This window comes from Bacillus sp. CD3-5 (assembly GCF_006349665.1).
GTDB lineage: Bacteria > Bacillota > Bacilli > Bacillales > Bacillaceae_G > Bacillus_A > Bacillus_A paranthracis.
The window spans coordinates 864881-960569 of record NZ_VEPX01000001.1 but is presented as its reverse complement, the minus strand read 5'-3'; the positions used below and the strand labels follow the sequence as shown (position 1 = coordinate 960569).

90 protein-coding genes and 8 pseudogenes (1 of these 98 only partly in view) are annotated in these 95689 nt (G+C 32.8%); 80 read left to right on the top strand and 18 right to left on the bottom strand.

Annotation, left to right across the window (positions count from 1 at the left end; translation table 11 throughout):
* Nucleotides 1-91: 91 nt before the first annotated feature.
* Nucleotides 92-727: pseudogene (locus FH036_RS05040) on the top strand (exosporium glycoprotein BclB-related protein); the annotation flags it as partial.
* A gap of 792 nt (nucleotides 728-1519) precedes the next feature.
* Here the strand turns inward: FH036_RS05040 and FH036_RS05035 are convergent.
* The gene (locus tag FH036_RS05035) at nucleotides 1520-2152 is read right to left on the bottom strand and encodes a cupin domain-containing protein (RefSeq protein ID WP_000097591.1); all 633 of its coding nucleotides are present in this window, start codon (nucleotides 2150-2152) and stop codon (nucleotides 1520-1522) included.
* Between the two features lie 179 nt (nucleotides 2153-2331).
* Nucleotides 2332-3720, bottom strand: coding sequence for an HD domain-containing protein (locus tag FH036_RS05030; protein ID WP_139895451.1), 1389 nt, complete (start codon nucleotides 3718-3720; stop codon nucleotides 2332-2334).
* Between the two features lie 204 nt (nucleotides 3721-3924).
* Between FH036_RS05030 and FH036_RS05025 the strand changes: the two genes are divergently transcribed.
* The 3 genes from FH036_RS05025 (at nucleotide 3925) to FH036_RS05015 (ending at nucleotide 6481) form a co-directional block, all read left to right on the top strand.
* Complete coding sequence (locus FH036_RS05025; protein ID WP_000010316.1) at nucleotides 3925-4230, top strand: luciferase domain-containing protein; 306 nt, start codon at nucleotides 3925-3927, stop codon at nucleotides 4228-4230.
* A gap of 93 nt (nucleotides 4231-4323) precedes the next feature.
* Nucleotides 4324-5634, top strand: coding sequence for a phytoene desaturase family protein (locus FH036_RS05020; protein WP_139895450.1), 1311 nt, complete (start codon nucleotides 4324-4326; stop codon nucleotides 5632-5634).
* Entirely contained in the window at nucleotides 5612-6481 is an 870-nt protein-coding gene (locus FH036_RS05015; protein WP_139895449.1) for a sigma-70 family RNA polymerase sigma factor, read from the top strand. Before FH036_RS05020 ends, FH036_RS05015 begins: the two co-directional genes overlap by 23 nt.
* Nucleotides 6482-6515: 34 nt before the next feature.
* On the opposite strand, the gene FH036_RS26990 is transcribed toward FH036_RS05015, so the two are convergent.
* A complete protein-coding gene (locus FH036_RS26990) occupies nucleotides 6516-6674 on the bottom strand; it encodes a hypothetical protein (protein WP_001100983.1) in 159 nt (52 codons plus the stop codon).
* Nucleotides 6675-6978: 304 nt separating this feature from the next.
* Between FH036_RS26990 and FH036_RS05010 the strand changes: the two genes are divergently transcribed.
* The 4 genes from FH036_RS05010 (at nucleotide 6979) to FH036_RS04995 (ending at nucleotide 11083) form a co-directional block, all read left to right on the top strand.
* Nucleotides 6979-7572 carry an O-methyltransferase gene (locus FH036_RS05010; protein WP_041184107.1) on the top strand — a complete coding sequence of 198 codons (594 nt, stop codon included), beginning with the start codon at nucleotides 6979-6981 and terminating at the stop codon, nucleotides 7570-7572.
* A 309-nt stretch (nucleotides 7573-7881) separates the two neighbouring features.
* Nucleotides 7882-8994 carry a toxic anion resistance protein gene (locus tag FH036_RS05005; protein WP_000137416.1) on the top strand — a complete coding sequence of 371 codons (1113 nt, stop codon included), beginning with the start codon at nucleotides 7882-7884 and terminating at the stop codon, nucleotides 8992-8994.
* 24 nt (nucleotides 8995-9018) lie between these two features.
* Nucleotides 9019-9852 (top strand): DUF3974 domain-containing protein, encoded by an 834-nt coding sequence (locus FH036_RS05000; protein WP_000008357.1) that lies wholly within the window; start codon nucleotides 9019-9021, stop codon nucleotides 9850-9852.
* Between the two features lie 277 nt (nucleotides 9853-10129).
* On the top strand, nucleotides 10130-11083 hold the full coding sequence (locus tag FH036_RS04995) for a hypothetical protein (protein WP_256932405.1): 954 nt from the start codon (nucleotides 10130-10132) through the stop codon (nucleotides 11081-11083).
* 69 nt (nucleotides 11084-11152) lie between these two features.
* On the opposite strand, the gene FH036_RS04990 is transcribed toward FH036_RS04995, so the two are convergent.
* Nucleotides 11153-12712 carry a glycoside hydrolase family 10-like protein gene (locus FH036_RS04990; RefSeq protein ID WP_139895448.1) on the bottom strand — a complete coding sequence of 520 codons (1560 nt, stop codon included), beginning with the start codon at nucleotides 12710-12712 and terminating at the stop codon, nucleotides 11153-11155.
* Between the two features lie 227 nt (nucleotides 12713-12939).
* On the opposite strand from FH036_RS04990, the gene FH036_RS04985 reads away from it, so the two are divergent.
* The 8 genes from FH036_RS04985 to tdcB all read left to right on the top strand — a co-directional run bounded on the left by FH036_RS04985 (nucleotide 12940) and on the right by tdcB (nucleotide 20399).
* Complete coding sequence (locus tag FH036_RS04985; RefSeq protein WP_000865887.1) at nucleotides 12940-13245, top strand: PTS sugar transporter subunit IIB; 306 nt, start codon at nucleotides 12940-12942, stop codon at nucleotides 13243-13245.
* An 11-nt stretch (nucleotides 13246-13256) separates the two neighbouring features.
* A complete protein-coding gene (locus FH036_RS04980) occupies nucleotides 13257-14540 on the top strand; it encodes a PTS sugar transporter subunit IIC (RefSeq protein ID WP_139895447.1) in 1284 nt (427 codons plus the stop codon).
* A gap of 79 nt (nucleotides 14541-14619) precedes the next feature.
* A complete protein-coding gene (locus FH036_RS04975) occupies nucleotides 14620-14886 on the top strand; it encodes a hypothetical protein (protein WP_139895446.1) in 267 nt (88 codons plus the stop codon).
* 22 nt (nucleotides 14887-14908) lie between these two features.
* The gene (gene anmK / locus FH036_RS04970; RefSeq protein ID WP_139895445.1) at nucleotides 14909-16057 is read left to right on the top strand and encodes an anhydro-N-acetylmuramic acid kinase AnmK; all 1149 of its coding nucleotides are present in this window, start codon (nucleotides 14909-14911) and stop codon (nucleotides 16055-16057) included.
* Between the two features lie 20 nt (nucleotides 16058-16077).
* Nucleotides 16078-16977 (top strand): BadF/BadG/BcrA/BcrD ATPase family protein, encoded by a 900-nt coding sequence (locus FH036_RS04965; RefSeq protein ID WP_139895444.1) that lies wholly within the window; start codon nucleotides 16078-16080, stop codon nucleotides 16975-16977.
* A gap of 132 nt (nucleotides 16978-17109) precedes the next feature.
* Complete coding sequence (gene plsY / locus FH036_RS04960; protein WP_042515140.1) at nucleotides 17110-17658, top strand: glycerol-3-phosphate 1-O-acyltransferase PlsY; 549 nt, start codon at nucleotides 17110-17112, stop codon at nucleotides 17656-17658.
* 69 nt (nucleotides 17659-17727) lie between these two features.
* On the top strand, nucleotides 17728-19311 hold the full coding sequence (locus FH036_RS04955) for an aminotransferase class V-fold PLP-dependent enzyme (protein WP_139895443.1): 1584 nt from the start codon (nucleotides 17728-17730) through the stop codon (nucleotides 19309-19311).
* Nucleotides 19312-19397: 86 nt separating this feature from the next.
* Entirely contained in the window at nucleotides 19398-20399 is a 1002-nt protein-coding gene (gene tdcB, locus FH036_RS04950; protein ID WP_139895442.1) for a bifunctional threonine ammonia-lyase/L-serine ammonia-lyase TdcB, read from the top strand.
* A 66-nt stretch (nucleotides 20400-20465) separates the two neighbouring features.
* Here the strand turns inward: tdcB and FH036_RS04945 are convergent, their stop codons facing one another.
* Nucleotides 20466-20795, bottom strand: coding sequence for a YkvA family protein (locus FH036_RS04945; protein WP_000415071.1), 330 nt, complete (start codon nucleotides 20793-20795; stop codon nucleotides 20466-20468).
* A gap of 183 nt (nucleotides 20796-20978) precedes the next feature.
* On the opposite strand from FH036_RS04945, the pseudogene FH036_RS04940 reads away from it, so the two are divergent.
* A pseudogene (locus tag FH036_RS04940) lies at nucleotides 20979-21327 on the top strand (N-acetylmuramoyl-L-alanine amidase C-terminal domain-containing protein); the annotation flags it as partial.
* 52 nt (nucleotides 21328-21379) lie between these two features.
* On the opposite strand, the gene FH036_RS04935 reads toward FH036_RS04940, so the two are convergent.
* Entirely contained in the window at nucleotides 21380-21808 is a 429-nt protein-coding gene (locus tag FH036_RS04935; protein ID WP_044791814.1) for an SMI1/KNR4 family protein, read from the bottom strand.
* A 284-nt stretch (nucleotides 21809-22092) separates the two neighbouring features.
* Nucleotides 22093-22403, bottom strand: a pseudogene (locus tag FH036_RS27350) (WXG100 family type VII secretion target); the annotation flags it as partial.
* Between the two features lie 166 nt (nucleotides 22404-22569).
* On the opposite strand from FH036_RS27350, the gene FH036_RS04920 reads away from it, so the two are divergent.
* Together FH036_RS04920 and FH036_RS04915 are read left to right on the top strand one after the other, a co-directional pair.
* On the top strand, nucleotides 22570-22830 hold the full coding sequence (locus FH036_RS04920) for a hypothetical protein (RefSeq protein WP_000513518.1): 261 nt from the start codon (nucleotides 22570-22572) through the stop codon (nucleotides 22828-22830).
* 129 nt (nucleotides 22831-22959) lie between these two features.
* Nucleotides 22960-23646, top strand: coding sequence for an MBL fold metallo-hydrolase (locus FH036_RS04915; protein ID WP_000691178.1), 687 nt, complete (start codon nucleotides 22960-22962; stop codon nucleotides 23644-23646).
* 44 nt (nucleotides 23647-23690) lie between these two features.
* On the opposite strand, the gene FH036_RS04910 is transcribed toward FH036_RS04915, so the two are convergent.
* Nucleotides 23691-24479 (bottom strand): hypothetical protein, encoded by a 789-nt coding sequence (locus FH036_RS04910; protein ID WP_014481666.1) that lies wholly within the window; start codon nucleotides 24477-24479, stop codon nucleotides 23691-23693.
* A gap of 29 nt (nucleotides 24480-24508) precedes the next feature.
* On the opposite strand from FH036_RS04910, the gene FH036_RS04905 reads away from it, so the two are divergent.
* From FH036_RS04905 to FH036_RS04860, 10 genes and pseudogenes are all read left to right on the top strand, one after another.
* Nucleotides 24509-24778 (top strand): hypothetical protein, encoded by a 270-nt coding sequence (locus tag FH036_RS04905; RefSeq protein WP_000054528.1) that lies wholly within the window; start codon nucleotides 24509-24511, stop codon nucleotides 24776-24778.
* Between the two features lie 73 nt (nucleotides 24779-24851).
* Nucleotides 24852-26205 (top strand): annotated as a pseudogene (locus tag FH036_RS04900) (DEAD/DEAH box helicase).
* Nucleotides 26206-26369: 164 nt separating this feature from the next.
* Nucleotides 26370-26630, top strand: a complete 261-nt coding sequence (locus FH036_RS04895; RefSeq protein WP_001177689.1) for a hypothetical protein — start codon at nucleotides 26370-26372, stop codon at nucleotides 26628-26630.
* Between the two features lie 719 nt (nucleotides 26631-27349).
* Nucleotides 27350-27985, top strand: coding sequence for a TetR/AcrR family transcriptional regulator (locus FH036_RS04890; RefSeq protein WP_001220171.1), 636 nt, complete (start codon nucleotides 27350-27352; stop codon nucleotides 27983-27985).
* 62 nt (nucleotides 27986-28047) lie between these two features.
* Nucleotides 28048-29295, top strand: a complete 1248-nt coding sequence (locus FH036_RS04885) for an MFS transporter (RefSeq protein ID WP_138321999.1) — start codon at nucleotides 28048-28050, stop codon at nucleotides 29293-29295.
* A gap of 6 nt (nucleotides 29296-29301) precedes the next feature.
* Nucleotides 29302-31641, top strand: coding sequence for an ABC transporter permease (locus FH036_RS04880; protein WP_139895441.1), 2340 nt, complete (start codon nucleotides 29302-29304; stop codon nucleotides 31639-31641).
* A gap of 11 nt (nucleotides 31642-31652) precedes the next feature.
* Entirely contained in the window at nucleotides 31653-32414 is a 762-nt protein-coding gene (locus tag FH036_RS04875) for an ABC transporter ATP-binding protein (RefSeq protein ID WP_000721684.1), read from the top strand.
* Nucleotides 32415-32512: 98 nt separating this feature from the next.
* Nucleotides 32513-33223: a class I SAM-dependent methyltransferase gene (locus tag FH036_RS04870; protein WP_139895440.1), complete on the top strand. Its 711-nt coding sequence runs from the start codon at nucleotides 32513-32515 to the stop codon at nucleotides 33221-33223.
* Nucleotides 33224-33343: 120 nt separating this feature from the next.
* On the top strand, nucleotides 33344-33751 hold the full coding sequence (locus FH036_RS04865) for a VOC family protein (RefSeq protein WP_139895439.1): 408 nt from the start codon (nucleotides 33344-33346) through the stop codon (nucleotides 33749-33751).
* Between the two features lie 292 nt (nucleotides 33752-34043).
* Entirely contained in the window at nucleotides 34044-34826 is a 783-nt protein-coding gene (locus tag FH036_RS04860; protein WP_139895438.1) for a class I SAM-dependent methyltransferase, read from the top strand.
* Between the two features lie 121 nt (nucleotides 34827-34947).
* On the opposite strand, the gene FH036_RS04855 is transcribed toward FH036_RS04860, so the two are convergent.
* A complete protein-coding gene (locus FH036_RS04855) occupies nucleotides 34948-36633 on the bottom strand; it encodes an alpha-keto acid decarboxylase family protein (RefSeq protein WP_139895437.1) in 1686 nt (561 codons plus the stop codon).
* A 103-nt stretch (nucleotides 36634-36736) separates the two neighbouring features.
* Here FH036_RS04855 and FH036_RS04850 point away from each other — a divergent pair, with 103 nt between their 5' ends.
* From FH036_RS04850 to FH036_RS26985, 5 genes are all read left to right on the top strand, one after another.
* Nucleotides 36737-37219 (top strand): MarR family winged helix-turn-helix transcriptional regulator, encoded by a 483-nt coding sequence (locus FH036_RS04850; protein ID WP_044791801.1) that lies wholly within the window; start codon nucleotides 36737-36739, stop codon nucleotides 37217-37219.
* Nucleotides 37220-37386: 167 nt separating this feature from the next.
* Entirely contained in the window at nucleotides 37387-38124 is a 738-nt protein-coding gene (gene gpmA, locus FH036_RS04845) for a 2,3-diphosphoglycerate-dependent phosphoglycerate mutase (RefSeq protein WP_000594146.1), read from the top strand.
* Nucleotides 38125-38312: 188 nt separating this feature from the next.
* Nucleotides 38313-39050: a type II toxin-antitoxin system SpoIISA family toxin gene (locus tag FH036_RS04840; RefSeq protein ID WP_041184221.1), complete on the top strand. Its 738-nt coding sequence runs from the start codon at nucleotides 38313-38315 to the stop codon at nucleotides 39048-39050.
* Nucleotides 39051-39162: 112 nt separating this feature from the next.
* On the top strand, nucleotides 39163-39288 hold the full coding sequence (locus FH036_RS04835; protein ID WP_000588712.1) for a hypothetical protein: 126 nt from the start codon (nucleotides 39163-39165) through the stop codon (nucleotides 39286-39288).
* A 75-nt stretch (nucleotides 39289-39363) separates the two neighbouring features.
* The gene (locus FH036_RS26985; RefSeq protein WP_044791798.1) at nucleotides 39364-39525 is read left to right on the top strand and encodes a hypothetical protein; all 162 of its coding nucleotides are present in this window, start codon (nucleotides 39364-39366) and stop codon (nucleotides 39523-39525) included.
* Nucleotides 39526-39561: 36 nt separating this feature from the next.
* Here FH036_RS26985 and FH036_RS04830 read toward each other — a convergent pair whose 3' ends face one another.
* Nucleotides 39562-39843, bottom strand: a complete 282-nt coding sequence (locus FH036_RS04830; RefSeq protein WP_001041553.1) for a hypothetical protein — start codon at nucleotides 39841-39843, stop codon at nucleotides 39562-39564.
* A gap of 558 nt (nucleotides 39844-40401) precedes the next feature.
* On the opposite strand from FH036_RS04830, the gene spoIISB reads away from it, so the two are divergent.
* Entirely contained in the window at nucleotides 40402-40578 is a 177-nt protein-coding gene (gene spoIISB, locus FH036_RS26980; RefSeq protein WP_044791796.1) for a stage II sporulation protein SB, read from the top strand.
* A 142-nt stretch (nucleotides 40579-40720) separates the two neighbouring features.
* On the top strand, nucleotides 40721-42190 hold the full coding sequence (pepD, locus tag FH036_RS04825) for a beta-Ala-His dipeptidase (RefSeq protein WP_139895436.1): 1470 nt from the start codon (nucleotides 40721-40723) through the stop codon (nucleotides 42188-42190).
* A 584-nt stretch (nucleotides 42191-42774) separates the two neighbouring features.
* Here pepD and FH036_RS04820 read toward each other — a convergent pair.
* A complete protein-coding gene (locus tag FH036_RS04820) occupies nucleotides 42775-43245 on the bottom strand; it encodes a DUF5065 family protein (protein ID WP_000771842.1) in 471 nt (156 codons plus the stop codon).
* A gap of 453 nt (nucleotides 43246-43698) precedes the next feature.
* On the opposite strand from FH036_RS04820, the gene FH036_RS04815 reads away from it, so the two are divergent.
* The 6 genes from FH036_RS04815 to FH036_RS04785 all read left to right on the top strand — a co-directional run bounded on the left by FH036_RS04815 (nucleotide 43699) and on the right by FH036_RS04785 (nucleotide 51041).
* Nucleotides 43699-44358, top strand: coding sequence for a CatB-related O-acetyltransferase (locus FH036_RS04815; protein ID WP_070806034.1), 660 nt, complete (start codon nucleotides 43699-43701; stop codon nucleotides 44356-44358).
* 462 nt (nucleotides 44359-44820) lie between these two features.
* Nucleotides 44821-46134 (top strand): D-alanyl-D-alanine carboxypeptidase family protein, encoded by a 1314-nt coding sequence (locus FH036_RS04805; protein WP_306821660.1) that lies wholly within the window; start codon nucleotides 44821-44823, stop codon nucleotides 46132-46134.
* A 354-nt stretch (nucleotides 46135-46488) separates the two neighbouring features.
* Entirely contained in the window at nucleotides 46489-47082 is a 594-nt protein-coding gene (locus FH036_RS04800; protein WP_139895435.1) for an SGNH/GDSL hydrolase family protein, read from the top strand.
* A gap of 356 nt (nucleotides 47083-47438) precedes the next feature.
* Nucleotides 47439-49406, top strand: a complete 1968-nt coding sequence (locus FH036_RS04795; RefSeq protein WP_139895434.1) for a penicillin-binding transpeptidase domain-containing protein — start codon at nucleotides 47439-47441, stop codon at nucleotides 49404-49406.
* Nucleotides 49407-49690: 284 nt separating this feature from the next.
* Nucleotides 49691-50224, top strand: coding sequence for an RNA polymerase sigma factor (locus tag FH036_RS04790; protein WP_044791791.1), 534 nt, complete (start codon nucleotides 49691-49693; stop codon nucleotides 50222-50224).
* Nucleotides 50214-51041, top strand: a complete 828-nt coding sequence (locus FH036_RS04785) for an SH3 domain-containing protein (RefSeq protein WP_138321991.1) — start codon at nucleotides 50214-50216, stop codon at nucleotides 51039-51041. The genes FH036_RS04790 and FH036_RS04785 overlap by 11 nt, the downstream gene beginning before the upstream one ends.
* A gap of 16 nt (nucleotides 51042-51057) precedes the next feature.
* On the opposite strand, the gene FH036_RS04780 is transcribed toward FH036_RS04785, so the two are convergent.
* Nucleotides 51058-52812, bottom strand: coding sequence for a peptidoglycan D,D-transpeptidase FtsI family protein (locus FH036_RS04780; protein ID WP_139895433.1), 1755 nt, complete (start codon nucleotides 52810-52812; stop codon nucleotides 51058-51060).
* A 331-nt stretch (nucleotides 52813-53143) separates the two neighbouring features.
* Between FH036_RS04780 and FH036_RS04775 the strand changes: the two genes are divergently transcribed.
* From FH036_RS04775 to FH036_RS04745, 7 genes are all read left to right on the top strand, one after another.
* On the top strand, nucleotides 53144-55273 hold the full coding sequence (locus FH036_RS04775; protein ID WP_139895466.1) for a peptidoglycan D,D-transpeptidase FtsI family protein: 2130 nt from the start codon (nucleotides 53144-53146) through the stop codon (nucleotides 55271-55273).
* 227 nt (nucleotides 55274-55500) lie between these two features.
* Nucleotides 55501-56430, top strand: coding sequence for a class A beta-lactamase Bla1 (gene bla / locus FH036_RS04770; protein ID WP_041184222.1), 930 nt, complete (start codon nucleotides 55501-55503; stop codon nucleotides 56428-56430).
* Nucleotides 56431-56678: 248 nt separating this feature from the next.
* Nucleotides 56679-57521 (top strand): metallophosphoesterase, encoded by an 843-nt coding sequence (locus tag FH036_RS04765; protein WP_000827828.1) that lies wholly within the window; start codon nucleotides 56679-56681, stop codon nucleotides 57519-57521.
* Between the two features lie 214 nt (nucleotides 57522-57735).
* On the top strand, nucleotides 57736-57987 hold the full coding sequence (locus tag FH036_RS04760; RefSeq protein WP_139895432.1) for a hypothetical protein: 252 nt from the start codon (nucleotides 57736-57738) through the stop codon (nucleotides 57985-57987).
* Nucleotides 57988-58172: 185 nt separating this feature from the next.
* The gene (locus tag FH036_RS04755) at nucleotides 58173-58898 is read left to right on the top strand and encodes an ABC transporter ATP-binding protein (RefSeq protein ID WP_000812703.1); all 726 of its coding nucleotides are present in this window, start codon (nucleotides 58173-58175) and stop codon (nucleotides 58896-58898) included.
* The gene (locus FH036_RS04750) at nucleotides 58895-59914 is read left to right on the top strand and encodes an ABC transporter permease (protein WP_001266746.1); all 1020 of its coding nucleotides are present in this window, start codon (nucleotides 58895-58897) and stop codon (nucleotides 59912-59914) included. Before FH036_RS04755 ends, FH036_RS04750 begins: the two co-directional genes overlap by 4 nt.
* 24 nt (nucleotides 59915-59938) lie before the next feature.
* The gene (locus FH036_RS04745) at nucleotides 59939-60592 is read left to right on the top strand and encodes a TetR/AcrR family transcriptional regulator (protein ID WP_000711177.1); all 654 of its coding nucleotides are present in this window, start codon (nucleotides 59939-59941) and stop codon (nucleotides 60590-60592) included.
* A 123-nt stretch (nucleotides 60593-60715) separates the two neighbouring features.
* Here the strand turns inward: FH036_RS04745 and FH036_RS04740 are convergent, their stop codons facing one another.
* Entirely contained in the window at nucleotides 60716-61015 is a 300-nt protein-coding gene (locus tag FH036_RS04740; protein WP_000728154.1) for a WGxxGxxG family protein, read from the bottom strand.
* A 235-nt stretch (nucleotides 61016-61250) separates the two neighbouring features.
* Here FH036_RS04740 and FH036_RS04735 point away from each other — a divergent pair, with 235 nt between their 5' ends.
* The 12 genes and pseudogenes from FH036_RS04735 to FH036_RS04680 all read left to right on the top strand — a co-directional run.
* Nucleotides 61251-62219: a YbgA family protein gene (locus FH036_RS04735; protein WP_001248615.1), complete on the top strand. Its 969-nt coding sequence runs from the start codon at nucleotides 61251-61253 to the stop codon at nucleotides 62217-62219.
* Between the two features lie 216 nt (nucleotides 62220-62435).
* Nucleotides 62436-63581 (top strand): acyl-CoA dehydrogenase, encoded by a 1146-nt coding sequence (locus FH036_RS04730; RefSeq protein WP_139895431.1) that lies wholly within the window; start codon nucleotides 62436-62438, stop codon nucleotides 63579-63581.
* 15 nt (nucleotides 63582-63596) lie between these two features.
* Nucleotides 63597-64934, top strand: a complete 1338-nt coding sequence (locus tag FH036_RS04725) for an acetyl-CoA carboxylase biotin carboxylase subunit (RefSeq protein ID WP_000486740.1) — start codon at nucleotides 63597-63599, stop codon at nucleotides 64932-64934.
* 26 nt (nucleotides 64935-64960) lie between these two features.
* Nucleotides 64961-65176, top strand: coding sequence for an acetyl-CoA carboxylase biotin carboxyl carrier protein subunit (locus FH036_RS04720; RefSeq protein ID WP_001985297.1), 216 nt, complete (start codon nucleotides 64961-64963; stop codon nucleotides 65174-65176).
* A gap of 21 nt (nucleotides 65177-65197) precedes the next feature.
* The gene (gene mvaB, locus FH036_RS04715; RefSeq protein WP_000775431.1) at nucleotides 65198-66109 is read left to right on the top strand and encodes a hydroxymethylglutaryl-CoA lyase; all 912 of its coding nucleotides are present in this window, start codon (nucleotides 65198-65200) and stop codon (nucleotides 66107-66109) included.
* Nucleotides 66110-66113: 4 nt separating this feature from the next.
* Complete coding sequence (locus tag FH036_RS04710; RefSeq protein ID WP_139895430.1) at nucleotides 66114-66902, top strand: enoyl-CoA hydratase; 789 nt, start codon at nucleotides 66114-66116, stop codon at nucleotides 66900-66902.
* A 2-nt stretch (nucleotides 66903-66904) separates the two neighbouring features.
* Nucleotides 66905-68446 (top strand): acyl-CoA carboxylase subunit beta, encoded by a 1542-nt coding sequence (locus tag FH036_RS04705; protein ID WP_098345181.1) that lies wholly within the window; start codon nucleotides 66905-66907, stop codon nucleotides 68444-68446.
* A 49-nt stretch (nucleotides 68447-68495) separates the two neighbouring features.
* Nucleotides 68496-70436 carry an AMP-binding protein gene (locus tag FH036_RS04700; protein WP_000806466.1) on the top strand — a complete coding sequence of 647 codons (1941 nt, stop codon included), beginning with the start codon at nucleotides 68496-68498 and terminating at the stop codon, nucleotides 70434-70436.
* Between the two features lie 170 nt (nucleotides 70437-70606).
* A complete protein-coding gene (exsK, locus tag FH036_RS04695) occupies nucleotides 70607-70921 on the top strand; it encodes an exosporium protein ExsK (RefSeq protein ID WP_000542330.1) in 315 nt (104 codons plus the stop codon).
* Between the two features lie 120 nt (nucleotides 70922-71041).
* Nucleotides 71042-71581 (top strand): GNAT family N-acetyltransferase, encoded by a 540-nt coding sequence (locus tag FH036_RS04690; protein WP_041184109.1) that lies wholly within the window; start codon nucleotides 71042-71044, stop codon nucleotides 71579-71581.
* Nucleotides 71582-71632: 51 nt separating this feature from the next.
* Nucleotides 71633-72193 (top strand): nucleoside/nucleotide kinase family protein, encoded by a 561-nt coding sequence (locus FH036_RS04685; RefSeq protein ID WP_139895429.1) that lies wholly within the window; start codon nucleotides 71633-71635, stop codon nucleotides 72191-72193.
* Nucleotides 72186-72302 (top strand): annotated as a pseudogene (locus FH036_RS04680) (hydrolase); the annotation flags it as partial. The gene FH036_RS04685 and the pseudogene FH036_RS04680, both read left to right, overlap by 8 nt.
* Nucleotides 72303-72358: 56 nt before the next feature.
* Here the strand turns inward: FH036_RS04680 and FH036_RS04675 are convergent.
* From FH036_RS04675 to FH036_RS04665, 3 genes are all read right to left on the bottom strand, one after another.
* Nucleotides 72359-73375 carry a D-alanyl-D-alanine carboxypeptidase family protein gene (locus FH036_RS04675; protein WP_139895428.1) on the bottom strand — a complete coding sequence of 339 codons (1017 nt, stop codon included), beginning with the start codon at nucleotides 73373-73375 and terminating at the stop codon, nucleotides 72359-72361.
* 181 nt (nucleotides 73376-73556) lie between these two features.
* A complete protein-coding gene (locus FH036_RS04670; RefSeq protein WP_001243301.1) occupies nucleotides 73557-74714 on the bottom strand; it encodes a sensor histidine kinase in 1158 nt (385 codons plus the stop codon).
* On the bottom strand, nucleotides 74704-75399 hold the full coding sequence (locus tag FH036_RS04665) for a response regulator transcription factor (RefSeq protein WP_001038815.1): 696 nt from the start codon (nucleotides 75397-75399) through the stop codon (nucleotides 74704-74706). Before FH036_RS04665 ends, FH036_RS04670 begins: the two co-directional genes overlap by 11 nt.
* 192 nt (nucleotides 75400-75591) lie before the next feature.
* Here FH036_RS04665 and yqeK point away from each other — a divergent pair, with 192 nt between their 5' ends.
* The 15 genes and pseudogenes from yqeK (at nucleotide 75592) to FH036_RS04585 (ending at nucleotide 89662) form a co-directional block, all read left to right on the top strand.
* Nucleotides 75592-76200 (top strand): bis(5'-nucleosyl)-tetraphosphatase (symmetrical) YqeK, encoded by a 609-nt coding sequence (gene yqeK, locus FH036_RS04660; protein WP_000965882.1) that lies wholly within the window; start codon nucleotides 75592-75594, stop codon nucleotides 76198-76200.
* Between the two features lie 13 nt (nucleotides 76201-76213).
* On the top strand, nucleotides 76214-77881 hold the full coding sequence (locus tag FH036_RS04655; protein ID WP_483861237.1) for an RNA-guided endonuclease TnpB family protein: 1668 nt from the start codon (nucleotides 76214-76216) through the stop codon (nucleotides 77879-77881).
* Nucleotides 77882-78169: 288 nt separating this feature from the next.
* Nucleotides 78170-78340 (top strand): annotated as a pseudogene (locus tag FH036_RS04645) (DUF3885 domain-containing protein); the annotation flags it as partial.
* A complete protein-coding gene (gene mtnN, locus FH036_RS04640) occupies nucleotides 78340-79077 on the top strand; it encodes a 5'-methylthioadenosine/S-adenosylhomocysteine nucleosidase (protein WP_138322604.1) in 738 nt (245 codons plus the stop codon). The pseudogene FH036_RS04645 and the gene mtnN, both read left to right, overlap by 1 nt.
* Nucleotides 79078-79092: 15 nt before the next feature.
* Nucleotides 79093-79728: an SDR family oxidoreductase gene (locus tag FH036_RS04635; protein ID WP_139895427.1), complete on the top strand. Its 636-nt coding sequence runs from the start codon at nucleotides 79093-79095 to the stop codon at nucleotides 79726-79728.
* A gap of 93 nt (nucleotides 79729-79821) precedes the next feature.
* Nucleotides 79822-80670, top strand: coding sequence for a GNAT family N-acetyltransferase (locus tag FH036_RS04630; protein WP_044792419.1), 849 nt, complete (start codon nucleotides 79822-79824; stop codon nucleotides 80668-80670).
* A gap of 108 nt (nucleotides 80671-80778) precedes the next feature.
* The gene (locus FH036_RS04625) at nucleotides 80779-81153 is read left to right on the top strand and encodes a hypothetical protein (protein ID WP_139895426.1); all 375 of its coding nucleotides are present in this window, start codon (nucleotides 80779-80781) and stop codon (nucleotides 81151-81153) included.
* 170 nt (nucleotides 81154-81323) lie between these two features.
* Nucleotides 81324-83999 (top strand): M4 family metallopeptidase, encoded by a 2676-nt coding sequence (locus tag FH036_RS04620; RefSeq protein ID WP_139895425.1) that lies wholly within the window; start codon nucleotides 81324-81326, stop codon nucleotides 83997-83999.
* A gap of 182 nt (nucleotides 84000-84181) precedes the next feature.
* Nucleotides 84182-84742 (top strand): class I SAM-dependent methyltransferase, encoded by a 561-nt coding sequence (locus FH036_RS04615; protein ID WP_044792417.1) that lies wholly within the window; start codon nucleotides 84182-84184, stop codon nucleotides 84740-84742.
* 221 nt (nucleotides 84743-84963) lie between these two features.
* Complete coding sequence (locus FH036_RS04610; protein WP_001182545.1) at nucleotides 84964-85701, top strand: hypothetical protein; 738 nt, start codon at nucleotides 84964-84966, stop codon at nucleotides 85699-85701.
* An 86-nt stretch (nucleotides 85702-85787) separates the two neighbouring features.
* Nucleotides 85788-86267, top strand: coding sequence for an SRPBCC family protein (locus FH036_RS04605; protein WP_044792415.1), 480 nt, complete (start codon nucleotides 85788-85790; stop codon nucleotides 86265-86267).
* A gap of 215 nt (nucleotides 86268-86482) precedes the next feature.
* Complete coding sequence (locus FH036_RS04600) at nucleotides 86483-86788, top strand: PadR family transcriptional regulator (RefSeq protein WP_306821659.1); 306 nt, start codon at nucleotides 86483-86485, stop codon at nucleotides 86786-86788.
* Nucleotides 86785-87297 carry a hypothetical protein gene (locus tag FH036_RS04595; protein ID WP_139895423.1) on the top strand — a complete coding sequence of 171 codons (513 nt, stop codon included), beginning with the start codon at nucleotides 86785-86787 and terminating at the stop codon, nucleotides 87295-87297. The genes FH036_RS04600 and FH036_RS04595 overlap by 4 nt, the downstream gene beginning before the upstream one ends.
* On the top strand, nucleotides 87297-88751 hold the full coding sequence (locus tag FH036_RS04590) for a serine hydrolase domain-containing protein (protein ID WP_139895422.1): 1455 nt from the start codon (nucleotides 87297-87299) through the stop codon (nucleotides 88749-88751). The genes FH036_RS04595 and FH036_RS04590 overlap by 1 nt, the downstream gene beginning before the upstream one ends.
* A 105-nt stretch (nucleotides 88752-88856) precedes the next feature.
* A pseudogene (locus tag FH036_RS04585) lies at nucleotides 88857-89662 on the top strand (MerR family transcriptional regulator).
* 91 nt (nucleotides 89663-89753) lie between these two features.
* Here the strand turns inward: FH036_RS04585 and FH036_RS04580 are convergent.
* Nucleotides 89754-90980, bottom strand: coding sequence for an MFS transporter (locus FH036_RS04580; protein WP_139895421.1), 1227 nt, complete (start codon nucleotides 90978-90980; stop codon nucleotides 89754-89756).
* A 225-nt stretch (nucleotides 90981-91205) separates the two neighbouring features.
* Between FH036_RS04580 and FH036_RS04575 the strand changes: the two genes are divergently transcribed.
* The 3 genes and pseudogenes from FH036_RS04575 (at nucleotide 91206) to FH036_RS04565 (ending at nucleotide 93620) form a co-directional block, all read left to right on the top strand.
* The gene (locus FH036_RS04575; protein ID WP_139895420.1) at nucleotides 91206-91781 is read left to right on the top strand and encodes an NUDIX hydrolase; all 576 of its coding nucleotides are present in this window, start codon (nucleotides 91206-91208) and stop codon (nucleotides 91779-91781) included.
* A 180-nt stretch (nucleotides 91782-91961) separates the two neighbouring features.
* Nucleotides 91962-92754 (top strand): annotated as a pseudogene (locus FH036_RS04570) (VOC family protein).
* 116 nt (nucleotides 92755-92870) lie between these two features.
* Complete coding sequence (locus FH036_RS04565; RefSeq protein ID WP_139895419.1) at nucleotides 92871-93620, top strand: aminoglycoside phosphotransferase family protein; 750 nt, start codon at nucleotides 92871-92873, stop codon at nucleotides 93618-93620.
* A 64-nt stretch (nucleotides 93621-93684) separates the two neighbouring features.
* Here the strand turns inward: FH036_RS04565 and FH036_RS04560 are convergent, their stop codons facing one another.
* On the bottom strand, nucleotides 93685-94647 hold the full coding sequence (locus FH036_RS04560; RefSeq protein WP_139895418.1) for a phosphotransferase enzyme family protein: 963 nt from the start codon (nucleotides 94645-94647) through the stop codon (nucleotides 93685-93687).
* Nucleotides 94648-94968: 321 nt separating this feature from the next.
* Here FH036_RS04560 and FH036_RS04555 point away from each other — a divergent pair, with 321 nt between their 5' ends.
* Nucleotides 94969-95689, top strand: the 5' portion of a protein-coding gene (locus tag FH036_RS04555) for a helix-turn-helix domain-containing protein (protein ID WP_139895417.1). The gene runs 374 nt beyond the window's last position; 721 of the gene's 1095 nt are visible here — the first part of the coding sequence; its start codon is at nucleotides 94969-94971; its stop codon lies beyond the right edge, outside the window.

Here is a 95689-nt window from a genome sequence, read left to right as displayed (position 1 = left end):
CCCCCCCCCCCCCCCATTTTTTTTTTCAAGCAGAAGACGGCATACGCGATCAAGACCAGTCTCGTGGGCTCGGAGATGTGTATAAGAGACAGCAACAGGAGCAGCGGGTCCAACAGGTCCAACGGGAGACACAGGTCTAGCGGGAGCAACAGGAGCAACAGGCCCGACGGGAGCAACAGGTCCAACGGGAGCAACAGGCCCGACAGGTTTAACAGGAGCAACAGGAGCAACTGGTGGTGGAGCTATTATTCCATTCGCTTCAGGTACAACACCAGCTGCATTAGCTAACGCATTGGTAGCTAATACAGGAACTCTTCTTGGATTTGGATTTGCTCAGCCGGGTATAGCTTTAACTGGTGGAACAACTATCACATTAGCGTTAAATGTAGGGGATTATGCATTTGTAGCACCACGCGCAGGAACTATTACATCATTAGCAGGTTTCTTTAGTGCAACCGCTGCATTAGCTCCATTAGCACCTGTTCAAGTGCAGATACAAATATTAACTGCACCTCCGGCAAGTAATACGTTTACAGTACAAGGAGCACCTCTATTATTAACACCAGCATTTGCTACAATAGCTCTATTTGATACAGCATCAGGCATCGTACCTGAGGCTATTCCAGTAGCAGCAGGAGATAAAATACTACTATACGTTTCGTTAACGGCAGCTAGTCCAGTAGCAGCTGTTGCAGGATATGTAAGTGCAGGTATTAATATCGTTTAATTTGTTACAATGTCTGTTTGAAATTTGAATTGGCATTTGTATATAGCCCTTCCTAAGTTTATTAGAGAGGGCTATATTTTATGGGAAGATTGGTAATAAATCAATTGAGAAATTACTCTTTGTTAAGTTGGTATAAAAGAAAAATCAAAATTTATAATATGTACTTTATTGTTTATGGAATAAGTTATAACGTTTAAAAAATTACTTATTAATAAAAAAGATGAATTCTATGAAAAACAGAATTCATCCATTAAATAAACAGTATACAAGGGAAGTAAAATATTTATCATGAGCGTTAAAATGTTATTGTTCAAATTAGTAATAAACTATTTGTTTTTATTGCAGTTACATCCTTTTTTCTTTACATAGCCTTGTTCGGCTAAATCTCTTTGTGATTGGGAATTGGAAGATTGAGAATTTGAAGACTGAGAGGATGCTGATGAACTACTATTTTTATTATGAGAGTAGTTTTTTCGATAGTTATAATTACTCATAGTACTATCACCTCCAATTAAATATATAACTATTATATGTAGCTATTCTATTAATTGTTACTATAATAAATAGGAATGGGTATACAATAAAGTGAAACTTTAATTAGTGGGGGTTTTCTTCATCCCCCACTGATTATTAGTTGAACCAATCGGACTTTAATGGGCAGCCCGACCCCCACCTAACTTCTTTGCTTTCGCTGAATTTTGAGGTGGGAGTCTTACTGCCCATTAAAGCGGGATAAAAAAATCTCCTGCGTATTTTCCGAGGAGATAAATAATTGTCCTTTCGCAATATAAATTAATATCCCCAGTAAAGAGGAAAATAATATGAATCTTGGTAATATAAATTTTGTTGTGGATTAGGAGGATGAGTTGCAGGGGGTATCGTTCCGCGGTTCTGATTACAATTTGCAGGAGGACCAATTACTGTAGTGGATTGAATAGGGGATACCGCTTGTTTCCATTGTTGTTCATCGAGACAGTAAGTATGAGCCATTATATTAGCGGGGGTTAATCTTAAAATATCAGAACCAAAAATAACTTCTGGGGTTGGGGCGTCAAAAATAGCTAATAAATGAGTGTTATCTGCTGTAGCAATTTCGTAATGCCACCACGCTTGTGGAATGTTGGCAACTTGCCCCGGTTTTATTGGTAAGTTTAATATTTGATTTGTAAAAGGATTAAGTAAAGAAACAACCGCAGAGCCTGAAATGCAGTAAACAAGTTCAGCTGCATTTTGATGTATGTGCGGCTCTACAACATTTCCTGTACTTAAATAGATATCTAATAAAGAAGTATTTTCTAACGTATTTAATTGATTCTCGCCAAGTACGTTTATATAATTTTGAGCATCTTTCTGAAAAAAATTACTTTTATTTAAATCATAAGTGAAATTAATTGAGGAGGAAGTGTAGTCGATATTAGAACTCAATTGTATTACCTGCCTTTCTATTAGTAAGTAAGGTTATAAAATTAGGATATGTGTCTAGTGTTTGTTATGTGCGGTTGTTGGTATCATAATAAATTTGCCTATGCCATAAAGAATATGGGTTGTATTTCGTATTTTGAATAACAGACCAATCCTTTTTCATAGAGGTATTGGTCTGTTATTCAAGATAGTTTTTGCTGAATAATTAATTGTGCTTTAGCGGTATTGGCGTAATTTAGCCACTCTAATGCCAAGTTTTGTTTTAAACCAAAATGGATTTCTATGATGTCAAAATGAGATACCTTTGTTTTAAGTGGAACAGGTATACCGTTGACTTTTGCATTTTTCATGTTATGTGCAATTTTTGGAAATGCAGAGAAAGTAAAATCAATAATTGTAGCACCATCTGGTAAATAAATAGGTTGTAAATCTGAAGTATAAGCCGTTATGGTATTTTCAAATAGTTCGTACGATACTAGATTGTGGAACACAATTGGATCTGTAGTTAATAAATTGTTATGCACAATTGTATCATTCATTATTTTATAAGATATGGATTGGACATTTGCAGTTCTATTATTTAATAAAGAAAAAATGCCGTTATCTTTTAATGTTTTTGCTAATTGTGTTTGAATGATAATTGTTTGTTCAGTATTATTCATATTGACTTTAGTTTTTAAATTGTTATTAAAATAGCTATTTTCAAGTGCTATATTGTCTTCGAAATAGTTTATAGTTGGATTGTATAATTGATGTATCATTCCAAGAATTTTATAGCAATCTAGTACACTTGTAGTTGTAATACAAATTTGTGAAACCTCTGATACATTTTGTATTTCTTGTAATTGTGAGTAAGCAGTATAAATCGGAGGGAACTTATAGCTTATTTCAAATGAAAGGTTAGTATCACAAAAAGAATGAATTCCTTTGCTTAAATTGGTTATATTTTTTTGAAGATGTGGAACATATCCCGTTAAGAATTTAAGTACCTTGCTATATCTTTCTTTATGTAAATATTGAAAAGCAAGATTTTCTAATTCATACTGGATTGTATATAATCCAAGTCGCTTTGCAAGTGGCGCAAAAAGTGTTAATGTTTCATTCGCATATGCTACTTGTTTCGCAGGTTTTTTAACATTCAAAGTTTTTATATTATGAAGGCGATCTATAACTTTAATAATGCCAACACGTATATCATGTTGAGAGGATAATAGTAATTTTTTAAAATTAATTGCTTCGTATAATACTTTGTTTTGATCTTGTTGTTTTTTCCCTTTTGTTAATCCATTTACAATATATCGAATTGTCGCACCGAAATGTGATTCGATTTCTTCTAGAGAATATTCGGTATCTTCTACAACATCGTGTAATAAAGCAGCAATCAATGTTGTAATGTCAGCTTTATAATTTAGCAGTATTTCTGTAATTGCGAAAGGATGAATAATATATGGTTCTCCAGTTTGACGGTATTGTCCATCATGTGCTTGCTCTGCAAAATATATAGCTTTTTTCAAGAGTTTTAATTCATTAGATTGTAGATAATTTGCCTTTTGTAATAATACCTCGCTCATATAAATCCGTCCCTTAAAATTATTTTTAATAGTAATTCTATATAATAGAATAAATCCCCTTTGAAATTATTTTAATTATGTAAAAAATAAAGGTGTTGAGATGAAACTATATTCGTATATCCATTCATACTTTGGATTGATGGAAAAAAGTAAAGAACGTGTTAATTTAATATTACATCAATCATTAATAAGGGGTGAAGGTTCATGTCATTTAGTGAAATGATTAGAAATGAAGTGCTTGGCTGGGCAGGTGTCTCTGAAAAACCGCATCGATTTGGCGGCATTGAAATAAATTATGGTAAGAAAGAACTTGGTCATCTGCATGGAGATAAGTTAGTTGATTTACCATTTCCAAAGTTAAAGCGGGATGAATTAGTAAAACAAGGATTGGTCAAACCACATCACGTATTACCTGAATCAGGATGGATAAGTTATTATATAAAGAGTGAAGAGGATATACCATTTGCAATTGAGTTATTTCGTATGCAATATGACCGAATAAAAAAATAATGAAATAAAATAGATGAGTAAAAATATATTTTTATGTCACATCCCTCCTTAATCGTTCGTCTTGTATGTAGAACGATAAGGAGGGATTTTATTATGAAGAAATTTGATGTAGCCATTGTTGGTGGTGGGCTTGCTGGATTAGCAGCATCTATATATTTAGCGAAAGCTGGAAAGAAAGTTATTGTATTAGAAAAGTCTAATCATTTAGGTGGTCGAGGGATGACTATAAATAAAAATGGCATTTGTATGAACCTTGGTGCACATGCTTTATATAGAGGAGGGGAAGCGTTTATAACTTTTAATGAGTTAGGTATAAATCTTCCAGGTGGAATCCCATCTACAAAAACACACGGAATATGGAAAGGAGATATTTTCACCATCCCAACAGATTTTCGCTCAATTTTATCAACACCGTTACTTTCATGGTCTGCAAAAACTCAGTTTTCTCGTCTTATGATTCATTTAGGAAATTTAGATGTAGGAAAAGTTCCCCAAATGAGTCTAACTACATGGGCAGAAAATGAAATTAAAGATCCAATGGTTCGAAATATATTTTATGCATTATGCCGAACAACGACATATACGTATGCTCCTACAATACAATTAGCATCTTCAGTACTAAAGCAGATACAGCTTTCTATGAAAGAAGGAGTACTTTATGTAGATGGTGGTTGGGAGACGATAATAACAACTTTAAGGGATATAGCGAATACGAATGGTGTGCAATTTCTAGCTAAAAAGCATGTTTTGAAAATAGAGCATTGTGAAGGGGAACAAAGAATATACTGTTTTGACGATGCAGTATTTGAAGCAGATGCAGTTATTGTAACAACCCCACCGAAAGAGGCTTGTAAAATGATAAGAGGTGCTGAAGGAACAAGTTTGCAAAGGTGGAGTGAACAATCAGTACCGGTTACCGTTGCTGCATTAGATATTGGTTTGAGACGATTACCTAATCCGACACATCAATTTGCATTAGGGTTAGATCAGCCTATATTTTTTACGAATCAATCAAGAGCAGCTAAATTAAGTGATGATGGATCAATTGCAGTGAGTTTAATTAAGTACCATAATCCTGTACTAGAGATGAAACATACTCATGAAGATAAAGAACTGTTAGAAAGTACAATGGATTTGCTACATCCAAATTGGAAAAGAGAAGTTGTTGCACAGCAATATTTACCGAAAATAACAGTAGTATATGATTTTCTTCATATAAACCGAGTTGAAAAACCAGGTCCTAATATACCTGAAATGCCAGGTGTTTATGTAGCAGGAGATTGGGTAGGGCATGATGAAATATTAGCTGATGCTGCAGTGGCAAGCGGAAAACGTGCAGCTTTACACATTTTAAAGCATTCCGAAAGTGAGGTAGTTCATCATGGAAACGGAGCAGTTATATGAAGCATATCAACCATTATTATTTTCATTAGCATACCGAATCCTTGGGAGTGTTATGGATGCTGAGGATATCGTTCATGACGTTTTTATCTTGTTAAATAATATAGAGAACGTTCAATCTATAGAAAATATGAAAGCATATTTATGTAAAATGGTAACAAATCGCTCAATTGATAAATTACGTTCGGCAGCAAATAAACGGAACGTATATGTTGGAATGTGGTTACCAGAACCATTTGTGGAAGAGACGGATGATCCATCAGAGTCATTTGTAATGAAAGAATCAATTTCTACGGCATATTTATTACTTTTACAACAATTGTCTGAAGTAGAGAGGGTTGTTTTCATATTAAGAGAGATTTTCAGTTATGACTACGAAGATATCGCTTCAATTGTAAATAAGAGTAGTGTGAATTGCCGAAAAATCTTTCAACGTGCACGAAAAAGTATTTTAGATAAGCCGAAGCAGTCGAATTTAAGTATGAAAAAAATGGCTGCTTATGTTGAAAAGTTTGTAGCAGCATTACAGTGTGGGGATGCGCAAGGTATGTTAGAAGTATTAAAAACAGATGCGATATTGAAAGCTGATGGTGGGGGGAAAGTTACAACTGCAATTCATCCAATTTACTCTGCAGATAGAATTATTCGTTTATTCTTTGGGATTGGGAAGAAGTTCCCGCCAGAGTACAATGTTGAGTATAAGATAGTAAATGGCGCCCCAGGTGTTATTGTTAAAGTGAAAAATAAAGTGACTTATGTGCTTTCATTTACATTTGAGAATGAAAAAATCGCAAACATTTATATGATGGTTAATCCTGAAAAACTTATGCACTTAAATAGAATAGTATAAAAAAGACGCATTTCTTTAGAAGTGCGTCTTTTTATTATTTCTCTAACATTTCAAGAGGTACGTCTTTTTCGCCAGCTACCTCAAATTTAATTTCCCCGTCTTCTTCATAAATACGTGAAATAATCGGTATAGTAATCATTAATTTTTTATGCTGCTTTCGCTTTCGAGCGGCATCTAAGCTAATCACGTTCATTGTAAGCATCCTTTCTTCTAATAAATATATAAACAAAAGAAAATGCGTCCGGAAAGGGCGCTTAATTGAATTTGAAATACCGATTCATTTAAATGAGGTTTATATGATTTAACAACTGCAATTGAAATAAAAATAGTATGAATGGAATAATTGCACGTAGAAATTAACTTTACCAAAAAACGAAACAATATGCTATAAAAAATTGCAAATCTTTATCATATAACGAGAAAAAGGTTTTCGTTTCGCATATAATGAAAGTAGACGGGCAACGAGAGCTTTCTCATCATATTGCTTTGGAAAGGCGATGAAAAGAATGGATACGTTAGATTCATTATTACTTCAACTTGAACAATATGGAGAAGAGCATGATCGAAATAAAAAAACACGGGAAGAAAAACTACGGAATATTTCTCGTGAGATGGGGCAGTTTTTATCAATTTTAGTAAAAGGGTGTAGCGCAATAAATATTTTAGAAATTGGAACTTCTAATGGTTATTCTACATTGTGGTTAGCTAATGCGGTAGAAGAAACAAATGGAAATGTAACAACTGTGGAGCTTTCTTCAGAACGAGTTGGAGAGGCACTTGTCAATTTTGAAAAGGCAAACTTGTTGCAAAGGATTGATGTTCATAATCAAGAAGCAGGGGCATTTTTAGATGCGCAACTAGATCATTCATTTGATTTTATTTTCCTAGATTCAGAGCGTACGCAATACATGTGGTGGCTTGAGCATATAAAACGCATTTTACAACCAAAAGGTTTTCTAGTTGTTGATAATGCAACCTCTCATGCAAGTGAATTAGCCGAGTTTAGAAAAATGATTGAAGAAGATGAAATGTTTGAAACGGTGTTATTGGCATTCCAAAATGGAGCGTTTGTAGCGCGCAAGAAGAAATAGGACTGAGCGTAATATAATTATCACATTGTAAAAGGTGTATGTCAAAATATTGAGTACAGAAGGATAGGAAGAACATAATTTATATAACATACGAAGAATCGGCCTTCAGCATGTGGTTCTCTAGGTCTTAAGTCTGAGGAAAATTATGTTGATTACAGGTATACTTATAGTAAGAAACAGGGAATGACTGCATAAACAGACATTTCTAAAAAAATCGATTTCAAGCAGTCAGAATGCATATGAAATACGATATAATAGATGAAATATAGTGCATATAAATTCGCACATATAAATAAAGGAGCGATTTTGTTGACTGAACTCGAGAAAAAAGAACCTGTATCGGTTGTGAAAGATAATAATGTAGAAGTAGTAGTGGATACAGTTATAAAAGATGAAGAATTAGAGGAACTGAATAAAGAAGCTGATCTTTATGTACAAAAGTTAAATAGCGAGCAAAATACAGATTTATCAAAAGTATTGTCTCAGCTAGGAGATTTAGGGGATAAAGAGCAACAAGCAGCAGGACAAACGTTATCAGCATTAAAACGTCCTGTCACAGCGATGATGAATGGAAAGAACGAAGAAATTCCAAATACATTGTTAGAGTTACGAAAAGTGGTATCAGAGCTTGATCCGAATTCATTAAAAGCAAGTGGTATGAAAAAAATTATGTTTAAAGTATTCAAGAAAAATCCACTTGAAACATACGTGCATAAATATCAATCTATAGATAAGCAAATTGAGGAGATTATAAGATCGCTTTTAATTGGTCGTGATAATTTACAAGAAGATACAGTCGGTCTTGAAATGCTTAAAGAGCAATCACACGATAAAATTCACGCGCTTGATAAGCAAGTATACTTAGGGAAAAAACTTGCTGGCATGCTGGAAGCTGAGAAACAAAATCCAGAACGTCAAAGGGATATTCCATTAATTAATGATGCATTAGAAAAGATTTTAGTGCGTACGCGCAATATGCAGCAAGCGAAAAGTGTGTTATTACAATCTATCGCATCAGTAGACATTATTAAGAAAAATAATGAAAAGTTAACAGAGGCAATTCGTAATGCAATTACGATGACGCAAAACGTTGTAACAGTTTCTGCTGCTATCCAGTTAGCATTAACAAATCAGCGTAAAACAATTGATGCAGTGAATGCAACAAATGAAGCAATTGAGTCTATGGTATTAAGTAATTCTCAGGCATTAAAACAAAATACAGAAGAAACAACGAAATTACTTGAAAATCCTGCAATTAGCATGGATAAATTACGTGAATCATTCCAAAACGTATTTGCTGCAATTGAAGCTTCTGAAAAATCGTCAGAACGTATTATCGAGTCAAGTAAGAAGTTTGTTATTGAACTAGACACATTTAATGATGAAATGAAACAAAAACTCATTCAGCGCCCAAGAAAATAGCAGACTTTTAGAGGAGGTGAAAAAATGAGTTTTATTCAAACTGTATTATTACTACTAGGTACATTGTTTTTAATCGCATTTACTGTCGTTGTTTTAGTTGTATATTTCGGACGTAAACTGTATTTTTCGTGGACGAAGCCATATAAAAGAGCACACGATTCTTTAGATAAGTTATCGAATAAATCATTACCGTTTCTACAAGAATTTACACAACATCCACTCTTTTATCGTTGGATTCGTACGGAAGGAAAAAAAGAACAACATATATTAAATACGCTTTTCTGTGCATCAGGTCAACGTACGAGAGAGCAAGTATTCTCAATGTTACCGAAAGAAAAACAGAAAAAAGTACATGTAATGGCAAAAACGACGAAAAAGCTTACTAATGAAGATATTGATGTAGCAGCGATGAAAATAAAAGATTTTTTAAGACAAGAAACGCAGCAAACAGTAAAACCGACAGATTTATCGTTTTATAAATTGTATTTTTATGATCGATATCCAGATGCATTAAATACAATTCAAGCGTATAAACGCTCAATAAATCCTTCATTACAACGAACGGTTGATGATATTACAATTTCAGTATTAAATGCTTTGCCATATTATCAAGAGCAGCGTATGTTTGAACAGCAACATAAACTTGAAACGTTCTTAATGAAAGATTTAATAGCGATGCTATCGTTAGTCGTACAATTACCACCTTCACAACGGCCAGAAAAAGAAGAAGAATTAAAAGTCTACTTGCAAAATTTCCAAAAAGAAATGGAAGAAGTAGAGCGAGATATTCGTGACTCGATTGATCACGATTTGAATGTGAAGATGAGAGCAGCGACTGAGAAGTTTAAAAATAAGTAGGAGAGATTTCCTCAAAAAAGCTGATAAATATAGCTTTTTTGAGGGATCTCTTTTTATTTTGATAAAAATTATAGTTTAATCAGAAATTGCGGAATTAGTTGAAGTATTAATAAGTAAGTAAAAGACTTTTATTATGATATTATTATTGCTATACTGACAAATATTGAAAATGTAAGATTCCAAAAGAAAGTGTTTTTATATAAAAATATTCAAAAACATGTATAGATGACTAGTTTGGGTCTTATGAAATACATAAGTAGAGGAGTACATTTAAATAGTGGATACTTTGTTAATGTTTATTGGGATGGTTGGTTTAATTGGAGCGATAGTATTTTTTATTGCTATGATAGGGACGATAGTTATAAAGAAATATCGTTCGCGCTTGAAAAAATTTGCTATTATTTTTGGTTCATGTTTATCTGTGTTTATCGTTTCTTTAACATTAAGTCATATTTTTTATCCAATAACTGCAGAACAACAGGCTGAAATGGATAAACAAGCTGAAGAAAAGAAGTGGTTAGCAGCTAAAAAAGAAGAGAAACAGAAAGCTGAAAAAGCAAAAATAGAAGAAGAAAAAATTGCTGAAAAGGCGAAAAAAGAAAAAGAGAAACAATTAGTAGCTGAGGCGAAGGAAAAAGAAAAGCTAGAAAAAGAAGCGGTTGAAAAAGCAGAAGCAGATAGACTGAAAGCGGAAGAAGAGCAACGTAAAAAAGAAGAAGAAGAAAAGAAGAAAATAGAAGAAGAACAACGTAAAAAAGAAGAAGAAGAAAAGAAGAAAATAGAAGAAGAACAACGTAAAAAAGAAGAAGAAAAAAAGAAAGCAGAAGCAGAGGCGCGTAAGGCAGAAACACAACAAAAAGTGTTGGAATCAAATTATAGATCTGCATATGCTACTCATAGTAAAAAACTAACAGATTCTTTAAATCAGACAGGTAATCTTTTGGTAAATAATAAAATTGGGGATGAAGAATGGACGATTAAATTAGCCGCGAGTCTAATTATGTTACAAGATGTAACTCAAAACCCACCAAACGCTCAAGTGCCTGATAAATTCAAAGAAGTTAATAGTTTATATTTGCAGGCTTTAGAGAAATTTAATCAATCTGCGAAGTTAACTCCAGAAGCTTTGGATGAAGGAAATACAAAAAAAATGCAAAGAGCTACAAATTTAATGAATGATGGTGGAGAAATTCTTAAAAGTGCGAACTCTTTATTAAAAGAAATGATGTAGTTTAATTTATAAATGATAATATGAAAACTACCTATTCATAAAAGAATAGGTAGTTTTTTGTTGTATACTCTACTTTGCTTTTACAGTGGTCTCAATAGATGCAACACTTTCATTATGCAATCGATCAACCGCAGTTACTACATACGTATATGTTTCTCCAGGGATAGCCGTTTTATCTACATAAATTTCTCCAGGCTTTGTCTTTCTTACAGTAGTAAGTAAATTTTTCGGATTTTCTATATTCACTTCACTTTTTCCATTCACGCGGTAAATAGCGTAATAAGCAGAATCATTCTCTCTATTATCAATGATACCTACAGCAATACCTTCATCTCTTGGAATTGCACCTTTTAAAGTCGGTTGTTTTGGTGGATCATGATCAATCCAAGGCATAGAGGGGATTAATGCAGGATATTTATATATGTCTTTTGAGAGTCTATCTTTAATTCCTAGTGGATTGTTATTCATATCTTTTAAGCTAAAATGCATACTACCTTTTATTTCAGGATATAACCGGTTTAATGCAATTTGTTTTGGGTATTCTTCAGGATCAGACCAAGCGGGGACAGAATTATTATTAATTTTATAGGCTGCCTGACCGATATATAGGTGAATGGGTTTATTAGTTGTTTCTTTTACCCACCAATCTACTAATATGTCATATGCAGCGGGTGTGAAACCAATATTCCAATATATTTGCGGTGTAATGTAATCGATATAGCCTTTTTGTATCCATTCACGTGTATCAGCATAAAGATCATCAAAGTTTCTTTGGCCGGCAGTTGTGTTAGAGCCAGTCGGATCATCAGCTATATTTCGCCATACGCCAAATGGGCTAATGCCAAATTTTACATATGACTTTTCTTGTTTAATAGCAGTATTTAAATCTCTTACAAGTTCATTTACATTGTCACGTCGCCAATCTTCTATATTTGAAAATCTACCGTTATTATATGTTTCGTACGTTTTTTGATCGGGGAATTGTTCACCCGCCACTTTATATGGATAAAAATAATCATCCATATGTATCGCATCAACATCGTAATTTTTCACGATTTCTAAAGCACCTTCAGTTATAAATTTTTTTACTTCTGGAATACCAGGGTTGTAATATAACTTTCCTCCATAAGGTACAACCCAATCGGGATGTTGTTTTGCAGGGTGGTTATTTGATAATCGATTTATATCAGTGTGATTCATCGTTATTCGGTATGGGTTAATCCATGCGTGGAATTCTATATTTCTTTTATGTGCTTCTTCGACCATAAATGCGAGTGGGTCGTATCCAGGGTCTTTTCCTTGTGTGCCTGTAATGTATTCAGACCAAGGACCGTAATTTGAAGGATAAAAGGCATCAGCGGTTGGTTTGATTTGTACAACGACTGCATTCATACCGGTGTTTTTTACATCGTCTAATAATTTAATAAATTCTTGTTTTTGATTTTCGATAGGTAAGCCGGTTTTTGAGGGCCAATCAATATTAAGAACAGATGCGATCCATACAGCACGTAATTCGTGTTTTTTGTACGTAGTAGTTACTTCAGCATAAGTAAAGTGAGGGGAAATGAAAGAGAAAGGGATGAACAAGATGACGATGCAACATATCATAAATAAACGTTTAACGATCATGTATACGCCTCCTTATCATATGATTATCTAAGATAATATACGAGGCAAGGTTGGCCTTGCAATAGAGAAAATTGTATATTGAAACATTAATTTAATAGGAAAAATATTTTTAATGAAATTTACTTTCAGTATAACTAAATTCATTTACTACTTCATATGCTTGTTAGTAAAGTGAAACTTCCTTTCATTTAAAGGGGAATAAATTATAAGTATAGGAGGATTCATAAATGAAGGTTTTGTTCGTTTGTTCTGGAGGAATGTCCAGCGCCATTGTTGTAAACGCTTTAAAAAAGGAGGCGGAGAAAAAGGGTATGAACATGGAAGTGCATGCGATTGGAACAAATGAGGTAGAGGAAGAAGTAAAGAATGGCTGGGACGTTGTAATGGTTGCACCTCAAGTTAGACATCGATTTGATTCTGTTAAAAAATTCGCAGAAGAGGAATCTATCCCGTGCGGTATTATACCGCCGCAAGCATATACACCTCTTGGTGGACCGACTTTATTAAAGACTGTAAATGATTTAATTCGTTAGGGGGAACCGTTATGAATAAGTTTGTCACGTTTCTCGATAAAAACTTATCTGGACCGATGGCAAGACTTTCTGAACAGAGACATTTACAAGCAATCCGTGATGGAGTGATTTCAGCATTACCATTTATCATCGTAGGAAGTTTCTTTTTAATCGTAGCATTTCCACCTTTACCGAAAGATAGTTTCATATCCGTTTGGGCATTAAAGAATCAAACAAGTATATTAATACCATATCGGTTAACGATGTTTATTATGTCTTTATATATAGCATTTGGAATAGGATATAATTTGGCGAAAAGTTATAAACTAGATGCTTTATCAGGAGCACAGCTTGCAGTATGTTCATTACTATTAACATTAACTCCTGAACTAATTGATAAAAAAGGATTTATGCTTCCGATGACAAACCTCGGAGGTCATGGATTATTCGTGACGATGATTGTTTCTATTTTATCCGTAGAGATTTTAAGGTTTTGTAAGAAGAAAAATGTAATGATTAAAATGCCAGAACAAGTACCGCCATCTGTGTCGCGTTCGTTTGAAGCACTTATACCTGCTGTATTCGTTATTATTATAATGAGTCTAGTAACTGTCGTTTTTAGCATTGATTTACACCATGTTGTTGATAAACTAGCAGCACCATTAGTAAAAGCTGGCGATAGTTACTTCGGTGTAATGATTCCAGTGTTTTTAATTACGTTTTTTTGGTCATTCGGAATCCATGGTGTGTCGGTTGTTGGAACTGTTGCTCGGCCATTATGGGAAGTATATCTAGGGAAAAATGGAGAAGCAGTTGCTAGTGGAGCAGATCAGTTGCCATTTATTTCACCAGAGCCGTTATATCAATGGTTTATATGGATTGGCGGTTCTGGTGCGACATTAGGGCTTGTATTAGCTATGATTGTATTTGGTCGATCAAAATATTCGAAAGCATTATCAAGAACTTGTATTGTTCCGGGTATTTTTAATATAAATGAGCCAGTCATATTCGGATTACCGATTGTACTAAATCCAATTTTAATTATCCCATTTATCATTACACCACTTGTAACGGCAACTGTTGCATATTCTGCAACTGCAATGGGATTTGTAACACCAACGCATATTATGCCGCCATGGACATTACCTGCTCCAATTGGTGCTTATTTAGCAACAGGTGGGGATTGGCGTGCGATTGTATTAGTTTTTATAAATATAGCAATATCGTTCCTTATATATTTACCATTCTTTAAAATGTACGACAAAAATATGCTTGAAATTGAGAAGAGTGGTGAAGGCGAATCTGTTAATCCATAATCTTTATGCTTTAATTTATGAGTGATAGGTATTTTGCCTATCACTTCTTTCACATGAAGTCCAGAGAGGATGAAATGGAATGAATATAAAATTTAGTTATAAAGGTGTATTTTTATTATTATTTGGAGTGATATGTGCGAATTTACTTTTTGTGCCTTTATTAAGAATGCTACATCTATCACAAATGCATAGTATATGGCTTGTTACAAGCATTACGGCAAGCATTTTGCTTACAGTAGTTGTTTCTTTCATTGATGGATCGTTTGCATCGAAAGCTCAGTTGTTTTTTAGATTTATATTCTTTTCGATCGGTTGTACGTTTGTAACTTACATGATTGTTTTTTAGTAAATAGGAGGTCATGCATGTTATGTATATTGCAGGGGTAATGTCCGGTACTTCATTAGATGGAATAGATGTAGCGCTCGTTCGTATAGAAGGGAGTGGTGTAGAGTCTAAGGTCGAACTCATCCATTTTACTACAGTTCCATTTTGTAATGATATAAAAAGTGAAATACAACAAGCGTTATCAATAGAAAATTCAAATGTCCAACTCATATGTAGTTTGAATTTTAAGCTCGGTTTATGTTTTGCCAATGCTGTAAAGGAAGTTTGTAAAGAGGCCAATTTTTCTTTGGAACAATTAGATTTGATAGGTTCTCACGGACAAACGATTTATCATCAGCCAAAGCAAGGTGGTAATAGGATACCTTCCACATTGCAAATTGGGGAACCTGCAGTAATAGCATACGAAACGAACACGACGGTTATCTCAAATTTCCGAACGATGGACATGGCAGCAGGAGGACAAGGTGCACCACTTGTGCCATATTCAGAGGTCATTTTGTATCGTGATCCAAGTAAAAATAGACTACTACAAAATATTGGTGGGATTAGTAATGTTACAGTAATACCAAGTCAACAAAGTGATCAGAACGTTATAGCTTTTGATACTGGTCCAGGGAATATGATAATTGATGAAGTATGTCAAAGGTTATTTCAGTTGCCATATGATCAAAATGGTGAAATTGCAAAACAGGGTAGAGTTGTAGATGAAATTTTGACATATTGTATGAGTCATCCATTTTTGAACATGAATCCACCGAAATCAACAGGTAGAGAACAGTTTGGAGAAAAATTTGTAAGTGAATTATTGAAGCGGTTTGAAAAGCATAGTAAAAAAAATATATTGACGACGGTCACGATGTTTACTGCAAATTCAATTGTTCATCATTATAAGAAGTTTATCTTGCCGTATTATGAAATCGATGAGGTGATATTAGGCGGTGGTGGCAGCTATAATAGCACACTTGTTGAAATGTTGCGAAATGGATTGAAGGATGAAAACTGCGCAATATTCATTCAAGAAGATATAGGCTATTCTTCAGAGGCGAAAGAAGCTATCGCCTTTTCAATTTTAGCAAACGAAACGCATCATCGTAATCCGAGTAATGTGCCAAGTGCAACAGGTGCAAAACAATCTGTAGTTTTAGGGAATATAACCTTCCCTCCGTTATGAAGAAAATGAGGTGAACATATATGAAGTATATGATTGGAGTAGATGGTGGGGGAACGAAGACAGAAGCAATCGCCTTTGATCAAGACGGAAAGGAAATTATAAGTGGTAAGAGTGGTTTTGGAAATATATTAATAGATTTTGAAGAAGCTCTTGTGCATATTATGGAAGCGATTGATCAATGCCAGAAAAATGTAGTGAAAGGACATTGCGTATGTATTTGTTTAGGATTAGCAGGTATAAGTGGAGTAAATACGAATGAATTAACATTACGTCTAATAAAGAAGTACGGAACACCAATTGAAGTTTTTAATGACGCAATGATTGCACATGCAGCTACTTTGAAAGGGAACGATGGAATTTTAACGATTGGCGGTACAGGTGCGATTTGTATTGGAAAGAAAGGAGAAGTGTACGAGTATAGCGGCGGATGGGGACATATTTTAGGAGATGAAGGAAGCGGATATTGGATTGCATTACAAGCTTTAAAGAGAATGGTAAATCAATTGGATCAAGGGGTTACACTTTGTCCATTAAGCTTAAGAATTCAAGATGAGTTTCAACTTTTGACATCGTCTCATATAAAAAGTCTAGTTTATAGATCTGCAAAAGATAAAGTTGCAGCAATCACACCATTAGTTATTCGGGAAGCTAGAAATGGGAATGATGCTGCACATGAAATTATGATGCAAGCTGGAAAGGAATTAGCAAGGATTACAATAGATGTTTATAACAAGATGCAGTTTGATTTATCAGCTTCCATTGCAGTAAGTGGCAGCATATTGCGTTTCGTTCCTGAAATATATGATGAATTTAAGAAATGCTGTGAGAAAAGCATAGGAAAAGTTACATTTATATCACAATCACAATCTGCAGTGAAAGGAACATATTATTTAATGAAAAATACATATTTTAAAAAATAGCTGTATGAGAATTTTTGTATGATTTGTAAATATATGATGTTAAAATGTATAAAGGGATGTGAATAGAAACGTACAATATACATTGTTCTTGAATATTGTATAAGTACTCCTACGTAGAAAGTGAATGATTACATGATTAATAGTATGCAATTTTTGTATTTGGTCGCTTCTTATTTATTTGGAAACATATTGACCGCTTATATAGTAACGAAATGGAGACATAACGTTGATATTCGTGATGAAGGAAGTGGTAATCCTGGTGCAAGAAACATGGGCCGTGTGTATGGAAAAGGGTATTTCGTCGCTACATTTTTAGGCGATGCGATCAAAGGGGCAATCGTTGTTTCTATGGCAAAATACCTTTTTGAAGATTCTACATTTGTAATGTTAGCTTTACTAGCTGTTATAATTGGACATATTTTTCCCATTTTATTTAAAGGTAAGGGCGGAAAAGGAATTTCAACATTTATTGGAGGATTAATCGCATTTGATTACTTGATAGCGCTTACTCTTATTGTTGTTTTCATTATATTTTATTTAATCTTTAAAGGATTTACTAAGCCAGGGTTAATTACAATCGCTTGTTTCCCAGTTTGCATAATTTTGTATTCTTACTCTATTGGTACGACTATTTTAAGTGCACTTATCATTGTACTTATTTTATATGTAAATCGCGAATGAACTGAATTTTTAATAAGTGGAGTTAATCTCCACTTATCATTTTTATTAAATGCATAAAGGAGTGAAGGCATGGGGTTAATTTATAAAGTTGCTGATCAAGATTGGGAATTTGACAGTATACATAAATTGAATTATAAAACATTTGTAGAAGAAATTCCGCAACATGAAGAAACGAAAGATCGTGTTCGTATAGATCGTTTTCATGAAGAAAATACATATTTAATTTGTTTAGATGACGATAAGTTAGTAGGTATGGTTGCATTGCGAGGAAAACGACCATTCTCATTAGACTATAAAATTTCAAACCTAGATTTTCATTTGGAAAAACATGGGGGTAATGTATATGAAATTCGTTTACTTTCAGTAGAACGTGAATATCGAAATGGAAGAGCATTGTTAGGTTTAATTCGCTTTTTACATCGTTATTTGCTTCTAAATGGATATGAATTGGCACTCATTTCTGCAACAACACGTGAACTACCTTTATATGAGCAAATGGGATTCAAATCTTTCCATTCGTTAGTTGGTACAGAAGCAGCAGCCTTCCAGCCCATGTATGTTACCCCTGCTATGTTTGAAGCGTCGAGTGTTGGGGGAATTATGACGAAAGAGTATACGTTTTTACCTGGTCCAGTAGATATTGAAGAAAATGTTCGAAAGGCATTTTCTACTAAGCCTATTTCACATCGTTCTAAGTCATTTCATGTGACGATGGAAATTGTGAAAAAACGTTTGCTACAAATGACAAAAGCAAAACGTGTGCAAATCATGTTAGGAACAGGGACGTTAGCAAATGATGCCATTGCTTTACAGTTACGTTCTTTAAAAGGAAAAGGACTCGTATTAACAAATGGGGAATTTGGTAATAGATTAGTTGGACATGCAACGCGCGCAGAGTTACATTTTGATACGTATAAAAAAGAAATAGGAGAACCGTTTATTTATACAGAATTAGAAAAAATAATGGGAACTGGAGATTATGAATGGCTTTGGTTTGTTCACCATGAAACATCAACTGGAATGTTAAATGATTTAGACGAGCTAAATGCTCTAAGTAACAAGTATCAACTGAAACTATGTGTAGATTGTATCAGTTCGATTGGAGCAATACCAATAGATTTAAAGGATATATATTTTGCAAGCGGTGTTAGTGGAAAAGCGATTAAATCATATACAGGATTATCTTTTGTTTTTCATAACCATATTGTAAAAATAAATGAAGCAGTACCGGCCTATATGGACATTGGCATGTACGAAGAAAATGAAAGTATTCCATATTCTCATTCATGGAATTTAATTAATGCTTTGCAAGAAGCATTGAAGAGATTTGAAGATGAAACAGCATTTGTAAAAATAAAAGAGACATATGATTATATGGAAGAAGCTATTACGACTATAGGATTAAACCTTGTTTCACCTAAAGAACATGCCGCGCCAATTATACTTACGATTCAATTAAGCGAAGGCCAGTCCTCTAAAACGATAGGTGATGAGTTAGCATTACAAGGATATATTGTCCATTATGAATCAGCGTATTTACAAAAGAATAACTGGATCCAAATTGCATGCCTAAATCATTACAAAGAACGTGATATGAAAAGGATGTTGAATTGTTTACAAATGTTTGTATTACAGAGTGAGGTACATATATAAAGACTTTTTCTTAATATAGATGGTTTCGTATAAAGGAGTTGCTACATACGAAAACTTAGGAATAGAACATTGGAAGAGGTGTTAGTATGATAACTAAAAAACTACCATTACATATAGACGATATTAAAAAAGCTCAAAGCATTCTGGATAGAAATGCTCGTAAAACTCCATTAGTAAAATCATTTTATTTGACTAGTAAAACGGGTGGAGAAATTCACTTGAAATTAGAAAATATGCAATTAACAGGTTCTTTTAAATTCCGTGGTGCGTTTAATAAAATGTCACAGCTGACAGATCAAGAAAAAGAGAGAGGAGTAATTGCTTGTTCTGCTGGTAATCATGCGCAAGGAATTGCTTTATCTGCTCATTTACTCGGTATTAAAAGTAAAATTGTAATGCCGATTTCTGCCCCTCAAGCGAAAGTTGATGCAACGAGAGGATATGGATCTGAAGTGGTTTTACATGGTGAAACCTTTGATGATGCGAAGGCAAAATGTGAGGAGATTATTAGAGAAACAGGTGAAACATACTTACATCCATATGACGATGTAGAAGTAATGGCTGGTCAAGGTACAATAGGATTAGATATTCTTGATGATATGTGGGATGTTGATACGGTCATTGTACCAATTGGCGGGGGAGGAATTATTTCTGGAATTGCTGTTGCATTAAAATCTTTTAATCCGTCGATTCATATAATTGGTGTCCAAGCAGAAAATGTTCATGGGATGAAGGCATCTTATGACAAAGGTACAATTATAGAACATTATGAGGCACCTACGATAGCAGATGGTTGCGCAGTAAAAATACCAGGCAATTTAACTTTTGAAGTTGTAAAAGAATTAGTAGATGATATTGTAACAGTATCAGAAGATGAACTAGAAGTAGCGATGAAAGACTTATTACAACGCGGGAAAGCTGTTGTAGAAGGTGCAGGCGCATTAGCTACTGCTGCTCTACTTGCAGGGAAAGTGGATACATATATTAAGGGGAAAAAAGTAGTAGCAGTTATATCTGGTGGGAACGTAGACTTACAGCGCATATCGAGTGTTTGTGAACAATTTTTTGTGGCGAATGAAGTGAAATGAAATAGTACATTTAAACATTGTGTAATAAAAGAGGAGCTAAGTAACATTATATTAGCTCCTTTTTCATTATGTTTGTGCGGGAGTAAATAATGACTCCATTTTTACTTTGCTCTTTTCTCGAATTTCAGCATCTGCATGGCGCATCACGTATTTATGAGCTACAGCGATCGCCAAAACATCATCTAATAAGCCAATCCCAATAATAGCAGCTATATCTGGAATGAAGTCAATTGTTAATACGTAATAGGATAAAGCGGCTAATATGATGAATTTCGCTTTAGTAGGTAACCCTTTTTTTCTCATTATGTAATATAAAATAATACTTTCATATACGCTAGATTTACCGAGGTTTGCTGAGCTTTTCTTGAATTTTTTCCAAAGTGTCTGTTTTTCCATATAAACACTCCTTTTACAAAAACATAGATTTTTTAAAAGGATTGACAAAGAAGTGGGAAATTAATCAATTTTATTGTCTTTCTTAATTATATATTTCCATAAAAATAGGAGATTATCTGTTCAAAATAATAAAATGTTGGGTATGTAACGATTCGCGGTGTTTTGTTACATAGTATGTATTCGCGATATGGCGGTAATAAATCAGCATACTCTTATGATATTTGGCAATACATAGAAACAGAAAATGTACCTGGTATCGGGAAATATGACCTTAATTTACTTATAGGAAAATAAGTCACTGTCTTGGCTGACTGGAACAGCACAAGAGCAAATAGAAGTGCTAAACAAAATATAATCCAATCAGGAGCTTTTTCAAGTGAGTACATTGAAGATGTTAGTGGAGCATTAACATCGTTAAAAATGGCAGCTAATTTCATTTTACAACTTGATGGATTAGCATATTTTACTACTGATTCAACTTCAGATGCTCAATTTAAATACGATGAAAGAGCACCTTGATTGTAGAGATTGATAGTATGATGAGTATTAACTCAATATCAATACGTCGACTGTTATTCTTTTAACTATGACAACAATTTCTCGACTCCGACGCAATCTATTAACAGAACTTTTAATGAAGGAGCTATTTTAATGGTCTCTTCAATATCTAAATTTCCAAAACCCACTGTATATAATCCGAATCCTTCTTTTCCATCTATATATAGTAATGCTATTCCGCCTTCGTCATCACCAATTGCTAGTGAATTTGGTATATATTTTTGAATATCATGCGCTTCATTCATCTCTATGCAATCAGTAGGGCCCCAAATACGTATGTAAATTTCATTTTTTACATTAATCTCTGCATTTGTACATTGTTGAATTACTTCTAAATAATCTAATGGCACATCTATTGATGAGAACTTTTGTAATTTTTGAATAGCCTCTTTACTCGCTGGTGATTCATAAGCTTCTAATGTGAAGGCCTTATTTAATTTTTCTAGAATATTCATTAATAATCAATCCTTTCTTAACTTTACTTTAAGTTTATCAAGCATTTTATATTGTTGTTCTAAAGTTTCTGAAATGTTTTCTTTAGAAAATCCTGCGTGTTCAAAAGCAGATAGAAGATTTTTTAATTCATCTTGTAAAGCAGAACTCCATTTTCGATTACCTAAGCTTAAACGCCCACCGCGTAATTCTGTGCATTAGAAATTATGGTGTGAGATAATCCTTTTCATGACCCGATAGTCACTGTTGGTGCGAGTTTCTCGACGGATGTAAGACCAGCTACTGCCATTCTAGCCGCTATATCTCTGGCTGATTTTTTATCATCAAATCCTGTTTCCTCTGAACACACATTGCATCTTCTATCATTGTAACATCTTGATCATCTCTGTATTACGGAATTTTTCGGCACTTAGTTTCGAATCTGCTCTTACTTGTATAATTGAATTGATAGATGTAAAAGCATTTGGTCTTGCATCATTAAACCTTTGAATGCACAGTTGATAAGAGGCTCAAATTCATTGAAAACACAAATGCTCTATTTCATTATAGATTCTGTATTTCTTCTAGCATTTCAGGTGTTACTTTGTTTTGAATTATTTTTTCCTCTCTTTTCTCCCATCTTCTTGAAAGTAGTCACTTCGGTGATGGCTTTTTATTTTCTCAGATGAAGCCGATGAGTTTGAGTTTTAGAATTTTATCGTGGTATTATTTATGTAACAAGGGGATGTTGTAAGAAAAAATACAAGTTGAGGGGAAGATGAGAATGGGAATTTATAACTATGAAGCGAAAGAGGATTTGCAAGTAGGAGAAGTTTGTTTAGAACGAGATATTTATGAAATTATAAATTTTTACAAGAAAGGGTCAATAGTTTTATGTGATTCAGTATCTCGTTTCAGTGCGAATTCAGACAGAATGTTTAAAGTGATAAATAGGATAGAAACATATATGCATAAAAATAAAGACTATACATATCAGGTTTCGGATAGGCCCAAGTTGATTTATGTAGTTGAACAGGTAAGATAAGGAAAGCATTCATAACGGATGCTTTTTTCTTTGTTATATAGAATGTACACATTAAACGTGAATTTGAAAGAAATGTATGTAGATGATTTGATTTATTAAACATTTATTAAGCGGTATGGGGGAAGCAAAATGAAAATAATAGAACTACCAATTGAATTCGAATTTAACGGGCAAACACAATGTGTTTATCCAAGTTTAATTATATTACATAATGAATTAACGTTAGTCGATACAGGATATCCAAGTTTTTTACCTTTAATTGAAAATGCAATATTAAAACATGGGTATGAGATGAAAAACTTAAAGAATATAATTATTACCCATTATGATGCTGATCATCTAGGGGCTTTATATGATTTCAAAGTGAAATATCCTCACATTAATATTATTGCTAGTGAAATTGAATCTAACTATATTAGTGGTGATATAAAATCAGAGAGGTTGGCTCAAGCTGAAAAAATGTTAAAACGTATGCCAAATGAAGAAAAAGAATTTGGTAAATGGTTTATACAACAGTTAAAAAATATAAAACATATTTCCGTCGATGAAAAAGTACATGATGATCAAATGATTTTGAATAATGAATGTCAAATAGTAGCAACCCCAGGACATACTTCGGGACATATTTCATTATATTTTCCGAATTTAGATTGTGTAATTACGGGAGATGCGGCTGTTCATGAGAATCGTGAGTTAGTAATAGCTAATCCGAATTTTTGTTTAGATATAGAAAAAGCGGAAGAGTCTTTAAAGAGAATTAAAGACCTTAAAGCTGTAAAGTATTATTGCTATCATGGAGGGGAATTCAATATATAAAATAATAAAAAACCGATCTTTTCTATATAAGAAAGCTCGTTTTTTTAATTCATAGATTCTGCAATTTGAATTAAAGCCTTTACGTTATATTTTCCTTGTATATAGCGTTTGTTACCAATTGCAATTGTGTATTGAAAACCATTTTTCTGAAATAGGAGCTCATATGCTGAATCGAAATGAGGATTGTATAATGCTTTTATATTATTTTTTAAGCTATAGAACTTAGCGCCCCTATGTACATAGAAATCTAATTTGTTTTGAACTGGTGAAACAGTGATTTTAAAAATCCCATTAATATCTTCATTGTAGTATTGGAGGTTTAAGTAATCGTTATAGATGTATCCTTGAAATTCGTGAATTTCGAACGGGAATTTTGTAGGAGTAAGTATATGTTCCTTACACTTCATTTCATATTCTTTTACGATAGTAGCTTCTTTCATAAGTGGATTGCCATCATAAATTTGATTTATGAGAGATATTTTATTGTTTTTTGTTACTATTTCCAAAATGAAACCGATAGTAAATTCATCATTAGTGCCTTTGAAATAAGAAATAAGAATTGTAGTATCTTCTTTTGGAGATGGTACGGTTTTAATTTCATGAATAGGTTTTTCCTTTTGGAAAGTAGGTAGTTTAACTCCTTCTGTTACATATGACTGCATTAATTCTTTATCATTTTTGAGCAAAGCATGTTTGAATTCACTGATTACATCTGTTTGAGATTTTGCCGTTATAATTGTGGTGGATTGAAAATATAGTAAGTAAAATATGCAAAAGATCCTTATGAATGTAGTTGTCAATTTTATCACCCTATAACTATATTTCCGTAACATTGAAATATATATGTATAGGGGGGGAGAAGATGAGTTTATTGTTTGATGTAATTGCAGATATCATTTTATTTTATCCTCGAAATGACATGAAATTAAAACATCATATTGCCAAATTAAGCGAATTTGAGTGGTTTCGAAAGTTACACGAAGATACAAAGTATACAAGATTAATTTGGAGTAATAGAAAAGTTAAGAAGTTCATTTTGTCTTCTACTAACATGGAAGCATTAATAAATTCTGAGAAAAAACAAAAAGAACTTGTCCAACTAGTACATGATGAATATAAAAAAAGAAGATAAGAATTTTTTTATTTTTCATATTTGGCGAAACAAATGGTACAATGAAAGCTAATGTGAAAAATAAGGAAAAGAAGTGGTCTATTTGAAAAACTTTTTAGAATTAGGAATTAGTGAAACGTTTAATCATACATTACGTGAAAATGGAATTACAGAAGCAACCCCAATTCAAGAGCAGGCAATTCCTGTTATACTGTCAGGTAAAGATATTATTGGGCAGGCGAAAACAGGAACGGGTAAAACGTTAGCATTTGTGTTACCAATTTTAGAAAAAATCGATCCAGAATGTAGCGATGTTCAGGCTTTAATTGTTGCACCAACAAGGGAACTAGCGCTGCAAATTACAACTGAAATTAAAAAAATGCTTGTGCAACGAGAAGATATTAATGTTCTAGCAATTTATGGTGGTCAAGATGTAGCACAACAATTGAGAAAATTAAAAGGTAATACACATATTGTTGTTGCAACACCAGGACGATTATTAGATCATATACGACGTGAAACGATTGATTTAAGTAATCTTTCAACGATTGTATTAGATGAAGCGGATCAGATGCTTTATTTCGGTTTCTTATATGATATTGAAGATATATTAGATGAGACACCTGGTAGTAAACAAACGATGTTATTCTCAGCAACTATGCCAAAAGATATTAAAAAATTGGCGAAACGTTATATGGATGAGCCGCAAATGATTCAAGTACAAAGTGAAGAAGTAACGGTAAATACAATTGAGCAGCGTGTCATTGAGACGACAGATCGTGCAAAGCCAGATGCACTTCGTTTTGTTATGGATCGTGATCAGCCATTTTTAGCAGTTATTTTCTGTCGTACAAAGGTTAGAGCAAGTAAATTGTATGATAATTTAAAAGGACTAGGTTATAATTGTGCTGAACTTCATGGTGATATACCTCAAGCGAAACGTGAAAGAGTTATGAAGAGTTTCCGCGAAGCTAAAATTCAGTACTTAATCGCAACGGATGTAGCAGCTCGTGGACTTGATGTAGATGGTGTAACGCACGTATTTAACTATGATATCCCTGAAGATGTAGAGAGTTACATTCACCGCATTGGCCGAACAGGACGTGCAGGTGGATCAGGTCTTGCAATTACGTTTGTTGCAGCGAAAGATGAAAAACATTTAGAAGAAATTGAAAAAACGCTTGGTGCACCATTGAAAAGAGAAATAATCGAACAACCGAAGATAAAACGTGTAGATGAAAATGGAAAACCGGTACCAAAGCCGGCTCCGAAGAAATCAGGCGAGTATCGTCAAAAGGATAGCCGTGAAGATTCAAGACGTGGTTCGAGAAATGGCTCAAGAAGTAATTCAAGAAATAGTTCAAGAAATGAAAACAACCGATCATTTAATAAGCCAAGTAATAAAAAAAGGTAGTACAAAGCAAGGGCAGCAAAGACGTGGCCGTTAAATAGTTATAATTGTAAAGAGTCGCAAAATATTGCGGCTCTTTTTCGTTTGTATACAACAAAGGTGATGAAGAGGGGAAATTTCATTCACCGTATTTAAAATAAATTTTATAGTCCAAAACCAGTAGAACAAGGGTACTACAGCCATGTCGTAATTCAAGAACAAGTGCAACTTACGTATGGACAATATTTAATCGAAAAAAATCGAGAGCAAGCAATTCGTACTAGCTCCTCTGATGATGATAGGAATTATGAAAAAATCAATTGGTATAACGATATGAAAACATCTTTTGCAAACAAAGAATTGGCCGATTTGGTAAAAGAAATTTGTAACTTTGTTAGTTTTGTTCGATGGGAACTCGAGATGCACAACTGCCATCCTTATTGGGAATTTGCTTACTACGACGATGAAGATAATGCAGTGTGAAGTTAACAAAAGGGATAGGATAGTATGCGAAATAAGAAAAAAGGACTAGCAGTCGTACCTGCCGTCCTTTAATAGGAGAAAAAGTAATCTTGTTTAGAACTACGCATAAACAGAAAATCTGCTTGTAATTAGTTTTGCCATAAATATACGTGTCTATACAAAAAAAGGGATAAGTAAAAAATACTTATCCCCGGAAGGGAACTCCCAAGCACCAAAATGGCTCGTATTGGTCTGCAGGTTCAAAAGTAGTATATGTAAAACAAAAAATCTCATACAAAAAGCAGACAACGATTTTGGTTGTCTGCCAGTGAGTTCAATGAGTTAGCTAATTGTGATAAATTGCATCCCCATTACGAGAAGAGTGAAGCTGCTAGTTCAAACAGCTTGTTGGTATTATTTTCGATTTCTTAAAAAATATACAGAGAAAGCAGATAAGTGAAGAACCTACCTGCTTCTGCTGTAACAAAAGAAAGAAGTATTTGTTTAATCAATGTAATTTGTGGTGTTAACCAATACGAAAACCTTTTTTCCTAAAATGAAAGGTGATGATAAGAAGCGTGAGATACGTTTTAAACAAATTGAACGGACGTTAAGAAATAAAAATTTATAAAGGAAATTGGAAGTAGGATGTTGTATATGTATAAAATAGGAAACTTTTTACTAATTAAACATATAATTAAAATAGACCGACAGTCGGTCTGGTTGGAAGGAGAACGTGAATGCGAATAATTAAGGAGTATGAGGAGCGTAGAAAAGAAATTTTAGAAACGGCTGAACGATTATTTCTTACGAAAGGTTATACGAAAACAACAGTGAATGACATTTTAAAAGAGATAGGAATAGCAAAGGGGACGTTTTATCACTATTTTAAATCGAAAGAAGAAGTAATGGATGAGATTATTATGAGGATTATTAAAGAAGATGTTGCTAAAGCGAAAGTAATCGTTTCTAATCCAAATATACCAGTATTAGAAAAGTTATTTCGAGTTTTAATGGAGCAATCGCCAAAATCAGGGGATGTAAAAGATAAAATGATTGAGCAATTTCATCAACCAAATAATGCAGAAATGCATCAAAAAAGTTTAGTACAATCTATTATTCATTTATCTCCTGTATTAACAGAAATTTTAGAACAAGGAATTGAAGAAGGGATATTTTCGACTTCATATCCACAAGAAACGATTGAACTATTACTATCATCAGCGCAAGTCATATTTGATGATGGGTTATTCCAATGGAAGCCGGAAGAAATGATGAGGAGAGTGAAAGCTTATATTAAAATGATGGAAGTATCTGTTGGAGCGAAAGAAGGATCCTTTAATTATATGCTGGAGGTTTTAATGAAACAGAAATAATATTTTTTCTGTTTGTTTATTATAGACCGACAGTCGGTCTAAATTAAAGGAAGGGTGTGATTATGATATCTATTAGTATAAAACCTTCGATGAAAGATTTTTATTTAATGGTGAGTGGGCAAATTATTACTATTTTGGGTTCAACACTTTTACGTTTTGCTCTGTCATTATATGTGCTAGATTTAACAGGGCGTGCTGATATATTCGCAGGATTATATGCGATAACGAGTATTCCGTTTTTGCTAGCTCCTCTTGGCGGAGCGATAGCAGATCGTTTCAATCGTCGTAAATTAATGGTTATTTTTGATTTTATAAATACTGCGATTGTATTAAGCTTTATAGTTTTGTTATTTACTGGATCTGTATCTATTCTATTGATTGGAACAATTATGTTTTTACTAGCAATCGTTAATGCAATGTACGCACCAGTTGTAATGGCAAGTATTCCGCAATTAGTTCCAGAGAAAAAATTAGAACAAGCGAACGGTATCGTAAATGGTGTGCAAGCATTATCTAATATAGTTGCCCCTGTATTAGGAGGAATATTGTACGGCATCATTGGTTTGAAAATGCTCTTGATAATAAGTTGTCTTGCTTTCTTTTTATCTGCGATTTTAGAAATGTTTATTACAATACCTTTTATAAAGAGAGTGCAAGAAAGCCATATCATACCGACAATTGTAAAGGATATGAAAGAAGGGTTTATATATGTTTTAAAACAACCATTTATTTTGAAATCTATGCTTTTAGCCGCATTACTAAATTTAATACTGACGCCGCTATTTGTTGTTGGTGCTCCAATTATTATACGAGTAACAATGGAAAGTAGCCACACGTTATATGGAATTGGAATGGGATTGATCGATTTTGCTACTATTATAGGTGCATTATCAATAGGTTTTTTTGCGAAAAAGCTACAGATGCAAACATTGTATTATTGGATGATTTTAATAGCTTTATCAGTAATACCGATGGCACTATCAGTTACACCATTTATTCTTAATTTAGGACACTATCCACCATTTATCCTCTTTATACTTTCTTCTATTTTAATTGCAATGATCATGACAATTGTATCCATCTATGTGATTACTGTAGTTCAAAAGAAAACACCAAATGAGAACTTAGGAAAAGTAATGGCAATTATAACAGCGGTATCCCAATGCATGGCACCGATTGGGCAAGTCGTTTATGGTTTTATGTTTGAAGAATTCAGTATGAAAATTTATTTACCTATATTAGTTATTAGTTTCATAATGTTATTAATAGCAGTTGTAACGAAGAAAATACTATCCAATGAAGGGAACTAGCTTTATATGATTAGGAGAATGTTAAAAAGAGATTTCTCTCAAAATAAAATGATAATTACTATTTTATTTATGTTTATCATGTTATCAAGTCTTTTAATGGCTAGTGCTTCAAGTAATGTTATAAATCTATTGAACTCAATGGATCAATTGGTTAAAGTATCAAACGCACCGCACTTCGTACAAATGCATGCCGGAGAAGTAAATCAAAAGTCAATTGATTCCTTTGTAGAAAAAAATCCGTTTGTAAAAAAACAGCAAACGGCTGAGATGGTTCAAATAAATGGATCTAACATTTTTATTAAAAAGAAAAATCAAGCAGAACATAATAGTGTAATGGACATTAGTTTCGTTAAACAAAATAGTAAGTTTGATTTTTTATTAAATTTAAATAATGAAGTGGTTGATGTTAGGAAAGGGGAAATAGGTGTACCCATTTATTATATGCAAAAATATAATTTGCGTATGGGAGATAAAATATGGGTTATTAAAGATAATAATGAACTAGAATTTACGATTTCAGCATTTGTTCGTGATGTTCAAATGAACCCATCAATCGTTAGTTCAAAACGATTTGTAATAAGCAATAAAGATTTTGAAAGAATAAAAAGAAATTTTGGAGAAAGCGAATATCTTATTGAATTCCAGCTAACAGACGAAAATAAAATAAATGAATTTGAAAATCTATATAAGTCATCGAACTTACCACAAAAAGGTCCCTCTATTACGTATTCACTATTTAAAACACTCAATTCATTAACAGATGGAATAATAGCTGCAGTACTTATCATAATAAGTGCATTATTAATGTTAATTGCAATGTTATGTATTAGATTTACGATTATTACTTCGATGGAAGAAGATTATCGGGAAATTGGTGTTATGAAAGCTATCGGCATTACAAGTAAAGATATTCAAAAACTATATGTAACAAAATATGTTGTTATTTCAGCTGGTGGGTGTATATGTGGATATATACTTTCACTATTTGTTACAAAGATATTCACTTCGAATATCACTCTTTATATGGGGGCGGCAAATAAAAGCATTTTACACAATATTGTGCCATTCATAATTACAATATTGTTATTTTTAGTCGTTATCCTGTTCTGTCGTATTATTTTGCGGAATTTTAGGGGAATTACAGCAATAGACGCTTTACAATCAAGAGATAAACTAGGAAAAAGAAAGATTAGAAAATCCTTTTCACTCAAACAAACTAAATTTACAAATGTAAATATATTTATTGGTATAGAAGATGTTATAAAAAGATTCAAGTTATATCGTGTATTAAGTATCGTATTAATAATAGCTGTGTTCATGATTGTTGTACCTGTTAACTTTTTGTATACGATTCAGTCACCGGATTTTGTAAATTATATGGGAACAGGAAAAAGCGATATTCGAATAGATTTACAGCAAACTGAAAATATAGAGAAACGTTTTAAGGGTGTTATTTCATATGTAAAAAATGATAAAGAAGTAGAAAAATATGCAACATTTGTTACGAGTACATTTAAAATGGTAAACGCTGATGGTACACATGAAAACTTAAATGTAGAAATGGGAGACTTCACTACATTTCCATTAGACTATATCCAAGGTAGGGCACCAAAAAATGAAAATGAAATTGCTCTTTCTTATATGAACGCAAATGAATTAAAAAAGAGTGTAGGGGATTATATCTTTTTATTTGTAGATGGGAAAGAGAAAGGACTAGCGATTAGTGGTATATATCAAGATGTAACGAATGGTGGCAAAACAGCTAAAGCTAGTTTTTCTAATAATAATGAAAATATATTATGGTATGTAGTAAATGTAGATATGAAGCCTAAAGTGGACTTGCAAGAAAAAGTGAAGGAGTATAAACAAAATTTTAGTTCTGCAAAAATAACAGATATAAATGATTATGTAACGCAAACTTTAGGAGAAACAATTAAACAATTAAGACTTGTGACGCAAGTGGCTATTTTGATTGCGATATTGATATCAGTTTTAATTACTGCGATGTTTTTTAAAATGTTATTAGCAAAAGATTCTTCGCAAATTTTAATTATGAAAAATATCGGTTTTTCTAGTAAAGATATTCGTATACAGTATATAACACGTTCTATCGTCATTGTATTATTAGGCATTTTGATAGGGACATGTATAGCTGCTACATTTGGTGAAATGTTAGTAAGTTGGTTAGGGTCATTTATGGGAGCAGCTCATATAAAGTTTGTCGTAAATCCTATCGTTTCTTATATAATATGTCCAGCTATTTTATTTATATCTGTGACTGCAACAACACTTTTCAGTAGTTTTACTATGAAGCAAACAAACGATGTAAAGCCAAATGGGGAGTAGGGGTGTATCACTTGAAAAAAATTTTAGAAGTAAAGCAAGTAAACAAAACATATTCAATGGATGGAAATGCAAATTATCACGTGCTAAAAAATATAGATTTAGAGGTTTATGAGGGAGAATTTGTATCAGTCATGGGGCCTTCTGGTTCTGGGAAATCGACGTTACTATATAATATTAGTGGAATGGATCAAATGTCATCAGGAAGTGTAAAAATTGATAGTAAAGAATTATCATGTATGAAAGAAGAAGAGTTAGCAAAATTACGCCTTACTGAAATAGGATTTATTTTTCAGCAGAGCAACCTTCTTAGAAACTTGAATCTATTTGATAATATCATCTTGTCAGCATATTTAGCGAAATGTGAGAGTAAGAAAATAGTAAATAAACGTGCTCTAGAGCTAATGGAGAATATGGGGATAAGTGATATAGCGTCTCATTATATAACCGAAGCATCTGGGGGGCAATTACAAAGAGTCTCTATTTGTAGAGCGCTTATTAATAATCCAAATATTATTTTTGCAGATGAGCCGACTGGTGCTTTAAATTTAAAATCAACAGAAGAAGTAATGCAAATATTATTAAATATTAATCGTGATGGAACGACCATTATGTTAGTCACTCATGATGTGAAAGTAGCAGCAAAAACAGAAAGAATTCTTTTTATGGCGGACGGAGAAATTGTTAGTGAAATACAGTTAGGTAAGCTTAGGAACGATGATTTAAAAGCGCGAGAAGAGAAGTTGTTAAACTGGTTAGCTGTACTTGGATTTTAAAGAGAAAAACTCCTATTGAATGTAGGAGTTTTTTCTTTGTCTTAAAGTTCTAAAAGATATATAATAATTTTCTGAATATTAAAATTGGAGGGGTGCAAATGAAAAATGAAACGTTGCATACGCAAGAAGATATTATTAAAATGCTGGATTCATTATTAAGACCAGCAGAACCATTTTGGAATGAATTTTATGCGAATAGAGAAAAAGATGTTCCGTTTTTTGAAAATGTTCCAGATGAGAATCTAGTTTCGTATATACAAAAAAAGCGGGTTTCAAAAGGAAAAGTACTGGAACTTGGATGTGGTCCGGGTAGAAACGCAATTTATCTAGCAAATGAAGGGTTTGATGTAACAGCAGTGGATCTATCGATAGAGGGCATTAATTGGGCGAAAGAGAGGGCTTTAGCAAAAGGAGTAGAAATTGAATTTATTTGTGACTCAATTTTCAATTTAGAGGTTCAAAATGAATTTGATTTTGTATACGATTCGGGCTGTTTACATCATATTCCGCCACATAGAAGAGTAAATTATGTGGATTTAATTAAAAACTCATTGAAACCAGGTGGTTATTTCGGATTAACATGTTTTGCAGCAGGTGATTTAGATGAGCGAAATGGATCAGAAATAACGGATTGGGACGTATATAGAGGGTGGAGTTTACAAGGTGGCCTTGCATATTCAGAAGAAAAACTGAGAGATATATTTAAAGAATTTGAGGTAATTGAAATTCGAAAGATGAGGCAAATTAAACTACCAAATACTATGTTTGGGGAATCATTTCTTTGGACAGCATTATTTAAGAAGAAATAAGAGAGTAGATAATTGACAAATGTATCGTTTTTATAGACAATACACTTATAAGAATGTACGTTCGGTTTTGGCTGGCCGATGTATGTTTTACATAAATACATAACAAGGGGCGGTCTCTATATGAGTACTACAAATCAAAAAATCACTACGTTTTTAATGTTCGAAGGTAAAGCTGAGGAAGCGATGAATTTTTACACGTCGCTATTCGATCAATCAGAAATTGTAAGTATCTCTCGTTACGATGAAAACGGACCTGGTAAAGAGGGTACTGTCATTCATGCAACGTTTACATTACACGGGCAAGAGTTCATGTGCATAGATAGTTATGTAAATCATAATTTTACATTTACGCCAGCTATGTCTCTTTATGTAACTTGTAATACGGAAGAAGAAATTGAAACAGCTTTTAATAAACTAGCGGAGGATGGAGCAGTACTTATGCCTTTAGGTGCCTATCCGTTTAGTAAAAAATTTGGTTGGTTAAATGATAAGTATGGTGTGTCTTGGCAGTTAACGCTTGCGGAATAAATAAATTGTAATTGATTTGTTTAATGGTTGTAGTTAGGAGATTAAAAATTTAAACAACAAATAAAAAGGTGTTCCAACCGTCAACAAGTTTGGAATGCCTTTTTATTTTTTAAAATAAATTTGTATTTTTTCTATTTAGAATGTTTTATTTTTCTTACTACTTTTTATCTGTTAATATAAATATAGAAAAGTATGTATTAATTATTGGTTAGGTTAATAGAAAAAGAAAAACATAAATAGTAAATGATCTTACACTTAAAATGTAACAAGATAGCTAGGGGGAATAGTTATAATGGATACAACTCAACAAAACAGTAATGCATGGGATAAAAAGGTTGAAGAAGGTTCTAGATATACACAACCTGTAAGTAGCGAGGTTATTGAAAGAAGTAAATCAGGTGAATGGGAAATCACAGTTACCACAGAAAAATCAGTTCCTAGAGATTGGTTTCCAAAGTCATTAGATGGATTAAAGATACTTTGCTTAGCGTCAGGTGGCGGGCAACAAGCACCTGTTCTAGCTGCTGCTGGGGCGGATGTAACAGTTACTGATATATCAAGAAAGCAGTTGGAACAAGATGAAAAGGTAGCAGAACGGGATGGGTTAACTTTAAAAACAGTACAAGGAGATATGACAGACCTTAGTGATTTTGAGGATGAATATTTTGATATTGTTGTAAATCCTGTTTCTAATTTATTTGTAAAAGATGTTCATCTTGTATGGAATGAAGTTTCAAGGGTTTTAAAGAATAAAGGTATTCTCATTTCTGGATTTACAAATCCGTTACTATGGATTTTTGATGATAATCAAGAACAAAAAGGTATTCTTGATGTAAAACATTCAATTCCTTCATCGACATTGGATTATTTACCAGAGGATGAAGTTCAAGATTACATCGATTCAAATCAAACAATAGAATATGCGCATACACTAGAAGATCAAATCCAAGGCCAAATTGAAGCGGGTTTTATTATAACAGGTTTTTATGAGGATGATTTTGGTGGAACAAGGATATTAGATAAGCATATTAAAACATTTATTGCTACAAAAGCTATAAAGTTAAAGGTTGATTAAGAATTTTGACTTGTCACACGAGACGTTAGTCGAAGAAGGTTCTTAAAATAGTATATATAAAAGGAAAAGGGTGGCACTTTCCATCCTTTTCTTTTTATATAATTAGGTTATGCTTTTTATATTAAGAATTTTGTTGGCCGAATCTTTTCCCAAGTTTAGCTAGCAGTTCAGGCTGATCCCCTTGGCTCATTACAACTTCAACAAAGGTAAGCTGATCCTTATCAATACTTATTTTAGTTAAGACTTCTTGTAACTCTGTTTCATTTTCTACTTTACATGTTAGGCTTTTTTCTTCTGTTCCGAATACTTTCGCTAGTTTTGTGTACTCCCACATTTGTATATCATTATACGGTTCGTTTTGACCATGAATTGCACGTTCAACAGTATAACCATTGTTATTAATTAAAAATATAATCGGTTTTAAATTTTGACGAAGCATGGTCGATAATTCTTGGACAGTTAATTGGAAAGAACCATCACCAATAATTAAAATGTTGCGCCGCGATAAATTAGCGAGCTGTGTACCAAGTAGAGCAGGTAACGTATAGCCGATCGATCCCCATAATGGTTGCACTACATATGTAGTATTGTTTGGTAAAGGGATAGCGGCACTACCAAAGAAAGGTGTTCCTTGCTCTGCAAGTAAGACGTCGTTTTCTTGTAAGAAATGGTATATTTGTTGCCAAAAACGTTTTTGTGTAACCATTTGTGCTTTTGGATTGAACTCTTCTGTTATAGGTAGTGATTCTGAAATAAATGGCTTAATATCAAGCGTTTCTTCATTTCGATGCTTAATTACATCACTTAACTGTTGTAAAACATCTTTCATTACAACTGGCCCGTATTTTTTATCTGTAATTTTCACAGTGTAGGGATGAATTTCAATAACTTGTTCTTTCGTAAAACCTTGTGTGAAGCCACCTGTAATAGTATCAGTTAACTTCACACCAATACTAATAATACAGTCAGATTCATCAATTCTTTTACGCAAGTATGGAGAACTTACATCACCAGTATAAATCCCTATAAATTGAGGGTGTTTTTCTGGAAATATTCCTTTTCCCATACTTAACGTTGCAATAGGAAACCCTGTTTTTTCTACAAATTGATATAAATATTCTTTAGCATGAAAACGATCCACTTCAAAATCAGCTAAAATAATAGGTTTCTTTGCACTATTTATTTTTGAAGTGGCATGTAGAAGCATTTTATCTAGCGCATCTTTATTACTTACAACTGGTTTATGTAAAATTGGTTCCGTAGGTTTATTGATTGGTTTATTATACACATCAATCGGTAATTGAATATGAACAGGGCGTTTCTCAATCCAACATGCACGTAACACACGGTCAATTTCTTCAACAGCATGCTCAGGTGTTAATTTTGCTTGTGCCACTGTGATTTCTCGATACATATTGGAAAAATGATCGAACTTTCCATCACCTAACGTATGATGAACGAGTGCTCCATTTTCCATTACTTTAGTTGTTGGCGTACCAGTTATTTTTATAACTGGTACGTTTTCTGCGTATGACCCAGCAACGCCGTTAAGTGCGCTTAATTCTCCAACACCAAAAGTGGTAATAAGAGCGGCGATTCCTTTTATACGAGCGTATCCATCTGCAGCATATGCCGCATTCAATTCATTACAATTACCAATCCACTTTAGCTTTTCATGTGCTAGTACATCATCTAAAAAAGCCAAATTATAATCACCAGGGACACCAAAAATATGTTCAATTCCTAATTCGCTTAGTCGATCTAATAAATATGTACTTACAGTATATTGCGTTTTCAAGTGAATCATCTCCTAATTTTGCAATGAATATTTCAATAGACTAAGTTCCAATGCGTTCATTAAAATATTGATTACTGGATTGTGGTATAATTTACATACAGGGGGAAAGTAGATGACACAACATAAAGAAGAACAGATGAATGAAGCATTAGCATTATTTTACTTTGCATATAAAACATTTACTGAAAAGCCAGATGAAATTATAAAAGAGTATGGCATACAACGAGTACATCACCGAATTTTATTTTTTATCGCACGCTTTCCAGGGATAAGTGTAAATGAGTTATTATCAATGCTAGAAATAAGTAAACAAGCTCTTCACGGTCCATTACGACAACTTGTGGAAAAGGGCTTAATTGAGAGTAATGAAGCTACACATGATCGCCGTGTGAAACAGTTATCTTTAACAGAAAAAGGTACCGATTTAGAGAAAAAACTGAGCGATGTACAAAGAGAACAAATGAGTGTTATTTTTTCAAAATTTGGTGAATCGTGCGAAGAAAATTGGCATCAAGTTATGAATGAAATGGCAAATAGTCGATCAGGTTTTGATGCTTGGATATCAAAACGAGAAGTTGTAATCGATCAAAAATAATAAGAAATATATCTGTTTTTATAGTTTGAAAAAGAACAAATTTTATCCATACATTTGGCAACTATGGTTTGATCATAGAGTGAATGGATAAAAAGATACATTACTAGATACTTTATACGTGTACGCAATGGAACAATAAAATTCACATTTCCGAGAGGGGAATTATTATGATAAAACTTGTACTTATTCGTCACGGACAAAGTTTATGGAATCTTGAAAATCGATTTACAGGATGGACAGATGTAGATTTATCAGAAAATGGGTTAAGTGAAGCGAGAGAAGCAGGAGCGATATTAAAGAAAAACGGATATACTTTTGATGTAGCTTATACATCTGTATTAAAACGAGCAATTCGGACGTTATGGATTGTACTTCATGAGATGGATCTTGCCTGGGTGCCAGTACATAAATCATGGAAGCTAAATGAAAGACATTACGGTGCATTGCAAGGGTTAAATAAAGATGAAACAGCGAAAAAATATGGTGAGGAGCAAGTTCATATTTGGAGAAGAAGTATTGATGTAAGACCACCTGCTCTTACTGAAGATGATCCTAGATATGAAATGAATGATCCAAAATATAAAGCACTTAAAAAAGGTGAGTTTCCATTGACTGAATGTTTAGTGGATACGGAGAAAAGAGTACTTAATTATTGGCATTCAGAAATTGCGCCATCATTAAAAAGTGGTGAAAAGGTGATAATTTCATCGCACGGTAATACAATACGTTCGCTAGTGAAATACTTAGATAACCTTTCAAGTGATGGTGTTGTTTCATTAAATATTCCAACGAGTATACCACTCGTGTATGAATTAGACGATAATTTACGCCCGATTCGCCATTATTACTTAAGTATGGATGGAGAAGTACCTGAAGGAGAAATTCCGAAACATATTACTTTTTAACATGAAAATTTGAAACGCATGCTTGTCTACATATACAATGTAGATTCAGGATAAAAGACGTGGTACCTTCTAATGTATATGCGATATTGCTAAGTTTAGAAGCTTGTCCACGTCTTTTGTCATAAAGAGAGCTGCTTATGCATGTAATGATATCGTGAGTAGTTTTTGAATGGAGGGTGATGTCATTGGTGATCTCTAACATTCGAATCGGTTTATTTATTTTAGCAATCGTTTTTCTAGTACTTATTTTCTTTTACTGGAGAAATGAAGAGTTGTACGAGGAGAAGAAGCAACGAATTAGAAAGACTTGGTATGGGTTGTTTATAGTATCAGTCACCGTGTATTTCATGATAAAAGGAATTGATTTAACCCTCTGGAAAAATCTTTTAATGTTCACTGCAATGGTTATTTTCGTTGATATTGCCTTTATTTTAACACCTAATATTTCAGAAATATGGGGAGCGAAATTTAGCGATATCGGCAAGACTGTTCAATCGATAAAACGGTCATTAATTGCTTCTAAAGCAAGAGGAGAAATATACACAACAATTATTCAAAATGTCAATCCAGCAGTGTTCGGTACGATGGAATGGCATACGGAAGAAGAATATACAAAAAGTTTAAACGCATTTTTAGATTCATATGGGGAAAAGATTGGGGCGAAGATTGTTGTATTTGAAGCGGCAAAGGAATTAAATACGAACTTTCGCGGTATCCGCTCGCAATTTAGTATTATCGTTCCGTTTGAACACATTGAGCAATTGAATGAGCAGAAAGCGGTGCAAGTAGAAAATGTCGGAATTATACCAGCAAAAATAGTGAGTGATGTTTTTATTGTTATTGATGGGAAGAAAAATAATCTGCAAGATCGGGATTTTGAAAATGTATATAATTTAACAATACATCATAGTTATTTTAGTAAATAAGGGCAGAGTTTTTTTCTGTCCTTTTCACTTATACATAAAGACAAAGTAAATTTAGACAAACTTGTATAAAATCGGACAATCATCCCTACACTAGCACGTAGAGGTGATTGTAGTGATAAAAGATTATGACAATGATTTTTTTAAAGAAGATAATGAAGATACAACAGATTTCTCGTTAATAAAAGGAGATACATTACAGCAAGTAGAAGAACTAGAAGAAGAATTAAAAAGAAAATGATACTTGTACACGCTGTCTACATTTACGATATAATATAAATAGAAGATTGTATCTTTTTGAAAAGGGGGAGAGGAGATGACTGAAGTAAATGTACAAAAGTCTTCATTTTTTAAAGAAAAAAAAGAAGAACCAAATACAGATTTCTCTCTTGTGAAAGGTGCATTGACTCAAAATGTGGATCGATTAGAAAAATTTGTAGAGGCAATTCCATATAAGTATATAAAAGAGAATGCGTAAAAGCATTCTCTTTTATATACACTCTTTATGATTTGCTTATCTGCTATTTCTTTTTTGTTTAAAAATGATTTTATACATATAATACCCAAGGGCCGCAAAAAGGAGTCCAATAACAGCACCAACTATTTCTTTCATAAACAATAAGTATAACGAAGCAATAATTAGTGTAAATAAGATTAAAATTAATACATACTTTGAAATAAATTCTAACCCTTTGTACACTAGTAGAATGACACCTGAAAGAACAGTGATGATGGGTAATATCCTATTTTCGAAAAAGCCTTCCTTTTTTTTGCTAGAATGCTGTTGTTTATTCAATATAAATATACTCCCGTCTTAAAGGATTAATCTTTTATTAGTTTTGCTATTTCATTTTCGAAAAGATTTTTGGTTAAATAGGTTATATCAAAGGAATCATTTATTATATTACGAGTTAATAGCCATTGGGTGTTGGGTGATTCAATAACAAAGAGTCCATTGTCAGAAATAACCTCATTCTTTTCTGTTGTATCTAGACGCATAATAGTGTAAATAGACTGTGTTGTTTTTAAATCTATTATGTGTGAAAAATTATTTTAACCAAAAATATATTAGATTATAATTCCATTAAAATCTACTTTTTTATAATATCAAATATTATTATTAAATAGTAGATTAATATTGGTAATTTTATGATAATTAACAAAAATAAAAAAGAGAGAATGCCAGCTAGGAGTTGAAGGTACATCAGATTTCTCGTTAATTAAAGGGGATACGATGCAGCAAGTAGAAGAATTAGAAGAAGAATTAAAAAGAAAATGATACGTGTACACCCTGTCTGCATTTGCTATATAATATAAATAAAAGGTTGTATTTTTTTGAAAAGGGGGAGAAGAGATGGCTGAAGTAAATGTACAAAAGTCTTCATTTTTTAAAGAAAAAAAAGAAGAACCAAATACAGATTTCTCTCTTGTGAAAGGTGCGTTAACGGAAAATATAAATCGGTTAGAGAAATTAATGAATAATAGTACTTCAAAATATATGAGAGCAAAAAAAGAGAAAGAAAATGCATAGTGCATTTTCTTTCTCTTTTTATATGCAATTTAAATGTTTAACGAGCGGATATTAAAGTATGAAATAGAAAGTGAAAATAATGAATCATGGTATAATGATAAGAGACTTACATATTATTTGTCATTTTGAGAGGAGCTTAACAATGTATTCTACTTTAGAACAATTAACAAAGCACCCTGTATTTTATCATTTTGCAGAAATTTCAAAGATTCCTAGAGGATCAGGTAATGAAAAGGAAATTAGTGATTATTTAGTTGGCTTTGCAAAAGAGCGTAACTTAGAAGTGATTCAAGATGAAGCATTAAATGTCATTATTAAAAAAGAAGCAACTGCTGGTTATGAAAATGTACCAGCTATTATCATTCAAGGTCATATGGATATGGTGTGTGAAAAAAATCAAGCAACAGTACATGATTTTGAAAAAGATCCAATTGAATTACGAATCATTGGGGACATGTTATATGCAAATCAAACGACTTTAGGCGCTGATAATGGTATTGCAGTGGCGTATGCGATGGCTTTATTAGATTCGAAAGACCTTCCGCATCCAGCACTTGAAGTAGTTATTACTACTGAAGAAGAAACAACAATGGGCGGGGCTTTTGCTGTTGATGCAAATCACTTTGATGGTAAGATTTTTATAAATATTGATTCTGAAGAAGATCATAAATTACTTGTAAGTAGCGCAGGTGGTGCGAAAGCTGTTGAAACAATTCCAGTGATTTGGGATGAAGCGCCAGCGAATACGGATGCATACCGTCTATATGTTGGTGGTTTAAAAGGCGGACATTCTGGTATGGAAATTGATAAACAACGTGGTAATGCGAACAAAGTATTAGGACGAGTATTACGCGATTTATCAGCAAATATTCAATTTGATATAAGTGAAGTTCACGGCGGATTAAAAACAAATGCAATTCCGCGTGAAAGTGTAGCTACAGTTGTATTACGTACAGAAGATGTAGAGAAAGTAGAAGAAAAACTAGAATCTTGGACGAGAGTATTACAAGAAGAAATGCGTGCTGTTGATCCAGATGTTCACGTTACACTTACAAAATTGGATGAGAAAGTAGAAAAAGTATTTGCTAAAGAGACACAAAAGCAACTTATTTCATCATTATTCTTAATTCCAAACGGCATTCAAAGTATGAGTATGGATATTAAAGGTCTTGTAGAAAGTTCAACAAATTTAGGCGTTATTGAAACGTTACAAAATGAAATTAAATTACGTAACGAAGTGAGAAGTTCTGTAAGTAGTTTAAAACAACATGTTGCAGATGAGATTAAATGTATCGCCGAGTTAGTTGGTGCAACATTTGAAATCGAGTCAGAGTATCCAGAATGGCCATACAATCCGAATTCACAAATTCGTAATTTGTTTGAAAAAGTGCATCAAGAAAAATACAATAAAGATGTTGAAATCTTCGCTGTACATGCAGGGATTGAATGCAGTGTATTCGTTCAAAAGATGCCTGAATTAGATGCAATTTCATTCGGTCCAGATATATTCAATGTTCACACTCCAGATGAACATATTAGTATTTCTTCTGTTGTGAATAACTGGGGATTCTTCGTTGATGTAATGAAGGGTACGAAAGAATTAGCTAAGTAATAATGATGAAATGAAAAGTAGCCTATAAAATTTTATAGGCTACTTTTTTGTATAGAGTTTTATTAGAAATTCATTTTTACGTCATTATTTAATTTTTGGTTTTATTTCTAGAGGAGATCGAACCAAAGACTGCTCCAGAAATTGCTCCGATTAAAGTCATAAAAATTGCACTCCATGTTGCAAATGACATTTTTACACCTCCAAATAATCAATTATTGTTTCTTAGTCTTTTGAATAGAAATGATAATTGCAATAACTATTAAGAAAATAAGTGGAGACCAAGAATAGAAAGACATGTAATATTCTCCTTTCAATATTAATTTTAAATATTTTTATAGATAAATTATCGCATTTTTAAAAAGTGAACATATAGAATATGCAATATTGCATATTAGATTATAGAACTTAATGAGGTGAAAACAGTTGTTGAATAAAAAATATAATTTATAAAGAAAGTAAGGGTTTTTTTAACTTTAAAAAGGGAAAATAATCAAAAGGTCCTCTATCTTATATAAGGTAGAGGACCTTTTAAAATGGTTTTTGTCTAATAAAAATAGTATTTAATATTTTTTGATGAGGTTTAATTATTTTGAGATTTTAAAGCTGCCTCCATAATAATAATTTTCTCCAAGTTTCATAACAGCTACATATGTTCCAGGATTATAAGCCTTAGTAATAGGTGTTACAAATCTACCATAATTATGATTCAAACCCGAGTCATAAATGGTTTTATATCTATGTAAGTTTATTTCATCATTTTCATTCCCGCTCAATTGATATATTTTTACAATACCAGTATCTTTACCACCAGTATATATAGTAACATCGAATGTATCTCCATGTTTTAAGTCACCAACTGCTAACTCTTCTATAAAATCTGCATTATGATGTAATAAAAAATAGCTTTGCCAACGCCAATTATCTAAAAATTGCGATTCCTTTTGTATAAGTTGCGATTCAGCAGAAACAGGTGGGAGCGTACCAATTGTATTCGAAAATAAAAATCCTCCAACAGTCAATGCGCCAATAATTGTGGATTGCCTTAAAAGTTTCATGTTCTAAACCTCCTATTTACTTAAGGATTCAGAAATCGTTTTGTGAAAAACTGGCTGTGAAATCTAATGGATGATAATATCTTCTATAATCATATTAACATTTATTGATTTATCAGACAAATTAAAATGTAATAAGACTATATCGAGGAAGTTACGGCTATTACAGGAAAGAAGTTAGAGGTATAGTTAAGAAATCTTTATCATATGTAATTGGGATTTGTTATTTGAAAATTCGATTGTTTTAATGTTTAAATTTCAATTCATACTTTAAGTTTCAGTACATCATTTTACAATTTGACTTATGTAATTTAACACGTTATGATTTTTTTATTATAACAGAAAGGCTTGAATATAATGATTCGTCGTTTGAGAAAGCTAAAAAATGTAGCAGTCGTATTAAGCTTCTAAGTGAATTACAAAGATCTACAATACTTAGAAGCGAGGAATAAAGGTATGAAGTATCCATTATATAATCATTGGTCAGAAACGAAGTATTTAAAAGATATAGTTACAAATCCACTCATTGAGGTAGGAGAGTACTCCTATTATTCAGGTTATTATGGTCATCAAAATTTTGAAGATGGCTGTGTAAGGTATTTGTGGGGGGATGCTAAGTCCCGAGCACTTTTCAATCCAATTGAACAGATGGGATGGCATCTTGATAAACTCATTATTGGGAATTATGTTTGTATTGCCAGTGGAGTAGTCATTTTAATGGGTGGTAATCATAATCATCACTCAGAATGGATTACAGTATATCCATTCGCTGAGCAAATTGAACATTCATATGAACCGAAGGGTGATACAGTCATTAAAAGTGACGCTTGGATTGGAATGAATGCTATAATAATGCCTGGCGTTACAATTGGTGAAGGTGCAATCGTTGCAGCAGGAACTGTCGTAAGTAAAGATGTTCCGCCGTATACAATAGTTGGTGGAAATCCTGCTAAGGAAATAAAGAAGCGGTTTAATGATACAGAAATGAATATGCTGATGGAAATGCGTTGGTTTGATTGGAATAGAGAATTAGTTGAGAAGGCAATGCCTATATTATCTAGCTCATCTATTAAACTATTATATGATTTTTATAAAAAGGAAGTAAAAAATAGATAAGTCTGTGAAAAAACTACATTCTGTATAGGATGTAGTTTTTTATTATAAAAATTAATAGTCTAGACTAAGGGAAATTCATCTCTAGTATAAGTATAGTAAATAGCTGAATTAAATAATAAAAATCCTTAATAGCTAATAAACAAATGTTTAACTGCCAGTTTGCCTCGATAATTAATCAGGACACACTGGTTTTATTTTTTGTAAATATGGAACAAATGGATTACTTAGATTGTCGATTAAGTGTAATCCTAAAAAATATGAAAGTACGAATCATTTTGAAAAATACAAAGGTGTTAAAAGTGTGGGTAATAAGTGTCAGTTTGTCTAAAAGAGCGGGATGAAATATTCTATATGAAAGTGGTCCTAATGTCTTATATTTAGAATTTGATAACGTTGTCTATTTTTGAAGGATTATGTCAGAATAACGCTTTTTTGAGTACAAAGATATTGGAGGTAACAGAAGTGAAAGGTATGTTTTGCAAGAGATTTATTGCAATAATAACAGTGCTTACACTATTTTGTAGCATAACTGTTATATCTGGAAGTGCATCAGCGGAAACAGTTTCTGCTATAGAAGTAGAAGCAGGATCAGCAATTTTAGTAGAAGCAAATTCCGGGAAAATTTTATATGAAAAAAATGCAGATGAATTATTAGCAATTGCTAGTATGACAAAAATGATGAGTGAATATTTAGTTCATGAAGCGGTGGAGAACGGAAAACTTAAATGGAATCAAAAAGTTAAAATCTCTGAATATGCATATAAGATTTCGCAAGATCGTTCCTTATCAAACGTTCCATTAGAAAATGGAGGCTCTTATACGGTCAAAGAGTTATATGAGGCAATGGTAATTTATTCTGCAAACGGTGTAACAATTGCTTTAGCTGAAGAGATTGCTGGGAAAGAAGTTAATTTCGTAAAAATGATGAACGATAAGTCAAAAGAGTTTGGAATGAAAAATTATAAATTTGTAAACTCAACAGGTTTAACAAACTATGATTTAAAAGGACATCACCCAGAAGGGACAACTCCAGACGAGAAAAATAAAATGTCCGCAAGAGATTGTGCGATTTTAGCACAACGTCTTATTCAAGATTTTCCGAAAATATTAGATACTGCAAAAATCCCTAAAAAAACATTTCAACAAGGTGGTAAGTATCCAATTGATATGACGAACTTTAACTGGATGTTAACAGGTTTAATTAAGCAATACGAAGGTGTAGATGGGTTGAAAACAGGAACTACCCCTGAAGCTGGGGATTGTTTCACTGGTACAGCAGAAAGAAACGGTATGCGTTTAATCTCTGTCGTGATAAAAGCAAACTCTCATGCAGCACGTTTTGATGAAACGAAGAAATTATATGATTATGGATTTGCGAATTTTGAAATGAAGAAAGTTTATGGAAAAGATTCAGTAGTAAACGGGCATGAAACAGTGCGAGTAGCAAATGCAAAAGACAAAGATGTAGTTGTTCAAACGAAGCAAGCTGTTTCACTTCCAATACCAAAGAGCAACAAAGACGTATATAAAAAAGAATTTAAAGTATTGAATGAAGAACAAGAAGCACCTATTAAAAAAGGTGTAACAATTAGTAAAATGATTATCTCGCCTAAAGATAGTACAGATCCTGGTTTTTTATTAGGTAAATCATTACAAGTAGACCTTGTAACAAAATCTGATATAGAACAAGCAAATTGGTTCACACGTTTTATGCGTAACATCGGATCTTTTTTTAGCGGTATGTGGGACAGTGCGTTTGATATAGTAAAAAGCTAATTTTATAGTCTGAAATAAAAGCTTTCAAAGTATTATAGATTTTTATGTTGATGGCTTGGAATTGAAGAAGGCATTATTTTTTCATATTTGTCCGTCGGAACTTTTTGTATTGCTATTAAGCTAAAATAAATTTGTATCTATATAATCCCTAAAACGCTATCTTTTTTGTAGAAATATAAAAAAGGATGGAGTTTATTTTGATTTTGAATTTAAAGCACCCTGGTACAAGGATAGTTTAATAAAGTTACACAGGATGAAAAAAGATTCATTATTCAATTAAATTACAATGAAAATAGATATACATTGTGAACTATTATATAGTGTAGATATAAACAACAAAAAGGGGGAATACATATGTGGAAGCGATTTGTAGCGATTGGTGATAGTTTTACCGAGGGCATAGGGGATGAAGTTGAGAGGATTGCATTAAAAAGCTGGGTAGATCATTTTGTTCAAATATGTGCATTTGATATGGAATATGCCAATTTTACAAAGCGTGGTTTAGTAACTAAAGAAATTCGCTCGCAGCAATTGGAAAAAGCATTAACGTTTAATCCAGATTTGGTAAGTCTAATCGCAGGTGCAAACGATGTATTAAAAGGACGTTGGAATCATCAAGAATATAAGAACGATATGGAATTTATGATAGATATATTAAGTAAAGCAGATGCTGATATTATTATAGGAAACCTTCCAGATTTTACAGTTAGGCTTCCTTTATCATCTAAAAAAAAGCAAGTAGTAAAAGAACAATTATTAGAGGCAAACGAAGTTATACGTTCACTGAGTAAAGAGTATAAGCTTCATCATGTTGACTTTTGGGATCATCATTTAGTTAATGATGATACGGTTTGGTCTAAGGATTTAATTCATCCAAACTCAAAAGGATATGTGAAAGTTGCTGAATTAATTCATAGTAGTTTACCTGTACATGACTCTTCTAAATAAGCTTTAGAGTGAACGAATCCCCAGTCGCATACAGCATATGGGTTTTGATGCGGAATAGAAGATATACAGCGTCTATAAATTAAATTTTAAGTAATTCTTTTTTATTGTATACACTTAGTTATTTTTTGTTGAAGGACCCTTAGAATAAGGGCCCTTTTTCGTGTTAAATAGATCCGCTTCTATTGTTTGTAAGAATCTTAAAATCTTCTCCTTCGAATGTAACTTGATCATAAATTAAATTTTTTTGTAAATGTGGAACAATTTCATTACTTATACTGTCTATTAAGCGTTACAACATTTTTTATTTAATTTATTAAGAAAGGAATAAACATTTTTAACTAAGGGAGAAGATTGAATTGAAAAAATTATGGATGCTGCTTTTCTTTTGTTTTGCAGTTATATTGGTAGGATGTAATAAAAACGAATCGCCAAAACAAGCATTTGAAGAATATATAAATTTATGGAATGATAGAGAATTTGCAAATATGTATGATCATTTATCAGAACATGCCCAAAAAACGATTTCTAAAAAGGAATTCACAGAGAAATATCAAAAAATTTATGAGGGCATTGGCGTTAAGAATTTAAACGTTAAAACGAAAGGAGAGAATGCTAAAGATAAAGAACTTTTTCTTTTTGAAGTTAAGATGGATACGGATGGAGGAACAGCTTCATTTATCCATGAAGCAAAACTTGTGAAAGATAAAGATGCTTGGAAAGTAGATTGGACACCAGATTTCATTTTTCCAGGTATGAAAAAAGATTACAAAGTACGTATGCAAACAGAAGATGGAAAACGCGGAGAAATATACGATCGAAATGGGAAAGGTCTTGCAATGAATGGTAAAGCGACTGAGGTTGGAATTATTCCAGAGAAACTAGGCAAAATGGCGGCTGAAACAAAAGAAATAGTGGCACAGTTACTGGATATGTCTATAGAAGAGGTCGATCAGAAGCTTACAGCGAAATGGATAAAACCAGACTCCTTTGTACCAATTGGTATTTTAAAAGAGGGAACTAGACAGAATGATTATATTGAATTAGAAGGAGTATCATCTCGCCCAGTAAATATTCGTATGTATTCATTAGGGGAAGCAGCGGCACACTTAACTGGCTATATAGGAAATGTGAATGCAGAGGAGTTAAAATCGCTTCAAAAAAGAGGTTATCAAGCTGATGATTTAATAGGTAAGACAGGTTTAGAGAAAGTACTGGAAAATAAATTGCGTGGTGAAAAGGGTGGACGCGTATTTATAGAAGATGAGAGTGGGAAAGAGATTAAAAACGTAGCAAAAAAAGAAGCGAAAGCAGGGGAAAATGTTACGTTAACAATTGATGCTGCAATTCAAGAAAAAATCTATAATGAGATGAAAAATGAAGCAGGCTCTAGTGCAGCGATCAATCCTAAAACAGGTGAAACAATCGCACTAGTAAGTAGCCCTGCTTATAACCCAAATACAATAGTTAGAGGAGCATCAAAGGCCCAACGAGAAGCATGGAATAACGACTTGAAACTACCAATGATGAATCGTTTCACACAAGCATTTGTGCCAGGTTCCCTATTTAAAACGATTACAGGTGCAATTGGTTTGGAAACAAACACAATAAAACCTAAGGAAGAATTTAATATTCAAGGACTAAAGTGGACAAAAGATTCCTCTTGGGGAAATTATTATGTAACACGTGTGAAGGATGCAAGTCCAATTGATTTTGACAAGGCAATGAAGTACTCAGATAATATTTATTTTGCTCAACAAGCCTTGAAGATGGGAAAAGATAAGTATGTAAATGAATTTAAGAAATACGGATTCCATGAAAAATTACCAATCGAATACGAATTTCCTATTTCAATCATTGCAAGAGATGGGATAAAAAATGATATTCAACTAGCAGACACGGGATACGGACAAGGACAAGTATTAATGACCCCACTTCATTTAGCATTAACATATGCACCGATTGTAAATGAAGGGAATATTCCGTCGCCTCATCTTTTAAAAGAAGCAAAAGTAGAAGGGAACTGGAAAGAAAATGTGGTTTCTAAAAAGAATCAAGAGATATTAAAGAGTGCATTAATAAAAGTCATTAATGACCCTGATGGCGCGGGGAGAATTGCTAAGGTTGATGGTATAACTCTTGCTGGTAAAACCGGTACAGCAGAACTGAAAGAGTCCAAAGAAGCAGATGGAAAAGAACTGGGATGGTTTGCAGCTTTTGATGCAAATGAGCCGGACATGCTTGTTACCATGATGATCGAAGATGTAAAAGGAAGAGGGGGGAGTAACGTACCCGGTGAAAAAATAAACCATATTTTCCGGAAATAATAATTAATTATAAAGTAAAATCTTTTACAACATTTATTTTTTGCTTAACACAAAGGTATAAATCATGCAAAACAAAGTATAATTAAGCTTCGAAAAAGCATTCTCCTTACTCGAGAATGCTTTTTGTTGTGTCTGTAGAACATTGATACCTCGTCTTTATTTTCATTTTTGAAAGGTTACCATCGTTAATGGAACAAATACAACTTGTATCTTGTCTATATATTGAAACCATAATAAAAGCGAGGGTAGTTTTATGTTTATTCAAATAAGTTCGAGGTGTGGAAATGGAACAGAAGTTTATTGAAGAATGTAATCATGAGGAGCTTGAATATGTTATAAACGATTATTGGCAAGATGTATGGAATTATTCATTTATTATTACGAAAGATCCACACTTATCAGATGATATCACGCAGGATGTATTTATAAAGGTATTTAAAAATTGGAATTCATTTCGAAAGGAGTCATCTATTAAAACGTGGATATTAAAAATTACAAGAAATACGGCAATAAACTATTTGAAATCCTCCTATTTTAAAAGGATATCTTTAGTAGGATTTTTTAGTGATGATAAACAATCCCCATCGGCAGAAAAAGAATTTTTTAATCAAGAGGAAATGAATGAAGTGTGGGATGTTGTATTAAAACTACCTAAAAAACACCGTGAAATAATAATTTTAGACGCGAAATATGAATTATCTTATGAAGAAATGGCTGAAACACTAGGAGTATCTATTGGAACTGTAAAATCTAGATTAAGCCGAGCGAGAAGTAAGGTTTCAAAATTAATTGGGGAGGGTAGTAGTGATGAACAATAAACAAAATCCCGACTGGTATAGTAAATTAAAAAAAGGTCCCATGGAGAAGCGTAAAGATGAAGAAGAGTTTATTTTTAAAATAAAGCAGTCTATATATGAAAATAATGAAGCGGATTTTGTAAAACATAAAAGACCGTTTCGTAAAAAAGCGCTGCCTATTGTAGTTGTTTTCGTTTGTACAATGTTATTTGTTATTGTTCAACAACCTTGGCTTGATGATAATAAATCACCAGTCCAAAGCAGCACTCAAATTAAGCCTAAAACGAAAGATGAGTCTGCTCAAGATCCAACATTAAAACAATTTATGAATGATTTATATCAAAGTACAAATGCAAAAAACGAAAATGACTTGAATAGAGCGTTAAATGATGAAGTTTTATTTAAAGGGAAGAGTTATAAGAAGGATGAATTGAAGTTTGATGAAGATATTTTTCATGAGTTGCAAGTTGCCCTTACAATGGGGGGAGAATTTACAAATGATACAAAACAAGCATACAAAGTACCAAGTGGATTGACAGAAAGTAATGAACCAAAGCAAGCACATTTTATATATGCAACTATTACTGGAAATAAAACAAAAATTTTAGCTGAACCAAAACGAGAATCACGAGTTTTATATGAAGTATCTAATGAAATGGTAAAAGCTTGGATTCCGGAAAAAGTGCAGAATGATGGATATATAAAAGTATCGACAATTGGCGGTAATACTGGATATGTACAAAAAGAGTATCTTTTAACTGATATTAAATATTCTTTCATGTTCGAAAAGGATCGAGAAGGTAAATGGAAAATAACGAATATTGATTCTATATGGTAAAAGAGGAAGGTTCACTTTAATGAACCTTCCTCTTGTTTTTATTCTCTTTTTGAAGTGTATTCCAAGACTCTAAAATTTCTGATGTAACGAGAGCGGCGATGTTTTTCTCTGAATTACTACCAGGAATAACGACAGAAACGGCAATTTGTGGATCTTTGGTAGGAGCATATGCAATGAAAAGAGAATGATTAATCATTCTTGCTTGCTCATTCGGAAAACCTGTAATTCCTGTTTTACCTGCGACGTCAAAGGGCAGCTTTTTAATCTCCTCTATATTTTGACTCATTCCACCTTGCACGACATTCCAAAAGTTCATCGGATAATGATTTGAACTTTCTAAAATGGGTTTAAACTTTTTTGTTTCCTTACCATTTGGACCAATAATAGCACTTGCGATGTGAGGTTTATATTTGTCACCTTTACTAGCTAAAGTCGCTGCATATTGAGCAAGTTGAAGAGGAGTGTGTACTTCATTTCCTCCCCAAGAGGCATTTAATAAAGCTGAGATTCCATTTTCAAATTTATTAGATGGATGAAGCTCATATTGTCCGTCTTCTTCAAATGGTAAATCAATCCCTGTTTTAGAACGAAGACCGAATTGCATTAAATAATCGGTCCATATGTTTGCTACTTTTTCTATATTACCATTATTTTCGTTGAATAAAGGTAGTGCTACTTTTGCTGTCATAAATGTGTTAGATGAATTGATGATAGCCTGCCGCGGTGTAATCTCACCAGTTGGCGTTCCAGGTGCATTCACAATGTTATTTTGATTATCATACTGAAAACTACCCTTATCTAAATAAGTATCTTCAGGTTGAAAGAGCTTTTCGTTTAATCCAATTAAAATAGAAAGTGGCTTTATAGTAGAGGCCATATTTACACAAGATTCACCGTACTTTAATTTTTGAATTGCTTTATTTTGCGAAAGTGATTTAATGTTTTCTTTTTCAGGTGATGTATGTAATATATTTGGATTAAACACTGCTGAGTTGGCCATAGTTAAGATTGCGCCAGTTTTCACATCGGTTACCACAACATAACCAGCATTAATATCAGTTATTTTCTTAATTTGAGATCTTAATGCTTCCTCTGTTTTTTGCTGTAACTTAGAGTCTAAAGCTAATTGGACATCTTTTCCTTTTTGTACTTTTTGAATATTCCATAAGAACTTTTTGTTATTTATTTTAAAAATAAGAGTTTTACCCGGTTTTCCTTTTAAATCATTTTCATATTGCAGCTCAACCCCGCTTTTTCCAACAGGCATATACTCTGAATTAAGGTCATTTTCTACATAACCAATTACTTGTGAACCAATTTCATGCTTGGGATAATATCGGATCACTTCATTTTTAATTATTACATTATTGGGTTTTTTCTTATTTACGAATGTAAGTTCACTCTCATTTATGTCAGAGTATAACGGTATATCATTCATAGTTTGCTGTTTACAAGATTGTTGTAAGTGTAATTTTATGTCTTTTGCAGAAATGTCATGTTGAAACTCGCTTGAAAATTGATGGAAAAAAGCTAATGTGTTTGATGTATCTAGTTTTGATATCTTTTCATCATTAAAAGTGCAATATAGAGACTTAACTTTCTTATTTGTAGCTAGTATTACACCATTTTTATCAAGTATTTGTCCTCTTTCGGCTGAAGAAGTTTCGATAGTAATTGAAAAGAAATGACTTTTAAACAAAATTATTAATATAAAACCTACAATAGAAAGAATCGCTATAAATTTCCATCTTTTTATTTTTGTATGTAACATAAAGCCCTCCCTTTTTAGCTTATTCCATATTATAGTTAATTATTTTTTTTGTAAATGTGGAACAACTTAATTATTTAGGTTGTCTATTAAGTATTACAGCATGAAGAAAGGAATAAATAGTATGAAATTTCACTTTTAAGATGAGTCGTTATACAGTGTAGCATTACTAATGCAAACGACAAAAAATAGAGAGAAAACAAGAAAGGAGAGTTTTGAATTACGCAGCAAAACGAAAAGAAATGGATGCTTACAATGGTTTATTGAAAAAGTCGAAACGATATTTATAATCGGCCATCGTTACGTAATATATAAGCAAATATATGGAGGATTTATGGAAAAGCAAAAAGGAAATAAGAAGACATATATATCTATTCGATTAAATATAATGTTCCTTTGCATATTTTTACTATTCTCAGCTATTATTGTTCAACTAGGAAAAGTGCAAATTGTAGAGGGAGAGGCTTATAAGAACCAAGTGGAAAACAATCAAAATACAACAACTAGTATCCCAGTTCCACGTGGACAAATACTAGATCGAGAAGGAAAAACAGTTGTTAATAATAAATCTCTTCGCACAATTACGTATACAAGGGTAAAGGGAATTACGAGTGAAGCTATTTTAAAAACAGCAAAAGACTTGGCAAAAGTACTTGAAATGCCTGAACAAGATATAAACAAATTAACAGATATCGATAAAAAAGATTTTTGGATGCAGTTGAATACGAAACGTGCGGAAGCAATGATTACGAAAAAAGATATAGAAAAGTTTAAAGAAAAGGGAATAGAGGGAAAAGAGTTAGATAAAAAAATAGAAGAATTAAGACGAAGTCGAGTTACAGAAGTAGAATTGGCAGAATTAACAGCACAAGATTTAAAGGTGTTAGCTATTAAAAGTAAAATGAATTCAGGTTATCAACTGACACCACAAATTATAAAAAAAGATGTAACAAATCAAGAGTATGCGCAAATCAGTGAAAATCTTGCGGAGTTTCCTGGGGTAGATGCAACAGTTGATTGGGAGCGCAATTATGTAAATGGTGATTTATTTCGTTCCGTGTTAGGTAATATTACGAGTAGCGAAGAAGGTCTGCCAAAAGAAAATTTAGATTTTTATTTAGTACGCGGATATAACCGTAATGATCGTGTAGGGAAAAGTTATATTGAACAACGATATGAAGATGTGTTACATGGTACAAAAGAAGAAGTGAAAAATATTACAGATAAATCAGGAAATATTATAAATACAGAAATAATTTCTAAAGGAAAAAGTGGTAATAGTTTAACATTAACGATTGATATGGAATTACAAAAGAAAGTGGAAGAAAGTTTAGAGAAAAATTTGAGAGCTTTTAAGAGTTCAGAGCCACTATTGGACCGAGCTTTTGTTGTTATGACAAATCCGAATAACGGACAGATTTTATCTATGGCAGGCAAAAGGATTGTAGAAAAAGAAGGGAAAATGGAAATCGAGGATTTGGCATTAGGTAATATGACAACTTCGTATGAACTAGGGTCAGCTGTAAAAGGTGCAACTTTATTAACTGGATATGAGACAGGGGCAATACAACCAGGAGATCAATTTTATGATGCACCGATGAAATTTAAAGGTACACAAGCTAAGAAATCGTGGAATGTATCCGGATTTGGTAATATTAATGATTTACGAGCTCTACAAGTATCTTCGAATGTATACATGTTCCAAACAGCTTTAAAAATTGCGGGCGTTAATTACGTACCAAATGGTTCATTGGATATAAAACAAGAAGCATTTAATACGATGCGCTATTATTTTAAGCAATTTGGCTTAGGAGTTCCTACGGGTATTGATTTACCGAATGAAATAATTGGACAAACTAGAAAAGTAGATAGCCAGCCTGGTTTTTTACTAGATTTTTCTATCGGTCAGTATGATACGTATACGCCATTGCAATTAGCGCAATATATTTCAACAGTTGCTAATGGCGGTTATAGAATGCAACCTCAAATTGTAAAAGAAATACGAGAGCAATCAATAAAAGAAGAGGTTGGCAAAGTTATTCGCTCAATAGAGCCTGTCGTATTAAATCGAATTGATATGAAGACAGAACATATTAATCGAATAAAAGAAGGCTTTAGATGGGTATTCCAAGAAGGTGATGGAACTGGCGTGAAGTATTTCAAAAATGCTTCATATAAACCAGCAGGAAAGACAGGAACAGCTCAAACTGTATATGGTGGAGATGATCCAATTGGTAGAAATGCAAAAGGAGAACGTATGGAATGCTACAACTTAACGTTAGTTGGATATGCTCCATATGATAATCCAGAAGTAGCATTCTCAGTAGTAGTTCCGTGGCTTCGTAACGATAAAAGTGGAATTAATTCTATAATTGGAAAAGAAGTTTTAGATGTATATTTTGATTTAAAACAGCAACGTATAAATGGTGAAACTACTCATACAGATGTTCCGAATCAAAATTAGAAAAACGTATACGCTTTTCTTATGGAAAGACATACTGTTTATATAAAGGTCTTTATAAAAGAAAAATGAGATTGGAAATAAGAGATAGCGACGATCATTGTGGCTATCTCTTATTTTGCTAATGACTCTCATACTAGCTAAAAATTTTTAAAAGTTTATGGAACAAATTTGTTTTGGTGATTGTCTATTATGTGTACGTATAAAAAGGTATTAAGTATTTGAAAGGAATGATAGTTTTGAAAAACAAGAAAATGCTAAAAATAGGGATGTGTGTTGGTATATTAGGTTTAAGTATTACAAGCCTCGAAGCTTTTACAGGAGGGCCATTGCAAGTTGAAGCGAAAGAAAAGAAAGGGCAAATAAAACATAAAAATCAGGCGACGCATAAAGAGTTCTCTCAACTTGAGAAAAAATTTGATGCTCGATTAGGTGTATATGCGATTAATACTGGTACAAAACAAACAATCGCTTATCGACCTAACGAAAGGTTTGCTTTTGCATCAACTTACAAGGCTTTAGCGGCAGGAGTATTACTGCAGCAAAACTCTACTATGAAATTAGATGAAGTTATTACTTATACGAAAGAAGACTTAGTGGATTATTCACCTGTTACAGAGAAACATGTAGATACTGGAATGACACTAGGAGAAATTGCGGAGGCTGCTGTTCGTTACAGTGATAATACTGCAGGGAACATTTTATTTAACAAAATAGGCGGACCAAAAGGATATGAAAAAGCGCTTAGACAGATGGGTGATCGTGTTACTATGTCTGATCGCTTTGAAACAGAATTAAACGAGGCTATTCCAGGAGACATTCGTGACACTAGTACAGCGAAAGCAATTGCTACGAATCTTAAAGCTTTTACGGCCGGAAATGCACTTCCAAATCATAAGCGTAACATTCTTACAGAGTGGATGAAAGGAAATGCTACAGGAGACAAACTTATTCGTGCAGGTGTACCAACCGACTGGATAGTTGCAGATAAATCAGGGGCTGGAAGTTATGGGACACGGAATGATATCGCTATCGTTTGGCCGCCAAATAGAGCACCAATTATCATCGCAATTTTATCTAGTAAAGATGAGAAAGAGGCTACCTATGATAATCAACTAATTAAAGAGGCGGCTGAAGTTGTAATCGATGCTATTAAATAATAATCTCTTAGTTATTTCAGTTCTTTACCATATGTTATTGGATGTATAAAATTAGAAAACAATTCTTTTTCGTATGAAAAGAATCGTTTTTGTATTTTTATTATTAAGAGGATAAAGGTAAAATAAATATATATGACGTATCCGATATGAAATTTCATGTACTGTACTATATTCAATAAAAAATCAAAATGTATCATATAATTCTGTTAACATAAAATAAGTGTTTTATAAAAATAAAAGGAGAGAATATGAAGAGAAATATTAATAGAATCATATTGTTTATTGGCATATTAGTAGCTTGTATTACTTTTTTATATTTACAGAACAATTTAATAGGTATAACTGAGGTTAAAATAACCTCTAGTAAAATACCCTCCTCTTTTAAAGGGTATAAAATTCTACAAATTTCAGACTTACACAATAAACAATTTGGCAATAAGCAAGGTGTATTAATTCAAAAAATTGAAAGCATAGACCCAGATATTATTGCGATTACGGGTGATTTAATTGACAGTAAATCATACGATGCAGAAGTTAGTATGCAATTAATACGAGAAATTGTAAAGAAGTATCCTGTATATTTTGTGACAGGAAACCATGAACAATGGTCTGGAAAGTATAACCGTTTAGAAAAAGAGTTGAAGAAATATGGTGTCAATGTTTTAAGGAATGAACATGTAGGCATTCGAAAGGGTGAGCAAGAAATAAACTTGCTAGGTATTGATGATCCAGAGTTTGTTACTGGAAAACGTGATGAAGGAAATATTATAATAGATGAAATTAAAAAAGCGAAAATTGAAATGCAGCCAGATAGATATAATGTATTATTATCCCATAGGCCTGAATTTATAAAGGAATATACGAATGAGAGGTTGGATTTGGTTTTATCGGGACATGCTCATGGAGGGCAAGTTAGATTGCCATTTATCGGTGGATTAGTTGCTCCAAATCAAGGTGTTTTACCTAAATATACAGCAGGTTTATATGTAGAACAAAATACATCAATGGTAGTGAGTAGAGGATTAGGCAATAGTATCATTCCGCAAAGAATTTTGAATAGGCCAGAGATTGTAGTCGTGCAGTTAAATTAAGCTGTACGATTTTTTTATGCAAAAGTGAGTAAAGAGATTTTATGTATTTTGCAGGAGTTAACATTACAATTTTGTTAAAAATTTTCTACGTTACATAAAGTAACAAAATTTGACTCTGATTGTTTGTTATAGTGTAAATAATCAAAAAACTTAAAATTTGTCGAGTGAAAAGTGTGATAAGTAATTCATGTAAAAAACTTAAAGGGGTGTACACATGCATAAAGAATACGAAATTGAAGAGTATACGGCGATTGAGGAACAAATACATTATTATTGTAAATGTTTATTAGTAACTCATCCTGATCAAATTATAAAGTATTTAGAAAAAAGATTAGAAAAATATGCAAAAACATTACAATATGCACATTTATATCCCGACACAGTTATATTACCGTTACAGCAATTAGTTATCGAATATTCTTTAGATGTTGCTAGAATTAGGAAGTATATGAATTTAAAAACGTAAAGTAAAATTTATAGTTTAAATGAAACAGAGTCAACTTTAGGAAATAAAATTCTAATGTCGACTCTGTTTCATTGTTTAATATCGTCGAGTGAAAATACATACTAATCAATGAAGTTTGACATATAATTACGCAAGAGTAAAATGAAAGTGAGTACTCACTCATTTTAGAGAAGGGGGAAGAATATGTGAAGCAACCTGCCATTATTTTACGGACTGTATCAAAAAGTTTTGGAAAAAAAGAAGTTTTACACAATCTTTCATTACAAGTTGAAAAAGCAGAGATATTTGGTTTAGTTGGGCCTTCAGGTTCTGGGAAAACGACTCTTATTAAATTGATTGCAGGTATTAACGAAGCAACGGAAGGTGAAGTGCTTGTTTACAACACGAACATGCCTAATTTAAATGAAATGAAAAGAATTGGTTATATGGCTCAAGCTGATGCATTATACGAAGAACTATCAGCATATGAAAATGCAGATTTTATGGCAACGATGTACGGATTAAAGGGAAAGCATAAAAAAGAAAGAATTGAAAAGGTTTTTGATCTTGTTCAATTATCACAACATATGAAAAAGCAAGTGCAGCATTTTTCAGGCGGGATGAAGAAGCGTTTATCATTAGCAATAGCACTCCTTCATGAACCAGAAATATTAATTTTAGATGAGCCAACAGTGGGGATAGATCCGCTTCTTAGAAAAACGATTTGGGAAAAATTTTATGATTTGAAAAAGAAAGGCACTACCATTATTGTAACAACACACATTATGGACGAAGCTGAATTTTGTGAACGCCTAGGGTTAATTAGAGAAGGAAAGCTAGTTGCGACTGGTACAACTGAAGAATTGAAAAAGCGGGTATCATCAGGAAGGATTGAAGATGTCTTTTTGTTGGAAGAGGTGGCTGAATTATGAGAGTTACCGGTGTAATCATTCGTATTATTCGCCAATTTTTTCGAGATAAACGTTCGTTAGCGATGATGTTTGGAGCACCTATGTTATTACTTTGGTTATTGTCGCTAGTGTTTACACAAAAGGACTATGTACCGCATATTGCTGTTGTTGATATGCCCGCTCAGTTAGTAAAAGTGATGAAAAATCAGGAAGCGTCAATTTATGAATATAATACAGAAAAGGCAATGTCTGAGCTAGAAAATCAAAAGGTAGATGCAGTCATTCGTTTAGAAAATGGAAAAATGAATATTGTATTAGAAGGTAGTGATTCGTCAAAAAATCGTGCTGTACTTCAAATATTACAAAAAAGTACAGAGAAGAACGATATATCAATAATGAAACCTGAAGTGAATTATTTACATGGCTCTAAAGACTTTACAATGTTTGATGGGCTTGGCCCTGTATTGATTGGTTTCTTTACATTTTTCTTTGTATTTATTTTATCAGGGGTGTCTTTCGTAAGAGAACGTTTAAGCGGTACGTTAGAAAGGTTATTATCAACTCCAATTAAAAGATGGGAAATAGTTGTAGGATATATTATTGGTTTTGGGATCTTTGCATTTATACAATCCATTATAATTGTAAGTTTTTCAGTTTATATTTTAGACTTGTATGTAGCTGGCTCTATATGGCTAACGCTACTTATTACATGTATGCTTTCTTTAACGGCATTAACTTTAGGGACATTTTTATCAGCATACGCAAATAATGAATTTCAAATGATTCAGTTTATACCGCTTGTCATTGTGCCACAAATATTCTTTTCTGGTTTGTTTCCAATTGAATCGATGAATAAGTGGCTCCAAATGTTAGGGAAATTATTTCCGCTCACATACGGCGCTGACGCAATGAGACAGGTGATGATTCGAAATCAAGGATTTACAGAGATTGCATTAGATTTAACTGTTTTACTATTTTTCTCAGTATTATTTGCAGTAGGGAATGTATTTGCATTAAAGAAACATCGAAAAATATAATGATGATACAAAGGGGTATTATAGGTGAAGAAGGATTGGCTGGAAGAATTAATTGCCGCAACAAATACAGACAAACGAAATGAACGTCAAATGCGTATATTAGAGGCGGCTGTTGATATGTTTGGAGAAAAAGGTTATGCTTCAACTTCAACAAGTGAAATTGCAAAACGGGCTGGTGTAGCAGAAGGAACAATCTTCCGCTACTATAAAACGAAAAAAGATTTATTGTTAGCAGTAGTCATGCCGACATTAACGAAGTTTGCTGCACCATTTTTCGTACAAACATTCGCAAAGGAAATATTTAAATCGGAGTATGAATCATATGAAGGGCTTCTAAGAGTTGTGATTCATAATAGATTTGAATTTGCAAAAAAGCATTTTCCAATGATAAAAATATTAATTCAAGAAGTGCCATTTCAGCCAGAACTGAAAAATGAAATACAACAATTAGTAGAAACAGAGTTACTTACACATTTTAAAAAGTTGATTGCAAAGTTTCAAGAAGAAGGAGCAATTATTGAAATGCCTCCAGCTTCTGTATTACGACTTACTTTATCAGCTGTGTTAGGATTACTCTTAACACGATTTTTATTATTGCCAGAAGAAAAATGGGATGATGAAGTGGAAATTGAAAATACGATTCAGTTTATATTGTACGGATTAACGCCACGAATTTAATCGATGAAGTGTGAATTACATATGTTATATTTAAGTAAAATAATAAATCGCCTTTAAAAAGGCGATTTATTTTCATGATATATTTTTGATAAATAAGTACTTGTTTACTAAAAACATTCTAAATCAGCGTGTTTCTTTGTCTCTTCTTCTAAGACCTAATAATCCTGCTAGTCCTAATAAACCGAGCCAAGCCCAATTATTATTTCTATCACGATTATCATTTAAATCATTTGTTGTATTTACATTTCGAGTTCTTACATCATTATTAACTCTGTCTAAGTTATTGTCATTAACTCGAGTTGAAATGTCAGTGTTATTAACTCTATTCATATTAGTTCCATCGTATTCAGCTTGTGCAGATGTACCTAAAAACATAATAGATAGTGCTAAAACACTTAAAATAGATGATAATTTCTTCTTCATAACGCTCTCCTCCTTTCTTATGTATTAATTTCTCCAAAGCATGTGTGTATTATTCGTTTCACAGTATATAAACCGTCATATTATAGAGCGCATATTTATAGAAAATAGAGCTGAATGATTGCTAATATATTATTTGATATATATTTGTCATAAAATTAAATGAACCAAACTTTGCTTAAAATGTTAATCTTAGTACAATTTATATTATACGGACTAGCACAAAGGAGGTAATGAAATGCGGCAATTTGCTAAACCGAAAATTGTTGTAAGTAAATGTTTAGAGTTTGATGCTTGTCGTTATAATGGAGAGATGATTCCGGATGTAACAATACGAAATTTGCAGCCATTTGTTACATTTATACCTGTTTGTCCAGAAGTCGAGATTGGATTAGGGACTCCTCGTGAAACGATACGAATTGTAGAAGAAAATGGTGAGAATAGACTTGTGCAACCGTCAACACGAGAAGATGTAACTGAAAAAATGGAGCAGTTTTCAAATGACTTTTTACAAATGATATCGGATGTGGATGGTTTTATTTTAAAGAATCGTTCACCAAGTTGTGGTACGCGTGATGTGAAAATTTATTCTAGTTTTGAAAAAGCGCCAGCAAAAGGAAAGGGACCAGGCTTATTTGGCGGAGCAGTAATAAAAAAATTTTCGCATCTTCCTATTGAAGAGGAAGGCAGATTGTCGAATTTTATTATTAGAGAGCATTTCTTTACAAGGCTATTTACAATCGCATATTACAAGATGATTAAACATAATAAAAATATGAAAGATCTTGTATCGTTTCAGTCGGATAATAAATATTTATTTATGGCATATAATCAGGTGAAACAAAAGGAATTAGGGCGTATAATTGCAAATCACAAAAATGAAAAGATTGAAGTTGTATTTGAAAATTATGAGAAGACTTTATATGAATTATTTATGCGCACACCCCGCTATACATCAAATGTAAATGTATGTGAGCATATTTTTGGATACTTTAAAACAAAGCTGAAAAAACAAGAAAAAGATCATTTTTTAAATTTAATACAAAAGTATATAGAAAAGAAAATTCCGCTTAGTAGCTTACTTGCAATTTTAAAATCATGGGCTCTTCGATTTGATGAAAAGTATTTATTAAGACAAACATATTTTGAACCATATCCTGAAGCTTTAGTAGAGATTTCAGATTCAGGTAAAGGTAGAGATTATTAAACATAAAATTACATAATTCGACAAAAAAACTCCTATGTTGTTGTAGAACAATGTAGGAATTTTTTTGTGCATTAGTACAGAATCTGTTTTAAAATTAAATTATGACAGAATTATAACAATTATCTAACTAATGTTCTTGTCTTTTCATTCGTAATGTTTGTAGTAGAAACTCGCACGCTGTCGAAACTCAATATTCGATAAGGGGTGTGTAGCGGAATGGAATTTACTCTAACTCGCGAAAAACAAATGATTAAAGAAATGGTACGTGACTTTGCTGAAAAGGAAATCGCACCGAAAGCTGTGTATTATGACAAAACTGCAGAGTTTCCATATGAAACATTTCAAAAAATGGGCGAACTAGGATTATTAGGCATCCCATTCCCAGAAGAGTATGGAGGTTCAGGTGGCGATACAGTATCGTACGCGTTAGCAGTTGAAGAAATTGGTCGTGCTTGTGGTGGGACAGGATTAAGTTACGCTGCAACAATTTCATTAGGTGCTTCTCCAATTTATTATTTCGGTACAGAAGAACAAAAACAGAAATATTTAGTTCCAATGGCATCAGGTAAAACGTTAGGTGCTTTCGGATTAACTGAGCCGAATGCTGGATCTGATGCAGGTGGCACACAAACGAAAGCTATATTAGACGGAGACGAGTATGTTATTAGTGGTGAGAAGTGTTGGATTACAAATGCAGAGTATGCAAATACAATTATTGTAACCGCTGTCAACGGTGTTGAAGAGAATGGTAGAAAACGTATTTCTGCATTTATCGTACCGACTACTAGTGAAGGGTTAACGATTTCAAGCCCTTACGATAAGATGGGCGTACGTGCTTCTAATACATGTGAAATCGTACTTGATGGTGTACGTGTGCCGAAAGAAAATATACTTGGTGATGTAAATAAAGGGTTTAAACAATTCTTATATACACTTGATGGAGGACGTATTTCAATCGCAGCATTAGCTGTTGGTATTGCACAATCTGCATTTGAACGTGCACTGCAATATGCGAAAGAACGTCAACAATTTGGAAAATCAATTTCTAATTTCCAAGCGATTCAATTTAAATTAGCTGATATGGCAACTGAAATAGAGCTAGCGCGTAATTTAGTACATAAAGCAGCTTGGTTAAAAGATAACGATAAACCTTTCGGTAAAGAAGCGGCTATGGCAAAACTTTTCGCATCTGAAGCAGCAAGCCGTATTGCAAATCAAGCAGTGCAAATTCACGGTGGATATGGCTATATGCGTGAATATGAAGTAGAACGACATATTCGTGATGCAAAACTATTAGAAATTGGTGAAGGAACTTCTGAAATTCAACGTCTCGTAATTGCTAGACATTTAGGATGTAGATAAAAAGGAGGAATCACTATGTTTCAAAAAATATTAATTGCTAATCGCGGGGAAATCGCAGTTCGTATTATGAAAACTTGTCAAAAACTTGGCATTCGCACTGTTGCTATTTATTCTGAGGCAGATGAAAATGCCTTGCATGTAAAAATGGCAAATGAAGCTTACTTAGTAGGTGGGCCACGTGTCCAAGAAAGCTATTTAAACCTTGAAAAAATTATTGAAATAGCTAAGAAGACAAATGCTGAAGCAATCCACCCGGGGTATGGATTATTATCTGAGAATCCATCTTTTCCGGTTCGTTGTAAAGAAGAAGGAATTGTATTTATCGGTCCATCAGAAGAAATCATTACGAAGATGGGAAGTAAAATCGAATCACGTATTGCGATGCAAGCTGCAGATGTGCCAGTAGTTCCGGGTATTACTACAAATATTGAAACTGCTGAAGAAGCAATTGAAATTGCTAAACAAATTGGTTACCCATTAATGTTGAAGGCATCCGCAGGCGGCGGAGGCATTGGAATGCAGTTGATGGAAACTGAGCAAACGCTCACCAAAGCATTTGAAAGCAACAAAACGAGAGCACAAAACTTCTTCGGTAACGGAGAAATGTATTTAGAGCGCTATATAGCAGACGCGCATCATATTGAAATTCAGCTTTTAGCAGATACACATGGTAACACAGTGTATTTATGGGAGCGTGAATGTTCAGTACAGCGCCGAAATCAGAAAGTAATTGAAGAAGCACCTTCACCATTTTTAGATGAAGGTACACGAAAAGCGATGGGTGAAGTTGCTGTACAAGCTGCCAAAGCTCTAGGGTATACAAATGCTGGTACAGTTGAGTTTCTAGTAGATGATCAGAAGAACTTCTATTTCTTAGAGATGAATACGAGATTACAAGTAGAGCATCCAGTTACAGAAGAAATTACAGGCTTAGATCTTGTAGAACAACAACTTCTAATTGCATGTGGTGAAAAATTATCGTTTACACAAGATGATGTAAAACGTAGTGGTCATGCCATTGAGGCACGTATTTATGCAGAAGATCCGAAAACTTTCTTCCCATCACCTGGGAAAATTACAAATTTAACGCTTCCAACAAATGTACGTATCGATCACTTTTTGGAGAATCAAGTAACGATTACACCTTTCTATGATCCAATGATTGCGAAAGTCATTGCTCATGGTGAAACGCGTGAAGAAGCAATTTCGAAATTACATGATGCTCTAGAAGAATTAAAAGTAGAAGGTATTAAAACGAACACGCCAATGCTGCTTCAAGTATTGGAAGATGATGTGTTCAAAAGTGGTATTTATACAACGGGTTTTGTAACGAAACAACTTGTTAAAAAATAAGATTTAACAATACTAAGGGGGAAAAAATGATGACGAAAGTATATGCATCGATGGCAGGAAATGTATGGAAGATTGTTGTAGGAGTAGGAGATACAGTAGAGGAAGAGCAAGATGTCGTCATTTTGGAATCTATGAAAATGGAAATTCCAATCGTTTCAGAAGAAGCTGGCACAGTTATGAAAATTAATGTGCAAGAAGGCGATTTTGTAAATGAAGGAGATGTATTACTAGAAATTGAATAGGGAGATATAGGGGGAAGCGAATTGAAACTACCTAATTTTGCTGTCATTAAAGAAGTCGGGCCACGTGATGGCTTACAAAATGAAAAAAAGATTGTTGGCACAAAAGATAAAGTAAAATGGATCCAACTACTTACAGAGGCGGGATTATCGTACGTTGAAGTTTCCTCATTCGTTCACCCTAAATGGGTCCCTGCATTAGCAGATGCAAATGATGTGTTTTCAGAGCTGAAAAGGGATCCCAATGTTACATATGCAGCGCTTGTTCCAAATCAAAATGGTTTGGAACGAGCTTTTTTGCAAAATGTAGATGAGGTGAATGTTTTTTTATCAGCAAGTGAATCTCATAATAAAAGTAATATTAATAAATCAATTAAAGAAGCATTAGTTGTAATTGAAGATATAACAAAACAGGCATTATTCGAAGGGAAAAAAGTAAGAGGCTATGTTTCTACTGTATTTGGATGTCCTTATGAAGGGGATATAAGTCTCGTAGCAGTTGACGAATTATGTAATCAACTATTTTCATACGGCATTTATGAAGTATCTCTTGGCGACACAATCGGAGTAGCAAATCCACTACAAGTAGAGCAAGTTTTAGAGCATTTATTAAAGAAATATGATGCTTCGCAGTTTGCAATGCACTTCCATAATACGTACGGAATGGCTCTTGCGAATGTAGTAAAGTCTTTAGAATATGGTATTACAACATTTGATAGTTCTTGTGGTGGCCTTGGGGGATGTCCATATGCACCAGGAGCATCAGGTAATGTTGCAACTGATGACTTAGTTCATATGCTCCATAAGTTAGGTGTCCAAACGAATATTGATGAAGAGAAGTTATTGAGAGCGAGTCAATTTATTCAGAGTAAATTAAATATCCAATTACCGAGTCATGTGTATAGAGCGCTTCAACATAAAACGATAAGTAGGTGAGAAGATGCTACAATTACAAAACATTTCAGTTGATTATGTAACACCTCACGTTGTAAAGATTTCCTTAAATCGTGAAAGACAAGCCAACTCATTATCTTTAGCTTTATTAGAAGAGTTACAAAACATTTTAACTCAAATAAATGAAGAGGCAAATACTCGTGTAGTTATTCTAACAGGTGCTGGTGAAAAAGCGTTTTGTGCTGGTGCTGATTTAAAAGAACGTGCTGGCATGAATGAAGAACAAGTTCGTCATGCTGTTAGTATGATTCGCACTACTATGGAAATGGTTGAACAATTACCACAGCCAGTTATTGCTGCTATAAATGGAATCGCACTTGGTGGTGGTACGGAATTAAGTTTAGCTTGTGATTTTAGAATTGCTTCAGACACTGCAAGTCTTGGTCTTACTGAAACGACTCTTGCAATTATACCAGGAGCAGGTGGTACGCAGCGTTTGCCAAGATTAATTGGTGTTGGTAGAGCGAAAGAATTAATTTATACAGGTAGACGCATTTCGGCGCAAGAAGCGAAAGAATATGGTCTAGTAGAGTTCGTTGTACCAGCTCATTCACTTGAAGAGAAAGCAATTGAAATGGCAGAGAGAATTGCTAGTAATGGTCCAATTGCTGTTCGATTAGCAAAAGAAGCAATTTCAAACGGTATTCAAGTTGATTTACATACCGGATTACAAATGGAAAAACAAGCGTATGAAGGTGTAATCCATACGAAAGATAGATTAGAAGGATTACAAGCATTCAAGGAAAAACGCACACCAATGTATAAGGGGGAGTAAATATGTTAGACCAAAAACAACAATCGAATACATTTGAAGAACGAGTTGAAACGATTAAACAAGGCGGCGCACCAAAATATCATGAACAAAACAAAGCAAAAGGAAAATTATTCGTTCGAGATCGCTTAGCTCTTTTATTTGATAATGGTGAATATGTAGAAGATGCATTATTTGCAAATTGTGAACAAACAGGATTACCTGCTGATGGTGTTGTAACAGCAACAGGTAAAATACATGGTCGTACGGCATGCGTAATGGCAAATGATTCAACAGTAAAGGCTGGATCATGGGGCGCACGTACAGTTGAAAAGATTTTACGTATTCAAGAAACAGCGGAAAAATTACGTGTTCCATTATTTTATTTAGTTGACTCTGCTGGAGCGCGTATTACTGATCAAGTTGAAATGTTCCCAGGGCGCCGCGGTGCAGGAAGAATCTTCTATAATCAAGTGAAATTATCAGGTAAAGTTCCGCAAGTATGTTTATTATTTGGTCCTTCTGCAGCTGGTGGTGCATATATTCCAGCCTTTTGTGACGTTGTCATGATGGTAGAAGGTAACGCATCTATGTATTTAGGATCTCCTCGTATGGCTGAGATGGTTATCGGTGAGAAGGTAACGTTAGAAGAGATGGGGGGAGCTCGTATGCACTGCTCTGTATCAGGATGCGGAGATGTTTTATGTAAAACTGAAGAAGATGCGATTACACAAGCAAGACAATACATTTCATATTTTCCAAACAACTACTTAGAAAAGACTCCATTGGTTACACCTCAAGAACCGAAACAATTCGAAAAAACGTTAGAACAAATCATTCCAGAAAATCAAAATGCGCCTTTCAATATGAAAGATCTCATTAATAGAGTTATTGATGAAGGTTCTTTCTATGAAGTGAAAAAATTATTTGCTCAAGAACTCATTACAGGTTTAGCCCGTATTGATGGTAAGCCAGTGGGTATTATTGCAAATCAACCGCGTATGAAAGGCGGCGTATTATTCCACGATTCAGCTGATAAAGCAGCAAAGTTTATTAATTTATGCGATGCATATCATATTCCATTATTATTCCTTGCAGATGTACCTGGATTTATGATTGGTACAAAAGTAGAGCGTGCTGGTATTATTCGCCACGGCGCAAAAATGATTTCTGCAATGAGTGAAGCAACAGTGCCGAAAATTTCTATCGTTGTTCGTAAAGCATATGGTGCTGGTTTATATGCGATGGCAGGTCCAGCCTTTGAACCAGATTGCTGCTTAGCGTTACCGACAGCTTCTATCGCGGTAATGGGTCCAGAAGCCGCGGTCAATGCTGTATATGCAAATAAGATTGCAGCTTTACCAGAAGAAGAGCGTGATAGCTTCATTGCTGAAAAACGCGAAGAGTATAAGCAAGATATTGATATTTACCATTTAGCATCAGAGATGGTCATTGATGGTATTGTTCATCCAAACAATTTAAGAGAAGAGTTAAAAGGACGATTCGAAATGTATATGAGTAAATATCAAGTATTTACGGATCGTAAACATCCGGTTTATCCAGTTTAAAAGCCCTATTTAGGGCTTTCTTGCTCAAAAAGTCAAGGAGGGGAAAACATTGAAACAAGCAGTTTGGTTTCCAACAGAAGAGTATAAAGAAAAAACGCGTTTATATGGTTGGATGAAATCATTGGGCTATGAAGATTATGAAACGTTTTATAAAAAGTCAATCGAAGAAACAGCTTGGTTTTGGGGAGAAGCTGAGAAAGCAGTTGGCTATCAATGGATGAAACCTTATACAGAAGTGCTAGATTTAGAAAATGGTACGCCGTTTGCACAGTGGTATAATGGCGGAACATGTAATGTTGTAGAATCGGTTTTATCACGCTGGCTTGCAGACGATGAAACAAGAACACAACCAGCACTTCAGTATGAAGGGGAAAATGGAACTTCAAAATCATTTACATATGAAGAGCTTGATAGCTGGGTAAGTCGCGTTGCAAACGGTTTGAAACATGCAGGTATTGAAAAAGGTGACCGTGTCACAATTTATATGCCGATGATTCCAGAAACAGTTGTTGCGATGCTAGCGGTTATGAAAATTGGAGCAATTATTTCACCAATATTCTCAGGATTTGCCTCTGATGCAGTCATGACACGTGTGCAAGCGGCAGGATCTAAAATGATTATTACTGCAGATGGTTTTTCACGCCGAGGTAAAGTTGTTTCATTAAAAGATGAAGTAGATAAAGCTTGTGAACATTGCCCAACTGTTGAAAAAGTTGTTATTGTTCGCCATGCAGGAAATGATTTTACACCACATAATTATGATTTCTCATGGAGTACGTTAGAAAAAGAAAAGCCATTTGTACATGCTGAAGAAATGCATAGTGATGATCCATTAATGCTCATTTATACATCAGGTACTACTGGAAAACCGAAAGGGACCGTACACACTCATGCTGGTTTCCCTTTGAAAGCTGCATTTGATGCAGGGTTTGGGATGAATATAAAACAAGGCGACCGTGTATTATGGGTAACTGATATGGGATGGATGATGGGACCATTTTTACTATTTGGCTCTCTCATTAATGGAGCAACGATGGTTATGTATGAAGGTGTTCCGGACTTCCCAGAGGCAGATCGTTTATGGGAAACAGTTGATAAATATAAAATTACACATCTCGGTATATCACCAACATTAATTCGTGCGTTAATGGCAAAAGGTGATGAGTATGTAAATAAACATTCGCTTAAGAGTTTAGAAGTATTCGCCTCAACAGGCGAGCCTTGGAATCCAGATCCTTGGATGTGGCTATTTGAAACGGTTGGAAAAAGTAATGTACCAATTTGTAACTATTCAGGCGGGACTGAAATTTCTGGTGGAATTTTCGGAAATGTCCTTATTAAACCAATTGCACCGATTAGCTTTAACGCTTCTTTACCAGGAATGGCAGCGGTTGTACTCGATGATCAGGGCAATCCGATTCGTGATGAAGTTGGAGAATTATGTTTAGAGAAACCTTGGGTTGGTATGACGAAAAGTTTCTGGGAAGACGATGAACGTTATGTGAACACATATTGGTCACGTTTTGAAAATAAATGGGTTCATGGTGACTGGGTTGTTTATGATGGTGAACAATATATTATTACAGGACGCTCAGATGATACGCTAAACATTGCTGGAAAACGCATTGGACCTGCTGAATATGAATCTATTCTTGTGAAGCATAATGATGTCATAGAAGCTGCTGCGATTGGTGTACCAGATGATGTAAAAGGTGAAGTTTGTCATTGTTTTGTAGTATTAAGAGACAATGTAACATTCTCAGGTGAATTAAAGAAAGAATTAATGAGTTTAGTAAACTCTCATATTGGAAAAGCATTATGTCCAAAAGATATTCACGTTGTAGAAGATTTACCGAAAACACGTAATTCTAAAGTAATGCGACGCGTCATTAAAGCCGCTTATTTAGGAAAAGAATTAGGCGATTTATCGTCACTTGTAAATCCTGAGGTAGTTCCGTTTATTCAGGGGTTGCAGTCTAGTAAATTATAAAATTAAAGCATGTATAATGTGAACTGACCTCTAAATTGTTAGAGGTCAGTTTTTATATATATAGGATAATTTAGTACATGTGTTTGTTTTTTCCTTTCTATGTTTTTGCCTCGTACACTTTAAAGTTAGTGGACATACTATATTAATAGAAATGATTAGGGGGTGAGATTATGGGATATCGTTATAGTAATTCTAGAAAGAAATGTTCATGTAAACAGGATGACTGTTGGGACGTTTTTGAAGAGTGTAAAAAAGAACATGAAGAGCAAAATAAGGCATGTGACTGTTGCTGTGTACAAGGAATTAGAGATGAGCTGAGAAAGTTAGTAAACAGATCAGTGCGCATTACAACAGGAACTAATAATTATGCAGGAACTGTTTCTTCCGTCACTTGTGATGTTGTAAAGCTTGCTAATAGTGCTGGCGTAGTTACAGTAATTATTTCAGTTTGTAAAATTGAAGCAATTGAACCATTGTTAACATAGGAAACGTAGCATAATTAGGCTATGTTTTTTGTGAAGCCATTCTTATGAATGGCTTTATTTTCATTTCGTATAAAAGGAGAATATATTCTATATATAGAAATAAGTTTGAGGATATATAGAATGGTGTATGAAAGGAGAATGAAGTTGATTAAATTAGAACCTTTTAAACGATCCGATTTCAAACAATTAATAAACTGGATTGATTCCGAAGAATTTTTAATACAGTGGTCAGGAAATGCATTTACATATCCCCTAAATGAAGAACAATTAGAAAAATATATAGAAAGTGAAAATACACTTGCATTCAAAGTAATAGATGAAGAGACTCAAGAAGTAGTTGGTCATGTTTCACTTGGGCAAATAGACAATATAAATAAATCTACAAGGATTGGTAAAGTACTAGTTGGTGATACGAAAATGAGAGGACGTTCTATTGGAAAGCATATGATGAAAGCAGTACTTCATATTGCATTTGATGAATTAAAACTACATAGAGTAACGCTTGGTGTTTATGATTTTAATACATTGGCTATTTCATGTTATGAAAAAATAGGATTTGTAAAAGAAGGTTTACTAAGAGAGTCGAAAAAAGTAGGGGAAACATATTGGAATTTATGGGAAATGAGTATGTTAGAATATGAATGGAGAGCTAAAATATAATTGTTTTCTATAATTATGTTATGTTAATTAAAAGGGGATTGGGGGAAAATGATGAATAAAAAGACGAAAATCATTAGAATTGCAGCTGTTTCAGGAGGAGGCAAAACTACTGTTACAGAAAGATTAACTCATAAGTTAATAAATTCAAAAGCGCTATATTTTGATAGTTATCACTTTGATAACTGTCCTGCTGATATTTGTAAATGGATTGATGATGGAGCCAATTATGATGAATGGGTACTCACACCATTAATTAAGGATATTCAGCATCTTATACGAGATAGTAAGGTAGATTATATTATTGTAGATTATCCTTTTGCATACTTAAATAGTGAAATGCGACAGTTTATTGATGTAACTATATTTATCGATACGCCTTTAGATATTGCAATGGCTAGAAGAATTTTGCGAGATTTTAAGGAAGAAACAATGAGTGAAATACATAATGATTTAAAGCATTATATAACATATGCTAGAAAAGGCTATTTGGAGGCGCTTCATACTGTAAAGCCAAATTCAGATATTGTTTTGGACGGAGCTTTATCTATAGATGAAATAATTAATCAAATTGAAGAAGAACTTTATCGGAGAGAAGTGATCGTCCATGGTTAAATGTATAGAGGGATATGTACAAGTTGATGATTTTAAAATGTATTCAAAAGTATTTCAAGGAAAGAAGTTGCAGCTTGTTTCAGCAAATTTAATTGGAAGAGGACTATATATATAAAACAGCTTGTACTGTAAATGCAAGCCGTTTTATATATATAAGAAGATTTCCTAATTGAAATCCTCGGATTTTTTCTGGCGTATATGTAAAAACATTAAAAATGTAATAATGAAGAAAATCAACAATGTTTGTATGATTAAATTTTTAAACTGAAGCAAAACTGTCCAAGATGTAACAGCATCTTTAAATGCTTGGAGTGCAGAGTATGAAGAAGGATCAAAGCCGTACTGAAGTAACTTTTTTGTTTCAATAAAAGTACTGTTTTCATTTTCGGCGTCTAATATTACTGAAATAAGTCTAGTATCTCCTCGTTTTGCTGTACTGACAAAACTATAATTACCATTAGTTGAAAAACTAGTTTGTAAGCCATCAACACCTTGGTGTTTAATGTTTTTATTAAGGGAATATATCATTTTATTGGTGTTGAAAACTTTCGTATCTTTGAAGGTGAACTGGTAAGAGGTTAGTTTTGTAACGTTCAGTACATCTGGAAAGTCTGTTACTAATTGTGTTGCTAGTTTAGCAACTTCAATTGCTGTTGTAGTTGAAAGTTTATTTGTATCGTTATTCATTCCAGTAGCGTTTAGAAACGGAGATGGTTGTGATAACTTTAGTTGTTTTGCTTTTTCATTCATTAACTGTGTGAAATTATCTTCGTTTCCAGCGATATGTTCTGCAAGAGCAAGTGCGGAACGATTATTTCCTGTCAATAACAGTGTATGAAGTAAATCACGAACCGTCGTTTTATCTTTCGGAGTTACTTGTATAGGACTCGTTTCTGCTCGGAAAACTTCGTTACTTATTTTTACTACTTCATCTAACTGTATAGTTCCTTCATTTAGTTGTTCCAGTGTGATATATTCAGTCATTAATTTAGATAAAGTAGCCGATTGTATAGGAGTTTCTTCATTTTTTGTATAAACAACTTCACCTGAATGAGCATCTATTAAAATAGCTGATTTAGCTTGAATAATTGGGCCATTTACATAAAGATAAAAATATAAAACGATAAGTGCAGTAATAACAAAAGATAATAATAAAATTGTGAATTTTTTTAAGAATTGCATAAGCGATCCTCCTATTATGACATCGATAATAATATTGTAAAAAGGAATGCTTAATTAGGAAGAAAGAAAAGGTAAAGAATTTCTAAAGAATTATAAAGGATTATTAAATTTTGGATGTTACTGGAAAATAAAAGGTCCAATTTCTTATATCGTAAGAAATTGGACCTAAAATTAAGCTGTATTAACATTTATATGGTTGTAGTTTTACAGTGAATGTTGTTTTTTTGTCATCACTATACACTTCAATTGTTCCTTTATGCAACTCTACAATACTTTTTGCAATTGCCAATCCGAGTCCAGATCCACCAGTGTTTGTAGAACGCGATTTCTCAACGCGATAAAAACGTTCAAAAATATGAGGTAAATCGGTACTTGGAATAGGTTGGCCGTAATTGGTTATATCGATTGCGATCATATTATTACTTTCATAAGCAGTAATATCAATATAATCACCATCGTTACCGTAAGCGATAGCATTAATAATTAGATTTTCAAATACGCGTACTAATTTGTCTCCATCAGCTAATACCATTAGCTTCTTTGATGGGAAAAAGGGGCGACAATCAATATTAGCCTCTTGCAGCTGTATTCGAAATTGAACTGTTAATTGTCCAAGAAGCTCCACAATATCAATAGGGACAGAATATAAACTTAATTCTTTATTTTGAACACGTGTATATTCAAACAAATCATTCATTAATGCGTTAAGACGAGTTACTTTATCGTAAATGACTTGTATATAATGACGTAATTCTACTTCATCTCTATAATTATCATGGTGGATTAAATTCACGTATCCAACTATAGAGGTAAGAGGAGTGCGTAAATCGTGCGATACATTTGTAATCAATTCACTTTTTGCTTGTTCTGCCTGTCTTTCTTCATCAATCGAGACTTTCAATTGTTCAACAATTTGATTAACCCCGCTTGCTAACTCTTCTAGATAATTATGGTTTACGATAGAAACTTTATGATTGAAGTTTCCATTTGCAATATAGCGAATCTCTTCTATCATTTTTTTTATACAAGTTTCATAGTAAAGCTTTCTTTCATGACGATAAAAAATGTATAGGTAGGATGAGAAAATAGAAAATAAAAATAAATAAGAGACAATCATCATCCATAGAGATTCTTTTATTCCTTTATATTTTTCATAACCAAAAATTCTAATGAATTCTTTGCCAAGTTCGCTTAACGTAAGCGAACTCTCAATTACACTCGTAACGAGGCGATATATAATTAATTCAGTAATAGGAGTGAGTGTAATAGCTAATAAGAGCCAAAAAATAAGTTTCCATTTCGGGATATCTTTTAATATATCAAATGCTTCATTTCTCAATTTTATAGCCTACTCCCCAAACAGTATGAATAAATTTTTCTCCATTCATTCCTGTTTCAAGCTTATCCCGTAAATTACTAATGTGGACCATTACAGTTTTATTTGAACCATAACCATCTTCATTCCAAACACGTTCAAATATTTCTTCAGAACTAAATACTCTTCCTGTATTACTCGCAAGTAAATATAAAATATCAAATTCAATAGATGTAAGCTTAATATATTCGCCATTTACTTTAACGGTATGATTATGTTTGTGTATTTCAGCAGAACGAATGCGAATCATACCATCTTCATTCTTTTGGGAAGTGGCATTTTGGAAAGATGATCGTCGTAGCAAAGCTTTCACTCTAGCTACTAATTCTAATGGATTAAATGGTTTAATCATATAATCATCAGCGCCTGTCATAAGTCCTAATATTTTATCCATATCTTCTGCTTTTGCACTCAGCATAAGAATAGGTACAGTATTATTTTCACGAACTTCTTGGCAAACTTCTAATCCATTTCGTTTTGGCATCATAATATCCAAAATCATAAGGTCAACTTCATATGTAGAAATCATTTGTAATGCTTCATCGCCATCATATGCTTTATAAATGTTATAGCCTTCATTTCGCAAATAAACAGCAAGTAATTCAACAATTTCTTTATCATCATCAATAATTAATATATTTTTATTCATTATGTAGTTCCTTTCCTTACAAATCATTAACATTACTATAATATCAAACATTTATGTACTTGTAGCGATGATTCTGTATAAAATTTCATGTAACGTATTAAAAAAGGGATTACAACATTTATAACGAATACAAAACACAAGGATATTAAGATTATATATTATATTGAAAGTTAGTTTTAAGGAGGATTTACTATGTTATATAAGGAGATATATTCATTTTCTCCAACTGGAAAAATAGAAAATGATATTAAAGATTTTTTATTAAAATATAATCAGAAGCCTACATATAAACATTCAATTCGTGTAGCAAATGAGGCGAGGAAAATTGCAAAAATGTTTTATGAAGATGAAGAAAAAGCAGCGATTGCGGGATATTTACATGATATTAGTGCAATTTTTCCAAATGAAGTACGGATTGTAGTTGCTGAAGAATTTGGAATAGAGATATTAGAAGAAGAACGAAAATTCCCAATGATTATTCATCAAAAACTTTCGAGAGTAATCGCAAAAGAGATATTTAAAGTGCATGATGAAGAGACTTTAAATGCAATTTGTTGCCATACCACACTGCGTAAACATGCAACGAAAATGGATTTAGTGTTATTTGTTGCTGATAAAATAGAATGGGATCAAAATGGAGCGCCACCATATTTAGCAGAAGTTAAAAAAGGATTAGAAAAATCTTTAGAACATGCTGCTTTTGCATATATTTCATATTTGTGGGATAGAAAAGATAAGTTGAAAGTTTTACATCCTTGGCTAGAAGAATCATATTGGCAGTTAAAAGAAATTGTAGAGTAGAAAGGGTATAAGAATGCAATTAAAAGAATATATGAATCAAACATTTCCTGGGGTTACATTAGTACCACATATATACTTTCAATGGGAAAATCATTTGCATTTTCATTTTGGGAAAGGGAAAGACCTATATGTAGAAAGAACCGACGCTATAAATAGGGAATACTTCACTCAACTTTATACATATAATAAATACTTATTTGAAGATATATTTTCAAAAGAAGATGAAGTCTTTTTAGTAACAAATGTTTATCGATTTAAAAAGGAAAATGTGAAAAATCCGCAGAAAATTAATCTATATAGACGTTTTATTCATAATAGAGAATTAAAGTATCATATAAGGCAAGAAACAATACCTTTTTTATTTGAAGATGAAGAAGCCATGCAACGATTCACGCAGAAACAAAATATCGGACGAGCTTGTCTTACCGCAAAAGAATTTCGCTTACTGCAACGCATGTCACATAGTTCAAAAGCGTTGCGAAATGTTGGATTGTATACGATGAAACAAAGTTACCTGAATAATAACAGGATGGCTACTGTAAAAGAAGTGGACACTGCCATGCAAGCCGATATGAACTACTCGGGCGTTCAATCAAACTCTGTTCAAGCCATTCGTAGAGCCTTGTATGCAGAAGTAAAGAGCTTTTTTAAAGCCTTGGAACAGTGGAAGAAACATCCTAAGAAGTTTACAGGTCGCCCTAAGTTTCCGAATTATTCTCGTTCCACTGACAAACGAATCATTGAAATCTATCAAGTTCCAAAAGTGGATGAGAACGGGTTTTGGATGATTCCGATGAGTGTTGCATTCAGGCAAAAATTCGGTTCCATTAAAATACGTATGCCGAAAAACTTACGACATAAAAAAATCTCCTACATTGAGATTGTACCGAAGCAAAAAGGTCGGTTCTTTGAGGTGCATTACACATATGAGATGCACGTTTCTCAAATGAAGAAATCACCCGCGACTACGAGTAACGCTTTGAGTTGCGATTTAGGTGTAGATAGATTAGTAAGTTGCGTAACGAATACAGGTGATACTTTCTTAATTGATGGAAAAAAACTAAAATCTATTAATCAGTACTTCAACAAAATGATACGTAATTTCCAGCAGAAAAATATTGAAAACGGAATTTCAAAACGAGTTGTAACGAATAGAATGGCTGCACTTTGGCATAACCGAGAACGACAAATAAATGGTTACATTTCACAAACGGTAGGTCTGGTGTTCAAAAAAGTGAAAGCATTTGGCATAGACACGGTTGTAGTAGGATATAACGCTGGTTGGAAACAAAAATCTGATATGGGAAAAAAGAATAATCAAAAATTTGTTCAAATCCCATTTCATAAACTGATTGCAGCAATTGAGAATAAATGCAAAAAAGAAGGCATCCGATTTTTGAAACAAGAAGAAAGCTATACCTCTAAAGCTAGTTTTCTTGATAAAGATTTGGTTCCAGTTTGGACGAAGGATGATAAGACGTATTATCGCTTTAGTGGCAAACGAATGACTCGTGGTCTGTACCAAAGTAAAGCAGGAACATGTATCCATGCTGATATTAATGGTGCGCTGAATACCTTGAAAAAATCAAAAGTTGTAGAATTGGAGGAAAGTCTGAAAGTGAAAACGCCGATTCTATTAGAAGTGCAAAAACGTAAGGCTGTTGCCACGCGCATAGCTTAGTGGGTGCGTCAACCATCCATGTGTACTCGACTTGTCGGGGCTTGTAGTACACGCCGGAGTCATCTGAGTGGTGGCTTCTTTCATAAGGAAGAACTGCTCTTTTTCGAAAGGGTGGTGCAAGTGGGAAAACAATCTTTCGTTGCCAGTACCAACCAAAAACATACTTGGGGTGTTACCGTAAGGTGGCATGAATGCTAGAGCGTCAAACTGTCTAGCGATAGACGAAAAGACCTAGCGTTCGAACTCAAGCCCCCACTGAAACGATTCATTTCAGTGGGGGTAGTTGACCCAGATGTATTTCTTATTAATGCAACAAAAGATATTATCATGTTTATTTATGATGATAGAGGATGTGAAGTAATTGCGAAGAATAAAGAAACAATACGAAATTTATATGAGAAATATAAAGATTGGATTCCAGATTATGAACGAGAAAGTATAGATAAAGTATTTACATGATAACAATAGGGGAAGTGAAGCGTGTTATGAAACGTATTGCAATCGTATCTGCATGGGAACCAGAACTCACGTATTTACATCAATATTATCCAAGTGAACGCATTGAAAAAAGAGCCGCTTGGGAATTTCATTTTCATACTATAAATGACCTGGAAATTATTTCAGTTATAACTGGTGTTGGGAAGGTAAGTTGTGCTAGTTGTGTACAATTATTAATTAGTGAGTTTCAGCCGGATGAGTTGTTTATGACAGGGATATGCGGGAGTTTATCACATAAGGTGAAAAATGGTCATATTGTAGTGGCACTGAGCGCAATACAACACGATGTCACTGCTGCTGGTTCGGGTGAAGATGTTTTTAACTTATATAATGGTAGAACAGCACCTATCGAAACAACAAAATCGCTTGTAAGAAGAATAAAAAAAATACGATCTTATGATCCGATTCATTTCGGTACATTTTTATCTGGAGATCAACGTATCCGTAGTTCAGAAATGAGATATTTACTCCATACTGTATATGGAGCATTAGCGGTTGATCAAGAAGTGGCAGCTTTTGCTTATGTGTGCCAAATCAATAACAAACCTTTTCTATGTTTAAAAGCTGCTTCAGATCAAGCGAATGATAAAACGAAAGAGGAACAAAAAATCTTTAAAATGTTAGCATGTGAACGAGCGTGTGAGCATTTAATTGCTTTTTTACGTGTATATGAGATTAATGTAGTAAATCATAGATAGTAAGAGGGGTTAATATTGGAAAGTACAAATAAAATAGCTATTTTGGGTGCAAACGGAAAAGCGGGGAAATTCCTTGTAAAAGAAGCGCTAGATAAGGGGTATCAAGTAAAAATATTAACAAGAAATTCTAATAATATCAAAATAACAAATGAAAATATAGAGATCATTAATGGAGATGCACGTGATTTTGCTTCAATACGCAAATTACTTAAAGGGTGTGGAGCTGTAATTAATGCAGTAGGTCAACCCAAAAATGAATCTTATATTTTTAGCACAGTAACGAAGCATATTTTAGAAGCAATGAAGGAGTTTGAAATAAAAAGATATATTGTAATTTCCGGAGGCTCTTTAAATGTTACAGGAGATCAAAAGGGAATTGTAAATAAAATTGGAGCTACCTTATTTAAAGTTTTTTTATCAAAAATGATGCAAGATAAATATAAAGAATTACAAATTATCCAAAGTAGTAAAGTAGATTGGACAATTGTTAGATTACCATTTGTTATAGAGGGAAATGGTATTGGACGTATAAACGAGAGTTTAGTAGATATGCCAGGAATTAAAATACAAAATGGCGATATTGCACCGTTTGTTATAAAACAAATTAATAGTGATAGATATGTAGGGAAGTGTCCGTTCATTTCAAATTAAGCAGTAGAATTCAAAATTAAAGTATGATGTGATTAGTAGATCTTATGTATTTGAACGTTAAGTTTAACACGAGTAAGTGGGGGATAATTTTATATGATTCAATATAAAAGATGCAGTGAAGTAAGTATAGATTTAGTGTATGAAGCTTTTAAAGATGGATTTTCAGATTATATTATTAAAATGGAAGTTTCAAAAGAAGATTTTATAAAAAGATTCTTTGGGCCAGAAGGGAATTCACTACAACATTCCTTTCTTGCTTTAGACGATAACAAATCTGTTGGTGTAATACTTGGTGGGATAAAGGATTATGAAAACATAAAAACAATGCGCTGCGGAACATTAGCAGTTCATCCCAATTACCGTGGTATTGGTGTGAGTCAAAAGTTATTTGAACTGCATAAAGATGAAGCGATTCAAAACGGGTGTAAGCAACTTTTTCTTGAAGTCATTGTAGGTAATGACCGGGCGATTCGTTTTTATAATAAATTAGGCTATGAAAAAGTGTACGATCTATCTTATTATAATTTAAAAGATATGACTAAAATAATGCTTAAAGAATGTAAAGGAATTGAAGTAAAACAATTAGAATTTGCAGCTTTTAAAGTTGAAATTCAGAAATGGGTACACTTCCATATAAATTGGCAAAATGATATGGATTATATCGAAAAAACAAATCATACATTTTATGGTGCATATGTCGATAATGATTTAAAAGGTTCTATATGTATGAATGAACAAGGTAAAATTAGTTTTATTTTCATAGACAAAGAGTATAGAAATCGTGGTATTGGATCAAAATTATTACAAGTAGCAAGAGATGAGTTGAATTTTGAAAGCTTGTTAATTAGTTTTCCAAACAACAGTTTACTGGAAGGGTTTGTAAAGAAAACTGGATTTGAAAAGAATTCTTTAGCACAATATGAAATGTATTTATTGATATAATAAGCGGGAGAATTTATTCTTTCGCTTTTTATTTTTGTACTATATTGATATTTTACTTTGTATAATATTCTTTTTTTATGTAGAATAGATAGGATGGGAGGGGATGAAATGAATAATGGATTAAAGTTTAAGATTTTTGAATTGCATTCTTTCGTTCAAAGAACTTATTCTGATATGAAAATAGCATGTGATATTGCTATTTATCAAGAAAACACTTCTAAATATTTAATTTCATTAGGTTTTTTAAATAAATCATACATGACTTATATAGAAACAAAAAGATTTTATCGTGAAAATAAAGAGCTTGTAAGTGTAGAATTTGATAATTTCTTTAATACATATGATATATTAGAACAGGAGTTAAAAAAAGTTATTTCAACTGAAGATAAGAATCCTTCATTGTTACATAGTAGATTTGATCAGTTTCAGCAGAAAGTTGAAAATATAAATGACCTAATAAAAGTATTGCAAAATGCTCGTTAATGAATGCTTTTTCTGTTTTATATAGAAATTATGTATTAAAAACATATTAGGTATATTACATATTGAAGAGATGACTTTTGTTGATTACAGAAGTCATCTTTTTATGTAAGAGATAGATTGTATAAATTTTAGTAATTTCATATTTTAGGAAATCATACGAGGGGAATAACATGAAAAATAAAAAAGAAATAGCTATTGTTGCATTAGCAACAGGATTGGTTTTAACAAGTGTAACGCCATATGGAGTAGGTTATGCAGAGGAAACGGGGCAAATGCAAGTTGATATTCAAGAAGATTCGTTCCGCACAGGAGAACTGACACAACCATCACAAAAAACGCCAGAGAATGTAGTGAAAGATGCACTTAAGGAAAAGACGGAGCATGCTTTGTCTCCAAAACAAGTGAGTGGAGACAAAGGGGTAGATTACAAGGTTCTTCAAAAACGCGGTTCATATGATGGGACTACACTTTTGCGTTTGCAACAAATATATGAAGGTAAAGAAGTATACGGACACCAATTGACTGCTCATGTAGATAAAAAGGGTATTATTAAAAGTGTTTCAGGGGAAAGTGCACAAAACTTAGAAAAAGAAGATTTAAAGAATCCTATTAATTTATCAAAAGAAGAAGCAAAACAATATATTTATACGAAGTACGGAAATGATATTCAATTTATTTCTGAGGCAGAAGTTAAGGAAGTTATTTTTGTTGATGAAAATCGTGGGCAAGCTACAAATGCATATCAAGTTACATTTGCAGCTGCCACACCAAACTATGTATCTGGAACTTATTTAGTGGATGCTCATAGTGGTGATATGTTGAAAAATATGGTGCAAGAGTCAGATTTAAAAGTAAATGAAGAGCGTGTTGAAGCTATTCAGGAGAGTAAAAAAAGTAATTTTAAATCATTAACCGGGACTGGAAAAGATGATTTAGGAATAACTCGTACATTCGGTATTTCTGAACAAAGTAACGGGAAATATGCGCTTGCTGATTATACAAGAGGGCAAGGAATTGAGACGTATGATGTAAATTATAGAGATATTACTTTTGAAGAAAAATATTATCCTGGTATATTAACAACTAGCACATCAACAACATTTAATGACCCAAAAGCGGTAAGTGCTCATTTCTTAGCGACAAACGTATATGATTTTTATAAAGACAAATATAAGCGTAATAGTTTTGATAATAAAGGGAAAAAAGTAGTTTCAGTTGTACATGCATGGGATTCTAGAGAAACAAATGATCCTAAAAATTGGGGGAATGCATTTAGCGCTAATATTAACAATGTTAGTATGCTTATATATGGTGATCCAATGGTTAGATCGTTTGACATAGCGGGTCATGAATTTACACATGCGGTTACATCTAGTGAATCTAATCTTGAATTTTTTGGAGAATCTGGAGCAATTAACGAGGCGTTATCTGATATTATGGGAACGGCTATTGAGAAATATATAAATAATGGGGAATTTAATTGGACAATAGGAGAACAAAGTGGATCAGTTCTCCGTAATATGAAAAATCCATCTTCAGTCAAATTCTTTAATGGAGTGCCGTATCCAGATGATTATAGCAAATACAGTGATTTAAACGGAGAGGATAATGAGGGCGTTCATTTCAACTCAAGTATTATTAATAAAGTCGCGTATTTAATTGCACAAGGTGGCACTCATAACGGTGTAACTGTAAATGGTATTGGTGAAGATAAAATGTTTGATATTTTCTATTATGCAAATACTGATGAATTGAATATGACTTCTAATTTCTCTGAATTAAGATTAGCATGTCTTAAAGTTGCAACAAATAAATATGGGGCAAATTCCATTGAGGTTGAAACGGTCCAAAAAGCTTTTGATGCAGCAAAAATTAAAGGAACAGTGAAAGAAAACGAAAAAACTGAGGCAAACCAAGTCCCAGAGCTAACAGTACCGCCAACAATTACACTACGTGTAGGTGATACGTTTGACCCGATGAGCAATGTAAAAGCTATTGATAAAGAAGATGGTGATTTAACAAATCGAGTAGAACATAAAGGTGATGTAGACACTTCTAAACCAGGCAAATGCATTGTGGAGTACACTGTCGTTGATTCTCAAGGTGGGAAAGCAACGGTAACACGGACTGTAATTGTAGAGGGAGATGGAGAAACATCAGATCTAAAACCTACATTGACAGTTCCTATTGCAACGACAATTACTGTAGGAGAATCATTCGATCCGATGGCAAAAGTAAAAGCTATTGATAAAGAAGACGGCGATCTTACTTCTAAAGTAAAAGTTGAGGGGGAAGTAGATACCTCTAAAGTCGGTACTTACATAGTAACGTATACAGTTATAAATTCTAAAGGCCATGAAGAAATTGCGAAACAAACTGTAACAGTCACAGGTAGAGAAGAAGTTAAGAACGACATACCAATACTAAAAGTACCTTCTACAACTACAATTACTAAGGGAGATGAATTCAATCCAATGGTAGGTGTATCAGCTACGGATAAAGAAGACGGTGATCTTACTTCTAAAGTAGTATATAAAGATATTGGAGATACCACTAAAGTTGGTACTTTTGAAATAATATATAGTGTCACAGATTCTGTAGGTAATAAGGTACATGCAATACAAAAAGTATTAGTGAAGGATACAGACGCTAGCAAAGCTAAAGGTAGTACTAATAACAGTAATAACGATAATATCCAAAACAACAGTAATTCCAATAAAAAAGAATCTACATATAAAGAGCTTCCAAACACGGGGGGCAGTACAACTAATAGTACAACAATGGGCTTATGGATGGTTTTTGCAGGTATAGTGTTCACTTTAGTTCGCAAATTTAGAAAAATATAAAAGTAGATAGTACAGCTTATTCGTTTGAAGAATAGAGTACAAAAATAATTGTGCATCATGAATTGTTTCCATAACTCATTTTTGTTAAAGCAATCACCATTTTTTCTTAATTTATTTTAGAAGGTAGAATAATAGTAAACATAGAATATATTAATAATTAAAATGTTTACGAAGTGAAGGTGATGGCAATAAAACAAGACGAAATTAAAGTAGTAGTCGGAGCAGGGGTGTTTAATAATAATCCTGGATGGATACAAACGCAAGAAAATGAACTTAACTTACTAGATAAAGCTACTTGGGAAGAAAGATTTGAATACAACTCTATTTCAGCTATTTTAGCTGAACATGTATGGGAACATCTTACGTTTGAAGAAGGTGTAAGAGCAGCTAGGATTTGTTATGAATTTTTAAAGCCAACAGGGCATATTCGGTGTGGCGTCCCTGATGCATTTTTTCGGGATGAGGTGTACCAAAACATAGTTCAAATAGGTGGCCCTGGTCCGAAAAATCACCCAGCAGCAAGTCATAAAATTGTTCATAATTATAAAACTTTAACGAAAATGTTTGAAACTGCTGGATTTGAGGTAGTTTTGCTTGAATATTGTGATGAAAATGGTCAGTTTTATTACAATGAATGGGATGCAAACGACGGTGTTATTTTCCGTTCGAAAAGGTATGATTCTAGAAATAAAGGTGATAAACTTGGTTTTCCATCGTTAATTGTTGATGCGATTAAACGATAAGTTTTTCAAGTAAGTAGATTTAGCATAATAATTGCATGAGTCATAGCGTTTCTTTATATGCTGTAATTCTATGTTCGATGAAAATGAGAACGCAACATAAGGGGAATTCCTTAAAGCTACATAATATGAATTAAATTGAGCATAAGAAATATAATACTAATTATAAAATTGGCAGAAAGTAGTCTTTCTGCTTTTTATTTTGCAAAGGGGACGAATATAATATGCAACCTATAAAACAAGTGGCATTAACATGCATTACTCATGATCCAACAGGGAGCTTATTATCTACAATAAAAGAGCTAAAAGAGAAATTAATACATTTAAATTATCATAAAAAATATATAACAATTAGTAATGTAACACCTAAAGAAATTGTAAAAGAACTAGAGGAATGTAACTTCCATATAAATATAGTAGAAAAATCAGGGGTAGGGAACGCACGTAGGGACTGTTTGAAGTATGTTAGTAACTATAATCATGATTACTATCACTATTGTGATTTTGATCGTTTGCTAACTTGGATGAAAGAATATCCAGCTGAGCTTAATTCGTTCATTCAGAATATAGCGGATGTAGATTACTTAATCATCGGCAGAACGGATCGAGCTTTTCAGACACATCCTGAAGAATGGCAAGTTACAGAAACAGTATCAAATAAAATTATGTCATTACAATTAGGGAAACAAGTAGATATTACAGCAGGGTCATGTGGGATTTCAAAACAAGCAGCTGATTACATAATAAAATATTCTAAATGCAGAATGACTGATGGTGAATGGCCGATGATTATAAAAGAATTTACCGATTTTAAAATCGAGTATATTGCAGTAGATGGTTTAAAATACGTCAATAGTCTTAATCAAGATAATATTACTGATCCAATAAAAGCATGGTCAACCAGATTAGAACTTGCATATACAATAAGTCAATCAATTATGAATATAACAAAAACTAATTAAACTAAGTGAGTGAATAGATATTTCTTTTTTTTATAAAATCGTGTAAAATGGAACGTACATTCGTATTTGAAGGGGGATAATTAATAATGTTAGCTGTAATAGATAAACAAGATAATGAATACGTAGTACAATTTGATCGTCATTTTTCATATTCAATAGAAGAAGTTTGGTCAGTTTTAACAGAAAACAGTAAGTTAAAAAAATGGATGTCCAATTTGCAGATTGAAAGCCTTAAAACAAATGGTGTAATAAAGTTCGACATGATGGATGGTTCATTTATAAATATTGATATTATAGAGTGTCAAGTAAATTCAGTGCTTGAATTTACTTGGAATAAAGATCGGGTCCGATTTGAAATACATAAAGAGGATAATGGTACCCTTTTACTTCTCAAAGAATATATTCACGAATTAACTGATCATACACCGAAAGATATAGCTGGTTGGCATATTTGTTTAGATCTTTTTTCTGCCGTTCTAGAAGGAGAAGAAAAAGAATTTTCTAAAGATGAATGGCAACAACGGTTTGAAATATATAAATATAAGGTTCTTGAATTAAGAGGATAATAACGTTAAAGGTTATATTCATTGTGTAATTATTATATTATAAAAGTGATTATTAATATTAAAAACAGTTGATAAGTGGTATTGTTGTTTGTTAATCTTTTCGTTTTATTGTCTTTTTTTTTTGCATTTAACAGAAATATATACTTGAATGAAGTATATATTTCTGTTAAATTTATCCTATGGATAGAACAAGCTTAATTAAAGGTCATTTAGAAATGTGTGTATTATCTATTTTGTCAAAAAAGAAAAGTTATGGTTATGAGATTATGAAAGAACTTGAAGTAAACAATTTAAAATTGAAAGGAGTAGGAAGTATTTACCCCATTTTAACTAAGTTAAAAAATCAAGAGTGGGTTAATACTTATCAAGAAGTAACAGACAGTGGTAAAGTTAGAATTTATTATGAAATTAATGAAAACGGTAAAATACGTCTTGAGAAGAAAATTAATGAGTGGTTAGAATTGCAATCGAATATTCAAACATTATTAAAAAGCGGTTTGAAAGGAGACCTTCTGAAATGAGGAATAGATTGATAGGTAAAGAAAAGCAATTTTTAACAGACGTACTAAAGGAATTAAAGCAATACGATATTAGTTTAGAAGAAAGGGAAAATATTAAGCGACAAATATTAGAACATATTCAAGAATGTCGTGAACATGGTGAAGACAGTATAGATGATTTAGGTACCCCTCAATTATTTGTTCAAGATTTTATAGAAATAAATGAAATTGATTTACAAGTTAAAATGAAACAACTTCAAAATGAAAAAGGAAAATACAACACATTTGTCTTACGTGGCATATTCATCGCATTTATTACTTACCTCATCTCGCAAACTACATTTTCAATATTTTTAACTGAATCATTTAACCAACCTAATAGTAAAGATATATTTGATTATAATATTTTATATCGTATATCAGAGAATCAATGGTGGAACTCATTATTAATAATGAGTAGTTTTACAATCTCGGTAGTAGTATTTATTAGTTTAGTAAATTATAAAAAAAGAAAGCTATCTAAAGTATAATGAAGAAAACTATCTATAAATTATTCCAAATATGTATTCTTTGTAATGTATTAGTATTATGTATCGTTCATCCAAAAGTGTATGCTCAGCACAATATTAAAGCTACTTTAGATAAGTATATTGAAGGATTTATAGATGAACAGAATATTCCAGGAGTTGCTGTTGCAATTGTACATAATAAAGAAGTGTTCTTCACAAAAACGATGGGGGTTACTGGAGAATCTGAAAAAAAGGTAACTAGTAAAACACCATTTGCAATTGGCTCAATAAGTAAATCTTTAACAGCTTTAGCTATAGTAAAATTAATAGAAGATAAAAAAATAAAATTAGAGGATCCAGTTCAACGATATCTCCCCTGGTTTAAACTAAAAGATGCTCAAATATCCTCAACTATAACAATCCAACATCTACTAACTCATACAAGCGGAATCAACACATATGAAGGCTTAGCATTATCAGATAAGCAATCTAAAAGTTCTACAGCATTAAAAGAAAATGTAATGAAACTTTCAAATGTAAAAGTAACTGCTTCACCAGGTGAAAAATATCAATATAGTAATGCAAATTATATTGTTTTAGGCGCACTTATTGAAGAAGTCACAAATAAAACATATTCATCATATATGGAAAAGTATATTTTTCAGCCGTTAAATATGAATGGCGCGGCCGCAAGTAAAGAAACTGCATATGAAAAAGGCTATTTAACAGGTTATCAGTCGTGGTTTGGCATACCAAGAAAAAGTGTAGTGTCCTATGATAATGCCGGGGCACCATATGGTTATATTACCGCGAATTTGGAAGATATGATTCAATTCATTATGTTTTTGAATCGCCAAGAAAATCCTCAATTTTTAAAGCAAGAAAACATGGATCTTTATCTTTCACCACTTTATCAAATAAATTCAGAAAAAAGTTATGGTTTTGGATTAAGAACAACAAATATAAATGAAAGCGAAACGATGATTTGGCATTCAGGATCAACGCCCGATGCTCGTGCAGAAATATTTACTTTAAATAAAAGTGGCTGGAGTGGTGTGATTTTAACAAATAAAAATCATGTATTAGAAGAAACCGCACTATCAGAATTGAAAAAGGGGATTATTAGTATTTTGAATGGAGAAGAACTGATTGATATCTCTAAAAACATACCATTAACACAAATTATTTTGTTGATAGTTACACTTATACTTTTCGTAATATCAATTATATTAATTAAAAAGTATAAACATGTGAAAACTGTAAAAAAGGTAATTTGGTTATTCATAGGGAGTCTATTCCTACTATTATCTATTATTTTTATCCCACTGCTTACTTATAGTACGAGTTCACCATGGCGCACGATTAAAATATTTGCGGCAGATGTAGGTTTATTTACAAGTATTATAGTAATTTTATTAGCTGTGAACGGATTATTATCAATCTTTATAGGCATAAGACGGTATAAGGATAAATAATTAAAGAAATATAATTCAAGTGTTATAAACAGTTGACTCTCACACAATGTCATTGTTTAAGATAAAGTTGAGCTTCAAAGTAGATGTAACTTATAGGAGGAAATCATGTTTAAAATAGGGGATTTTTCGAAACTATCTTCCATTAGTATACGTATGTTGAGACACTACGATAAAGTTGAATTATTACAACCAATAAAAGTTGATGAGCAGAGTGGATACCGATACTATTCAGCAGCCCAATTAAAGAAAGTAAATCAAATTCAAACGTTAAAAAATATGGGATTTAATATCGCTACCATTAAAGAAATAATAGAATGCGATAATATAGATGGTATTAAGGAGCAGTTTTTAAATCGTAGTGCTCAAATTAAAAAAGACATGACTAACCTCAAAAAACAATTACGTCTCCTCGAAGACTCAATGAAAACGATGAGAGAGGATGTTGTTGAGATGAATTATCATGTTTCAATAAAAGAAATTCCAGAAAGAACTGTAGCTAGTGTTAGAAAGATTATTCCATCGTATAATTGCGAAGGTGATTTATGGAGTATATTAATGCAAGAAATTCAAATGGATAATATTAGTATTGACCATCCGAGTTATAATATTGCGGTTTTCCATGATCGTGAATACAAAGAAAATGATGTAGATATAGAAATACAGCTAAGTATTCTAGGAAAGCACGAAAATACAAAAGACGTTACATTTAAAAATATGGAATCAGCTAATGTAGCTTCTATAACAGTTAATGGAAGTTATGAACAGATGACAGCTGTAAATGAAGCTGCGGCAAAATGGATTGAGACAGAAGGTTACGAATTAGCAGGCCCGATGTTTAATATTTATCATGTGAGCCCAGCAATGGAATCCCTAATAAGTGGGTTACAGAAGTTTGTTATCCAGTTAAATGATGATAAAGAAAAAAGGCATTATAATATGCCTTTTTCCTTTATAAACTTATCCGTAATTGCAATTAACCAATCATAATTATCTTTCCTACTATTATAGTTTTCGTATCGGACTATATAAAGCAATAAAGACTTCAATTAATTTAGTAAAAGCAGCTAAAGCAAATACAAAGACAGGATTATAAGCTGAAATAATGCCTCCTACTAATGCCCCGAGTGGCATAGCTAATCGTGTAAGTACACGTGAAAATCCTAAAACTCTTCCTTGCATATTTGATGGAACTGTTTCCTGACGAATTGTGGCTACAATTGTATTCCATGCAATATTACAAGTCATTGCAACACCGAAAGCAATTCCGGGAGCGAGCCAATATGTGCTCCAAAGTGCAAAAGTTAAGCCAATTGCCCCAACAAATAAGAGTAAAGGGATTAGTATGCCGCGCTGTAACCTCTTTTCTAAAGGAACTGCAATCAAGCTTCCTAAAAGACCACCTATTCCAATTAATGAATAATTCACCCCACTTTGTTCTGGGGTAAGTTGTAATGTGGATAATAAATAATACATGAATACACCTAAAACCGCACTTGCTCCAAAGTTTCCTATCATAGCTTGAAAAGATAAAGCTATATTTAAGCGATCATTTTTGAGCCAGGTAAATCCATTAACCAAATCATATAGTACATTTTGAAGTGTATTTTTATCTTCACATTTTTTATTTGTGGTTTTCATAGACGGTAATAACATCACAGCAACTAATGTTGCAATAAATGAAAGAACATTAATCCAAAGCAACTGAAAGCCGCCAATAAAAGAAATGAAAACTCCAGCTATCATTGGACCAAATAAACTAGCTAATTGATTGACCATTTGATAGAAAGAATTGGCTTTCGTTAAGGATGCTCCAGCAATTTGCGGAATGACTGTAACAGTTGTTACATCAAAAAGCATGGACATAACTGCTAACATAAAAGTAATTATGTATAAATGCCAGATTTCTAATAGATGTAATGAATGTAGTATTGGAACAAGACTTACTAAAATAATATTAGTAATATCCGCTACCAACAGTAACTTTTTTCGATCATAACGATCAATTATTACACCAACTAAAGGGCCAAATAAAACGATTGGCAATACGTTAATAGCAAATAAAGAACTCATAATTACAGCTGAACCGGTTAATTGATAGGCAATCCAAGGTAACGCAAAAGTATATAGTGAATCCCCAATTCGTGAAATGAGTAAACCCAAAATAAAAATCTTATATTCTTTAGAAAAAGTTGTCTTTACGGTAAGGCTACGTTCTTGCATAAGTTTCACACTGTTTATACCACCTTTATTATAGAGAAATTTGAAAATAATTCGTCCAATATTTGTTATGTATAGAATTCTAGGATTATTTTGTGAATCCTACTTTTTAGATGTATTTTTAAATTTTAAGGAGGAAATAAAATGAAGGTAGTTTTTTTGATTGAAGGTTATTTAAGTACATAACAAAATGATAGTAAACTAGTTTGTAAGATAGTTAATTTAGGAGGAAAAATATTGATACATATAGATAAGAATGTACGAACATCTGGTGCATATGTAATGTATAAGAATTCATTTGTTTTTCAAGTGGGACCAACGAGTAAAGGTGATACATTAGGTGTAGTAAGACTTGGAGGACATAAAGAAGCGGATGAAACAGCAGTAGAAACTGCGAAAAGAGAAGTGGAAGAAGAAGCTTCTATCGATATTACTATATTGAATTCACCAACTACATATTATAAAGAGTATTGGAGTGGACAATCAAATAAAATAAAAGTAGAAAATGAAGTCAATCCAATATTAATTATTGATAGCCCAGATGAAAGTTTATCGATCATGTATGTTGCCTATTCAAAGATGCTACCTAAACCATCTTCTGAAACAAATGGACTACTGTTACTTTCATTGAATGATATTGAATTAATTTGCACGGGGAAAATAACATTAAATGATTATATCAATCAAGGCGGAGTTGCTATATTGAAAGAAACAATGGATAAAGAGTTAATTTTACAATCTTTTCCACAACTTATGTTTTTATCAGAACTTTTAAAAGAGGATCCTGTATTACTTCAGCAGTTTCTAAATTAGAAAAAACTTAAAAATATACCTTTATTGATGGTGTGTATCAAATAAAAAGACTTTTGAAGCTAACATATTCATACTAAAGTTGTAGTTTTCATATGAAAAATCCATCCTTCCGTTTGATTTTATCTATTTATAATTGTAATACAATACGAATAGATAATAAGAAACAAGGGGGAATGTAATGTGATTACACATATTACAGATATAAAACTACAATCGATTTCCATAGAAGGGGTAAAACAAGTTTATAAGGACATTATGTTTCCCCATAAAAAAAGAAACGACATCATTTATTCAATTTGAAGTAACACCGTACACTACAATTAGTTTTCAAGAAGTATATGAACCAATTGCATCTGCGCACTTTGCTTTTGAGATTCCATATTCAAAATTTCATGAAACTGCAAGATGGCTTGAAAAGTCTGGATTACTCATTGTGAAATGGAAAGATGGTCATACAATTGATGAAGAGAGCGGCCGATTCAACTTATATTTCAGAGATGGTGATGGAAATCTACTCGAAATTATCGCACATAGTTATGTTAAAGAAGATGTACTAATACCGCATTCACCATTAAACGTTTTATATGTAAGAGAAATCGGTCTTCCCGTTCAAAGTGTACCTGTTTTTACGAAATGGTTAAAATCAAATCTAGATATGAAAACGATGGAAGATGGGGATATTTTTAACTTTGTTATAGGTGGCACTGCATATATTGTTGCAACTTGGTGGCAGAGACCATGGATTCCGATTGCGATGAAAGCTTTACCACCGAAAGTACATGTTTCTTTTGGAACACCAGATCAAGCATTTTTACAACGCATACAAAATAACTTGAAGAAGAATAGTGTTCCATATGAATGTAAACATAATGAAGTATCATTTATTCAGCAAGGATATTCATTTACTATCTTGCATACACCAAATCTCCATGCTGATATTCCAAGTAAATTAAATTTACCGCTTTCTATTTAAGGATGGAAAGTGGTAGATTTTTTGTATCTTCGTGAAGAAGGTTTTTGTTATGTTTACAGTGAATGTAAAGAAAGGGAAAAGGCACTATTCAAATTTATTTTATGGAGGTAAACGAAATGAATCTAGATAATCTGATTGCAAAAGGAAATACAGCGGAAATTTATCTATATGATAATAAGATTATGAAATTATTTAAAGATTACCTCCCAAATACAGAGTCTATGAATGAAGCAAAAAAACAAACATATGCGTATTCATGCGGGCTATCAGTTCCAAACGTATTTGAAGTGACTAAGATACAAAATAGACAGGCAATTATTATGGAATACGTAAAAGGGGACAGTATAGGTGATCTCCTGCTTAATAATCTAAATGAGGCAGAGTATTATATAAATATTTGTGTGAATGAACAAAAAAAGATTCACGCTATACGTGTGAATATGGGTGAAATGGAAGCAATGGAGGAAAGGTTAGAGCGTCAAATTAAATCTGTACATAAATTGGATGAAAAACAAAAGGGAAATATATTGAATAAGTTACATTCAATCAAATTTGATTCTAGACTATGCCATGGCGATTTCCATCCATTTAATCTAATTTTAAGTGAAAAGAATGTAAGTATTATAGACTGGGTAGATGCTTGTTCAGGTGATATTCGTGCAGATGTGTTTCGTACATATTTATTATATGCGCAGTCTCATATAGAATTAGCAGAAATGTATTTACAAATATATTGCCGTAATACCGACCTAACAAGGGGGGAGATCTTTCAATGGGCTCCTATTATAACTGCAGCTAGATTTTCTGAGAAGGTATCCCCGCAAAATGAAGTGGATTTAAACAAATTATTGAATCAGTATTTATAAGTAATACAACAAAAGTTGTCTAGTAGCTAATTAATAAATACTGTTGTTTAACTACAAGGGAACTTTAGTTAAACAACAGCGTTTTTAAACAATAGGTATATTTAGTTTCAATCTTCATCCTATAAAGGTTCATTATCCGTACTTGTTCCTCAGTTAATTCTTCTTTATCCCAATACATGTGCATTAAGCTATATTCAAAAATCTCTTTTAATTTAATAAACAATGGAAACTTCTCGATCATCTCTTTAGGTAGTTCATTTTCCTCTTGATACCCTTCAAATAGAGCTTTTGTAATAGAATGCTCATAGTCAATGATATTCCCATTTCCAGCAAATGAATATTCTAAAGCACTATAAATAGGAACAGCTAAATCGAATAGGTAAAAATGTTTTTCGCAATCTTGAAAATCAATCATTGTTATGGTTGAATTGTTTTCAACTAAAATATTTTCTAGCCATAAATCTCCGTGAATTAAGCCGTAATTTGAAGTGGATTTTTGTAGCTCTTTTATAGAATTTAAAACTTTAGATGCAATTTCCCTAATAGTAGTTTCTTCTTGAGGAATATACTTAAGGAAATTATATTCCTCATTCTCATACCAGTCGTTAATATATTTAACCGGTTTAGCTTTTTCAAAGATTTTAGATATACGATGCAATTTTCCGATTTGTTGACCAAGTTTTTTAAATATAGTAGAATTCCATTCGCACCTTGGTAAATGTATACCAGGAGCAGCTTTATATAATACTGTAAAAAGCTCCTTGTCTAATGTTAATTTTTCTACAAGATTCCCTTGTAAAGAAGGGAGTATTGGTGGAACATCTAAACCGTTTTCGTATAAAAAATTCGTATATGTAACTTCTTCTAATTGTTCTTCATATGTTTTGTAGTTTGTAATTCTAATGAAGTATGTTCCTTGTTCTGTAAGACATTTATACATTTCATTTGTTATTGGTGTAATGTTAATAAAATTCAACGGATATAGTTCATTTATGAATTGAAGTTTTTCTTTTTCTAGTTTGTTCATTGTAACGTCCTTTCTAAACTTTTATTTTTTAATTAGAGAATTAAAAGAATCTTATTTTACAAAATTCTAGTTTCATTTTTGAAATCCTTTAAAATGAAATATGATGTAAATTGACCTTTAATAATTAGTTAGGTCTTGCCAGCATACGAATTAACACTAAATTGAAAAATGAATAGAAGGTATGTCAAAATAAGATAGGTAAAAAATATAAAACTAATACTCATATATAGATTTTATAGAATGGCTCATGTTTTAAAACACAAGAAATATCAAAAGAATGAAACGCACTTCTCTTATACTTTTATATAAGGAGTGAAGGAAATGAATGAACATATACAGCAGATGATTGATTGGATTGAGCGCAATTTGAAAAAGGGATTTTCATTAGATGAATTATCTCGTTATATGGGGTATTCTCCTTATTATTGCTCTTTTAAATTTCATCAAGTAACGGGTTTCAGTATTAGACGTTATATTCTTCTTAGAAGGTTGTATTTATCTACAGAAGATTTAAAGACTGGTAGGAAAATAATTGAGATCGCATTGGATTACGATTACTCTTCCCAAGAAGCTTATAGTAGAGCTTTCAAAAATGTTTTTGGAATGAATCCCAAAGAATACCAACTTAGCAAAATGCCTATTCAATCATTTGTTAAACTAAATTTAAATAAAGAAGGGGCATTTAATATGAATATTTCTAGAAAATTAGAGGTTGAACAGTTACGAAATAGGAAGAGTGAGCTATTTGATAAAGAAGTACTTAACATATTAAATGGTCAAGTTATGTATGAAGAATTTAAAAACGAAAAGTTAATGGGTGATTCTGATTATGCACCATTTAATGAGGCGATGTGTGTGAACCCCGCTACTATAAAAGTTTTTGATGACGATTTTATTAAAACAAGAGCGGAAGGACACAACAGTTCCGTAGAAAGTTATACAAAAAAGGTTATAGATCCGTTAGAAAAACTTTTTACGAAAAAGTATAAATGTATTGTTTTATGGTTTGGTGAAGATATGTTTTGCCAAATGAATCTACTTA

Bases quoted from the DNA above. Each gene is read 5' to 3' on its own strand.
- FH036_RS05030 (WP_139895451.1), bottom strand. From the start codon at position 3,720: ATGAGCGAGGTATTATTACAAAAGGCAAATTATCTACAATCTAATGAA.
- FH036_RS05025 (WP_000010316.1), top strand. From the start codon at position 3,925: ATGTCATTTAGTGAAATGATTAGAAATGAAGTGCTTGGCTGGGCAGGT.
- FH036_RS05020 (WP_139895450.1), top strand. From the start codon at position 4,324: ATGAAGAAATTTGATGTAGCCATTGTTGGTGGTGGGCTTGCTGGATTA.
- FH036_RS05015 (WP_139895449.1), top strand. From the start codon at position 5,612: ATGGAAACGGAGCAGTTATATGAAGCATATCAACCATTATTATTTTCA.
- FH036_RS26990 (WP_001100983.1), bottom strand. From the start codon at position 6,674: ATGAACGTGATTAGCTTAGATGCCGCTCGAAAGCGAAAGCAGCATAAA.
- FH036_RS05010 (WP_041184107.1), top strand. From the start codon at position 6,979: ATGAAAAGAATGGATACGTTAGATTCATTATTACTTCAACTTGAACAA.
- FH036_RS05000 (WP_000008357.1), top strand. From the start codon at position 9,019: ATGAGTTTTATTCAAACTGTATTATTACTACTAGGTACATTGTTTTTA.
- FH036_RS04990 (WP_139895448.1), bottom strand. From the start codon at position 12,712: ATGATCGTTAAACGTTTATTTATGATATGTTGCATCGTCATCTTGTTC.
- FH036_RS04985 (WP_000865887.1), top strand. From the start codon at position 12,940: ATGAAGGTTTTGTTCGTTTGTTCTGGAGGAATGTCCAGCGCCATTGTT.
- FH036_RS04980 (WP_139895447.1), top strand. From the start codon at position 13,257: ATGAATAAGTTTGTCACGTTTCTCGATAAAAACTTATCTGGACCGATG.
- FH036_RS04975 (WP_139895446.1), top strand. From the start codon at position 14,620: ATGAATATAAAATTTAGTTATAAAGGTGTATTTTTATTATTATTTGGA.
- anmK (WP_139895445.1), top strand. From the start codon at position 14,909: ATGTATATTGCAGGGGTAATGTCCGGTACTTCATTAGATGGAATAGAT.
- FH036_RS04965 (WP_139895444.1), top strand. From the start codon at position 16,078: ATGAAGTATATGATTGGAGTAGATGGTGGGGGAACGAAGACAGAAGCA.
- plsY (WP_042515140.1), top strand. From the start codon at position 17,110: ATGATTAATAGTATGCAATTTTTGTATTTGGTCGCTTCTTATTTATTT.
- FH036_RS04955 (WP_139895443.1), top strand. From the start codon at position 17,728: ATGGGGTTAATTTATAAAGTTGCTGATCAAGATTGGGAATTTGACAGT.
- tdcB (WP_139895442.1), top strand. From the start codon at position 19,398: ATGATAACTAAAAAACTACCATTACATATAGACGATATTAAAAAAGCT.
- FH036_RS04945 (WP_000415071.1), bottom strand. From the start codon at position 20,795: ATGGAAAAACAGACACTTTGGAAAAAATTCAAGAAAAGCTCAGCAAAC.
- FH036_RS04935 (WP_044791814.1), bottom strand. From the start codon at position 21,808: ATGAATATTCTAGAAAAATTAAATAAGGCCTTCACATTAGAAGCTTAT.
- FH036_RS04920 (WP_000513518.1), top strand. From the start codon at position 22,570: ATGGGAATTTATAACTATGAAGCGAAAGAGGATTTGCAAGTAGGAGAA.
- FH036_RS04915 (WP_000691178.1), top strand. From the start codon at position 22,960: ATGAAAATAATAGAACTACCAATTGAATTCGAATTTAACGGGCAAACA.
- FH036_RS04910 (WP_014481666.1), bottom strand. From the start codon at position 24,479: ATGTTACGGAAATATAGTTATAGGGTGATAAAATTGACAACTACATTC.
- FH036_RS04905 (WP_000054528.1), top strand. From the start codon at position 24,509: ATGAGTTTATTGTTTGATGTAATTGCAGATATCATTTTATTTTATCCT.
- FH036_RS04890 (WP_001220171.1), top strand. From the start codon at position 27,350: ATGCGAATAATTAAGGAGTATGAGGAGCGTAGAAAAGAAATTTTAGAA.
- FH036_RS04885 (WP_138321999.1), top strand. From the start codon at position 28,048: ATGATATCTATTAGTATAAAACCTTCGATGAAAGATTTTTATTTAATG.
- FH036_RS04880 (WP_139895441.1), top strand. From the start codon at position 29,302: ATGATTAGGAGAATGTTAAAAAGAGATTTCTCTCAAAATAAAATGATA.
- FH036_RS04870 (WP_139895440.1), top strand. From the start codon at position 32,513: ATGAAAAATGAAACGTTGCATACGCAAGAAGATATTATTAAAATGCTG.
- FH036_RS04865 (WP_139895439.1), top strand. From the start codon at position 33,344: ATGAGTACTACAAATCAAAAAATCACTACGTTTTTAATGTTCGAAGGT.
- FH036_RS04860 (WP_139895438.1), top strand. From the start codon at position 34,044: ATGGATACAACTCAACAAAACAGTAATGCATGGGATAAAAAGGTTGAA.
- FH036_RS04855 (WP_139895437.1), bottom strand. From the start codon at position 36,633: ATGATTCACTTGAAAACGCAATATACTGTAAGTACATATTTATTAGAT.
- FH036_RS04850 (WP_044791801.1), top strand. From the start codon at position 36,737: ATGACACAACATAAAGAAGAACAGATGAATGAAGCATTAGCATTATTT.
- gpmA (WP_000594146.1), top strand. From the start codon at position 37,387: ATGATAAAACTTGTACTTATTCGTCACGGACAAAGTTTATGGAATCTT.
- FH036_RS26985 (WP_044791798.1), top strand. From the start codon at position 39,364: ATGACTGAAGTAAATGTACAAAAGTCTTCATTTTTTAAAGAAAAAAAA.
- spoIISB (WP_044791796.1), top strand. From the start codon at position 40,402: ATGGCTGAAGTAAATGTACAAAAGTCTTCATTTTTTAAAGAAAAAAAA.
- pepD (WP_139895436.1), top strand. From the start codon at position 40,721: ATGTATTCTACTTTAGAACAATTAACAAAGCACCCTGTATTTTATCAT.
- FH036_RS04820 (WP_000771842.1), bottom strand. From the start codon at position 43,245: ATGAAACTTTTAAGGCAATCCACAATTATTGGCGCATTGACTGTTGGA.
- FH036_RS04815 (WP_070806034.1), top strand. From the start codon at position 43,699: ATGAAGTATCCATTATATAATCATTGGTCAGAAACGAAGTATTTAAAA.
- FH036_RS04800 (WP_139895435.1), top strand. From the start codon at position 46,489: ATGTGGAAGCGATTTGTAGCGATTGGTGATAGTTTTACCGAGGGCATA.
- FH036_RS04790 (WP_044791791.1), top strand. From the start codon at position 49,691: ATGGAACAGAAGTTTATTGAAGAATGTAATCATGAGGAGCTTGAATAT.
- FH036_RS04785 (WP_138321991.1), top strand. From the start codon at position 50,214: ATGAACAATAAACAAAATCCCGACTGGTATAGTAAATTAAAAAAAGGT.
- FH036_RS04780 (WP_139895433.1), bottom strand. From the start codon at position 52,812: ATGTTACATACAAAAATAAAAAGATGGAAATTTATAGCGATTCTTTCT.
- FH036_RS04775 (WP_139895466.1), top strand. From the start codon at position 53,144: ATGGAAAAGCAAAAAGGAAATAAGAAGACATATATATCTATTCGATTA.
- bla (WP_041184222.1), top strand. From the start codon at position 55,501: ATGATAGTTTTGAAAAACAAGAAAATGCTAAAAATAGGGATGTGTGTT.
- FH036_RS04765 (WP_000827828.1), top strand. From the start codon at position 56,679: ATGAAGAGAAATATTAATAGAATCATATTGTTTATTGGCATATTAGTA.
- FH036_RS04760 (WP_139895432.1), top strand. From the start codon at position 57,736: ATGCATAAAGAATACGAAATTGAAGAGTATACGGCGATTGAGGAACAA.
- FH036_RS04750 (WP_001266746.1), top strand. From the start codon at position 58,895: ATGAGAGTTACCGGTGTAATCATTCGTATTATTCGCCAATTTTTTCGA.
- FH036_RS04740 (WP_000728154.1), bottom strand. From the start codon at position 61,015: ATGAAGAAGAAATTATCATCTATTTTAAGTGTTTTAGCACTATCTATT.
- FH036_RS04735 (WP_001248615.1), top strand. From the start codon at position 61,251: ATGCGGCAATTTGCTAAACCGAAAATTGTTGTAAGTAAATGTTTAGAG.
- FH036_RS04730 (WP_139895431.1), top strand. From the start codon at position 62,436: ATGGAATTTACTCTAACTCGCGAAAAACAAATGATTAAAGAAATGGTA.
- FH036_RS04725 (WP_000486740.1), top strand. From the start codon at position 63,597: ATGTTTCAAAAAATATTAATTGCTAATCGCGGGGAAATCGCAGTTCGT.
- FH036_RS04720 (WP_001985297.1), top strand. From the start codon at position 64,961: ATGATGACGAAAGTATATGCATCGATGGCAGGAAATGTATGGAAGATT.
- FH036_RS04710 (WP_139895430.1), top strand. From the start codon at position 66,114: ATGCTACAATTACAAAACATTTCAGTTGATTATGTAACACCTCACGTT.
- FH036_RS04705 (WP_098345181.1), top strand. From the start codon at position 66,905: ATGTTAGACCAAAAACAACAATCGAATACATTTGAAGAACGAGTTGAA.
- exsK (WP_000542330.1), top strand. From the start codon at position 70,607: ATGGGATATCGTTATAGTAATTCTAGAAAGAAATGTTCATGTAAACAG.
- FH036_RS04690 (WP_041184109.1), top strand. From the start codon at position 71,042: ATGGTGTATGAAAGGAGAATGAAGTTGATTAAATTAGAACCTTTTAAA.
- FH036_RS04685 (WP_139895429.1), top strand. From the start codon at position 71,633: ATGAATAAAAAGACGAAAATCATTAGAATTGCAGCTGTTTCAGGAGGA.
- FH036_RS04675 (WP_139895428.1), bottom strand. From the start codon at position 73,375: ATGCAATTCTTAAAAAAATTCACAATTTTATTATTATCTTTTGTTATT.
- FH036_RS04665 (WP_001038815.1), bottom strand. From the start codon at position 75,399: ATGAATAAAAATATATTAATTATTGATGATGATAAAGAAATTGTTGAA.
- yqeK (WP_000965882.1), top strand. From the start codon at position 75,592: ATGTTATATAAGGAGATATATTCATTTTCTCCAACTGGAAAAATAGAA.
- FH036_RS04655 (WP_483861237.1), top strand. From the start codon at position 76,214: ATGCAATTAAAAGAATATATGAATCAAACATTTCCTGGGGTTACATTA.
- FH036_RS04630 (WP_044792419.1), top strand. From the start codon at position 79,822: ATGATTCAATATAAAAGATGCAGTGAAGTAAGTATAGATTTAGTGTAT.
- FH036_RS04625 (WP_139895426.1), top strand. From the start codon at position 80,779: ATGAATAATGGATTAAAGTTTAAGATTTTTGAATTGCATTCTTTCGTT.
- FH036_RS04620 (WP_139895425.1), top strand. From the start codon at position 81,324: ATGAAAAATAAAAAAGAAATAGCTATTGTTGCATTAGCAACAGGATTG.
- FH036_RS04615 (WP_044792417.1), top strand. From the start codon at position 84,182: ATGGCAATAAAACAAGACGAAATTAAAGTAGTAGTCGGAGCAGGGGTG.
- FH036_RS04610 (WP_001182545.1), top strand. From the start codon at position 84,964: ATGCAACCTATAAAACAAGTGGCATTAACATGCATTACTCATGATCCA.
- FH036_RS04605 (WP_044792415.1), top strand. From the start codon at position 85,788: ATGTTAGCTGTAATAGATAAACAAGATAATGAATACGTAGTACAATTT.
- FH036_RS04600 (WP_306821659.1), top strand. From the start codon at position 86,483: ATGTGTGTATTATCTATTTTGTCAAAAAAGAAAAGTTATGGTTATGAG.
- FH036_RS04595 (WP_139895423.1), top strand. From the start codon at position 86,785: ATGAGGAATAGATTGATAGGTAAAGAAAAGCAATTTTTAACAGACGTA.
- FH036_RS04590 (WP_139895422.1), top strand. From the start codon at position 87,297: ATGAAGAAAACTATCTATAAATTATTCCAAATATGTATTCTTTGTAAT.
- FH036_RS04565 (WP_139895419.1), top strand. From the start codon at position 92,871: ATGAATCTAGATAATCTGATTGCAAAAGGAAATACAGCGGAAATTTAT.
- FH036_RS04560 (WP_139895418.1), bottom strand. From the start codon at position 94,647: ATGAACAAACTAGAAAAAGAAAAACTTCAATTCATAAATGAACTATAT.